Raw genomic sequence first — 115,343 nt, forward strand, 5'->3', positions numbered from 1 at the left:
GCGCTGGCCTCCCGACATCGCCTTGGGCAGCCGGTCGAGCAGCTTGGTCAGCTGCAGGATCTCGGCCGCCTCCCGCACCCTGCGGTCGATCTCCTGCTTGTTCTCGCGGGCGATCTTCATGCCGAACGCCATGTTGTCGTAGACGGTCATGTGCGGGTAGAGCGCATAGGACTGGAACACCATGGCGATGCCGCGCTTCGACGGCGGCACGTCGTTGACCACCTCGCCGGCGATCTCGAGCGTGCCGCCGGTGATCTCCTCGAGCCCGGCGATCGACCGCAGCAGCGTCGACTTCCCGCATCCGGACGGCCCGACGAAGACGATGAATTCGCCCGACTTTATGTCGAGGTCGATGCCGTGCAGGATCTTCAGCGACCCATAAGCCTTCTCGACCTGGTTGAGAGTGACGTCGGCCATAATATCCTCCCCTAAAACCCTCGGTATCCTGTCAGGCGAAGCGTCCGAACCATGCGCCATACGCGCCAAGCTTGATCTTGCCGGCATCAGCCGACGACGCGAAGCCGTGCCCCTCGACCGCGCTCAGGCTGGCATCCCCCAGATCGAGGCTGGCGTTGCGCGGGCCCAGGTTGAAGGCGCAGACCATCTGCTCGTTGCCATGCTCGCGGGTGAAGACCAGCACGTCGTCGTCCGCCGCAAGGAACTCGATGTCCCCCTTCGCCAGCGCCGGGTGGGCGCGGCGGAACGCGAGGAAGCGGCGGTAGTGCTCGAGCAGCGAACCCGCCTGCCCCTGCTGCGTGTCGGCGGCGAGCGCCCGGTGCTCGTCCGGAACCGGCAGCCATGGCTTTGCCGCAGAGAAGCCCCCATTGGGGGCATCGCGCTCCCAAACCATCGGCGTCCGGCAGCCGTCACGGCCCTTGAACTCCGGCCACATCGACTTGCCATAGGGGTCCTGCAGGTCCTCGAAGGCGATGTCGGCTTCGCCGAGCCCGAGTTCCTCGCCCTGGTAGAGGCAGACGGAGCCGCGCAGCGACATCAGCAACGCCGAGATCACCTTCAGATAGGCGTGCAGGTCCTTTTCGCCGGCGCCCCATCGGGTGGCGTGCCGCACCACGTCGTGGTTCGACAGCGCCCAGCACGCCCAGCCGTCGGCGGCGACACGGCCGAACTCCTCCAGCACCTCGCGCACCCGGCGCGCGCCCATCTTGTCCGGGCCGAGGAACTCGAACGAGTAGCACATGTGGACGCGCTTGCCGCCGCTGGTATAGGCGGCGGCGATCTCGAGGCCGCGCTGCGAGTCCCCCACCTCGCCGACCGAGGTTTTTGCCGGATATTCGTCCAGCAGCGCGCGGAAGCGCTCCAGGAAGGCAAGGTTCTCCGGCCGGCTTTTGTCGTAGAGATGGTCCTGGAAGTTGTACGGGTTGACCGCCGGCGCGGTGGAGGCGTTGCGCTGCTCCGGCGGAAGGGCCGGATTGTCCTCCAGTCCCTGCGAGTGGAAGTAGAAGTTGATCGTGTCGAGGCGGAAGCCGTCGATGCCGCGCTCCAGCCAGAAGCGGACGCTGTCCAGCAGCGCGTCCTGCACCTCCATGCTGTGGAAGTTGAGGTCGGGCTGCTCCGACAGGAAGTTGTGCAGGTAGTACTGCATGCGCCGCGTGTCCCACTGCCAGGCCGATCCGCCGAAGATCGACAGCCAGTTGTTGGGCGGCGAGCCGTCGGGCCTGGGGTCCGCCCAGACGTACCAGTCGGCCTTCGGGTTGGTGCGGCTGGCGCGGCTTTCCTTGAACCAGGGGTGCTGGTCCGAGGTGTGGGAGATGACGATGTCGGTCATCACCTTGAGGCCGAGCCGGTGCGCCTCCGCCACGAGCGCATCGAAGTCGCCGAGCGTCCCGAACATCGGATCGATGTCGCGGTAGTCGGAGACGTCGTAGCCGAAATCCTTCATCGGCGATCTGGCGATCGGCGATATCCAGATGGCGTCGACGCCGAGTGCCGCGACATAGGGCAGTCGGCGGACGATGCCCTTGAGGTCGCCGACGCCGTCGCCGCCTGTGTCCTGGAAGCTGCGCGGATAGATCTGGTAGATCACCGCTCCGCGCCACCAGTCGGGGTCGGAGACGGACTTGGTTGCGGACTGGGTCATTCTGGACACTTAACCTGCGTTGCGTGCTTCGGACGGGCGCACGGAATTGGCTTGGATAAACGGAAGCTCGCCCCCTCCACCACGCTTCGCGTGGTCCCCCTCCCCCGTAAACGGGGGAGGATCCAGGTAGCGCCAACTATGCCGCCGCGGATCCTCCCCTGCGAAGCGGGGGAGGGGGACCGCCGAAGGCGGTGGAGGGGGCGACCTGCCAACATCCTCATCCTCCCTTCACCGAGCCGGCCAGCAGGCCGCGGACGAAGTAGCGCTGCAGCGAGAAGAACACGATGAGGGGCACGATGATGGTGATGAAGGCCGAGGTGGTGAGGATCTCCCAGTCGCCGCCGCGCGAGCCGAGCAGCGCGTTGAGGCGGGCCGTCAGCACGAGCTGGTCGGCATCGGTGCGCAGGAACACCATCGCCACCAGCAGGTCGTTCCAAACCCAGAGGAACTGGAAGATCGCGAAGGAGGCGAGCACCGGGAAGGACAGCGGCAGCACGATCTTGATGAAGATCTCGAAGTCGCTGGCGCCGTCGATGCGCGCCGATTCCATCAGTTCCCGCGGCAGGCCCGCCATGTAGCTCCTGAGGAGATAGATGGCGAAGGGCAGGCCGAAGCCGGTATGCGCCAGCCAGATGCCGAGATAGGTTTTTGACGGCACCCCGAAGAACGCCCCGACGCCGTTGTAGAGCTGCAGCAGCGGAATCAGCGCCATCTGCAGCGGCACCACCAGCAGGCCGATGACCACGGCGATGAGCAGCGCACGGCCAGGGAACTTCATCCAGGCCAGCGCATAGGCTGCGAAGGCGGCTATCATGATCGGGATGACAGTGGCCGGAATGGTCACGGTCAGGGAGTTGATGAAGGAACGGCCGATGCCCTCGGAAAGGAGCACGGTCTCGTAGTTCTCCGTGGTGAAGCGCGGCGGCGCCGAGGCGGCGTAGTAGACGCGCTGCCCCCGCTCTCCCTCGAATTTTGTCGGCGAGGCGAGCACAAAGGTGCCGTCGGCGTTGACCTGAAGCGTGACGCCGTCCTTGAGCTCGGCAACGGTGCCGGCGGGAAACTCGGTCGGCGCCTGCGAACGCATGCCGAAGGCGCTGATCTCGCGGCTGCCCGGCGGATCGAAGAGATTGCCCTCGATGACGAACTTGCCGTCCTTCTCGACCTGGGCCGAGGCGGCGGGCAAGCGGCCCGCTTCGGTCTGGGACGAACTGGCGAAGGAATTCCACCAGCCCGACGCGATGATCTGGTCCTTGTCGCGCAGCGACGAGACGAGGATGCCGAGCGTCGGGATGGTCCACACCGTCACGAAGAAGAGCACGGCGAGATGGACGCCGAACCGGCCGAAGGACGACTTGCCGGCCGACTTGCCGCTGGCCTGTGCCATCTCAGTGCCCTCCCATCTCTTTGTTCGCCTGGCGGATGTTCCAGATCATGATCGGCAGCACCGCGATCATGATGATGATGGCGATAGTGGCGCCGCGGCCGAAATCGCCGCCGCCACGGAACATCCAGTCGAACATGAGGTTGGCCAGCACCTGGCTGTTCCACTGGCCGTTGGTCATGGTCAGCACGATGTCGAACACCTTCAGCACCAGGATGGTGATGGTCGTCCACACAACCGCGATGGTGCCCCAGATCTGCGGGATCATGATCTTCCAGAAGATCTGGAACGGATTGGCGCCGTCGATGACGGCCGCCTCGATGGTCTCCTCCGGAATGCCGCGCAGCGCGGCCGACAGGATCACCATGGCGAAGCCGGTCTGGATCCAGATGAGGATCATCATCAGGAAGAAGTTGTTCCAGAAGGGCAGCGAGATCCACACCTGCGGCGCGCCGCCGAAGAACTGGACGATGGCGTTGAGCAGGCCGATCTGCACCTGGCCCTCGCCGCGATACTCGTAGATGAACTTCCAGATGACGCTGGCGCCGACGAAGGAGATGGCGAGCGGCAGGAAGATCAGGCTCTTGGCGATCGTGCCCCACCAGATCTTGTCGGTGAGCACGGCGATGATCAGGCCGAGGAAGGTGCAGGCGGCCGGCACCACGAGCAGCCACAGCAGGTTGTTCAGGATCGAGTTGCGGAACTCGCGGTCGCCGAATGCCCAGGCATAGTTGCTGGCGCCGACAAAGGTCTCGCCGCCCCTGTCGTGGAAGGAGAGATAGAGCGTCTGCGCGACCGGATAGATCAGGTAGACGATGAGGATGATGAGTGCCGGGCCGACGAACAGCCACGGCCGGATCAGGCCCTGCCGGCGGAGATTGTCGACGGCCGTGCCGCCGCTCACCCCGCGCGAAGGGAAGACGATGTCGAGCAGCCTGTTGGCGCCCCAGAAATAGGCGACGCAACCGCCGACGCCGACAATGATGACCAGGATCGCCGAGAATAGCTGGGCCGCCATAGGTTCCTCCCCTCGTGCGGACTGATTTCCATGCGCGGGCGATTGTGCCTCTTGTTGCGCACAGCGCGGGCTCGGGCGACAGCGCCGCCCTTCATCGGGCTGACGCCAATCTCCCCTTGGATGAGGAGAGCGGCGCCCGCCGCGCTGGCGACGACGATCCTGCAACGTCTGTGACTGGCGAGATCATTGCGGACGTCGTCCCTCTCCCCGATGGCGGGGAGAGGATACCGCCTGGCTGGTGAAGGGCGGCGATCCCTGTCCGATGACGCGCCCGCCCATTCAATCCGTTCGGACTACTTGATCGCGTCCCAGCTCTTCTGGATGTCGCCCGCCACGTCGGCCGCCGGCTTTCCGCCGACGAGGTCGATCATGCCGGTCCAGAAGGCGCCTGCGCCGATCTTGCCGGGCATCAGGTCCGAGCCGTCGAAGCGGAAGGTGGACGCGTTCACCAGGATGTCGCCCTGCTTCTTCAGCGCCTCGTTGGCGTAGGCTTCCTGCTTGGCCGTCTTTAGCGGCGTCAGCAGGCCGGACTGCGCCATCCAGATCTCATGCGCGAGCGGCATCTGGAGGAACTTGATGAAGGCGCGCGCGCCCTTCGAGTCCTTGGTGATGGCGGCGAAGGTGCCGGCGCCGAGAACCGGCGTGCCCAGCTCCGGCTTGGCGGCCATTGCGGGCAGGTAGAAGAAGTCCGCATCCTCGCCGAGCTTGGTGCCCTCCGGGAAGAAGGACGAAATGAAAGAGGCCTGGCGGTGCATGTAGCACTTCGGCGGGATGCCGAAGAGGCCCTTCGGGCTGTCGCGGAAATCGGTCGCCGCCACCGCCGCCTTGCCGCCGTCGACATATTTGTCGTTGGTGGCGATGTCGGCGAAGATCTGCAGGGCGTTGACCACGGCCGGATCATTGAAGGGGATCTCGTTGCGGGTCCACTTGTCGTAGGTCTCGGGCGGCGCCGTACGCAGCATGATGTCCTCGACCCAGTCGGTCGCCGGCCAGCCGGTGGCGCCGCCCGAACCGAGTCCGATGCACCAAGGCACGCCGCCGTCGGCCACGATCTGGTCGGACAGCTTCATCATGTCTTCCCAGGTCTTGGGAACCTCGTAGCCGGCTTCCTCGAAGTTCTCGGGCACGTACCAGACGAGCGACTTCAGGTCCGCCTTGTAGGGGAAGGCGAAGAACTTCGCGGTGCCGTCCTTGTCCTTGTAGGTGCCGAGTTCGAGCCAGGACTGGCCGGCGCCGTAATTGTCCTTGACGAACTGCGCGTCGGCGTCTTCGAGCGGGATCAACAGGCCCTTCGAGGCGAGATCCTGGATCAGGCCGGGCTGCGGCAGGATCGCGACGTTCGGCGGGCTGCCGGCCTGCGTGTCGATGACGATCTGCTGCTCGTAGTTCTCGGACGACGAATAGTTGATGGTCGCGCCGGTGGCCTGGATGAAATACTCGAGCACGCTGCGGACCAGCGCCTCGTCCTCGCCGCGCCACGGCCCGAAGATGGTGAGCGTCTCGCCCTTGAGATCGACCTTCTTCAGCTCGTCGAAGTTTTCCCAGGTGAAGCGGGCGTCCTCGCCCGGCGCGAATTTCAGCTCGGCCGATGATGCCGGCCAGCTGATCGCCAGCGCGGCGAGCGCGATGCCCGCCAGAAGGGTCTTCTTCATGCCTTTCCTCCCAGTTGGTCTAACTCGCGTCCCGAACCTCCTTCCGGGACGCGCCATGCCATTTCGAAGGATGCGCCGAGATTGTGAGGAGCACAAGCTGGGTAACAGTCCTCCAAAGCGCTTTGACTGCCCTGTTGTAGCGTGCGCCCGGCAGGGGAGTCAAGGGAGTCAAACTAATCGATTGAATCCCGGTGCCGCAACGCAACCGGGTTTCCGGTCGTTGCGCGAGGGCACGCCCAGGCTTCCGCGATCACGCCATACAGTCTATGGTGGCCCGGAAATGCATCGATTTTTGAAAGCGCTTTGGGGAAATCGAGCGACGTGAACCTGAAACAACTCTCGCACATGCTGCAGCTTTCTCAGACAACCGTGAGCCGGGCGCTCAACGGCTATCCCGAGGTCAGCGAGGAAACGCGCCGCCGCGTCGTGGACGCCGCCAAGCGGCATGGCTATCGGCCCAATCCGAGCGCGCGCCGGCTGGCGACAGGCAAAGCCGGCATGATCGGCTGCGTGATGCCGACCGGGGCCGCCGTGAACATCGATCCGCATTTCGTCGAGTTCCTGTCCGGCCTCGGCGACTATGCAAGAGGCCATGAGCTGGACCTGGTGCTGAGCCCGACGGCGGCCGACGACGAGGTGACGACCTACCGGCGCGTCGCCGCCAACAAGCAGGTCGACGCCGTCTACGTGTCTTCGCCGCTCGAGGCGGACCGCCGCATCCGGCTCGTCCACCAGCTCGGCCTGCCCTACATCGTGCACGGCCGCAGCGAAAAGCTCGACTTCGACTACCCGTTCATGGACATCGACAACGAAGGCGCCTTCCACGAGGCCGGCCGGCTGCTCACCCAGCTCGGCCACAGGCGCGTCGGGCTCATCAACGGCGAGGCGACCGAGACCTTTGCGATCCTGCGGCAACGGGGGCTGGCGCGGGCCATGGCCGCCGCAGGGCTGACGCTGACGCCGGGCAACATACGCTCGGTCGCGATGACCGAGGAAAACGGTTTCCGTTCGACACAAAGCCTGATGAGCCAGCCGGAGCCGCCGACCGCCCTGGTCTGCTCCAGCCTCATCATGTCGCTCGGCGTCATGCGGGCGCTTTCGGAGCTCGGCCTGTCGGTACCCGGCGACGTCTCGCTCATCGCGCATGACGACGTCTTCCCCTGGCTGAAGCCGGAGAATTTTTCGGTGCCCCTGACCACGACGCGGTCATCGATCAGGGCCGCCGGCGCGCGCATCGCCGAGCGCCTCGCTGCTCGCATCTCCGGCATCGAGACCGGCGCGCGAACCGAAGTCTGGCCCGTCGACCTTGTCGTCAGGGGTTCCATCGGCGGCGCGAAGGGGTAGACGACCGGCGCTAAGCCTGGAAGGCCTGCACGCCCTCGATCCATACCCGCTGGACCTCCAGCGCATCGCTGAGGTGGACCGCGCTCGCCGCCGTCGCCGGACCGAGCCGGCCGATACGGTGCGAGATGCCCATCACTTCGGCCGGATAGAGCGAGGCCATGCGCAGCGCCTCCTCGAGCGGCAAGCCGATGCGGCGATGCATGAAACGGATGGCCGAGATCATGTCGAGGTCGGCGCCCGCCAGCGTCCCGTTGGCGAGCCTGAGGCTGCCGTCTTTGCGGTAGATGGTGCGGCCGTTGAGCGAAAACGACGGCATGTCGGTGCCGATGGTCGCCATGGCGTCGGTGACGAGGAAGATGCGCCCCGGCCCGTTCTTGGCGCGCACCGCGATGCCGATCGTGGTCGGGTCGACGTGGATGCCGTCGGCGATCAGGCCGGCCGAGAGGCTGCCCATGTCGAGTGCGGCGCCGGCGACGCCCGGCTCACGGTTGGTCACCTGGCTCATGGCGTTGAAGAGATGCGTCACCACCGACGCGCCGGCCGCGGCCAGCTCGGCAGCCCCGGCATAGGTGGTGTCGGTGTGGCCGATGCTGACTACGATCCCGGCTTCGGCGAGCGCCTTGACCTGTGCGGGCTGGACGGTCTCGTGCGCGACGGTCGAAAGCAGCGCCGGAACCCTGCTCCGCGCGGCGATGAGGAACGCCTGGTCCTGCGCCGTCATTGGCCGGATCAGTTCCGGATCATGCGCGCCCTTGCGCGCGATCGACAAATGCGGACCCTCGAGATGGAGGCCGAGCAGGCCGGGCGTCTTCTGCTGCAGCGCCGCCGCGCAGGCATCGACCGCCGCCGCGCCGATCTCGGGCGTGTCGGTGATCAGCGTCACCAAGAGCGCGGTCGTGCCGAAGGGCGCATGGGCGGCGCAGATGGTGCGGATCGCCTCGACGTCCTGGCGGTCGTTCAGCATGACGCCGCCGCCGCCATTCACCTGCAGGTCGACAAAGCCCGGCACGAGCATGCCGCCGTCGAGATCGACGCGCTGCCAGCCCGGCTTGATGCCTGACTGGGGCACGATCGCCTCGACCATGCCGGAACCGACCAGCAGGGCAGCGTCGTCGTGCCAGCCCTCGCCGTCGAAGATGCGCGCACCGGAGATCGCGAGACGATCGGCGCTGCCGGAGTGGGAAATGGTGGAATTCATGCCTTCAAAACCCCGAACAGACGCGCCGCCATGGATACTGCGCCGCCCAGCGCGTCCTGCTGTGGCGGGCGCACCAGCGCGCGGATCGGCTCGGAGAGCCGCGGCTCGTAGAGCGACGCAAGCCCGCCGAGCAACGACAGCGGCTCGCCCGGCTGCAGGCCGAAGCGCGCGATCGACGCCTCGATGGTGGAGAGGCCGCGCGCCAGTATGGCCTGCGCCACCTCGTCACCCGTTTCGGCGTGGTCGAACACTTTTGGAGCGAAACCGGCGAAATCGCCGGGCTTGGCCGTGGTGCCGAAGGTGATGATCCGGTCCGGATCGCCCTTGAAGACGGCCAGTATCTCGTCCGTCAGCGGCGACGACGGCCCAACCCCGTCAAAGGCGAGCAAGGTGCGCTCCAGAAGCTCGCGACCGACCTGCGCGCCGCTGCCCTGGTCGCCGATGAGAAAGCCCCAGCCGCCGATCGGCCGCGCCTCGCCGCCGCGCCGGCCGAGATAGGCCGTGCCCGTGCCGAGAATGGCGATGGCGCCGTCGCCGCTGCCGACCGCCCCTTCGAGGGCGATCATCGCGTCGGTCTCGACAATGCTCTTTCGGAAGGGAAGGACCGCCTCGAGCTGCCTGGCGTTGTCGCCGACATTGGCGCCCGCAAGCCCGAGCAGCGCCGGCGTCTCCGCGACCAGGCCGGCGTCCTCGCCGGCCTCGGCGAAGGCCATCTGCGCGGCTTCGACGATGCTCGCCCGCGCGCCCGCCAGATTGGTGTAAATGTTTGCGGAACCGCTTTTGGCGCGCGCCAGGATCGTGCCGTCCGGGGTGGCCAGCGCGGCGCGGCAGGACGTGCCGCCGCCATCGATACCAAGGATGAATCTCATGGGACGACTCTTACACTCGCGCCCGCGGGACGGTCGACAGGCAATTCGGACAATTCAGGAAGGGCGCGCCGGGGCGGACGCCCGTACGGCGAGCACCCACTGCACGGGATGGAGGGGCGGCGGCAGGACGGTCACGTCCCGCCGCCGCGCTGAACTCAGGCTTCCTGCCTGAAGGTCTGCTTCTGCGTGCCGAGGCCCTCGATGCCGAGCTCGACCACGTCGCCGTCCTTCAGGAACACCGGCGGCTTCATGCCGAGGCCGACGCCAGGAGGCGTGCCGGTGGAGATGATGTCGCCGGGGAGCAGGCTCATGAACTGCGACAGGTAGGAGACGAGATGCTTGACGCCGTAGACCATGGTGCTCGACGAGCCGTCCTGCATGGTCTTGCCGTTGACGGTCAGCCACATCTTGAGGTTCTGCGGGTCCTTGATCTCGTCCGTGGTGACGAGCCACGGGCCGATCGGGCCGAAGGTGTCGCAGCTCTTGCCCTTGGTCCACTGGCCCTGGCGCTCGGCCTGGAACTCGCGCTCCGACACGTCGTTGGAGACGCAGTAGCCGGCGACATAGTCCAGCGCCTCGTCTTCCGAAACATACTTCGCGGTCTTACCGATGACGATGCACAGCTCGACTTCCCAGTCGGTCTTCTTCGAGTTGCGCGGGATGAGCACGTCGTCATCCGGGCCGATGATGGCCGAGGTGGCCTTCATGAAGATGATCGGCTCCGGCGGAACGGTCGCGCCGGTCTCCGCCGCATGGTCGGAATAGTTGAGGCCGATGCAGATGAACTTGCCGGTGCCGGCGACGCAGGGGCCGAAGCGCGGGCTGCCCGCCACCTTCGGCAGCGAAGCCGGGTCCAGTTTCGCGAGTTCCCTCAGGGCCTTGGGATCGATGTGCTTGCCGCCGATGTCGGCAACATGTGCGGACAGATCCCGGATGTTGCCGTCGGAATCGATCAGGCCGGGCTTCTCACTGCCGGCCTCGCCATAACGAACCAGTTTCAAAATGAACTCTCCTCAATCGCCGTAGGGCACCCAGACATTCTTGACTTCGATGGCGCGGCGCAGGAACGCCTCTCCGCCCGCCACGGGCGACGTCCAGTCGATGCCGTGGCCGTTGCTCGTCCACATGCGCTTCAGATTGCCGACCGACTCCGCCTCGGCTTTCTTGCATGTATCGGCATCCACGACCAGCCAAAGCCCGTCCACGTCGTCATGTTTTGCGAGGACGCCAGCCAGTTCGGCGCTGCGTCCCGTGACGAGGTTGAGCGCGCCGGCCGGCAGGTCGGAATATTCGATGACCTGATAAAGGTCCGTCGCGATCAGCGCATGACGCTCCGACGGCACCGCCACCACCGTGTTGCCCATCGCCAGCGCTGGCCCAACCATCGACACCAGGCCGAGCAGCGGATGCTCGTCCTGCATCACCATGCCGATGACGCCGACAGGCTCGTGCAGGGCCAGCGTTACGGCCCGCGCCGGCGGCTGGTGGGCGCGGCCCTCGAACTTGTCGGCCATGCCGGCAAACTCGAACAGGCGCTCGACCGACAGCTCCACCTCGTGGCGGGCCGCCTTGGCGGACGCGCCGGTGAGCGTCGTCAGGCGCGCTGCGAACTCCTCGGCCCGCGCCGAGAGGTTCTCCGCCAGGAAATAGAGCACCTGCGAACGATTGTAGGCGGTCGCCTCCGGCCACGCCTTGCAAGCGCGCGCGGCCGCCACCGCGTCGCGGATGTCCTTGCGGTTGCCGAGCCCGACCTCGCCGACCAGCTTTCCCTTCGAGTCTGCCACCGGCATCGCGTAGCCGCCGTCCGGTCGCACCTGCTTGCCGTTGATGTAGAGCTTTGCCGTGCGGTCGATGCCCGACCCTTCCAGCGCGCCGGGCGCCTTCGCCGGAGCCGCCGGCTTGATCGCCGGTCCGTGCGGCAGCTTGGAGGTCAGGTACTCCAGCATCCCCTCACGGCCGCCCTCGCGTCCAAAACCGCTCTCGCGGTAGCCGCCGAAGCCGCAGGCGGCGTCGAACATGTTGGTGCCGTTGATCCACACCACGCCCGCCTTGAGCTGCGGGGCGACGTGCAGCGCGAGGTTGATGTTCTCGCTCCAGACAGATGCGGCAAGTCCGTAGCGCGTGTTGTTGGCAAGCTCGACGGCCTCCTCGGTGCTACGGAAGGTCATCGACGCCAGCACGGGGCCGAACACCTCCTCCTGCGCGAGGATGTTGGCGGGCGAGACGTCGGTCGCCAGCGTCGGGCGGTAGAAATAACCGGACGACGGCAGCGCGAAATCCGGCTGCCAGCAGGCCGCGCCCTGTCGGGCGCCCTCCTCGACCAGGCCCGACACGCGCTCCAGCTGCGTCCTGTCCACCAGCGGGCCGATATCGGTGTTCTTGTCGAGCGGGCTGCCGACGCGGAGCCGGCTCATGCGCGTCTTCACCTTGGCGATGAACGCCTCGGCGACGCCCTCCTGCACCAGGAGCCGCGAGCCCGCGCAGCAGACCTGGCCCTGGTTGAACCAGATGCCGTCGACGAGACCTTCCACGGCGCTGTCGAGATCGGCGTCCTCGAACACCATGAAGGCCGACTTGCCGCCCAATTCCAGCGACAGCTTCTTGCCGGAACCGGCGGTCGCCTTGCGGATGATCTTGCCCACCTCCGACGAGCCGGTGAAGGCGATCTTGTCGACGCCCGGATGGTTGACGATCGCCGCACCGGCGGCCGGGCCGCCGGGGACGATGTTGACGACGCCCTTGGGCACGCCCGCGCGCTCGCAGATCTCGGCGAACAGGATCGCCGTCATTGGCGTGTACTCGGCCGGCTTGAGCACCACCGTGCAGCCTGCGGCGAGCGCCGGCGCGATCTTCCATGCCAGCATCAGCAGCGGAAAATTCCAGGGAATGATCTGGCCGACGACGCCCGCCGCCTGATGGCCGGGGAACTCGCGCGCCAGCGACTGCGCCCAGCCGGCATGGTGCAGGAAATGGCGGATCGCCAGCGGAACGTCGATGTCGCGGCTCTCGCGGATCGGCTTGCCGTTGTCGATCGTTTCCAGCACCGCCAGCAGACGCTGGTGGCGCTGCATGGCGCGACCGATCGCGTAGAGCACCTTCGCGCGTTCGTAGCCGGAGGCGGCGCTCCAGCCCGGCAGCGCCTTGCGTGCAGCGGCAACGGCCGCATCGACGTCGGCGTCGGCGGCATCCGAAACCTGGGCGAGGACATTCCCCGACGACGGTTCGAGCACCTCGAAGGTCCGGCCGCCCGCTGCCGCCTTCCATTCGCCACCGATGAACAGCGACTTCGTCAAGTCGCGTCCGGCGATCCAGGCGTCCGCTTCGTTGCGCCCTTCCGGCGCCGGGCCGTAATCCATCGCGTGATACCGTTCGAGGATGTTCATGACGATGTTCCTTGGAGGTCGCGCTCAACACACCCCAATGAGGGTGTTCCAATCATCGCTAGGGTTCGCCGCTCACGCCATCGCGTGGCGGTGGTTGGCCGAATAGCGTCCGGTCAGGTGATGCTCGAGCTGCCGCTCGATGTCGGTCAGCAGGCTCGACGCGCCGAAGCGGAACAGCTCCGGCTCCAGCCAGGGCCGGCCCAGTTCCTCCTTCATCAGCACCAGCCAGTCGAGCGAGACTTTTGCCGTCGAGATGCCGCCGGCCGGCTTGAAGCCGATCAGGTATCCGGTGTGCTCGAAATAGGCGCGGATGGCGCGGACCATCGACAGGCCGACCGGAAGCGTGGCGTTGACGCTCTCCTTGCCGGTCGAGGTCTTGATGAAGTCGGCCCCTGCCATCATCGCCACCATGGAAGCCAGCGTCACGTTGCGCAGCGTCGCCAGGTCGCCGGTGCCGAGGATGACCTTGATGTGGGCCTCGCCGCAGGCGGCGCGCATCTGACGGATCTCGTCGTAGAGCGCCTGCCAATTCGCCTCGTAGACCAGCCCGCGCGGGATGACGACGTCGATCTCGTCGGCGCCATCGGCGACCGAGGCCTCGATCTCCTTCAACCGGGTCGAGAGCGGCGCAAGCCCGTGCGGGAAGGCCGTCGAGACGGCCGCGACATGGATGCCCGTGCCGCGCAGCGCATCGACCGCCGCCGCCACGAAAGGATGATAGACGCAGACGGCCGCCGGCCGGATGTTCGCACCCTGGATGCCCAGCCCCTCGACGAGATCGGCGCGCAGCGGGTTGATGGCCTTGGCGCAGAGCCGGCGCACGCGCTCGTCTGTGTCGTTCGAGTTGAGCGTCGTGAGATCCATGACCGAGATGGCGCGCAGCAGCCAGGCCGCCTGGTTTTCGTTCTTGATAGAACGCCGCTTGGTCAGCGTCGCGGCACGGCGCTCCAAGGCCGACCGGTTGACGCTGCGCATGGATTCGAGAAAGCCGAGGTCGAGCGCCATGCCCGGATTCCGGGCGATCCCGGCGCCGGCCGGCTCGGCCGCGTTGGCGGCGGTGCGCGGCGACAGGGCGGTCACGTTGGCCGCCCCTGCGACTTCGACCTCACGCGGTTTTGTGGTCATTCTCCGTGCCTCCTCCGGCGCCCGCGGTCCTCGTACCCGAAGCATAGCGCCTTCCTCGCCCCTCCACGAGTCCGAAGGCTCATAGCTCAGATCGCCCCATTCTGCACCAATTCCTTGACCAGATGGTCAAAGGACGATGGCGCGAATGTGATCGACGGATCCCTCCGCCCCGTAGACCGCGTTTACCGCGTCACCTATCCGTTTTCGTCTCGCGTATCCGTCACGGCAAACTCAAGGGAATCGAATGCTCGACAATCTTGGACGTCATGCACCCATCGGCCTCGCGCTGCTGCGCATCATGACAGCGCTGCTGTTCATCGCGCACGGAACCCAAAAACTCTTCGGCTTTCCCGCTTCCGGCCAGGCGGCCGGCGACGGCGGGCTCAGCACGCTCATGCTCGCCGCCGGCATCCTCGAAACCTTCGGCGGCCTGCTGATCCTGGTCGGGTTCCTCACCAGGCCCGTCGCCTTCATCCTCAGCGGCATGATGGCGGTGGCCTATTTCATGGCGCACGCGCCGCAGAGCTTCTTCCCGATCCTCAACGGCGGCGAGGGCGCGATCCTGTTCTGCTTCGTGTTCTTCTACCTGTTCCTCGCCGGCCCCGGCGCCTGGAGCATCGATCGCAGCAGCGCAGCCTGAGCCTCGGATCAGACCTTCGCCAGCACCCGCTCGATGTAGGCGTCGTGCGGGTTGTAGTCCGGGTGCCGGCCGGCAAAATGCCGGTCGGTCGCCTTGACCTCCCACAGCTTGTCGACCCGGAACGTGCGAAAGCCGCTGCCGCTACCGCCGGTCAGTTGCACCGCCGACAGGACCAGCACGCCCTTGCCGTCATAGCCCAGGATGTAGGGATCGGCGGTACGCCGCTTGCCGTCGTAGACAAAGGAAAGGGTGCGGCGATCCCTGATCGCGGCGGAAATCGTCTCTGTGTGAAGATCTGTTGTCATTTATTCCATCCCGTAGGATGAAGAATGACGTAAGCACGGTGAGAACGCCACTTGCACCCGCCGCAATCGAAGCGGATTTGCTGGAGTCCGCGGAAGAACCTCGCGCTTCTGGGGAGATACGGCATTGGATTCGATAGTATTCTTGCCGCAATCCGTGACGGCCACCTGCTCGATGATCGAGATCATCCTAGCATCGACAGATATCTTCATCAGCGGCAGATGGTAGTCAAACTGGATGACTATGCCTGGGTTGTGCCCTATGTTGAGGGTGAGGATGAGGTGTTCCTCAAGACCTTCTTTCCCAGCCGCAGGGCGACTAAGGAGTATCTGAGGTAATTTCCATGGCCAGCGGGATTCAGCTGACACCTGAGGAGGAACGCGACCTCATCGAAAGCACCGAGCGCGGCGAGTGGCGCTCGCTCGGCAATCTCGATCAGCGCAAGGCGTTCTGGCGAAATTCGGTCGAGCGAACCGAACACGAGCGGCAACGGGAAACTGGAGCCCGCGACAATCTTCTTCGCGCGATCAGGGAGCGGCGCAGGGTGCTGTTCGAGTACCGGAATAGCCAGAGGGCGGTTGATCCCTACATCCTCGGCTTCGATCCCGCAGGCCGACTGATCCTGAGCGCATTTCAGCGTTCGGGCGGCACAGGCACCGGTTTTCGGGCATACCTGCTCGGCGGAATGTCAAACCTGACCATCACCGATCAGCCGTTCGACATCGAACCTGACTACAATCCCGCAGATCCCAACTTCGACGAGTTGTTCGGACGCGTCGAAGAGGTAATCGCGCAGCTGGCGGCCTGAGCGCCAACTACCCCACGAACGCCCGCTCGACCACGAAATCGGCCGGCTTGGCGTTCGAGCCTTCCTCGAAGCCCATGTCCTCCACGATCGCCTTGACGTCGTTGAGCATGGCCATCGAACCGCAGATCATCACGCGGTCCTGCGCCGGATCGAGCGGCTCGACGCCGAGGTCGGCGTAAAGCTTGCCGTTCTCGATGAGCTGGGTGATGCGGCCCATGCGCGGCGTCTCCTCGCGCGTCGTCGAGGAATAGAGCGTCAGCCGGCCGGCGGCCAGTTCGCCGATCAGCGGATCGTTGACCGCCTGCTCATAGAGCTCGACGCCATAGGCGAGTTCGGCCTCTTCGCGGCAGGTGTGCGTGAGGACGACCTGCTCGAACTTCTCGTAGGTCTCGGGGTCGCGGATCAAGCTGGCGAAGGGCGCGATGCCGGTGCCGGTCGAGATCATGAACAGGCGCTTGCCCGGGGTCAGCGCATCGAGCACCAGCGTGCCGGTCGACTTCTGGCGCATCAGCACCGTGTCGCCGGGAACGATCTTCTGCAGGTGGGAGGTCAACGGCCCGTCGGGCACCTTGATCGAGAAGAACTCGATCTCCTCGTCCCACGACGGACTTGCCACCGAATAGGCGCGGAACACCGGCTTCTCGGCGTTCGGCAGGCCGATCATGACGAATTCGCCCGAGCGGAAGCGGAAGGACTGCGGCCGCGTGATGCGGAAGGAGAACAGCCGATCGGTGTAGTGCTTCACCGAAACGACGGACTCGGCGTGGACGCCGGCGGGAATTGGGAAAGCGGATTTCACCTCGGCTGCGGACTGCATGCGCGCACCTTTCGGAAACATACGTCGACCCCGTCCGGCCGCGAAAGCTGGACGAAACTGCGGACAACACGATGACCTGCTTGGTAAATTAATTAGTATACAAATGAATTTCCCGTCAAGTAGCCCCAGGAAAACCGGGTTCCAAACTCGCGCCCGCAAGTAGTGTCTGATTGCCACGATCGCAAGCTGCGGAGAAAAATCGCGACAACGGGCCGCCGCCCGCCGCTCAGCCTATCCTGGCGAGGAGCCTGGCAAGCTGCTGCGCCTCGCGCGCGTTCAGCGGCGACAGCGTCTCGCCGGTCACCTTTTTGGCATTCGCCAGGAAGCCGGCCAGCGCGGTGCGCCCTTCGGGGGTGAGGCTCACCATCAGCCTGCGCTTGTCGGCCTCGTCCTTGCTCACCGTCACCAGCCCGCGCGCCCGCATCCGGTCGATGACGCCCTTGATCGTCGCCGCGTCCATCGCCACCAGCGCCCCGAGCTGGTTCTGTGACGTTTCATCCACTTCGCCGAGCTTGGCGAGCGCGGCGAACTGCGGCGGCGTCACCTCCGGGATGTGCGCCGCGAAGATAGCCACGTGGCGCTGCTGCGCCTTGCGCAGGAGGAAACCGATCTGTTCCTGCAGCCGGTATTCGGGGGCGTCGTCCTGCGCGGCCTGCGGCTCGACATCGAGAATTTTGAGGATGTTTTCGTCGGCGGTCATGGATGCACAGCCCCGGATGTCGTTCGCGATGATCTACGCCTTGTCGGCGGAAGAACCTGGCGAGAGGCCGACGGCTCGACCTCGCGACCGCCGGCTCGCTTTTCTTCGCAAAGCTCTCCCGTCGGCTCGTCCCTCGAGAGGGCGGGCAAGAGGTCGCCACAGAGGCGCGCATCCTCGCCCAGGAACAGCGCAGCTCCAGCGACCAGGCCGCGTTGCTTCAATGCTTCCGCCACCGCCAATCCAGTCTGCAGCGCCTCCGCCCTCTCCGCTGCAGACAGCGGCACGACAGACGTCGTCACCAGCCGCCCGCCGAGGTCGCTGTCGGGTGCGAGCTCGACCGCCGGCCTCCGCTCGATCGACCGATGGCCCGGCAGGTCGACTGCATTCGCGATGATCGTCGCAGCAGCGTCGGCTTCCGCGCCGCTGCGCGCCAGCACCGTCACTGCGTCGGCGATGCCCAGCGAGAAGCTGCGGCCGCGCCAGCCGCTGGTGGCGATGCCGCGAACCGGATCGGCGAAGCGTATCCTCAGCCGGTCGTCCAGCCCGTGCGCCGTGCCGGCGATCGCGGCATCCATCTCGGCACCGAGCGACAGGTGGATGGCGATGTCGCCGCCGTCGTTCACATAGGCCTTCTGCAGCGAGCGTCCGGCCACCAGCGCGGCCAGCATCTCGTCCGCCACCGCGCCGGCAACGGCAGCCATCGGCGTGATGAACTGGTCCGCGAAGGGCACAACCGCATCCTCCATCCGCTGCGCCACCGTCCCCCCAAAGCGCCGCGGCGCGTTGCGGGTGGCGGGCCTGCGCAGTTCGCCAAGGTCCTCCACCAGTTCGCCCAGGATGGTCCGGAAGCGGGCTGCGGCCTGGGCATAGGCGGCGTGCACCTCGTCCGCCGCGCTGAACGCCTCGACGATCAGGTCGATCGGCCCGTGGTTCATGTGGAGCCGCCGTCCGTCCGGCAGCCAGGAGACCTGCGGCGCGTTCATGACGCTTGCCGCTCCCGGTTGAGCTGGGCCAGCGGCGGCCACTCGTTGCCGCGCGGCGCAATGGCGGAGCGACGCTCGTTGAAATACTCGCCGCCGCGCGCCAGCACGTCCTCCACAGAGCGGATCTCCGACGCGTGGCCGCCCAGCCGGACATAGTCGTCGCGCCGCAGCGTGAACTCGATGGGCGCCACCAGCGCCGGGGTCGGCACATAGCCGAAGGCGTTGTCCGGCACGCGGGCGACGTCCACCATCAGCGTGATGCCGCCGCCCGGCCAGACATAGACCGGCGCCCCGCCGACCGTCACAAAAGTGCGCAGGCCGTGCACGGAGCGCGTCAGGTTCACCGGGTTCTCGACCACGCCGGCGCGCAAGCTGCCGCCCGCCCCGCCGACAAACAGCACCGTGCAGAGCGCCGGCTCGCAATTTTCCTCGATCAGCTCGACCGATCGCCTCAGCCGCTCCGGGAAGGGCCTTTCCACCGGCTTCAGTTCGTCGTCCAGCTCGTAATAGGCGAACTGCTCGCCAGTCGTGGAGACCATCAGCAGCGACAGGCCCGGCCGCGCGCCCTTCCTGGCGTTCCAGTCGCCGAGGATGCTCAGCGGGTCCGAGATCGTCGTGCCGCCCCAGCCGAGGCCGGGCTCCGACACCTTGAAGTAGCGGCCGGGCGTCGAGCGCCGGCCGACGATCTTGATGCCGGTATCTTCCCAGCCCAGCACCTTGCCGGCCTGGTGTTCCGAAACCACGCCGGTGATGTGGTCGTCGACGACCACAACCTCGTCGACCAGTCCGCGCCATTGCGAGGCGAACATGCCGATGGTCGCCGACCCGCAGCCGACGCGCATGCGGTGCTCCACCTTGCCGTCGATGATCGGCGCCTTGCCGGCCTCGACCACGATGGTGGCGCCGCCGTCGATCGCCAACTCGACCGGCTGCTTGTTGCAGAGCGCCAGAAGCGTGTCGCAGGTGACGCGGCCTTCCGACTTGGAGCCGCCGGTCAGGTGGTTCACGCCGCCCAGCGACAGCATCTGCGAGCCGTATTCGCCCGTCGTCACATGGCCGACCGCCTCGCCAGCCGCCCGGACGGTCGCCGCCTCCGGGCCGAGATGCCTGTCGGTGTCGATCTTTATCTTGACGCCGCAGTAGGAGAAGATCCCCTCGGTCACCACCGTCACCAGGTCGACGCCCTCGACCTCCTGGCTGACGATGAAGGGCGCAGGCTTGTAGTCGGGATAGGTGGTGCCGGCCCCGATTGCGGTGACGAACGGTTTTGTCCTGACCAGCGATCCATCCCAAGGAGTATCGGCGTCGAAGGGAACTCCGGCGCCGTCGGCAGGCTGCGTGTGGTCAAGGATGCGCAGCGGGTCGCAGCGCACGATCCTGCCGCCCTCGTTGCCGTAGCGGTCGCACGCCCCGGTGCGGCCCTCGGCGATGTAGCACATGACCGGACAGGCATCGCAGCGGATCTTCTCCGCCACCACCTTCTGGCCCGGCTCATGCGTCTCGAACCGCTCGGCAAGCTCGCTCATATGCCCGCTTCCTTGATTGCGGCGAGCACGCGGCTCGGCGTCGCCGGGACTTTTCGCATCGTCACGCCCGCGGCGTGACGGATGGCGTTCAGGATCGCCGGCGCGGTCGGGATCAGCACATGCTCGCCGAGGCCCTTCGCGCCGAACGGCCCCTCGGGATCGGCCACCTCGACCAGGATGTTCTCGATCGGGGGCACGTCGCCGATGGTCGGGATCAGATAGTCGTGCAGGTTTTCGGTGCGGCCGGGGATGTACTCCTCCATCAGCGCGAGGCCGATGCCCTGCGCGATGCCGCCCTCGATCTGTCCCTCGACCAGCAGCGGGTTGATGGCGCGGCCGACGTCGTGCGCCGCCGTGATCTTGAGCAGCGTGACCGTGCCCAGCCGCATGTCGACCTCGAGCTCGACGACCTGCGCGCCGTACCCATAGACCGCGTAGGGCTTGCCTTGCCCTTTCGCGTCGAGCGGCAGCGTCGGCGGGTCGTAGGTCTCCTCGGCCCGGAAGACATGGCCGTCCGCGTCGGCCTGCATTGCCGAGAGATCGAGCACACGGATCGCCTGTCCTTCACGCACCGTGAGCGTCGATCCCTCGATGGAGAACTCCGCATCCGGGGAAACATTGGCGTATCGCAGGATCCTTTCGCGCAGCGCCCGCCCCGCTTTTTCCGCCGCCTTGCCCGTCACAAAGGTCTGCCGCGACGCCGATGTCTTGCCGGCATCAGGCGTGGTCGCAGTGTCGGCGGAGCGCAATTCGAACAGCCCGAGCGGCAGCCCGAGCGCATCCGCCGCGATCTGGGCGATCACCGTGTTCGACCCCTGGCCGATATCGACCGCGCCCTGGTGCAGCACGACCTTCCCGGTCGGCGAAACGCCGATCCGGATGGTCGAAGGATTGGGCAGCGAGGTGTTGCCGCAGCCGTACCAGCAGGAGGCGACGCCAACGCCGCGCCGGCGGGCCGTCGCCGTCGCGTTGAATGCCGCAGCGTCGTCCAGCGCGCGCTGCCATTGGGGCTGCAGCGCCTCGAGGCAGGCGGCGATGCCGACGCCGCTTTCCAGCCGCTGCCCGGTCACCGTCTCGTCGCCGTCGCGCAACGCGTTCTTCAGCCGGAACGCCAGCCGGTCCATGCCCAGCCTCTCGGCCAGCTCGTCATAGAGCGTTTCCTGCATGATCGTGGCCTGCGGCACGCCGAAGCCGCGGAACGCGCCGGAGATCGGCCCGTTGGTATGGATGGCCCGCCCGCGCGCGCGATAATTCGGCGTGCGGTAGGGTCCCGACGCATGCACCGGCACTCTGTTCGCCACAGTCGGGCCCCAGCTCGCATAGGCCCCGGTGTTGAACGTGCCGTCGAAGACCATGCCGGTGATGCGGCCCTCGGCGTCCGCGCCGATGCGCGCCGTCATCGCGGCCGGGTGCCGCTTGGTGGTGGACATCATCGATTCCGGCCGCGTGTAGGCGATCGCCGCCGGGCGGCCGGTCCTGAGGGCAACCAACCCGACATAGGGCTGCACGGAAAGGTCCAGCTTCGAGCCGAAGCCGCCCCCCGTCGCGGTCGGGACGATGCGCACCCGCTCCGGCTGGAGGCCAAGCACGAGCGCGGTGTCGTCGCGGTCCATGTAGGGCGCCTGCGTGCAGGCGCGGATGACCAGGGTTTCGCCGTCTATCTCCGCCCAGCCGGCCTCCGGCTCGATATAGGCGTGTTCGACGAACGAGGTTTCGAAGGCTCCCGAGACCAGGTGCTCCGACCCCGCGAGCGCGCCCTCGGGATCGCCCCGCTCGACATAGCCCTGGGTCAGCAGGTTGCCGGTGCGGCTCTGGTGCAGCAGGGGCGCGCCGGCGGCCTCGGCGTCCGCCGGCTCCAGCACATGCCGCAGCTCGGTCCAGACGATCGGAAAGTCCGCCGGGTCGAGCGCGGCGACCGCCGCGCGCTCGCCGGCTATCACCGCCACCGCCTCGCCGCGAAATCGCGCCTCCCCTTCGGCCAGGGCCGGCTGGTCGGCGAAGGGAGGGATCACGCCGAACCGGTTGCGTCCGGGAATGTCCGCTGCCGTGTAGACCGCGACGATGCCAGGCCGCGCCGCCACGAAGCCGTCAAGGTCGCCGAACGCGAAGGCTGCACGGTGATGAGGCGAGCGGACGACCAGCACCGCCAGCGCGTCTGCCGGAAAGTTGTCCGCGCCGAAGCACTCCCGCCCATCCACCTTCGGCACGCCGTCGAGGCGCAGCACGGACGATCCGACAGCTTGGCCGGCGGCGGGTACAAGGCTTTCGCAACAACGACCCCCACTCCGTCTCGCTGCGCTCGACACCTCTCCCCCGATCGACGGGGGAGAGAAACACGCGGCCGTCAGGTCTGGCTCCTTTCCTCTACCCCACTCTGTGGGGGAGAGGTGGCGAGCCGAAGGCGAGACGGAGTGGGGGCTCTTCTGCGCCGCGGCCAGCACGGCTGCGATGATCTTGCGATAGCCGGTGCAGCGGCAGAGCACGCCGCCCAGCGCGTCGCGAACCTCTTCCTCTGACGGCTCTGGATTGCGCTCCAGCAGCGCCGTCGCAGCGACCAGGAAGCCCGGCGTGCAGATGCCGCACTGCGCCGCCCCGTGCGCCAGGAACGACGCCTGAAGCGCCGACAGTCGCCCATCGGCAAGCCCCTCGACCGTGCGTATGTCGCGCCCCTCCGCCTGGGCGACGGGAACGAGGCAGGCGCAGACCGGATCGCCGTCGAGCAGCACCGTGCAAGCGCCGCAGTCGCCGGCGTCGCAGCCGACCTTGGTTCCGGTTTGCCTAAGCTCCTCGCGGAGGACCGCCGACAGGCGCTGCATCGGCGCAACCATCGCCGAGACCGGCTCGCCGTTCACCGTGAACCGGATGTCCTGCGCCAGATTCATGCAGCGGCCTCCCCTGCCGGCGCCGCGCGCGCCGCAGCCAGCGCCCGCACGACGATCTCCCGCGCCGCCGCTCTCCGGTAGTCGGCGCTGCCGCGCACGTCGTCGATGGGCGTCAGCGACGAGAAATGTTCCAGCCGGACATGGCTGCCGAAGTCGGCATCGGCAGCCAGCCCGATCAGATCGGCCTCAAGTTCGTGCAGCCGCTGCGCCACCGCCGAGCAGGCGCCGACCGCGACCGCCGCAGCCGCAATCCTGTGATCGGAAGCAACTTCCAGCCGCACAGCCGCCATGGCGATGGAAATGACGAGATAGCGACGCGTCCCGAGCTTGTAGAAAATCGAGCGTCCGGCGGTAGATGCCTTCGGCACGCGGATGGCCGTGACGAGTTCGCTGCCGGCCAGCGCCGTCCGCCTGTTGCCGAGGATGAAGTCCTGCAGCGGGAGACGGCGAATGCCGCCCTGCGATCGAAGCTCCACCTCGGCGTCGAGCACCATCAGCGCCGGCACGCCGTCCGCCGCAGGAGACGCATTGCAGAGATTGCCGGCGACCGTGCCGGTGTTCTGGATCTGGACGGAGCCGACCTCGCGCGCCGCCTGCTTCAGCGCGTCGAAGGCGGGCGGCAGGTCGGCCCGGCAGATGTCAGTCCACGTCGTGCGCGCGCCGATGACGAAATGCGCGTCGGTCTCGGCGATCCCGCGCAGCTCGGCCACACCGTTGAGGTCTATGATGCTGTGCTTCAGCGGCAGGCTTCCAAGCGCCGGATAGAAGTCCGTCCCGCCTGCGAAAAGCTTCCATCCCCCCTCGGCGAGAAGCGCCAGGGCACCGTCGGTGCTATTCGGCCTTGCGTAGCGGACCAAGTTCCGATTCCGTAGAGCGCGATCAACGAAAATTCATTCGTGTACAAATGGTATCAGCGTGCGACCACTTGTCAAAGGCACAATGCGCGCCGCCAGCAAAAATGCCCGGACGGCGGTCCCGGGCTTGACGCGGCCACAAGCTCCGGATGACTTAGCCGCCAATTTCGACGGATAGCTGAGCGGGAGTTCTCGGAATGGCGGCACAGGCCCTCATCGTCATCGATGTGCAGAACGACTTTTGCCCTGGCGGCGCGCTCGCCGTTTCGGGCGGCCACGAAATCGTGCCGCTGGTCAACCGGCTGATCGAAGACTTCGACCACGTGATCCTGACGCAGGACTGGCATCCTGCCGGACATTCGAGCTTCGCCTCGACGCATACCGGCAAACAGGCCTTCGGCACGGTCGAGCTGCCCTACGGCACGCAGACGCTGTGGCCGGAGCACTGCGTGCAGGGCACGCCCGGCGCCGACTTCCACCCGGACCTTGTCTGGACCAAGGCGGAGATGGTCGTCCGCAAGGGCTTTCGTAGCGCGATCGACAGCTACTCGGCCTTCCGCGAGAACGACCACACGACCCCGACCGGGCTCGCCGGCTACCTGCGCGAGCGCGGCTTCGGCCGTCTCACGCTGGCAGGGCTGGCGACGGATTTCTGCGTCGCCTACTCCGCGCTGGACGCCCGCGCGGAGGGTTTTGAAGTCACGGTGCGCATGGACGCCAGCCGCGCGATCGACCTCGGCGGCTCGCTCGACGCGATGGTGGGGAAGATGCGCGACGCGGGTGTGACGTTAGCCTGACGTATCGCCTTCGAACGCCAGCATGCCCCCTCCACCATGCTTCGCATGGTCCCCCTCCCCCGCTCCGCAGGGGAGGATCCGCGCAGGCGACGTTGGCTCGACCTTGATCCTCCCCCGTTTACGGGGGAGGGGGACCGCCGAAGGCGGTGGAGGGGGCGACAAACCGCTTCGCGTAAGTGCTCCCTACGCCCGCTTTGCTTCCACCGCGTCCCAGAACAGCGCCGCAATGTCGGCGCCGCCGAACCGCTTCACTTCGCGGATGCCCGTCGGCGAGGTGACGTTGATCTCGGTCATCCAGTCGCCGATCACGTCGATGCCGACCAGGATGAAGCCGCGCTCCTTGAGCGACGGCCCGATCCGGGCGCAGATCTCGCGCTCGCGTTCGGTGAGGTCGGTCTTCTCCGGGCGGCCGCCGACATGCATGTTGGAGCGCGACTCGAGGTCCGCCGGCACGCGGTTGATGGCGCCCACCGGCTCGCCGTCGATCAGGATGATCCGCTTGTCGCCCTTGCGCACGTCCTTGAGATAGCGCTGGACGATGAAAGGCTCGCGGAACATCTGCCCGAACATCTCGAGCAGCGACGACAGGTTGCGGTCGGCGTCGCCCAGATGGAACACGCCGGCCCCGCCATTGCCGTAGAGCGGCTTGATGATGATGTCGCCGAATTCCCTGCGGAACGCCGCCACCTCGGCCGGATCCTTGGTGATCAGCGTCTCCGGCATCAGGTCGGGGAACTCGGTGACGAAGATCTTTTCGGGGCTGTTGCGCACCCAGGCCGGGTCGTTGACGACCAGCGTCTTCGGGTGGATGCGCTCCAGGATGTGGGTCGTGGTGATGTAGTTCATGTCGAAGGGCGGGTCCTGGCGGAGCAGCACGACGTCCATCTCCGACATGTCGGTGCGCACCGGTTCGCCCAGTTCGAAGTGATTTCCCTTCTCGTCGCGCAGCCGCATCTCCTCGATGCGGGCGAACACCTTGCCGTCGCGCAGCGACAGCCGGTCGGGCGTGTAGTGGTAGAGCGCGTGCCCGCGCCGCTGCGCCTCCAGCGACAGAGCGAAGGTCGTGTCTCCGGCGATGTTGATCGTCGAGACATGGTCCATCTGGACGGCGATTTTCAGCGGCATTGCTCGTCTCCGGCGGGAATTGCTCGCTGCGATGTAATGGCTTGCGCGCGCGCTGCCAATCCCGAACCGGATCCCCCGCAGCCGCGGAGGGTGTCAGCTATGCCAGACCCAGTCGGTCGGCATCCACCTGAACCCGCTGCCCTGCTTCACCACGCGCCCGACTCCGGGGAAGGGGTAGTGATAGCCTGCGACCAGGAGCCGGTCGGCGGCGGCTCTATCCAGCAGCGCACGGCGCGTCCTGGCGCCCTTCTCGCGGTCGTGGTCCCAGATGATCTGCCATTCCGGCCGGTCGAAGGTGATGTGGATGCTGGGCAGGGCGTCGCCCGTGACGAGCAACTGGTCGCTCCCCGAGCCCACAAGCAGCGAAATGTGTCCCTGCGTGTGGCCCGACGTGTCGACCGAAGTCACGCCGGTGACGATGTCCTCGCCCGCCTTGATCGTGCGCACGCGATCTTCATGCTCGGAAAAGAATTTTCGGAGGCCCTCGACGTTCGGGATCGCCCATTCCGGCAGCTTCGATTCGGCGTCCGCCGAGGTCCACAGGTCGAGTTCGACGTCCGAAAGCACGATCTCGGCCTTGGGAAACAGGTCGGCATGCGAGGCCAGCCCGCCGATATGGTCCGGATGGCAATGGGTCAGGACGATCGCGTCGACCTCCCCCAGGGCGACGCCCGCCTCGTTCGACGACGTCGTGAAGCGTCCGGCGTAGCGCGCCCAGTGCTCCTTGGGCGCGAGGCCGGTGTCGACCACGATCCGATGCTCGCCCGTATCGATCACCAGCGGATTGACCTGCAGCCGCACGACGCCGGCCTCGAAGAAGTGCGCGTCGAAATACGCTTTCCTTTCCCCGGCCTCTGCATTGATGGCGATGCTGTCGCTGGGCAGGAAGAAGACGCCGTCGCACAGTGTCGTGATCTGAAACTGGCCCAGCGGAAAACGGTAGAAGCCGGGCGCTTCCGAAACCGCATCGCCCGACGCCGCAGCCGCCTGCGGCGCTGCTTCGCGGGAAGCCAATGCCGCCCCGGCGGCGGCTGAAAAGGCGAGGAAACCGCGGCGATCTATGGGCAGCATGACACCCTCCTCCAGACAAGGATCTGCAGAGCCGCCGCACCGATGGTATTTGAGCCGATCACGCAGCATAGCACGCGGCACGCCCGCGAGAAATCGCCATCGCCTGCGATGCCGTCCGGTCAATGCCGGCGGCCGGGACCCTGCAGACGGTCGAAGACGAAGCGTGAATAGCCGAGATAGGAAAAGCACATCGCCACCAGCGAGGCGGTGGCGAGGGCGGCCAGCGGCGGCATGTCCGGAACCGCCAGCAACAGGGCGGAATAGGTTGCGTAGTTGATGGCGCTCGTGGCGACGCCAACCCCGCCGTAGCGCGCGCCCTCGATCGGCGCCGGGCGGTCGCTCGGCCCCCATGTCAGCGTCCTGTTGAGCATCCAGGTCACCGCCAGGGCGAAGGCGATCGACAGGATGCGGGCAAGGAATGGGTCGAGCGGGCTCAGCGAAAGGATCAGCGTCAGCGCACCGGCATCGGCCAGGAACCCGATGCCGCCTGTGAACAGGAACGCTGCGATCCGCCTCACGCGGCGCGCGACGGCCGGCGGGCATCAGCCCCGGCCGCCTCGTCGATCGCGGTCACGTTGCGTCGGTCGGACCGGACCAGCGGGATGCTGAGGTAGAAGATGCGTTTCTGCTCGGCGCGGCCGCGCGACACGGAGTCCAGGATCAGGCCGGTCGTCATCAGCAGCATCGACAGGAGCAGGAGGGCGATCGACAGCATCCAGGTGGGCATCCTGGGCACCAGGCCGGTCTGGGCATATTCGATCAGCACCGGCGTCATGAAGCCCAGCGATACGGCAAGCACGAGCCCGGCCAGCATGCCGAAGAAGCGCATCGGCTGCGTTTCCTTCAGGAGCATCGCGAACATCCAGAGGATCTTCGCGCCGTCGCGATAGGTCGACAGCTTCGATGAGGAGCCTTCCGGCCGCCGCCCGTAGTCGAGCGCGATCTCGCTCACCGGCAGCTTGAGCTGCGAGGCATGGACCGACATTTCCGTCTCGATCTCGAAGCCGCCGGACACCGCCGGGAAGCTCTTGACGAAACGGCGCGTGAAGACCCTGTAGCCGGAGAAGATGTCGGTGAAATCGCGGCCGAACAGCCGCTTGTACAACCCGTTGAACAGCAGGTTCCCCACCGCATGGCCGGCGCGGCCCGCATCGTCGGTGACGCCGCGTCGCGTGCCGACGACCATGTCCGCACGCTCGGTGACCAGCGTGTTGATCAGCTGCGGCGCATCTTCCGGCGCGTAGGTGCCATCGCCGTCGGCCATCAGGTAGATCTCGGCCTCGACGTCGGCGAACATGCGCCTGACGACATTGCCCTTGCCCTGCCGCGGCTCGCGCACCACGATCGCTCCCGCCGCCCGCGCCCGAAGCGCCGTCAGGTCGCTCGAATTGTTGTCGTAGACGTAGATTGCGGCTGAAGGCAGCGCCTCCCGGAAACGCCCCACCACGTCTGCGATCGTCGTCTCTTCATTGTAGCAGGGCAACAGGACGGCGATGGATGGTTCCGCCTTGGGCATCGCGCTCATTCCGAACTCCGGGGCTCGTTTGGCTCCGCACCGGAGCCCGCGCGCTTTACTATTTATTGAAGCCGTTAAGGCTAGGTTTAGGCCCGATTGTTTGGGCGCGGACCACTTCATGACAGCTGTCACTGCCGAAAGCGCCGCGAGGCGGCCCCTCCATCTGTCGACGGGTCTCGGCGATCTCGGTTTGGCCCTTGGTATTTCCATTTTCATCTTCGCCACCTATGCGGCGGCCGGGTTCCCGACGCTTTCCAGCCCCGGCGGCGACAATGACAGCCTGCTGCGCCTGGTCGAAGTGCGCGATCTGCTCGGCGGACAGGCATGGTTCGACCTCCACCAGTATCGCATGGGCCCCGAAGGCGGCTTCGTCATGCACTGGTCGCGCCTCATCGATGCTCCTCTGGCCGGCATCGCGCTCCTCGCCTCGGCGCTCGGAGCCGGCGTCGAGCTCTCCGAAGGGATCGCGCTCACCCTCTGGCCGCTGCTGCTGATGGCGGGAACGCTGTTCGGGCTCATCCAGATTGCGCGCAGCCTCGGCGGCGATCACACGGTGCTTCCGACGGCGACGCTGGGCGCAGGCGCGCTCTACTTCGTCGGCATCTATCGCCCGGGTTCGATCGATCATCACAACGCACAGATCGCACTGACGGTCGCCATGCTCGCGTTCCTGGTGAAGTCACCGGGCAAGCGGCGGTTTCCCGCCCTCGCAGGCGTCGCCGCGGCCGTGATGCTTGCGATCGGCATGGAGACTGCCCCCTACGTCGCGGTCGGCGGCGCAGCCGCGGCGCTGGCCTTCCTCTTCGGCGACGAGAGGGAGGCGAGAGGCGCCGCCAGCTTCGGCCTCAGCTTCGCGGCCGCCACCTTCGCCGCCTTCCTCATCACCGTCGGGCCGGCGAACTGGTCCGTCCCCGAATGCGACGCCATGTCGAACGTGCAACTGGCGCTTGCGGCGTTCGGCGGTATCGGCCTTGCGCTGGTCGCACTCAGCCCGGCCACGAACTCGACGTTCGGCCGGCGGCTTCTGGGTCTCTTCGCGCTTTCCGCGACGTTCCTCGCCGTAGCCCGCTTCGCCTTCCCGCAATGCCTCGGCGATCCCTACGCGGCGATAGACCCGCGGCTGCGCTCACTCTGGCTCGACTATGTCGCCGAGGCGCAGTCGGTCATCGACCTCGCAAGAGCCGACTGGACGAAGCTGCTCGCCTATTTCGTCACGCCCGCGATCGCGCTCGGCTTCCTCGCCATCCATCTCGGCCGGCACGGGGTCACGCGCGCAAAGCTCATCTATGGCGGCTTCCTGCTGGCAACCTTCCTGGTCAGCTGCTGGCAGGTGCGCGGCTCCTCCTTCTCCATACCGCTCGCGACAGGCGCTCTGGCCCTTGGCCTCGGCGGGCTGCGCGAACGCATCGCCGTGAGCCCATCCCCGGCGAGGTCAGTGGCGCTGGTCGCCGTGTGGCTCGCCTCCTTCAACCTTCTGTGGAGCGCGGCGGGCGGTGCGCTGAGCGCGCGGGCAGCGGTGGTCGGCATGGCGTCGAGCGCCGATGAATGCTCCGCAGATGCTGGTTTCACGGAACTCGCCTCCCTGCCGGCCGGCGCCGTGCTTGCCGTTTCCGACCTCGGCGCGCCTATCCTCGCCAACACGCCCCATCGGGTGCTGGCCGGCCCGTATCACCGCAACGTCGCCGGCAATCTCGCCATGATCGACGCATTCCTCGCCAAGACCGACGACGCGGAGGCAGTCGTGCGGAGCCAGGGCATCGACCACGTCGCCCTGTGCCGCGGCAACGCCGAGAACCGCAATTTCACGCAGCGATCGCCGGACGGCCTGATGGCCGACCTCATGGCGGAGCGCGTGCCGTCCTGGCTGGCGCTCGATCCCGAGACCAGGGGACATACGATCGAGATCTATCGGGTTCTTTCGCCGGCAAGCCGGTAGCGGCGATACTTTTCCGAAAGGGTTTTGTGCAAATGTCGCCGGCAAGCCGAAAATAGAAGAAAGATCAATGGGCTTGCCGCTGAAGAGCTACGAAATGCGCCGGGGGGGAGATCACGCCGACCTGGCATTTACCGACCCGCTGACGGGCCTGGGGAACGGCCGTCGGTTCAACGACAAGATTGAACGCCTGATCGCCGAGCGCGCAGACGATCCGGCGCCCTTCACCGTCGGCATCATCGACCTCGACGGCTTCAAGCCGATCAACGACCTGTTCGGCCGCAAGGCGGGCGACGACATCCTGATCCAGGTCGCCATGCGACTGCGGGCCTCCATGGACGCGCAATGCACGGTGGCCCGGATCGGCGCGGACGAGTTTGCATTTCTCTATCCGCTCGTCTTCAGCGAGGAAGCCGCGCTGGAGAAGGCGCACACCCTGATCGAGATCCTGTCGGCCCCTTACGATGTCGGCGAGCGCATGGCGCGGCTGTCGGCTTCGGTGGGGTGCTCGCTGTTCTCGTCCGGCGACGATTCCGCTTCCGTGCTGATGAACAAGTCGGAGACGGCGCTCTACCACGCCAAGCGCGCCGGACGCCGGCGCGTCGTCGTCTACTCCGGCGAGATCGAGGCTGCCACGCAGCAAGCCACGCGTGTCGAGCAGGCGCTGCGGCGCGCAATCGCCGCAGGCGAGGTGCAAGCCCACTTCCAGCCGATCGTCGACCTCACGAGCCGCCGGACCATGGGCTTCGAGACGCTGGCCCGCTGGACCGATCCGGACCTCGGCATTGTTTCGCCGGCCGTTTTCATCCCCATCGCGGAGGAGCGCGGCATCATCGGGGCGCTTTCGCAGCTGGTGCTGCGGAAAGCCACCGAGGCCGCCCGCAGCTGGCCGGAAGACCTCTTCCTGTCCTTCAATTTGTCGCCGTCGCAGCTGGTCGACCAGAACACCGGCCTGCACATTCTCTCCATTCTCGACAAATCCGGCTTCGATCCGCGCCGGCTGGAGATCGAGATCACCGAGACGGGCCTGATGACCGACCCGGCCTCGGCCGAGAAGATCATGAACGAGCTCAGGCTTTGCGGCATCAAGATCTCCCTCGATGACTTCGGCACCGGCCAGTCCTCGCTCGGACGCCTGCGCGACGTACGCTTCGACAAGATCAAGATCGACCGCGCCTTCGTCTCCTCGATCCTCGAGGACCGCCCGTCCGAGCACATCATCAAGGCCATCCTCGCCATGTGCCAGGGGCTCGGCATGGATGTCGTCGCGGAAGGCATCGAAACCGAAGCCCAGGCGCAGCGGCTGACCCAGTTCGGCTGCCGCGGCGGCCAGGGCTTCCGGTTCGGGCGGCCGGTCGACGCCGAGGCGACGCTCAGCTATCTTCGCGAAACCGCGCGCGTCGACAGGCGGATGGCCGCCGCGCGATAGAACGCACCAGACCTCCCTCGCTTGTCTTTGCTGCGGATGTCGTGGATAGACTTTGCCCGAACCGGAGAAAGTCCATGGCGTCATCGGCGCAGTATCCTGATCTTGCAGGCCGCTCGGTGCTCATCACCGGCGGCGGCTCCGGCATAGGCGCGGCGCTGACCGAGGGCTTCATCCGGCAGGGCAGCAAGGTGGCCTTCATCGACATCGCCGACGAGCCGAGCAGCGCCCTGTGCGACCGGCTGGAGACAGACGCAGGCGCGCGGCCGCTCTACATCAGGGCCGACCTGCGCGACATCGACGCGCTGCGGGCGGCCGCCGCCAAGGCCTCGGAGGCGCACGGGCCAGTGACCGTGCTGATCAACAACGCCGCCTTGGACGACCGCCATCAACTGGCCGATGTCACGCCCGAATACTGGGAGAACAACCAGGCCATCAATCTCCGGCCGCATCTCTTCACCGCGCAGGCGGTCGCGCCGGGCATGAAGGAGGCGGGCGGCGGCTCGATCATCAACTTCACCTCCACGTCGTTCCTGATCAATCATCCCGACATGCCGTCCTATACGGCGGCCAAGGCCGGCATCATCGGCCTTACCAAGGGGCTGGCGGGCGACCTCGGCAGGCACAACATCCGGGTCAACGCGGTTGCGCCGGGCTGGGTGATCACCGAGCGGCAGCAGGCGCTCTGGGTCACCGACGAAGGGCTCAAGGCGCACGTCGCCAAGCAGTGCATCAAGGACGTCATGAAGCCGGACGACATGGTCGGCGTCTGCCTGTTCCTTGCGTCCGACGGATCGCGTATGCTCACCGCCCAGACGCTCATCGTCGATGGAGGTTTCCTGTGACAAAACCCGGCGCCCCGGCTGTAGCCGCGGTCGATTGGGGCACGTCCAGCCTTCGCGTCTGGCTGCTCGACCGCGGCGGCGCGGCGCTTGCGGAGCGGCGCAGCGGCGAGGGAATGCAGACGGCGCGCACCGCCGGCTTCCCGACCGTCCTGGAGCGCATGCTGTCCGAGCTCGCCGCCCCCGCCGATCTTCCGGCCATCGTGTGCGGCATGGCAGGCGCCCGTCAGGGCTGGATCGAGGCGCCCTACGCCGACGTGCCCTGCGCCCTGGACGAGATCTTCTCGCGCGCGATCGATGCGCCCGACGCGCCCCGGCGCGTCAGGATCATCCCCGGCCTTGCCCAGCGCGTCAAAGAGGCGCCGGACGTGATGCGCGGCGAGGAAACGCAGATCGCCGGCGCGGTCCGCAGCCTGGGCGCCGGACGGCATATCGTTTGCATGCCCGGAACGCATTCCAAATGGGTCGCCGTCGACGGCGGCTCCGTCACCGGCTTCACCACCTGGATGACCGGCGAGCTGTTCGATGTTTTTGCCCGGCACAGCATTCTGGCGCATTCGATCGGAGATTCCGTCAAGGGCATTTCGGCGGATGACGACGCGTTCATGACCGGCCTCGAGCAGGGCCTCGAGGGCGCCGACCGGGTCAGTTCCCTGACTTTCGGCATCCGCGCCGCGACCTTGCTGCAGGGGTTGCAGCCGAAGGATGCCGCTGCGCGGCTCTCCGGCCTGCTGGTGGGCGCCGAGATCGCAGGCGCAGAACGGCGGTATCTCGGCAGCGACAACGAGGTGATCCTGGTCGCATCGGGCGCTTTGGGGACACTCTATGCCGCTGCCCTGAAGAAGGCTGGCCTTGCCATCAAGACCGTCGACGCCGACGAGGCGGTTCGCGCGGGGCTGGTGCAGGCGGCCAGGATGAATGGAATGTTGCCGGAGCGCGCATAGTGAACAGTACACCGTTTCCCAGATTGAAGCGCCGTCTCGTCGCGATCCTGCGCGGGCTTGAACACAAGAACGCGGTCGCCACCGCCGAGGCGATCCTCGAGGCAGGCATCGAGGCGATCGAGGTGCCGCTCAACTCGCCGGATCCGTTCCGCTCCATCGAGGCCATCGCGCGCGCCCTGCCTGCCTCGGCGCTGGTCGGCGCGGGCACCGTGCTCACAGCGGACGATGTGCGCTCGCTCGACGCCGCAGGCGGCCGGCTGCTGGTCAGCCCGAACATCGACGCGGACGTGATGCGGGCCGCCGCCGGCTTCGGCATGGTCACCATGCCCGGCGTGTTCACGCCCACCGAGGCGCTGCTCGCGGTCAGGCTCGGCGCGTCGGCGCTGAAATTCTTCCCCGCCTTCGCGCTCGGGCCGAAGGGGATCGCGGCCATCATGACCGTGCTGCCGAAGGAGGCCTTGGTGGGTGCGGTCGGCGGCGTCTCCGAGAAAGATTTTGCCGACTACGCAAAGGTCGGCGTCAGCACCTTCGGCCTGGGCTCCAGCCTCTTTGCGCCCGGCATGGCGCCCGCCGAAGTCGGCAAGCGGGCCCGCGCCGCTGCCGACGCGTGGGACGCCGCTTTCCCCGCCTGACGGGCGGAACGTGGCCCGCCCCGAACTCATACTCGCCTACGAGCCGGTCGCCGCGTGCGAATCCCGGCTTCTCGCGGAGGGCTACTCGGCCGCAGCCACGGCCGAGATCGCGTCATATCTCGCGCAGTCGACCGACCTCGCTCCGGAGTTCGACGCCATTGCGGACGCGTGCGGCCGGCGGGGCATTCGCTTCGTGCCGGTCGAGCTGGATGCGGCCCGCTCGGTTCTCGCGGCGCGCAACCCGGGCCATTGCCTGGTCTGGACCCTCACCGACGGCATTGCCTATTTCCGCGGCAGCGCGATCCCGGCGCTCGCCCGCCTCGGCGGCCACCCGGTGCTCGGGTCGGACGATGCCGTCTTCGCGCTTTGCCAGGACAAGTTCCGTTCCGGGGCGGTCCTCGGCGCGCTGGGCATGCCGGTTCCGAACGCCGGCCTCTGCCGCGACGGCGCATGGATCCCCGCGCCGCCGCCGGCGCCGCTCGGCTATTTCGTCAAGCCCAACCGTCTGGGCGCGAAGATCGGCATATGGCCGGATTCGCGCTGCCAGGACCTCGCCGAGGCCGAAGCGCTGAGCCGCCGCGTCTTTGCCGCCTACCGCGACGACGTGGTCGTGCAGCCCTATGTGCCCGGTCGCGACGTGCGGGCGAGCTTCCTTGCCGTCGACCCGCTGGCAGACGTGGAAAGGCTCGGCATCTTTTTCGTGGACTCCGGCGGCGACTTCCAGACCATGGCCGACAGCCTGGCGCTCTACGGGGATACGGGAGCTGCGGCGCGGGCCAGCAACACCTACGCCGAACCCGAACTGATCCCGGTCGCCCGCAGCCAGCCCGTGGCCGACCGCAGGATCCGCGAGATCGCCTCGCAGCTCATGCGCGGGCTTGGCCTGCGCGACGTGTTCTCGATGGATTTCAGGGTCGAAGCTGACGACACCGTCCATCTGATCGAGTTCGAGGTCTGCCCGGGCCTGCCCTGCTTCGACTTTCGCGGCTATTGCTTGCGGGAGTGGGGACTGGGTCTTGCCGATGCGATGGCCGAGACGGCCGCGTGCAGGTTTGCCTGCTGATGACGGCCCGGCGCGCGGTATGCCTGCGCGGCCCTCCACGGTCAACGCCAGATCAGGTCTGGCGGACCATGCATACAGGCGCATGGCCTGATCCGACCATGCCGATCTTCGAGGCCGCAGCCTTCGAGAGGTCGATCACCCGCCCCTTGATGAAAGGGCCGCGGTCATTGATGCGCACCACCACCGTCTTGCCGTTGCGCTTGTTGGTCACCGCCACCTTGGTGCCGAACGGCAGGCTGCGGTGGGCCGCGGTCATCTCGGCGGGATTCATCCGCTCGCCCGAAGCGGTCTTGGAATAGAGCGCGTACCACGATGCGCGGCCGCATTGGGCGGATGCAGAACTGGCTGCAGACATCACGAGGATAGTTGCCACCAGCGCTGCGCCGGCGGTCCTGACAGTCTTTCTGAACACGACTGTGGCCTCTCCGTTGAAAAGTTAACAAGGGAGAGCGCCTAGGGGGGATTGGGGCGATCAATGCGGCCAGCAACGGGCAGCAATGTGGCAGGCAGACACGTATTGAATCACCATGAAACACTTTGTCATGACTTTGAAGCTCTTTTGCCGCTCCGGGGTTCCCCGCGGCGATGACTCAGCCGTCCGCTTTTCACCCTCGGATCATCTCGAGAATAGTTAACTTCTCATTAAGAAATGTGGCAACGCCGCTTCTCGCTATAACGCCGGCAGCTGGCGCCACTTCGCCTCGGGCTGGAACTGCTGGGACTTCAGCGGCGCGTTCTTCAGCTCGGTGAACACCCAGATCTCGGTCTCGCCCCACTCGTCGATGTCGTCGATCGCCCCGCTGATCCGCATCGACGGGCGCGGAGCTCCCTCGATCATGCGGTTGGCCTGGTCGAGCTTGCCCTGGTCGGTCTCGGCAAACACCACGTTCAGGTCCTTGAGGCGGTTCACCACGGACTTCTCGGCGACATTGTCGAAGAACATCGTGTTGGCCAGCTGGAAGCCCAGGTAGCCGGCCCAAAGCGAGCGTTCGTAATGATCGGCAAGAAGGTTGCGGGAAACCGCGACCGGGCTCTTGCCGAAAAACTCCCACTTCCCGGCCCAGTCCTTCCGGCGTTCCTCGATGCGGGAGCGAACGAGCGCCCGCGCGGTCTCCATGTTCCCGTCCGCGATCCTCATCCAGGCGGCGCCGAACTCCGGCTCGTTGTTCATCCAGGTCTGCCATCCCGAAATGCGATCGAGAACCACCTTGGCGGCATCGTCTACCGACTTCATCAGATCGGTCTGGAGGTTGAAGACGCCCGACCAGGAGGCGAGCTCGTATTCGGCCTGTTTCGGCTTCGGGAAGATCAGGGTGGCCGCGCGGTTGCCGATGTCCTGTGCGATCCCGCCGAAAGCCGACTGCTGCAGCTTGCTGAAGCGCTCGCCGTATTCGATCTGCAGTTTCGGAACGACGCTGACCCCTTTCGACATGTCCCACTTGTAGGACACTGGAACCTTGAAGCTGGGCACGAAGGCATATTGCACATATGCGCCGACGAAGCGCATGGCGCCGGCAGTGAGCAGCGAGAAGATGAATGCGTTGAAGTTGGCCTGTGCCTGCCGCTCCGCCTCGGCAATCTTCAGCGTGTTGTTCCGGCGTTCGACCGCGGTGGCGAACGCCGCCACGACATTGTTGAATTCCGGTTTCCATACCCGGTCGACCTGACGCGCGTAATCCTTCGCAACCTGCTCGAGGAGGAAGATGGCGTCCTTGGCGAGCGCATTTTCACGTTCGCGAGAGGCCGTGGTCGAAGGCGGCGGCTTGATCGCACCCGGCGGAACAACCCGGACCGGAAAGCCGCCGTACGGAATATCGGGCGGCATGAAGGCTCTTTTCACTTCGGCCAGTTCTTCGGGAGACATGACGTTTCGTCCTCTGCCGCCGCCGGATCTTTTGCGCATCTTGCCCAGAAACGCGGGGCCCATGCAACGTGTCCGAGCATCGGTCCGTCTCCCGACCTTCGCCCGAAGGAAGCCGCCCCTTCTGTGGCCTTTCCCACGCTAGGGCCGGATCATGCGCTTCAGCACGTCATCCTTGAGCCAGAAATGGTGGCGCAGGGCGGCAAGCGCATGCAGCGCCACGATGGCGATCGCTCCCCACGCGAGGACCTCATGCGCCGCTGCCCAGAACGTCTCCGCCTCATCGGACATCTGCATGGGCAGGTTCGGCACCACGAACAGCCCGAACGGCATGGACGGAATGTCGAGCACCGACACGGAAACCAGCGCCCACCCGGTCAGCGGCGCCACGAACATGGCGACGTAGAGAAGCCAGTGCGCAGCGTGCGCGGCCATCGCCTCCAGCGATCCGAGCGTCGGCGGAAGGTCCGGACGGGTATTGGCGGCGCGCCAGCCGAGCCGCAGCACGACGAGCCCGAGCAGCAGGAAGCCGAAGGCCTTGTGAAGCTGGATGAGTTCGAAGGCGGTGCGCTGGCTCTCGAGCCGGACCATCGTCCAGCCCAGGGCGAACTCGCCGATGAAGAGCAGGGCGATTACCCAGTGGAGGAGGATCGCCCCCCAACCGTAGCCCGCACTCGTGTTGCGGATCATCGCGCGTCTCCGCGCGGCAGGATTGCCGCTTCCGACAAACGCCGGACGGACGCGGGCTATTCCAGCCGTTGCATTCCTCCTTCTCCCCCTGTGGGAGAAGGTAGGGCGCGTTCCTTAGGCGACTGGTGGCTTCACCCGCGCAACGTTCCGCCGGTCTGCTTCTTCACGTTCTCGACGATCTTGCCGGCCAGCGCCTCGAAATCCTCGTCGGTCAGCGTCTTCTCGAGCGGCTGGATCGAGACCTCGATGGCGATCGACTTCTTGCCGTCGCCGAGTGCAGCGCCTTCGAAGATATCGAAAACGTTCACGCCGGTGATCAGCTTCTTGTCCGCCGCCAACGCCGCGCGCGTCAGCGTCCCCGCCTCCACCGCTCTGTCGACCACGAAGGCAAAATCGCGCTTCACGGCCTGGAAGGCGGAGAGATCCAGCTTCGGCTTGGTCCTGGTGGGCTTCGCCTTCGGCTCGGGAACGGCGTCCACGAACACCTCGAAGCCGCAAAGCGGACCCGACACGTCCAGCACTTCGAGCGCCTTCGGATGGAACTCGCCGAAGGTGCCCAGAACGACCTTCGGGCCGAGCTTGATGGTGCCCGAACGTCCGGGATGATACCACGATGGACCACCGGCCTCGATCTGCAACCGGTCGACCGGCGCGCCGCAGGCTTCCAGCGCCGCCAGCGCGTCCGCCTTGGCGTCGAACACGCCGACGTTCTGGGCGTTGCCCGACCAGTTGCGGCCCGAACCGTCGAGCTTCGCCGTACCGCGCCGTACGCCCGCGGCTACCCGGCGCTGTGCTTTCGGCGCGTCGCCCTCATAGGTACCTGAAACCTCGAACAGCGCCACGTCGCCGAAGCCGCGATCGGCATTGCGCTGCGCCGCCGCGATCAGGCCGGGCAACAGCGAGGGACGCATGTCCGACATGTCGGCAGCGATCGGGTTGGCGAGCTTCAGCTCCGGCTTGCCGCCGCCGAACAGCTCGGCGTGCCTGGCCGGGATGAACGACCAGGTCACCGCCTCCATCATGCCGCGCACGGCAAGCGCCCGCTTGGCGGCGCGGGTGCGTATCTGCAGCGTGGTCAGGATCCTGCCGTTGACTGCATCGTGGCTGCCGAGCGGCTGCGGCGCGATGTTGTCGACCCCGTGTATGCGCATGACTTCCTCGACCAGGTCCGCCTTGCCTTCGACGTCGGGGCGCCAGGACGGCACCAGCACGTCGACGACGCTGCCGGTGCTGGCCGGGCCGAAGCCGAGCCGCGTCAGTATGTCGAGGCTCTCGCCGGCGGGCACGTCGAGGCCCGTCAGGCGCTTCACCTCGGCCAGCGGGAAGGTGACGATCTTCGGCGTGTGGCCGGCATAGCCTACCACGTCGTTCTCACTCGCCTCGCCGCCGCAAAGTTCGAGCACCATCTTGGTCGCCAGTTCGACGCCCGGCACCATGAACTCCGGGTCGACGCCGCGCTCGAAGCGATAGCGCGCATCCGTGATGATGCCGAGCGCGCGGCCGGTGCGGGCGATGTTGAGCGGCTCCCAAAGCGCCGACTCGATCAGCACGTCGGTGGTGTTTTCGTCGCAGCCGGAATGCTCGCCGCCCATGATGCCGGCGATCGATTCGACGCCGTTGTCGTCGGCGATCACGCACATCTCGGGCGTCAGCGTGTATTCGCGGCCGTCGAGCGCCAGCACCTTCTCGCCATCCTTGGCGCGGCGCACCACGAGATCGCCTTTCACCTTGGCCGCGTCGAACACGTGCAGCGGCCGGCCGCGATCGAAAGTGATGTAGTTTGTGATGTCGACCAGCGCATTGATGGGGCGCAGCCCGATCGCCAGCAGGCGCTGCTGCAGCCACTTCGGCGACGGCCCGTTCTTCACCCCGCGCACCAGCCGGAGCGCGAAGCCATGGCAGAGCTTTGGCGTGCCGCCGAACTCCAGCGACACTCTTACGGGGCACGGCCCCGCGCCGGTGTGCGGCATGATCGCGTTGTGCTTCAGCCTGCCTAGCCCGGAGGCCGCGAGATCGCGCGCGATGCCGTGCACGCTGGTCGCATCTGGCCGGTTCGGCGTCAGGTTGATCTCGATGAGCGGATCGTCGAGATGGGCGTAGGCCGCGAAACTCGTGCCCACCGGAGCGTCGGCCGGCAGGTCGATGATGCCGGTATGTTCGTCGGACAGCTGCAGCTCGCGCTCCGAGCACATCATCCCATGGCTCTCGACGCCGCGGATCTTGCCCACCGCCAGCGTAACGTCGATGCCGGGAACGTAGGTGCCGGGCGCAGCGAAGGCGCCGACGAGGCCGGCGCGCGCGTTGGGCGCGCCGCAAACCACCTGGATCGGCTTGCCGTCGCCGGTGTCGACCGCAAGCACCTGCAGCTTGTCGGCGTCGGGATGGCGCGCGGCCGTCAGCACCTTGGCGATCACGAAGGGCTTCAGGCCTGCCTTGTCGTCAACCGACTCGACCTCGAGCCCGATCGAGGTGAGACGCTCGACGATCTCCTCCAGCGAGGCGTCGGTCTCGAGATGGTCTTTCAGCCAGGAGAGGGTGAATTTCATGATACGGCTCGTTCTTCGGTTTCCGTTCGCGGCAGCACTTCCACCAGGCGGAAGCGCTCGCAGATAAGTTCCATGTCCGGCGAGAAACCGCCGTTCCGCTCGAAATAGCTCTGGTGGCCCTCCCGCCACTCGGCGAGTGTCCGCAGCCCCTCGCCCTCGTCATGGGCGAACTTTTCATCCATCTCGTCGAACCGCCGGACCGTCACCTCGACGGTTTCGATCACGGCCGCGCGCCGGCCCTGCCCGTCCAGCACCACGTCGCGCCGCCCCACCACCGGCCGTTCCGGGCTCCCTTCGGGAAAGTCGCGCAGCGCGCCGCAGGTTGCGGTCTTGGTCCCGGCCAGCACCAGGGCGAGCAGCCCGTCGGCCATCGCCGGGCTGTCGCCGAACGAGAAGGTCTGCGCGGAGGCGTAGGGGTCGGTGGACATGAATCGGTCTGGCTTGCGTCTACTCGGCCGCGACGGACGGTGGCACAGCACCCGGCGCCTTCCTTCCGAGAAACATGCTCTTGACGGAGATGCCCTCGTCGACCCTCCGCCACCAGATCCCCTCGTACATCAGTTCGATGTCATTGAGTCCGGTTTGATCCAATCCCGCCAGGAATGGATACCACCAGAGAGGGGTTGAAATAGAACGACCATCAGCCAGGCTGACATGCACTTCGTCACGTGTGCACCACGCCTTTATCGGTCGCATTTCATCCGTTTCAAACGCCAAAGAAGTCATTCCAGGCACCTATCCATTCATCACGGCGCTCGGCGACGACCGCGAGCAAGCGCGCAATTTCCCGATCATTGTATCCCTTGTTCTGCGCAACCTCCAAGTTTTGCAGCCATATCTTCAGAGACTTGCCGTCCTTGACCACGTGCACGTGCGGCGGCTCGTCCACGTCGAGTGCGTAGAAGCGGAACTTGTAACCCTGCCATATCAGCAGCGTCGGCATCTAGCTCGACAGCCCTCCGAACAGCGTCGGCATGTCGAGCGGGCGGAAGCCGTAATGCGACAGCCACCGAACATCCGCGTCGAAGAAGGCGCGCAGGTCCGGCATGCCGTATTTCAGCATGGCGATGCGGTCGATGCCCATGCCCCAGGCAAAACCCTGGTACTCGTCGGGGTCGAGCCCGCCATGGCGCAGCACGTTCGGGTGCACCATGCCGCAGCCGAGGATCTCCATCCAGTCGCTGCCCTCGCCGAAGCGCACCTCGCCCGGCCGCGAGCGGTCGCACTGGATGTCGACCTCAAGGCTCGGCTCGGTGAACGGGAAGAAGGACGGCCGGAAGCGCATCTTCACGCTCGGCACCTCGAAGAACGCCTTGCAGAACTCCTCGAGCACCCACTTCATGTTGGCGACGTTGGCGGTCTTGTCGATCACCAGCCCCTCGACCTGGTGGAACATCGGCGAATGGGTGGCGTCGGAATCCTGCCGGTAGGTCTTTCCGGGGATGACGATGCGGATCGGCGGCTTCTGCGTCTCCATCGTGCGGATCTGCACCGGGGAGGTGTGGGTGCGCAAAAGCTTCGGCGCCTGGCCGTCGCCGGCCGTGTTGAAGAAGAAGGTGTCGTGCATCTCGCGCGCCGGATGCCCTTCAGGAAAGTTCAGCGCGGTGAAATTGTAGTGGTCGGTCTCGATGTCCGGCCCTTCCGCGATGGCGAAGCCGAGGTCGCCGAAGATCGCAGCGATCTCGTCGATCACCTGGCTGATCGGGTGGATGCGCCCGCGCTCGGCCGGCGACTGCCGAACCGGCAGCGTGACGTCGACCTTTTCCGCCGCCAGACGCGCGGCGATGGCGACATCCTTGAGCTCTGTCTTGCGCAGCGCCAGCGCCTCGGTGACGCGGTTCTTGAGGCCGTTGATCGCCGGGCCCTTGACCTGCCGCTCCTCGGGCGTCATCGCGCCCAGCGTCTTCAGCATCTCGGAGACGGAACCCTTCTTGCCGAGCGCGGCCACCCGCACGGCCTCGATGGCCTGCTCGTCGCCCGCGGCGCCGATGTCGGCCATCACGGCGGCCTCCAGCGTATCGATATTGCTGACGTTCTCGTTCACGTGACCCATCCGCTTCGTTCGATGCCGCCGGGGTTGTACGGCAGCCTTGTCAACCGGCCAAAGAAAAACCCGCGCCAGCCCTGCCAGCGCGGGTTTCCCAAATCAGAATTTCGAGTGCTTGGGAAGCGGCTGGTCTTTAAGCGACTGCCTTCTCAAACGCATTCGGGGTGGTGTTCTTCAGGTACTCGAGCGCCTTCTTCGCCTGTGCGACGACGGCGGCGAAGGCCTGCGGCTCATGGATCGCCATGTCGGACAGAACCTTGCGGTCGATCTCGATGCCCGCCTTGTTGATGCCGTCGATGAAGCGGGCGTAGGTCAGGCCGTGCTCGCGGACGGCGGCGTTGATGCGCTGCACCCACAGTGCGCGGAAGTTACGCTTGCGCGCCTTGCGGTCGCGGTAGGCGTACTGCATCGACTTTTCGACCGCCTGCTTGGCGATGCGAATGGTGTTCTTGCGACGGCCATAGAAGCCTTTGGCGGCCTTCAGGACCTTCTTATGCTTCGCGTGGCCGACTGTGCCTCTCTTTACGCGCATGTCATGATCTCCTTAATGTCGCTTCCAACCCGGCTCAGAGGCCGCCGCCGTTAGGCAGAAAATTCTTGATGACCTTGCGGCCGTCCGGTTCAGCCAGAACCATCGTGCCGCGGGCATCGCGGATGAACTTGTTGGAACGCTTGATCATGCCATGGCGCTTGCCGGCAGCGGCGGACATAACCTTGCCCGTGCCGGTGATCTTGAACCGCTTCTTGGCGGCCGACTTGGTCTTCATCTTGGGCATTTTGCTTCTACTCCTTTTCCGGCGCGCTCGGCGCCGTTTTTCTTGTTTCCCGACCGACCAAGGGCTCGGGAAAGCATCGAAAACCGCCACGGCATGCCCTGCCGGGCGGTTTTTGGGAACGCGGCCTTATACAGACGGGACCTTCGAAGTGCAACAGGGCAGATTCGCCGCAGTTGCGCCGTGCTGCCCGCTATATCACCCGTAGCAGCACAGGCAGGACATTGGCCTCCTGCAGGTGCTCGATCGCCTCGAACACCGGAACCGCGGCGACGAAGACCAGACCGTCGAGCAGCGTCGCGTAAACGCGCTTCGACGGCGCTGTCACTGTTTCGGAGTCCTTGAACAGGGCAAGTTTGGGCCAGAAACGCGGCACCCGGGCGCAGTAGGCGGCGTACTGTGCGCCGAAATGCTCCGACAGATGGGCTTCCTCGCGACGGATGACGACGAGGAAAGCCAGCACCGTCAGTAGCCCGAAAGCCAGCCCGACCACGGCGCTGCCGGTCTGCGCGCCGACGCCCGCCGCACCGATCGCGGAGAAGACATAAAGCGGATTGCGGGTGATCGAATAGGGACCGAGGTCGACGATCTCGGCCGCCTTTCGGCCGCCGATATAGAGCGTGCACCACACACGCCCCACGATGGCGGCCGCGATCAGCGCGAGGCCGATCGCCTCCACATACTCATGGAACTCGTGATAGCCCGTCGGCGAGGCGCAGAACAGGAGCACGCCGGCGGCAAGCGCAAGGATGACGCCGAGCGCAAGCCGTCGCATGCTCTGGAACCGCGCAAGCGGAATGGATCTAAGCATTTCCATGGTTCACGATCTGCCTGGGCGACGGCACGCATCGACCGCGCCAGCGTCGGTTACCTCGGAGCCAGCACCATCATCATCTGCCGGCCTTCGAGCTTGGGCTCCGCCTCGACCTTGGCGATGGCCGCCGTCTCCTCACGCACCTTGTTCAGGAGCTGCATGCCGAGTTCCATGTGCGCCATCTCGCGGCCACGAAAACGCAAGGTGAGCTTGACCTTGTCGCCTTCCTCAAAGAAGCGCCGGACGGCCTTCATCTTCGTTTCGTAGTCGTGATCATCGATGTTGGGGCGCATCTTGATCTCTTTGATCTCGATGACCTTCTGATTCTTGCGCGCCTCGGCCGCCTTCTTCTGGTTGGCGTATTTCAGCTTGCCAAGATCGAGGATCTTGGTGACCGGCGGCTCTGCGTTCGGGGAAATCTCGACCAGGTCGAGGCCAGCCTCTTCGGCGGCCAGCAGGGCATCGTTGATCGAAACGTTGCCGCGATTGTTTCCGTCTGCATCGATGAGCTGGACCCGGGGAACTCGGATGTCTCGGTTTGCGCGCGGCCCTTCCTTGGTCGGCGCCGCTGCCTTGAATGGTCTGCGAATGGGCGTGGTCTCCTCAAGCTGTTTCGCACGAAAAAATGATCGTCCGCGCTATGTCGGTACGATCGGGGCCAAGTCAATAGCACAGTCGGTTGCAGAAATCATCATCAGCATATGCAACCTGAGCTACTAACTCGCGAGCCCCCAACTTCGATCCTGGACGACCTTTCTGCCGCATTCTGTGGCGGTGGCTTGGACCCTTCCGCCCGTTGCGCGCCCATGCCACAAGGCGGACGTATTCTCTGGAGATCGCGCATGAGTGAGCAACAGGCCGCCTTTTTTGACCACGACGGCGTCGAGATCGCCTACCGCCATCGCGAGGGCAAGTCGCCGGGCGTCGTCTGGCTGGGCGGCTACCGTTCCGACATGCTGGGCACCAAGGCGGAGGCGCTCGACGAATGGGCGGCCCGCACCGGCCACGCCTTTTTGCGTCATGACTATTCGGGCCACGGCGAATCCGGAGGCGAATTTCGCTACGGGACCATCTCGAAATGGCTGGGCGAAAGCCTCGCCGCCTTCCGTCGCTTCACCTCCGGCAGGCAGATCCTCGTCGGCTCCTCGATGGGCGGCTGGATCGCGCTGCGCATGGCGGAGGAGTTGCGCAAGGCCGGCGAGGACCGCGTGGCCGGGATCGTCCTGCTCGCCCCCGCGCCGGACTTCACGACCGAACTGATCGAGCCGAAGCTCAAGAAGTCGCAGAAGCGCGACCTCGAGACGAAGGGCTTCTTCGAGGTGCCGTCGGAGTACTCGCCGGAGCCATATATCTATACCCGCGCCCTCTTCGAAGACGGCAAGCTCAACCGGGTCTTGGGCAAGCCGATCGACACTCACAGTCCGGTCCACATCCTGCAGGGCATGGCCGACCCCGACGTGCCTCACACACATGCGCTGAAGCTGGTCGGCTGCCTGCCGTCCGACGACGTGACGCTCTCGCTCATCCCGGACGGCGACCACCGACTGTCGCGTCAGCAGGACCTCGACATGCTGATCGACGCTGTCGATGGGATGATCGAGCGGGCGGCGTAGCACATGCGTCTCTCCGTTCCGATCTCGGCCTTCGTTGCGGCGGTCGTCGGCTTCGGCGGGACGCTGGCCATCATCATCGCCGCAGCGGAAGCCGTCGGCGCCACTCAGGTCGAGACGGCGAGTTGGGTCACCGCCATCTGCCTCGCCATGGCCGCGGAAAGCCTGTGGCTCTCGTGGCGCACCCGCATGCCCGTCATCACCGCATGGTCGACGCCCGGCGCGGCGCTGATCGCGGCCTCAACCGGTTTCACCATGGCGGAAGCCGTCGGCGCCTTCATCGTCACCGCCCTGCTGCTGGTCGCCACCGGCCTGTTCCGGCCGTTGACCGCGCTGATCTCGCGCATCCCCGCCTCGGTGGCCTCGGGCATGCTCGCGGGCATTGTCGTCATCTTCGCGATCAATGCAGCCAGGACGATTCCGGCCGACCCATGGCTGATCCTGCCGTTGATCGCCGCCTTCTTCGTGATCCGCCTGTTCAGCCCGACGCTGTCGGTGCTTGCCGTGCTCGTCGGCGGCGGTCTGGCGGCCTTCCTCACCGGCCGCGTCGGCGGACTGCCGACCCCTGAGCTGTCGACCCTGACGACGATCTGGCCGGAATTCACCCTGCAGGCAACGATGGGCCTCGCCCTGCCGCTGTACCTGGTCACGATGGCCTCGCAGAACCTCTCCGGCCTCGCCGTGCTGCGCGCCGCCGGCTACCAGCCTGCGCCCGGCCCGCTGATCGGGGTCACCGGCTTCGTCTCGCTGCTCTCCGCCCCCTTCGGCGCCTCGACCACCAATCTCGCCGCCATTTCGGCCGCCATCTGCACCGGGCCGGATGTGCATCCCGATCCGGCCGAGCGGTGGAAGACCGGTCCCTTCTACGCGCTCGCCTACGTGGTCTTCGCTGCCTTCGGAGCCTCGCTGGTGGCCATCTTCGCCGTCCTGCCGCAGAGCCTCATCGTCCTTGTTGCGGGGCTGGCGCTGATGGGTGCGCTCGCCAACGCGCTCACCATCGCGCTGCAGAACGAAGGCGAGCGCATGGCGGCCACGACGGCGTTTGCGGTCACCGCCTCCGGCCTGACGCTCGCCGGTGTCGGATCGGCCTTCTGGGGACTGGTCGCCGGGCTGCTCGTGCTTGTCCTCGACCACATGAAAAGAAAGTAGACGTTTCAGGTACTTGTCCGGTTTCGGAGGCGATCGTCTTGAATCGCCATTTTCTCGATACCATGTCGATTCGAGCAGCAAGCACTCGCTGCCTCGAACCGAAGGAACGGGAGAAGATGAACACGACTGCACTGATCCGTCCGGCCTGGACGCCGGCGACCATCGCGCTGATGGTGATCGGCTTCATGGTGTTCTGGCCGCTCGGCCTCGCCATGCTCGCCTACATCATCTGGGGCGACCGGCTTGACGGCTTCAAGCGCGACGTCAACCGCGCCACCGACGGCGTCTTCGCCGGCTGCCGCCGCAATGCCGACAAGGCGCACCGCTGGGGCCATGGCGGCCGCACCGGCAACGTCGCCTTCGACGACTGGCGCGAGAAGGAACTCGAGCGCCTTGCCGAAGAGCGCCGCAAGCTCGACGAGACGCTTGCCGAGTTCGACGAATACGCGCGCGAGCTTCGCCGCGCCAAGGACCAGGAAGAGTTCGACCGCTTCATGGCGAACCGCAACAAGTCCACCGCGCCCGCCACGACGGACAAGCCGTCCAGGAAGGGCAAGGGCGGCGGCCTCCTCGACGAGGTCTGATCGCCCGGTGGGGTGACGTCCGATCGCCCGGTGGAGTGAACAAGCCGACGGCGTCGCGAAAGCGGCGCCGTCGGCGTTTGTGCGGGTGCGGGGCAATGGGAAGCGAGCGTCGGGGCGTTGACGCTATCTCCCTCCCTGGTGCGACGGCCCCTGGTTATCGGGGGGGGGAAACCGGGTGTCGCCGCCAGCTTGCCGCAGAGCGTGCCCCGCCGCGAACACGCCCCTCCCCGTCCGGGTTGCCTCGCTGGACATCGCACCATTGGCGCACGACCGCCCTGTTGCGGCATGGGTCCCAGGGTCGCGCTCCGCTTCGCTGCGCTTGCCCTGGGATGACGAAGGGTGAGATGCCGGCCGCTCGTCGCCAACGTTGGCGATGGATGCCCAATGAACGCAATCGCCAATGTTGGCGTGTTGCCTATGCCCGGTCGCCAACGTTGGCGTTCGATGTTGCCTATGCCCGGTCGCCAATGTCGGCGTTCGATGTCGCCTATGCCCAGTCGCCAGCGTTGGCGATTGGCGTGGCGCTCCTCCCCCCTTCGTCATCCTAGGCCGAAGCAGGAGCGAAGCGAACTGCGGAGAGCCTAGGACCCATGCCGTGACGCCCCGGCAGCACGCCGACGGCGCAATACAACACCCCCGTCGCCAAACGGAACGCCCGCCCAGAGCGCGAAAATGGGAGTTGCGCAGGGAGAAAAACGCCCCTTTCGCAGCCACTCGCAGCGCCGAGCTTCTCTTAACATATTGTTATCGCTTGCATTTCAGAGCGCCCGACATCTCCCCCCCGAAAAAGGATTCTCCCCACCCTCCGCACCGCCCCCATAATCCGCCTCGCCCCTGCACGGGAAACGGATGGCCACCGACCCTCCGGGCAGGGGACGGTGCCGGATCGGCAGCGCTACGGTCGCGCTGCTGGGTGATGAACCCCCAGGTCCGGGCCCCGACCGCCGACCGCGACCCGATGGGCCGGGCGGGACAGGTGGGGCAAGACCACCGGACGGGCGGCCGCGAGGCCGCACATTCTATGTTACGAGCGACCGGACGGCCGCCCGTCTTCCCGCTCCTCGCGGGACCGTTCTTTGACAATGGCCAGACGCGACAAGCGGGCGTGGCTGCAATTTGGCTCGCCCGTACCTCCCTCCTCTCTCGTCCGTCGCCGCGAATCAGTATTTGGTGCTTTCCATGCCCTTCGGTTTCCTCAAACGCGCGCCCCTGCTCGCCTCGCCTCCGGTCCAGCACCGTGAGCACGTGGTCGCCGGCCGCACACTGCCGTTGCGGATCGTCGAGAACGACCGCGCGCGCCGGTTGACGCTGCGCATCGACGCCGGCGGCCAGGGCTTGCGCGTCACCGTGCCGCCGGGGCTCGCGCGGGGCGAGGTCGAGCGCTTTCTTTCCCGCCATCAGGGCTGGCTGGAGGAGCGGCTGGCGAAGGTGCCGGACAGGCCGCAGGTCCGGCCCGGCGTGAAGATCCCGGTGCGCGGGGTCCCGCATCTCATCGTGCACGAGCCCGCGCCGCGCGGCACGGTGCGGCTGGAGACAGGCGAGGACGGGCCGACGATGATCATCCACGGCGACCGCCGCCACCTGCCGCGCCGCATCGCCGACTTCCTCAAGCGCGAGGCCAAGCGCGACATCGAAACGCTGGTGGCCAAGCACACCGAACGTGTTGGGCGCAAGGCGAAGGCGATCCGCTACAAGGACACGTCCAGCCGCTGGGGCTCCTGCACGTCCGACGGCAGCCTGTCGTTCTCCTGGCGCATCATGATGGCGCCGCCGCCGGTCATCGACTACCTCGTCGCGCACGAGGTCGCGCACCTGAAGGAAATGAACCACGGCCCAAGATTCTGGAAGCTGTGCAGGGAACTCTGCCCCGACACCGACCGCTGCAAGGCCTGGCTGAAGCGCAACGGCAGCGCGCTGCAGGCGATCCAGTTTGAGTGAGGGCAGCGCGGTTTTCCTCGACTCCGGCGGACGCAGGGATTATCTGCGCGGCATGGACATCAAGATCTGCGGACTGAAGACCGAAGAGGCCGTCGCCGCCGCGCTCGACGGCGGCGCGACGCATGTCGGCTTCATCTTCTTTCCGAAAAGCCCCCGCAACATCGATCCCGAGACAGCCCGGCGGCTGCGCGCCGGCGTGGAAGGGCGGGCCAGCGCGGTTGCCGTGACGGTCGATGCCGACGACGCCTTCCTCGACCGCATCGTCGCCGCAATGCGGCCCGACATGCTGCAGCTTCACGGCAAGGAGACGCCTGAACGGGCCGCCGAGCTGAAGGCGCGCCACGGGCTGCCGGTGATGAAGGCATTTTCCATCAGCGAGGCTGGCGATCTCGGCAAGATCACACCGTTTGTCGGCGTCGCCGACCGCTTCCTTTTCGACGCCAAACCGCCCGCGGGCTCGGAGCTTCCCGGCGGCAACGGCGTCGCCTTCGACTGGACGGTCTTGGACGGCCTGCCCGCGGATACCGATTACCTGCTGTCGGGCGGGCTCAACGCCGGCAATGTCGGCGACGCCATAAAGCTCGCCAATCCGCCCGGCCTCGACATCTCGTCAGGCGTGGAAAGCGCACCCGGCATCAAGGACGTGGAGCTTATCAGGCAGTTTTTCCGGGCGGTGCGGGCGGCGTAGGTTTTCGCGGGAAAACGCCCGCCCGTCAGACCGGTGGCGTGCCATTCTCGGCCAACACCGCGCCGACCAGATAGAGCGATCCGCCGATCAGGATTCGCGGCGGCGGCTCGCGGTCGTCCCAGGTGTCGCGCAGCAGCATCAGCGCATTGGCGACGGAGCCTACCGGTTCGGCCGACAGCCCGGCCTCGGTGGCGCGCACCGCGAGTTCGTCGTTCGGCACGCTGGATTCGCTCATCGTCACCGGAACCGTGAAGACATGCCGCGCCATGCCGTGGAAGGCGCGGAAATAGCCGGTCTGGTCCTTGGTGTTGATCATGCCGGAAATGAGGAAGAGCGGCCGCGGGTTGCGCTCCTCCTGTTCGGCAAGCGCCTCGGCGACGACGAGGCCGGCCCCGGGATTGTGGCCGCCATCGACCCAGATCTCGGCGCCTTTCGGGGCGAGTTCGGCCAGTTTGCCCGACGCCAGGCCCTGCATGCGTCCCGGCCAGTAGACGCTCTGCATCGCCGCTTCCGCAGCCTCGTGCGACAGGTCGAAGCCCGCGGCGCGGATGGCCGCGATCGCGGCGGCGGCGTTGGCGAACTGGTGGCGGCCGCTGAGGCGCGGCGGCGGCAGGTCCATCAGTCCGGTCTGGTCCTGATAGACCAGCCGGCCGTTCTCCTCATAGGCGAGAAAGTCCTGGCCATAGAGCTCGAACGGGCAGCCGAGCCGCTCCGCCGTCTCGACGAGCACGGCCTGCGCGGCATCGAACTCCTGCGCACCGATGACGACCGGTACGCCCTGCTTCATGATGCCGGCCTTCTCGGCGGCGATCAGTTCGACGCGGTCGCCAAGGTAGGCCTGGTGATCGGGCGAGATCGGCATGATCAGCGATACCGCCGGCTGCTTCATCACGTTGGTCGCGTCGAAGCGCCCGCCAAGCCCCACCTCGATCACGGCGGCGTCCGCCGGGTGCTCGGAGAAGAGCAGGAAGGTGACGGCGGTCAGGATCTCGAAGACGGTGATCTTTTCCCCTGCATTGGCCGTCGCGACGCGGGACATCGCCTCGGCAAGCACCTCGTCGCCGACGAACTTGCCGCCGCCCGCAGCGCCCAGCCGGTAGCGCTCGTGCCAGTTGACCAGATGCGGCGAGGTGTGGACGTGGACCGTGAGCCCCTCAGCCTCCAGCAGCGCGCGCGAGAACGCCGCGGCGGAACCCTTGCCGTTGGTGCCGGCGATATGGATGACCGGCGGCAGCCGGTCCTGCGGGTTGCCAAGGCGGTCCAGCAGGCGGGTGATGCGCTCCAGCGAAAGGTCGAAGCCCTTCGGATGCAGCATCATCAGGCGCTCGATTTCGCGATCGGCAAGCAAGGCGGTCATCGACATGACTTAGGCGCTCCCCGCCGCGCAAACAATCACGTTTCGCGGCGTCGGATGACGGGTTCAGGCCGACGGGCGCGCTTCCGCCGCGACGGCGGGCGGAGGCAGGATCTCCGGCTCGATCGCCGCCACTTCCGCCGGGGTCTTGAGCAACAGCTTCAGAAGCCGCGCGACGGTGGACTTCATGTCGAGACGGGACACCACCATGTCGACCATGCCGTGATCCATCAGGTACTCGGCGCGCTGGAAGCCCTCGGGAAGCTTCTCGCGGATGGTCTGCTCGATGACGCGCGGGCCGGCGAAGCCGATCAGCGCGCCGGGCTCGGCGATGTGGACGTCGCCCAGCATGGCGTAGGACGCGGTGACGCCGCCGGTGGTCGGGTTGGTCAGCACGACGATATAGGGCAATCCGGCTTCCTTGAGCCGATCGACCCCGACCGTTGTGCGCGGAAGCTGCATCAGCGAGAGAATGCCTTCCTGCATGCGCGCCCCGCCGGAGGCGGCGAACAGCACGAGCGGCCGCTTCTTCTCGAGCGCCGTCTCGAACGCCCTGATGATCGCCTCGCCGGCAGCCATGCCGAGCGAGCCGCCCATGAAGGAGAAGTCCTGAACGGTGGCCACGATGGGAAGGCCCTCGATCGTGCCGAGGCCGGACAGGATCGCGTCCTCGAGCCCGGTCTTGGCCTTGGCGTCGCGAAGCCGGTCGAGATAGCGCTTCTCGTCCCGGAATTTCAGCGGGTCCACCGGCGCCTTGGGGTTGTCGATGACGTCATAGCGCCCGTCGTCGAAGAAGTATCTCAGCCGCTCCTTGGCCGAGATCTTCATGTGGTGGCCGGAGGTCGGGATGACGAACTGGTTGCTCTCCAGGTCCTTGTGGAACACCATCTCGCCCGTCTCGGGATCCTTGATCCAGAGGTTCTCGGGCATATCGCGGCGGCCGAGCATCGAATTGATCTTCGGCCGAACGTAGTTGGTGATCCAGTTCATGATGCTTTTTCTCGGGCTGGTGGACGGTCCGGGAGGATGGGACGCCTATTGGGCGACTTGAAGGCGGGCGGCGCGGACGCCCTGGGCGAGGCCGTTGACCAGCGTCGCCACCGCCTCCGCCGGGTCGGCGGTCGTCCGGCCATCGGGACCCAGCACGTTGGCGACCGCATTGACGATCGCAGTGCCTACGACGACGCCGTCGGCGGATGCGCCGATGACGCGCGCCTGCTCGGCGGTCTTGACGCCGAAGCCGACACAGACCGGCAGCGAGGTATGGCTCTTGATGCGCTTGACCGCAGCCTCGACCTTGCCGGTATCGGCAAGCGCCGAGCCGGTGATGCCGGTCATCGACACGTAGTAGACGAAGCCCGAGGTGTTCTCGAGCACCTTGGGCAGGCGCTTGTCGTCGGTCGTCGGCGTCGCCAGCCGGATGAAGTTCACGCCCGCCTTGAGCGCCGGCACGCAGAGCTCCGCGTCCATTTCCGGCGGCAGGTCGACGATGATCAGCCCGTCGATGCCGGCCGCCTTGGCGTCGGCCAGGAAACGATCCACGCCGTAGATGTAGATGGGATTGTAGTACCCCATCATGACGATCGGCGTGTCGTCATCGACGGTGCGGAATTCAGCCGCCATCTGCAGCGTCTTCGCCAGCGTCTGCCCGGCCTTCAGCGCCCGCAGGCCAGCGGCCTGGATGGCCGGCCCGTCGGCCATGGGATCGGAGAAAGGCATGCCCAGCTCGATGACGTCGGCCCCGGCCTTCGGCAGCGCCTTCATGATGCTGAGCGAGGTCGCATAGTCAGGGTCGCCGCCCATGAAATAGGTGACCAGCGCCGGCCGGCCCTCGGCGGCGAGTTTCTCAAAACGGCGGTCGATACGGGTGGTGGTCATGTCTCTCCGTCGTCTGGCAATCGCATGTGAGCCGGATCGGCGCGCCGATCCCAAACGCGCAGGATTTCGATGGCGTCGTCGCCGATCCTGTAGATCAGCGCAAACGGCGTTCGCGGAACCGAATATTCGCGATAGTCAGTTTGTGCAATGGCTTTGCCGAGACGTGGATTGTCCGCCAGGTGCGCCAGTGCACGCTCCAGCCGACGATACGCCCTCGGACCGCCCTCGGGAAAGACGCCGAGGTAATAGTCGGCCAGCCATTCGAAGTCCGCCCTGGTGGTCGGCAGGAAGACGAGTCTCATCCAGACGCCGTCAACGATTGCGAGGCGTCAGAAAGACATCGGGCTGTGGTGGCGGAGTCCGCTTGCCGTCAAAGAGATCTTCCACCCAGCGCATCATTGCTTCGCTGGAGATGAACACGCCTTTATCGGCCTCGACAGTGCGCTGCTGGATCAGCAACCGTTCCCGCTCTTGGCAGTCAAGGTAAGATTTGATGGCCTGGCTGGCAATGTCGTCCAGCGCAACGTCCTGCAAAGCGGCTTCCCGTTTGAGGCCTTCAACGGTTTCCGCGTCCAGGCGCAAAGACAATGGCATCTCGCCCATCACAACGTCTCCAAGCTCGGATCCATCCTATCATGGGATACAGAGCGAGGCCAACGATCTACCCTCAGATCTCCATGCCCATCATCTTGGCGACCGTGTGCACGTCCTTGTCGCCGCGGCCGGACAGGTTGACGATCACGATCTGGTCCTTGCCCATCTTCGGCGCCACCTTCATGGCGTGGGCGATGGCGTGGGCGGATTCCAGCGCCGGGATGATGCCCTCCACCTTAGTCGTCACCTGGAAGGCGTCGAGCGCCTCGTCGTCCAGGATCGGCACGTACTCGACGCGGCCGCTGTCGCGCAGCCAGCTGTGCTCCGGGCCGACGCCCGGATAGTCGAGGCCGGCCGAAATCGAATGGCCGTCAAGGATCTGGCCGTCGTCATTCTGCAGCAGATAGGTGCGGTTGCCGTGCAGGACGCCCGGCTTGCCGGCGTTCATGGAAGCGCAGTGCTCGACCCCTTCAAGCCCACGGCCGCCCGCCTCGATGCCGACGATCCTGACGTTGCGGTCGTCCAGGAACGGATGGAAAATGCCGATGGCGTTGGAGCCGCCGCCGACGGCGGCAATGACGAGATCCGGCAGCCGGCCTTCCTGCTCGAGGATCTGCGCCCGCGCCTCGTTGCCGATCACCGACTGGAAGTCGCGCACGAGCTCGGGATAGGGGTGCGGACCGGCGGCCGTGCCGATCAGGTAGTAGGTGTCCTCGACATTGGTCACCCAGTCGCGCAGCGCCTCGTTCATGGCGTCCTTGAGCGTGCCGTGACCGGAGCTGACCGGCCGCACTTCCGCGCCGAGCAGCTTCATGCGGAAGACATTCGGCTTCTGCCGCTCGACGTCGGTGGCGCCCATGTAGACGACGCAGGGATAGCCGAAGCGCGCCGCCACCGTCGCCGAGGCAACGCCGTGCTGACCGGCGCCGGTCTCGGCAATGATCCGCTTCTTGCCCATGCGCTTGGCGAGCAGGATCTGGCCGAGGCAGTTGTTGATCTTGTGCGAACCGGTGTGGTTGAGGTCCTCGCGCTTGAAGTAGACCTTGGCCCCGCCGAGATGCCGCGTCAGTCCTTCGGCGAAGTAGAGCTTGGAGGGACGCCCCGCATAGAAGGTCGAGAGCGCCGAAAGCTCCGCCTTGAAGGCGGGATCGTTCTTTGCCGCATCCCAGTGCGCCTGCAGGTCCAGGATGAGCGGCATCAGGGTCTCAGCGACGAAGCGCCCGCCGAACAAGCCGAACATGCCCTGTTCGTCGGGGCCGGTGCGGAAGGAATTTGGTTCGATCGGCTTGTTCATAACGTTTCCGGTTTGCGGTGCGGGCGGCTGCATGCCTGCCCCGAGCAAGGTCGCAGAGGCTTATGACTCTCCGCGGAAAAATGCAAACGCGCGAGCCTCCGACCAAACAAAAAGGTCCGGCGCGAGCGCCGGACCTTTTGCTTGGAAGTGCAGCAAACGGGACGTCAGGCGACGGCGCCGTTGATCCAGTGCGAAAGCGCGGTCTTCGGGGCCGCGCCGACCTTCATGTCGGCCACTTCGCCGCCCTTGAAGATCATCAGCGTCGGGATCGAGCGGACGCCGAACTGCGCCGCGAGCTCAGGATTCTCGTCGATGTTCAGCTTGGCGATCTTCACCTTGCCGCCGAGTTCGGCAGAAATGTCTTCGAGCGCCGGGGCGATCATCTTGCAGGGACCGCACCACTCCGCCCAGAAATCCACGACCACCGGCTCCTTGGCGTCCAGCACGTCGCTCTTGAAATTGCTCTTGTCGACCGTCACGGTGGCCATACTGAAGAATCCTTTCGATGCTTGGTCGCGCAATATGTGGTGCAGTGCGGCGCACCCTTCAAGCAGGCCTTGTCTCACGGCCGCGTGAGTCGGGCAAGCGCGGCGTCCATCACAACGGCGGGAACCTCGATCAGTTTCGGCGTCTCGGTGAAGAGCAGGGCGGCCGAAATCTTCCTGTTCGGATAGAGGGGCTTCAGCAGCACTGCATAGAGCGCCATCTGCAGCACATAGGCTTCGGGCGCCTGGTCGATCGAGGCCGGCGGCGGACGGTTGGTCTTGTAATCGACGATCAGCACTTCGTCGGCGGTGACGGCGAGGCGGTCGATCGTGCCCGACACGGCGCGCTCCTGGCCCCGCACCATCAGCGTGCCCATGACCGAGACTTCCGCCCGGGAGTTTTCCGCGAAAATCGGAGAAAAGGCGCGCGAGCCGAGGATCCCCATGACCGACGCGAGCGATCTCTCGGCCTCGCCGGCGGGCCAGTCAGCGGCGACCCTGTCGAGATAGCGCCGCGCCGCCGTCTCGCGCTCAGCTTCGGGCAGGGACGGCAGCATCTGGAGAAGACGGTGACTGGCAAGCCCCCGGGCGATCGCGAAACTCGCCCCGCCGTCGGAATCGAGCACCGGCGAACGGCCCGCCGCCTCCCTGTGCGTCGCCAGTTCCTCGTCGATCAGCACCGAAGCGCCCGAGGGCGTCAGCGGACGCGGCAGTTTCTCGTCGGGCGGAAGCGGCTCGAAAAGCCCGGGCGGAAGCAACTGCAGCTCAGCCTGTCGGCCGGACGTCTCGCGCTCCGGCGCGTGCGCCATCACCACCGGGGCAACGCGATAGCGCAGGATCGTGTCGCCCTCGCTGTCGCGGTCGATCTGCCTCGTTTCACTTGCGCCCTCGAGCGCCCGCGAAACGATCGAATGCCAGGTGCCGGAAGCGGGCGGCCGCCTGCCGTGATAGCCGCAGACGATCAGGCGGTCCTCGGCGCGCGTCATGCCGACATAGAGGAGCCTCCGGTACTCGTCGTCGGCCGCCGCCGCGATGTCGGTCTGGATGGCGCGCACGGTGGAGTTGGCGACGTCGCTTCCGGGATACCAGAGGTAGGCCTTGGCGCTGCCGAGGTCGTCCTTGAACGCAAACGGCATCAGGCTCGGCATGTGCTGGTTGGTGAAGGAGGCGCTGCCGCTGTCGATGAGGAAGACGACCGGCGCCTCCAGGCCCTTCGAGGCGTGCACCGTCATGATGCGCACCTCGTTGCGGGTCTGGTCCATCTCGCGCTTCACCTCGAGCGCGCTGCCTTCCAGCGTCGCCAGGAAAGCCTCCAGTCCGGGCAGGCCGGCGCGCTCCTCCGCAAGGCAGAAGCTCAGGAACTCATCCAGGATCTCGCCGGCCTCGTGGCCGAGGCGGCCGATCATCTTGCGGCGCACGCCATCGCGACCCAGCACACACGAATAGAACTCGAAGACCGGCTTGTAGGCCGCCTCGTTCGCCCATGCGTCGAGCTGCTCGGCGATGGCGGCCAGCGTCGCGTCCTCACGCGCCATGTCGCGCAGCGATGCGCGGAGCGACCGCTTGCCCCGCCCCCACGAAAGGTCGAAAAGCTTTTCCTCGGTGACGCCGAAGAGCGGGCTGCGCAGCACCGCGGCGAGCGAAAGATCATCCTCCGGCTGCAGCAGCAGGCGTCCGAGCGCCATCAAATCCTTGACGGCGATGTGGCCGGGCAGCAGGAGCCTGTCGGCGCCGGCGACCGGGATGTCGCGGTTCTTCAAGCTGCGCGACAGCGCATGCATGAAGCTGTCGCGCTTGCGCACCAGCACCAGCACGTCGCCCGCGGTCAGGGCCTTGCCCGTTCCTTCGATGATCTCGCCATTGTTGATCCAGCGCTCGATCGTCGCCGCCACCGTTTCCGCCAGACGCACGGCCGGCGCGCTGGCATGGTCGATCGGCGTGGACCAGTCATCGGGGTCGTCGACCTGCTCGACGCCGAGAGAAGGCCACAGCTCAACATAGCCGGGGGTCAGTTCGCGGATGGCGCTGTGGGCTATAGGCTCGCCGTCGCGCGTCAGGCCGCGCCGCGCGTCGTCATTCCCGAACACGACGTCGACCGCCGACAGCACGTCGATGGTCGAACGGAAGGACCAGTTGAGCCGCACGTCGGCGAAGCGACCGTCGGCGCCGCGGACCCGGGGGGCGAAGTGGTGCTTGGTCTCGGCGAACGATTCCGGGCGGGCTCCCTGGAAGGAGTAGATGGACTGCTTCTCGTCTCCCACCGCGAAGATGGTGCGGCGCACCCCGCGGGCGCCCTCTCCGGCGAAGAATTCCTCGGTGAGCCCCTTCACCACCTCCCATTGATCGGGACTGGTGTCCTGCGCCTCGTCGAGCAGGATGTGATCGATGCCCTTGTCGAGCTTGAACTGCACCCAGGCGCCGGCATTGCGGCGCGCCAGGAGCCTCAGCGTGCGCGTGATCAGGTCGTTGAAGTCGAGCATGCCCCGGGCGCTCTTGACGCGCTCGTAGCGGGCGATCATCCAATCGGCGAGGTCGAGCGCCGCGCAGGTCGCCTCCAGCATGCGGAACAGCGCCACGCGGTCGCAGGCGACGACGATCGCGTCCGCCGCCGACATATAGCGTTCGGCGAGGTCCGGCAGCTGCTGGTGCATCGCCTTCTTGAAGGCTTTCGCCGCATCGTAGGGCTCGCCGTTCGCCTTCAGGAACCCCTGCTTGAGCAGCGTGAGCCTGAGCACCGGATCGGACTCGGCGAAGGCTGCGGACGCGTGGGGCAGGATGCTGTTGATGACCGTGCGCGCATCGGCGGCCTCGGCAACCTGCGCAAAATCCCGGAAAAAATCCGCAGCAAAGCCCGGCAGCGGCCATATCGAAGCCGCGATGGATTCGGAGGAATCGCGAGGTCGGAAACCCAGCGCCTCGAACAGGCGCAGATACGGGGTTTCGTCGATCTTCACGGCGTCGATGAAGGCGCGCAGGCCGTCGCGCTTGGCGACGATCTCGCGGAGCAGCTTCTCCAGCCCGTGCTCCCCGCCATGCTTGAGCACTGTCGCGAAGGCGCGTTCGAGCTCGGGATTGTTGGCGGCGCCCGCGCCCGTCAGCATCTCCCGCCGGACGGATTCCACCAGCGCGGCCTCCATCTTCGGGTCGAGCAGCTCGAAATGTGCGGCGATGTTGGCTTCTAGCGGGAACTGGTGGAGCACGGACTCGCAAAAGGCGTGGATCGTCTGGATCTTCAGCCCGCCCGGCGTCTCCAGCGCCCGCGCGAATAGCCGCCGGGCGGCGGCGATCTTTGCGGCGTCCGGCTTCTCGTCCTCGAGCTGGCGGATCTGCTCGGCAAGCGCCCGGTCCGGCATCGTCGTCCAGGCGGCGAGCGTCTTGAAGACGCGATTGGACATGTTGGCGGCTGCCGCCCGCGTATAGGTCAGGCAGAGGATCTTCGACGGATCGGCGCCGCGCAGCAAAAGCCGCACGACGCGCTGCGTGAGCACATGCGTTTTGCCGGAGCCGGCATTTGCCGAAACCCAGGCCGAGCTGGACGGATCCGCGGCTCGCGCCTGGTCGGCGCGCGTCTCGTCGGGAATCCGGACGGTCCGCTTCATGACCCCTCGCCTTCCGCATCGCCGCCGCCGGCCGACCATTCGAGCACGCGGGCGAGGTGATCATAGTCGCCCTCCGTGTCTCCCTCGCGGAACGGCAGCGCGCGCGACAGATAGCCGGTGGCCGGACTCTGGTAGTGCAGGATCAGCTCTTCGAGGCGTCGCCAGGCGTCTTCGGCGAGGTCGTCGGCGGGCCGGGAATTCCGATTGTATTCGAGGATGGACTCCTCGTTGACGAGGCCGTTGGGGCGCAGGCGCACAAAGGCCAGATCGGAAAGGTTCGGCGTCCCCAGCGGCCTGAACGCGCCGCGCCGCAGCAGCGCGCCTTCGAGCGCGAGCTGCGGGGAGAGCAAGGTGTGGGCCTGCCCTTTCGATGGCGAGGAGCCGGTCTTGTAGTCGAGGATGACCGCCATCCCGCCGGAGAGGATGTCGATGCGGTCGGCGCGTCCGGACAGGGTGACGCCGGTGCGCGCCACCTCCAGCGCCAGCGCGGCCGCCTCGGCATGACGCGACCTCACTGCCGCAGCACGCCGCGCTTCCCAGGCCAGGATCTCGGGCGCCATGCGCAGGAAACGCGGCCACCAGATCGCATGCACGTCGGGCGGCAGTTCGATCTCCGCGAAGCAGGCGTGGCCGATGTCGACGAGACCGTCGAGCGCTCCACTGCCCAGCGCATCGACGCCGCTTTCCGTGAAACGGTGCAGGATGTCATGGAACAGCGTTCCGCGATCCGCCGCGCCGGGATCGCGCACCAGCGGGTCGAGCGCCTGCAGGCCGAGGATGCGCTTGGCGTAGATGGCGTAGGGGTCGCGGCGCAGCGTCTCGATCTCGGTCACGGAGAATTTTCGCGGACGCGCCTCGAGCGGCGGCTTCGGCTCAGGCCGCCTGGCGAAGGGCTGCTTGTCGCCAGCGTCGAGCTGGCGCGCCCAGTCGAGCAGCACATTGCCGCGCGCACGCATCTTCCCGGCCTGCTCGTCGCCGACATAGGTGAGCAGCCTCTGCAGCCAGCGCGACGCCAGCGCCGGCGCATCGCCCGAGCGCGCGGCGCGGGTGAGCACCACCTCGCCCGTGCCCATGGCGATCATGAAGTCGTGCGCGGCGAGGCCGATCCGGCGTTCCGGGGGCTCGAGCTCAAGACCGGACTTCATCATGCGCGACATGAAGCGGTCGGCCTGCGCCTTGCGCGGCCAGACGCCCTCGTTGAGACCGCCGAGAACCAGCATGTCGACGGTCTGCAACCGCGCCTCGAGCTGCCCCCAGATGGCAATCCGGCTTTCCGCTCCGGGGTTGGGCTTCACCACTTCGGGCGAGATCAGGGCCGCGAACACGTCCGGCCATTCGCCGGCGACGAGATCGAAGGCCGCATCCGAGCCGACCAGCGAGCGCAGGAACTCGGCCAGCGTGGCGCCCGCTTCCCCGGCATAGAGCTGCTCCAGCCCGCCATCCGCGGACCGGCCCAGCGTCTCGAATGACTGGATCGTTTGCCGCGCGATCTCGGCAAGGTCTACCGACCGGGCCTCACGCAAGGCGGCGAGCGGAGCGATCGCGTCGCCGAGGCTGGCAAGCGCGGTGCGGGCCTCCGCGAGGCGTTCCTCGTTCAGGCGGGCCAGCCAATGGGGCTGACGCACGTCACCGGCGAAGCCTGCAAGCCGCTCCTCGAACAGCGCCGGCAGTTGCGCGGCGTCGGGGCGTCCTGTGCCGCCTCTCAGCGCCACCAGTTCGACCGTCTCGAACGCCCTGCGCACGAGCGCCCGCTCGAGCCCGAGGGTCAGCAGCGGATGCTTGAGCAGGGCCACGACCGGCACCGGGTCGCCGGGCCGGAAGACGGCCTCCAGGAGCAGCGTCAGGAGCTCGGCCGGGGACGTGCGGGTCAGCGGCGTACCGCCGGAATCATCGGCCACGACGCCCAACCGCAGCAGCTCGGTGGAGACGCGCCGGGCGAGATTGCGGTCGCCGGTCACCAGCGCCACGCGCGCGTCCGGCCGTTGCGCCGCGCGCTTGAGAGCGACGGCGATCGCCGCCGCCTCGTCGCGCTCGTTGGCCGCCTCCACCAGGGTCACGCCGGCAAGCGCCGCATCGACGTCCGCGGGCGCGGCGGCGACGGCCGATCCGGAGGCCCAGGCGTCGGTGGTGACCGCGGGCCGCAGCGCGTCGCTGACCAAATCCTTGCGGACCTGGAGATCCGGGTGCAGGGACGCGAGTTGGGTCACGTCCTCGCGCGTCGCGCCAAGCTTGCGCAGCAGCTTGGCCAGGCCGAACTGGGGATGGCCGAGGACGGCCGGTTCGGGCGCAGGGTCGTCGATGATCGACCAGGACGGCGCGTCGAGATGGGTGTCGAGCCCCGGCAGCACGACCGCGCCCTGCGGCAAGCGGGCGATCACCGACAAGAGTTCGGCCGTGGCCGGAATGGAACCCGTGGAACCCGCGGCGATGACCGGCCCGGCGGCTGGGCTGCGCCTCAGCCGTTCGGCCTCCAGCGCCATCAGGCGGCTGCGATGCGCGGCCGGATTGGACTGGCCGCGCTCGGCGAGCACGGCGGGCCATTGATGCGTGACGATCGACAGAAACTCGAGGGTGACCTGCCACCAGCCGGCAAGTTCGCCGGGAACAAGGTCGGCCAGTCTCGACCAGTCGGCTCGCTCCGTCTCGATCTCGTCCATCAAGGCTGCCAGATCGCGGGCGTGCCAGATGGCATCGGCCGCCGAAGCGGGAACGATGACCTCCTCCTCGAACAGCTGCGCCACATGCGCCGGCAGTCGCCGCTTCCAGGCGCGCACCAGCTTCGCCAACAGCAAAAGGCGGTCGAGCGGGGCGATCGGCGGCGCAAGGTCGAGCGAGCCGGCGATTGCGGCGTCGAAGACGGCGCCTTCCTCGTCGAACTCGCCCAGAGCCCGGATGGTGGGAAGGATCGCGGAACCGCCCGAAACCTTGCCGACCAATACGCTTCTCAGCTCGCGGGCGGCGCGGCGCGTCGGCAGATAGATGGTCACGCCGGCCAGCGCCAGCGGATCGCGCGCATCGAAGCCGGCAATCAGGCGACCGGAAAGCAGGGCCTCGGCGAGGCTCGGCAGAAAGGGTGCGCCGGGCGGGATGGAGAAGAGATGGAGGCCGGGGTCGCTCATCGCCCTTCGGCGCGCGCCCGGGCGACCGCCGCCTCCGCCGGCGCGATGGCGTCGGGCGTGCCGACGGTGATCCAGTCGCCCACCAGCGTCATCCCGAAGAGGCGGCCGGCGGCGATCGCCTCGTCGAAGTAGCGGTTGAGGGAAGCCGGTGCGACTTCCTTCCCGGCGAACAGGCGCGGATTCATGATCGCGGCCCCGGCATAGATCACGCCAGACGGGTCCTGCCTGGAACGCGAGAGGCGACCGTCGGCATCAATCAGGAAATCGCTTCCGCCGCTGTGCCCGGTCGCCGATTCGAGGTCGGAAAGCATGAGCAGAATATCCATCCGCGCGGCATCCCACGCAAGGGCGAGCGCATCTAGGTTGGGGATATCCCGGTCGATCCAGAAGGTATCGGCGTTGAGCAGGTAGAACGGTTCGTCACCCAGTTCGGGCAACGCCTTGACCACGCCGCCGGCCGAGTCGAGCAGGCCATCCTGTTCGTCGGAGATGACGATACTGGGCATGGTGCGCTGGGCGACATGCGCGACGATCTGATCGGGCAGGTAGTGCACGTTGACCACTGCCTTGCGGACTCCGGCCTTCTCCAGCAGGTCGAGCGACCAGTCCAGCATCGGCTTCCCGGCGATGCTTACCAGCGGCTTGGGCATGATGTCGGTGATCGGGCGCATGCGCTTGCCGAGGCCGGCGGCAAGCACCATGGCCGTCTGGGGCTTCCAGGAAAACGTCAAGCGGAAACCTCGTCGAGCAAGCCGTGGCGGCGGTAGAGATCGGCAATGTCGGCCAGGGCCGGATGCGCCAGGGCGCGGCGCAGATAGTCCCGGATGCGGGGCAGATGCTTAAGGTAGGCAGGCTTCCCGTCGCGGCGATCGAGCCGCACGAAGATCCCCAGTATCTTCGAGTTCCGCTGCGCGGCCGTGATCGCGTAAGCCTCCGCGAAGGCGTCGGCGTCGAACGAAACGGCAGCCTTTCGCGCCGAGACATAGGCCTCGACCGTCGCGCTTTCGACGTCGGCGGGGACGGTCACCCGGGCATCCATGGCGAGCGAGGCGACGTCGTAGGCCAGCGGTCCGATGAGCGCATCCTGGAAATCGATGATGCCCAGCCGGTCATGGCCGGAGCGGCCTTCGCGCCAGATGAGGTTGGGGGAATGATAATCGCGCTGCACCAGCCCCGTTTCGGCGGAGGCCAGGCGGTCGCTCAGATTGCTCCAGGCGAGGTCGAATTCCCTGCGCAGGCTGTCGCTTGCCGGCTTGCCCGTCGCCCACGGCACATACCAGTCGAGCAGCAGCGCCACCTCGATGAGCATGGCCTCCCGATCGAATGGAGGCACGTCGTGCCAGATACCGGGCGCAACCGGCAAACGCGGGGAAGACGGCTTCTCGTGCAGCCAGGCGAGCAGTTCGGCGGCAGCCCTGTAGCGCGCGACGATGGGCCTGCCTTCTGGATCGATGACGCCATCGGAGCCCAGATTCTCGATCAGCAAGAACCCCCGATCGAGATCCTGGGCATAGATCGTAGGCACGCTGACGCCGGCATCGGCGAGAGCGCGGTCCACCGCCACGAAGGCGGCGACCGTGCGGGCGGTGTGCGCGATCTCCGCATAGGCCTTGCCGTCCTTCACCGGAGGACCGAGCACCAGCGGCGGCGAATTCATGAGGATACGCGGCTCGCGGCCGGCGAGCACGACGGTTTCGTAGCTGCGCGCCGAGGCGTCGCCGGCCAGACGCCGCCGATCAGCCTCTCCCCAACCAGCGCGGCCAAGGAAGTCGCGCATCGCCAGCGAGCGCTGTACGCGTTCGAACGCCCCGCCTCCGCCCGCGATGCGGACGAGGCGGCCGTTGCCCTCGTGCGTCAGGTCTATATGGAGCGTCTCCTTCGGCAGCGCGTCGCCAGCCCGGTCCGGCCACTCGACAAGCGCCGCTCCCTGCTCACGCGCCTCGTCGAAACCGAGTTCGCCGAGCTCGTCCGGCGACGACAGGCGGTAAAGGTCGAAATGGTGGATCGGCACTCTCGCCTCATAGGACTGGACGAGGGTGAAGGTGGGGCTTGGCACGTCGAGTTCGGGGTCCGCCGCCACCGCGCGGATGAGGCTGCGCGCCAGCGTCGTCTTTCCGGCGCCCAGATCGCCGTGCAGCGCCAGCACGTCGCCGGGGCGGATGGCTTGGGCCAGGTCCTGGCCGAGGCGGACGGTGTCTGCTTCACTGGCGAGGAAGCGTTCCAGCATAGGGCCCGTCATGATGCGGCTTACTCCGCCGCATCCTGCATCTGTTTCGGCTCTCTTGGAAAGAAGCACACGACTGTTGTGCCCTGTTCCTGTCCCGACTCGATGCGGACCGAGCCGCCATGCAGCTCGACGAAGCTCTTGACGATCGACAGACCGAGGCCGGCGCCGCGGCGGCGGCCGCCATTGGCCCGCGTCTCGAAGCGGCGGAAGGCGATATCCAGCACCTCCGGCGGCATTCCCGGACCTTCGTCCGAGACGGCAAACTCCATGCCGTTCGCCACCTCGCGGCAGGCCAGCGAGACAGTGCTGCCCTCGGGCGCGTAGTTCGCAGCGTTGCTGAGGAGGTTGGCGAGTACCTGCCGGATGCGGTTTTCGTCGCCGACCATGGATTTCGGGGCTCCCCCGACATCGACCGAGAGCCCGATCCGGTGCTCGGAAAAGCGGTCGGACACCATCTCGGCCGCGGAAGCGATGACCTGCGTGATGCGCACCTCGCCAACTTCGAGCCGCATGATGCCGGCATCGACCGTGGCGAGGTCGAGGATATCGTTGACCAGCGTCAGCAGGACCGACGACGAGGAGAAGATATGCCGGACATACTCTTTCTGGCGCTCGGTCAGAGGGCCTGTCGCGCCGGCGTCGAGAAGTTCGGTGAAGCCGATGATGTTGGTCAGCGGAGAACGCAGCTCGTACGAGACGCGCTGGACGAAATCGTTCTTCAGCTGGTCGGCTTTCTGCAGCGCCTCGTTCTTGTCCTGCAGCGCCCGCTCGACATTGACGCTGTCGGTGACGTCGATGAAGGTGAGCATGACCTGGCCGTTGGGCAGGTGGATCAGCGCATAGCGCAGCACGGTGCCGTTCTTCAGCTCGGCCTGCCCCTGGCGGTCCCGGCGCTCGTCGTCGAAGCCGGTGACGGCGGCCACAAAGCCGTGCCACGGACTGTCGATGGCCTTGTCGTCGCAGGCAGTCCGCAGGGCGGCGATATGCGTCTCGTTGGTGGCGCTCCCCGGCGTCAGGCTCCAGAGCCGGAAGAAAGCTGGGTTGGCGAGCCGCATGCGGCCGTCCGGACCGAACACGGCGACGCCCTCGGTGAGGCTGTCCAGCGTCTCGCTCTGCACGCGGATGGCCGTGTTGTAGCGGCTTTCCAGCGCGAACTTCTCGGTGAGGTTCTCGAAAACCCAGGTCACGCCGCCCTTCGGCTGCGGATTGGCGATGACGCGGATCGTGCGGCTATCGGGCAGATGCCACCAGTGCTCCGCGGAATCGACCGATCGGTAGACGCTGAGGAGGTTGTCCTTCCAGCGCCGCCACTCCGGCTGTTCGGCGATCTTGCCGTCGCCGCGCAGCCGGTCGAGCAGCAGCGCATTGTCGGGCGAGCTGTTGAGGAAGGCGATGTCCAGCTCCCAGAGCTTCTGGAAGGCGTTGTTGTAGAAGCGCAGCTTCTGGTCCGCATCGAACTGCGCCACAGCCGTGGTCAGCTGGTCGAGCGTGTCGGCCTGGTTGCGCATCATCTGCGCGTAGTCCTCGCGCATGGCCTCCATCGAACTGACATCCAAAGCGAGGCCGGCGGCGCCGGATGGGCTCGCAAAATCGGTGACCGTGAACAGCTTGCGGTCGCCGTGGACGACCGTGGACACGGTCTGCTGCAACAGTTGCTCGGACTGGTGGTGCCGGGCGATCGCCTCCCGCGCCTGCGTGCCGAGCAGTTCCTTGCCGTCGCGCACGGCCGCTTCGGAACTCTCGGCTTCGACGGCCTGGGCATAGGCCCGGTTCACCCATTTGAGGCGTCCATCGGCGGACCGCACCCAGAACGGCATGGCAAGCGCGTCGGCCATGCTGAGAAGGTTTTCCCAGTCGGCGCTAAGACGCTGGTTCTCCAGCCTCAGGCGGGCCTCTGCCCGTTGCGTCTCGGACAGCGAAACGAAGCGCACGATCGCGTGGCCGGGCGTCTTGCGGCCGCGCACCTCGAGCGGAGCGCCGTTCTGGCTCTCGATGACACGGTCGAAGGGCGTTCCCTTCTCGCGCAACGCTGCGATCGCGTTCTCCAGTACGGAAGCTGAGCGGGGCGACAGCCAGCGGCCGAAGGCGAGGAACGCCGCGCGCTCGTCAGGCGCGCCGGACTCTGACGGCAGCGCACCCACCAATTCAGGCTTCGACTTGTCCGACGTCCACACGACAACACGCTGGTCGCGCAGATTGAGCAGCGACTCTGTTCGCGACAGGGATGCGTTGAGATCCGACACCTTGGCTCGCAGCGACGCGTTCTCGGCCGCCGTGCGGGCACGCTCGCGGATCAGCCACAGCGCCGAGAGGAGAGCCGCGCCGAGCACGCCGGTGAAGACGGCGAACTGGATGACCTCGAACGTACCGACGGACAGTCCGGGTATGCCGAAGACGTCCGCCTGCTGGGCCGGTGCGCCGTGCGCCGAAACGGTCAGTCCAGAAAATGCTGATGCGGAAAGCGCGGCGCGAAGGCGGCGCAGACGCGGCCGCGAGACCATGCTTCCGCGCTCCGCGATCTGGCGCGAATCGTCATGGCCGCCGGATACGGCCTCTCCCGCGTAGCGCGGGTTGTCCCCCGGCATGTCTTGTCCTCTCGCCGCTAGAATCCCAAGACCGCCTTGTCCGCTTCCGTCCATGCCCCGATCGCGGAAGCGGATACTTCGCGAATCACCTCACAATAGACTCTGCGGGAATCCCCGTGAAGAAGCTTTGGGCCAAAAAGAAACGCCGGGGGATATTCAATCTCCCGGCGTCAATATGTTGTGTTTATTGCTTACAAAATCAGTACCTGTAGTGCTCCGGCTTGAACGGCCCCTGTGGCGTGACGCCGATATAGGAGGCCTGTTCGCTGGACAGCTCGGTCAGCCTGGCGCCCAGCTTGTCGAGGTGCAGGCGGGCGACCTTCTCATCGAGATGCTTCGGCAGCACATAGACCTTGTTCTCGTACTTGCCGGGCTTGGTCCAGAGCTCCATCTGCGCCAGCACCTGGTTGGTGAATGACGCCGACATCACGAAGCTCGGATGGCCGGTGGCGTTGCCGAGGTTGAGCAGGCGGCCTTCCGAAAGCAGGATCATCCGCTTGCCGTCCGGGAAGGTGATCATGTCGACCTGCGGCTTGACGTTCGTCCATTTCAGGTTGCGCAGCGAAGCGACCTGGATCTCGTTGTCGAAGTGGCCGATGTTGCCGACGATCGCCATGTCCTTGAGCAGGCGCATATGGTCGAGCGTGACGACGTCCTTGTTGCCGGTCGTGGTGATGACGATGTCGGCGGTCGGCGCGGCGTCCTCGAGCGTGACGACCTCAAAGCCGTCCATCGCGGCCTGCAGCGCGCAGATCGGGTCGACTTCCGTCACTTTTACGCGCGCCCCGGCGCCCTTCAGCGAAGCCGCGGAACCCTTGCCCACGTCGCCGTAGCCGCAGACCACGGCGACCTTGCCGGCCATCATGACGTCGGTGCCGCGACGGATGCCGTCGACCAGCGATTCCTTGCAGCCATACTTGTTGTCGAACTTCGACTTGGTGACGCTGTCGTTGACGTTGATCGCCGGGAACGGCAGCAGGCCCTTCTTCTGCAGCTGGTAGAGGCGGTTGACGCCGGTGGTCGTCTCTTCGGTGACGCCACGGATCGCGTCGCGCTGCTTGGTGAAGAAGCCAGGCGTCGCGGCCAGGCGCTTCCTGATCTGGGCGAACAGGATTTCCTCCTCTTCGCTGCCGGGGTTCGACAGGACATCCTCGCCGGCCTCGGCGCGCGCGCCGAGCAGGATGTACATGGTGGCGTCGCCGCCGTCGTCGAGGATCATGTTGGAGAGGCCGCCGTCGGCCCACTGGAAGATCCGGTCGGTGTAGTCCCAGTAGTCTTCCAGCGTCTCGCCCTTCACGGCGAACACCGGGATGCCCGAAGCCGCAATCGCCGCGGCGGCGTGATCCTGGGTCGAGAAGATGTTGCAGGAGGCCCAGCGAACCTCGGCGCCGAGGGCCGTCAGCGTCTCGATCAGCACCGCCGTCTGGATGGTCATGTGGAGCGAACCGGTGATGCGCGCGCCCTTGAGCGGCTTGGCCTCGCCGAACTCCTCGCGGCAGGCCATCAGGCCCGGCATTTCCGTTTCGGCGATATCGAGTTCCTTGCGGCCCCAATCGGCCAACGAGATGTCGGCGACGACGTAGTCATTTTGAGCTGCCACGGCAGGTCTCCGTTGATGATTGCGTTGCGACGCGGGATCAGCGTCGGACAGTCCTGGAAAGGCGCTTGACTACCAGACGCCAGGACTTTCGACAATGGGACATAAAGAAATCCTTATGCGTGCATGTCGTCGGAAGCGGCGCGAGCAGGGCCTCCGGGATCGCTAGGGCGTTGCACGGCAGGCTGGGCGACGCGGAAAAGCCGCGTCGCCGAATTGCGGCCTGCGGCCCTGGGCGTCAGTACATCAGCCAGCCGCCGGACACGTTCATGGTCGCGCCCGTGATGTAGTCGGCGTTGTCGGAGGCGAGGAAAAGCACGGCGCCGGCGAGCTGCGACGGATGCGCCATGTAGCCCAGCGGGATCTGGGCGATGGTGCCGGCCAGCGCCGCCTCGTCCATGCCGGAGCGCATCATCGCCGTATCGGCCGCGCCCGGCAAAACGGCGTTCACGGTGATCTTGTCCGCCGCCAGCGAACGGGCCATGCCGCGCGTCATCGAGACGATGCCGCCCTTGGTCGCGGCATAGGCCACGGATCCGCCGAAGCCGCCGCTCCAGAACCCTTGCGAAGTGAAGTTGATGATGCGGCCGCCCTTGCCCTGCTCGACCATCCGTCTCGCAGCGGCCTGCGCCAGGAAGAAGCTGGCCTTGAGGTTGACGTCATGCTGGAGATCCCAGTCGGCCTCGGAGACGTCGAAGATGGTCGGACGGCGGGCGAGCACGGCGGCCGTCTGCACCAGCACGTCCAACCGGCCGAACTTTTCGACCACGCGATCGACCAGCGCCGCGTGCCCGGCGACGGGCCGCAGGTCGTAGCCGATCGCGAGATGCGGACCGCCTTCCATCTCGGCCACCAGCGCATCGGCGCTCTTCTGGTCCATGTCGACCACGGCCACCTTCGAACCCGCGCCGGCAAAGGCCAGCGCCACCTCGCGGCCGATGCCGCCGGTCGCCCCGGTAAGCAGCACCACCCGGTCCTTGAGGCCGGCTCCCAGATCGTATGGCATTGTTTCTCCTTCGGTACTCGTGCCGATCATGGATCGCGGCGCGCCGCGAACCATGCGTCAGATGCGGAAAATCCGTTCGGCATTCCCCGAGAACAGCTTCACCTGCTCCTCACGGGGAAAGACGGAAACGAGCTCCATATAGGCGTTGATGACGTCGGGATAGGAGCTGAACATGCGGTCAACAGGCCAGTTGGTGCCCATGACGATGCGATCGGTTCCAAAGGCCTCGATGGAGCCAAGCACGTAGGGCCGGATGGATTCCACCGTCCACAGCGGATCCGCCATCCCGAGCCCGGAGACCTTCATGACGACGTTCGGCATCTGCGCCATGACGTCCATCGCCTTGCGCCACGCCTTGAAGCTCGCGGCGTCGCGCGCCATCGGAACGGCGCAGTGGTCGACGCAGATCAGCGTATCGGCAAAGCTGCGCGCCAGGTCGCGCAGGTCGTCGGCGAGTTCAACGCGCGTGTCGATGCAGGAAACCAGCCGACGCGGGCCGAGTTCGACGAAGCCGCGCCGCCAGTCGGCATCGATCAGGTAGCGTCCTTCGCCGAAATTGCGGATGCCGCGCACGTTTGGATATTGCAGGTGCCGGTCGAGCACCTCGGCTGCGTCCGGCCGCGCCAGATGGCACTCCGCGACGATGCCGTGCGGGTAGCCGGTCTGGTCGGCGAAGGCCTGCAGCCATTCGGTCTCCGCCACCGGGTCCGGGGTATCGACAGCCGCCTGAACGTGGATCGCCTTGGTCACATTGGCGAAGCGTATCTCGGCCAGGTAGTCCTTGATGAAGTAGTGCTGCGATTTCAGCGGATCGGTGTCGGGCAGGAACCCGTGAACCGCATCCGGTTCCAGCCAGGCGTAGCGCAGCCTGGGGTGTTTCATGTCATGGAGATGGAAGTGGGTGTCTACAAACGCCAGTTCCGCCATTTTTCCTCACCACCGCTCATCCGGCACGGACCACGCCGGCAACAGCCGGACAGGAACTTTTGGTCGACGCCGTGCGACGACGCAAGCCGCTTGACGCCCGGCTCCCGGAAATCCCGCGCCGGCCGGCCGTTTGGGCGGATGTCGGCCGACGCTGCGCCTTTGCGAGACTAACGGCTGGCCGTAAGCGCAAAGTCGATCTAGGGATACGAACCACGCCGTCATTCCGCGGCGCTTTCGGACAGGACCAATATGAAGATCGCCAAAGTCGAAGCCATACCCGTCAGCTACCCCGAGCCGAACGACTTCGATGCGTTGCGGCACCTGTGCCTGGTCAAGATCACCGCCGACGACGGCCAGGTGGGCTGGGGCGAGTCCATCACGCAGTTCCCGGAGGCCAGTTTCGCCGCCAAGGCCATCATCGAGGGCATGGCGCCGAACCTGATCGGCAAGGATCCCGTCCAAACGGAAACGCTCTGGCGCCAGAACAAGCAGCAGGCTTGGTGGTACGGCTATCACGGGGGCATCGCCTCCTATGCGACCGCGGCCATCGACATTGCGCTCTGGGATCTCAAGGGCAAGGCGCTCGGCAAGAGCGTGCTCGATCTTCTCGGCGGCCCCGCGCACGAGCGGCTGCCGGCGATCGCCTCGTGCCATGCACACTTCGAAAACATCGAGGAGATGGCCGAAGAAACCGCCGAATGGGTGTCGACCGGCCTGCAAGGCCTGAAGACCGGCTTCGGCAAGCGCGGCAACGCGCGCCTTGGCTACGACCACGACCGCGACGTCGCCTACGTGAAGGCGATGCGCGAGGTGCTCGGCGACAAGATGCTGATGATCGACAACGGCATCGCCATCAAGTGGGACGTCACAGACGCGGTGCGCCGCGCCAAGGCGATGGAAGAGTACGACCTCGCCTGGATCGAGGAGCCGCTGGGCGCCTGGGATCCCGAGGGCTACGCCAACCTGCGCGCCAAGACGACAACCCGCATCGCCTATGGCGAGCGCGAATGGACGCTCGAGCAGTTCGAACGCGTGCTCGCCACAGGCACGGTCGATGTCGTCGGCGTCGATCCGGGCCGGGCGGAGGGAATCACCGGCTTCAAGAAGGTGACGGAGCGCTGCGAGTTCTACCGCCGCCAGGCCAACGCGCATGCGTGGTCGTCGGCGATCGTATCGGCGGCAAGCCTGGCCATTTCGTTCAATTCGCCGGCCTGCAAGCTGTTCGAGCTGAAGCCGCTGCGCAACCCGATGCAGCACGACCTGGTCACGGTTCCCTTCGAACACAAGGACGGCTGGATGTATCCGCCGACCGGTCCGGGGCTGGGCATCGAGGTCGTCGAGGAAGTCGTCGAGGGCTATCGCAGCGAAAAGGTGCTGGGCTAGCCAGCCTCTCGACCACCGCGCCGGGCGGCGGACGCGACCTCGTCGCGCTTCCCTGCAGGCGCGGTGGCCTACATGCGCCGATACAGGAAGTAGCGTTGCACGGGCACGGAAGCCGGCAAATCCACCGGCGCCAGTTGCGGGTGGTGGAGTTCGAGCCCGCTTGCGGACATGCCGCCCGACCGCAGCAGCGCCGCCACCAGGTCCGGCAACCACGCCAGGGTCTCGGCATCCCGGTCGGCATAGCCGGTGCCGATATCGGCATGAACCAGCGACGCGTCCAGCCCGATGAACGACCTGGCCGTTTCCGAGATCTCCCCCAAAATCAGGTTTTCAGGGCCCGGAACGCACGACAGATGCGCCGCAAACTTGCGATCGAAGGCGACGATGCGCCGGTCGGGAAGCTTTTCGCGCAAGTGGTCGTAGGTTCGGCCATTGCCGAGACCCAGTTCGACCACCGGGCCGCTGAGGTCGCCGATCAATGACACGACATGGTTGAGGCAGTCCCGCTGCGCGGTCACACGCCGGATAAAGCTGTCGAGGCGGCTCATTTTGCACGCCCTGCTGCAAGCACCAGCGGCCTGCGATACGCGTGCTCACGCAGTTCTGCCAGGACCGCCGTATTCCACTGATGCATTCGACCCGCCGTAAAATCGCCCCGCTGATGCGAGGATCCGTTCGTCTCGTGTGGCAAATATCGCTGCCGATGTCTATTTTGCGTCGACGTCTCGGTGTAGCGGGACCGCAACGGGACCTCCAGCCATATGCCGCCTGCAAACAGGGAAACCTTCCGATGAGGCTCACAATCTTCGGCACCGGCTATGTCGGTCTGGTCACCGGCGCCTGTTTCGCCGATGCAGGCCACCAGGTGCTCTGTGTCGACATCGATCCGGAACGGATCGCGGTATTGGAGGGCGGCACGGTTCCGTTCTTTGAACCGGGCCTCAAGGAAATGGTCGCGACCAACAGGGCCGCAGGTCGCCTGTCGTTCACGAGCGACGGCGCCAGCGCGGTGCGCTTCGGCGAGGTGATCTTCATCGCAGTCGGCACGCCCCCGAGCGACGACGGCTCGGCCTATCTCGGTCATGTCCGCGATGTGGCGCGGACCATCGGCGGGAGCATCGACGGCTACAAGATCGTCGTCGGCAAATCGACGGTTCCCGTGGGCACCGCAGATCTCGTGCGCCAGACCATCGCCGAGGCGCAGAGCGCGCGCGGTGCGCGCCATGACTTCGATGTCTGCTCCAATCCGGAGTTCCTGAAGGAAGGCAGCGCCATCGAGGATTTCACGCGCCCCGCGCGCATCATCATCGGCACCGATTCCGCGACCGTGCGCAAGAAGCTTGCGGCCTGCTACGCGCCCTACAATCGCAATCACGACAAGCTGATGATGATGGACGTGCGCTCGGCGGAGCTGACCAAGTATGCGGCCAACGCCATGCTCGCGACCAAGATCAGCTTCATGAACGAGATGGCGAACATCGCCGAGCGGCTTGGCGCGGACATCGAGGACGTGCGCCGCGGAATCGGCTCCGACCCCCGGATCGGCTACCAGTTCATCTATCCGGGCTGCGGCTTCGGCGGATCCTGCTTCCCCAAGGATGTCCGGGCAATCACCAGGACAGCCGCCGAAGCAGGCTACCAGTCGCATCTCCTCGAGGCAGTTGAGCGCGTCAACGAGAGCCAGAAACAGGTGATCTTCGACAAGCTGCGACAAGCCTTCGACGGCCGGCTGGCGGGGCGCACGATCGCGCTCTGGGGCCTTTCATTCAAGCCTAACACCGACGACATGCGCGAGGCGCCGAGCCGCGCCCTCATGGAAGCGCTGTGGAACGCCGGCGCCAAGGTGCGCGCGTTCGATCCGGAAGCCATGAAGATGGCGAAGGAAATCTATGGCGAGCGTCCCGACCTGATGCTCGCCGCCTCGCCGCAGGAGGCCGCGGCCGGCGCGGACGCACTGGCGATCTGCACGGAATGGCGACAATTTCGGGTTCCCGACTTCGCCTGGCTGAAGAACAACCTCGCACATCCGATCGTCGTCGACGGCCGCAACCTTTACGATCCTCAGGTGGTGGCGCAGCACGGGCTGCTCTACTACGCCATCGGCCGGGGTGAGTCTGTGAACCGCCCGGGCGCAGACGACGCGGGTGCGACCCGGAGCGTCGCATGACGCATCAGCAGGCTGCGGCCATCGTTTCACCTCGTCCCCAGGAAGCCAGGACATGAAGCTCACGCGTCTCGACAAGTTGCGGCTAAGGCTGGAGGCGCAGAACGCCTGCCTTGGATGGGCATTCGAGGAGATCGCCGGGAAACCGGGCCTGGTGTTCGAGCTCGGCCTCGGGCACGGCCGCACCTACGACCATCTGCGGACGCATCTTCCCGAGCGCGACATCTACGTCTTCGATCGCGAGATCGACTGCTACGAGGACTGCACCCCGCCCAGGGACCGCATGCTGCTCGGCAATATCGACGAGACCCTGCAGGCTGCGGCCGAACGCTTCCCCAAGGCAGCCGCTCTCGTGCATTCCGACATGGGCTCCTACACCGAGGCCCACAACTCCGCCATGAGCGCCCTGCTCAGCCGTGCGTTGCCAGCGGTTCTCGCGCCCGGCGCGATCGTGGTGTCGGACCTGCCCCTGGCGATGACGGGCGCGACAGCCCTGCCGCTGCCGACCGGGGCGCAGGAAGGGCGATATTTCCTTTACCGGGCGGGCGTTTGAGCTGATAGCGGCGGCGGAAAGCGAGCATGGCGACTGAACGTTTCGAGCTCGACCTTATCGACCGCTACTGCGCGGTGTGGAGCGAGGCTGACGCAAACAGGCGGGCGACGTTGCTGACCTCGCTGTGGGCCGAACACGCCACCTACACGGATCCGACGACCCACGCTTCCGGCGCGGGCGAGCTGCTTGCGCATATCGCCGGGGTTCAGGCCAGACGCCCGGGCTCGCGCGTCGTCCGCACCGGCGGCGTGGATCTGCACCATGATGTCGGCTACTTCGCCTGGCAGGCGCTCAGCGCGGAAGGAGCGGTCCTGCGCGAGGGCGTGGACGTCGCCTTCTTCAACACTGACGGGACGCGCATCGAGCGCATCATCGGGTTCTTCGCCCCGTTCGCGGCGCACGAAGAAGCGCCGGCGACGACTGCCTAGCTGCCGGCGCGTCGCCGCGAGGCGCCTATCGATACGGATCCGCTGCGTCGCGCAATCCATCGCCGAGGAAGTTGAAGGCGAGGATGACGAGGATCACCGGAATCATCGGGAACAAGAGCCACGGATAAAAGGCGATGACGCTGACGCTGCGCGCCTCGGTGAGCAGGATGCCCCAACTGGTGATCGGCGGACGCAGCCCGAGCCCCAGGAAGCTCAACGCCGTCTCGCCGAGGATCATGCCGGGGATGGAGATGGTCGCCGTCGCGATCAGGTGCGACATGAAGCCTGGAATCATGTGCCGGCCGATGATGCGGGCGGGTCTCGCCCCCATGAGCTGGGCGGCGAGCACGTAGTCTTCCTCGCGCAGGGCCAGCAGCTTCGAGCGAACGGCGCGGGCAAGCCCCGTCCAGTCGAGCAGGCCGAGAATCATGGTGATGGCGAAGTAGATCAGGATCGGATGCCATGTCGCCGGCATGATCGCCGCCAGCGCCATCCACAACGGGATGCTGGGCAAAGACTGCAGGACCTCGATGACGCGCTGCACGATCAGGTCGAACTTGCCGCCGTGGTAGCCGGCCAGGCCGCCGATCACGATGCCCAGCACGAAGCTGAAGGTGATGCCCAGCAGGCCGATGGTCAGCGAGACCCGGGCTCCATAGATGATGCGCGAGAGCACGTCGCGGCCCAGCCGATCGGTGCCCAGCAGGAACATCTGGCCGTCCTTGGCCGGGCAGACGAGGTGAATGTTGGATTCGATGAGCCCCCAGAACTTGTAGGAATCGCCCCGGCAGAAGAAGCGGAGCGGCTGCACCTTGGATGGGTTGACCGTGTAGATGCGCTGCAGCGTGTCCATGTCGAGGCGCATGTCGCGGCCATAGACGAACGGTCCCACGAAACGGCCCTGATCGAAGAAGTGTACGCGCTGCGGCGGCGAATAGATGTAGTCCATGTTGCGCGTGTGCAGGTTGTAGGGCGCAATGAACTCGCAGATCAGGATCAGGAAATAGAGCGACGCCAGGAAGATGCCGGAGGCGAGCGCGACCTTGTGGCGCTTGAACTTCCACCACATCAGGCGAAGTTGCGACGCCTGGTAGACGCGCGACTGCTCGGCGGTCATCGCCTCGATCGACATCGGGTCGAACGGGGCGGTGGACACATAGTGCTCAAGCGGCGCACCGGGCGCCGGCAACGGCGATTTCGCGGTCGCGACCCCGGAAACCGTATCGTCCCGCGTCACCGAGCTCATTTGGTGCTCCCGCCTTGAAGCCGGATGCGCGGATCAAGCATCGCCAGTGCGAGGTCCGAGATCAGGACGCCAATGACCGTAAGGAAGGCGAGGAACATCAGGAACGAGCCGGCCAGATACATGTCCTGACTCTGCAGCGCCTTGATCAGCATCGGGCCCGTCGTCTGCAGCGACAGCACGATGGCGGTGATCTCGGCGCCCGAGATGATGGCAGGCAGGATCGAGCCGATGTCGGACACGAAGAAGTTCAGCGCCATGCGCATCGGATATTTCACCAGCGTGCGGAACGGGTGCAGCCCCTTGGCGCGCGCGGTGACGACATACTGCTTCTGCAACTCGTCGAGCAGGTTGGCGCGCAGGCGCCGCACCATGCCAGCCGTGCCGGCCGTTCCGATGATGATGACCGGGATCCAGAGATGGTCCAGGATCGACCTCGCCTTCGCCCAGCTCATCGGCTGGTCGACAAACTGCTGGTCCATCAGGCCGCCGATCGAGGCGCCGAACCAGATGTTGGCGAAGTACATCAGGATCAGCGCCAGCATGAAGTTGGGAATGGCGATGCCGATCAGTCCGAGGAAGGTCAGCCCGTAGTCGCCCCAGCTGTACTGGTGCGTCGCCGAATACATGCCGATGGGAAATGCGATGACCCAGGTGAAGATGATGGTGACGAAGGAGACCAGCACTGTCAGCCACATGCGGTCGCCGACGACGTCTGCGACCGGCAGCTCATACTCGAAGGAGTAGCCGAAGTCGCCCTGCAGCATGCCGCCGATCCAGTAGAAGTAGCGGATGTAGGCGGGCTTGTCGAAACCGTACTCGGCTCTGAGCTGGTTGATCTTGTCCATGTCGGCGTTTTCGCCCTGGGCGCGCAACTCGGCCGCATAGCTCTCGAAATAGTCGCCGGGAGGCAGTTCGATGATGGTGAAGACGAGGGCCGAAATCAGGAAGAGCGTCGGAACCATCACTGCTATGCGCCAGGCGATGTAACGCAGCACGGTCAGCCCTCCGCCAGCCAGAACGTGTCAGGCTTATAGACGCCGAGATAGGACGTCGGATTGAAGCTGTAGAGGCCCTCGGGCGGGAAGTTCCTGAGCCGGGCGGTGGTCAGGATCGGCTGCAGGGCGGAGTTGACGATGCCGATCGAAAAGACCTGGTCGGCCCATAGCGCCAGCATCTCGTTCCAGACGCTCGCCCTCGTCCCGCTGTCGACCGCGCGGCCCCATCGCTGGAGCAGGTCGAGAAGCTTGGCCGCTTCCGGCATATCCGGCGGCGAGCCCTGCTCCCCGTTGGAAAGGTAGTGGAGGCCCCAGACGGGCCACTGAAGCTGTTCGTCGGCGGTCGGCGCCAGTTCGTTGGGGCTCATCTCGGCCGTAGGGATACCGTTGTCGATGCCCGACCAGAGCGACATGGTGATCTGTCCCGCAATGGCGCGGCTGCGGAACACGTCGCGCTGCGAAGTGCGGATGAAGAGCTTGATGCCGACCTCACGCCAATGGTCCGTGACCAGTTCCAGCACGTCGGTGTCGAGGGTGCTCTCGCCGGCGGTCTCGACCACGAGCTGCGCCGGATTGCCGTCGGGAAGGAGGCGGATCTGGCCCCTGGCCGGCCGCTTCAGCCCCACCTCGTCGAGCAGCGCATTGGCCTGGTCGGGATCGTAGGCGGCCCAGGCGGTCGGGAACTCGGGCCGGAACAGCATGCTTTCGGGAAGCACCGTGTCAGCGCTCTCCCTGGACAGTCCGTAGAACAGGGCAAGATTGATCTCGCGCCGGTTGATTGCCAGCGAAAGGGCGCGCCGTAGCCGCACATCGCGGAGGAAGGGAAGCCATGTCGGGTCGGCGCAATTCATGTTCGGCAGCAGCGCGACCCGGGCGCCCTGCGTGCGCTTCCACAGATGGACCTTGACCGGATGGCGCCGCTCGGCATCCTTCAGCAGCGTGTAGTCCGCGAAGTCGAGCCCGTTCATCTGCAGATCGCTCTCGCCCGCGCTGGTCTTCGCCACGATGATGGCCGAGGAACTGACGTCGAGGATGAACTGGTCGATATAGGGCAGCTGCTGTCCGGTTTCGTCGACCCTGTGGAAGAAGGCATTGCGCTCGAACACGAAGCGCTCGGCCGGCGGCTTGGTGGTGTTGCGCCACGGATCGAGGGTCGGCAGCTCGGGATTCTCCGGCCGGTACTGGCGAGCCATGCGCAGGTGGAGCGTCGTCCACTTCTTGGCCTTGTTGACCTTGATCAGCTCGTCGAGCTTCTCGGGATCCTGGTGCTTCTTGTGGAACTGCTTCATGTAGTGGGCCGGCAGAACCAGCCCCAACGCCTGCGCGGAAGCGATCTCCGGCAGGAAATACGGATTGGGTGCATGCCAGGTGAAGCGCACGGTCAACGGATCCACGATCTCGAACACCGGCTTCTTGCCGTCGACCAGGAGCGGGCGCGGCAGTCCGCCGGGCGTCAGGTCCTCGTCGTGATAGACGTCTTCCCAGACATAGCGGAAGTCTTCGGCCGTGAACGGTTGACCGTCCGACCATTTGTGCCCCTCGCGCAGCCTGAAGGTGAAGATGCGCTCCTCGTCCACTTCGAAGCTCGACAGGATGTCCGGCACGAACTGGAGGGTCTCGTCGTAGCCGACCAGGCGGGAATAGCCGTTGATCGTCATCAAGCGGATGTCACGCTGGCCGCTGATCAGAAAACGCACGGAGCCGCCATACTGGCCCGGTTCACGGCCCATCGCGGCGAGATTGACGACAAGCGGATCCTTCGGCAGCCGTTCGGCCATCGGCGGCAACTTGCCCTCGTCGAGCAGCGCACGCAGGAAGCTCGGCTCCCGGTCGGCGGCGAGGAGCGTGCGCGGCGACAGAGTGGTGGCTGCGATCAGTCCGAGTGTGGTCCGCCTGTTGATCATGGCCGCAGTTCCCTGACGTCCGCGTTGCGCCGCGCCAGCACGAAATGACCGCCCCCGAGATCGGCTGGCACGAGTGCGTGCTTGTCTCCATCGGGCCGGAACTGCGGCGCCCACGCCTTGGCGTCCGAGATGCCGCTTTTCTTGAGCGTCTTGAAGTCAAGCGGTCGGTCGAGGTCGGGAAACGGCACCGCCGCAACCAGCGCGCGGGTATAGGGATGCACAGGCTTGCGCAGAAGCGTTTCGCGCGGCGCAAGCTCCACGATGCGGCCGCCGCACATCACGGCGATGCGGTCGGCCATGTAGTCGACGACCGCGAGATTGTGGGAAATGAAGAGGTAGGTGAGGCCGAGCTGCGACTGCAGGTCCTTGAGCAGATTGAGGATCTGGGCCTGGACAGAGACGTCGAGCGCCGAGACCGGTTCGTCGCAGATGAGCAGGTCCGGTCCGAGAGCCAGGGCGCGCGCAATGCCGATGCGCTGGCGCTGGCCGCCGGAGAAGCTGTGCGGGTAGCGGCTGATGAAGCGCTGGTCGAGGCCGATCGCCGACATCAGCGACTTCACCATCTCCAGCCGGGTCTGGGCGTCACCGCGATTGTGGATCTCGAGAGGCTCGCTGAGGATGTTCTGGACCGTCATGCGCGGCGACAGCGACGACACCGGGTCCTGGAACACCATCTGGATCTTGGTGCGCAGCTCGCGCAGATCCTCGCCCTCTGCATTGAGAACGTCGATCGGGCCTTGGCCCGCGTTGAAGGTTATGGAGCCGCTGTCGGGCGTGACCGCACGCATCAGGATCTTGCTGACGGTCGTCTTGCCCGAACCGCTCTCGCCGACAAGACCCAGACATTCGCCGCGCATGATGTCGAAGCTGACCGAGTCGACGGCGCGCACCGCCCGCTGCTGGCCCTTGCCCAACCAGCTCGACTTGCGGGTGGTGAAGGTCTTGGACACATCCTTGACGGAGACGAGGACGTCGGGGCCGCTGTCCTTCCGGCTGCCCAGAAGGTTCTCCGCCTTGACCGGCACCTCGCGGAGCGCTTTCAGGCGTTCGCCAGGCTTCATGTCGAAGTGCGGCACCGCGGCCATCAGCCCCTTCAGGTAAGGATGCCGCGGCCGGCGGAAGAGCGCCTCCACCGTGCCGGCCTCCATCACCTCGCCGTGGTAGAGGACGACCACCTCGTCGGCGATGTTGGCGACGACGCCCAGATCGTGGGTGATCAGCAGCATCGCCATGTCGAGCTTTTCGCGCAGCTCGCCCAGGAGTTCCAGGATCTGCGCCTGGATGGTCACGTCGAGCGCGGTCGTCGGCTCGTCGGCGATCAAAAGCGCGGGGCGGCAGATCAGCGCCATGGCGATCATCGCGCGCTGGCGCAGGCCGCCCGACAGTTCGAACGCGTACATGTCGTAGGCGCGCGCCGGATTGGGAAAACCGACGAGCTTCAGCATCTCCTCGGTGCGCTCGCGACGCTCCGCGGCCGAGAGATCCTGGTGGATGAGCAGCGGCTCGCTCACCTGGTTGCCGATCGTGTGGAGCGGGGACAGCGACGTCATCGGCTCCTGAAAGATCTTGCCGATACGGCTGCCGCGCAACGCACGGATCTCGGGCCCATCCTTGGGCATCTGGAGGATGTCCGAGGTGACGCCGGTCACGGGATCCGAAAAAAGGATCCTGCCGCGCACTCTCGCTGTCCTTGGCAGGATGCCCATAGCAGCCTGGCTGGTGACCGACTTCCCCGACCCGGACTCGCCGACCAGCGCCGTCACCTTGCCGGGCAGGACGCGCATGCTGATATTTCGCACGGCGTGAATCGGCCCGCCGACGATGGCGAACGAGATGCTCAGGTCCTCGATCCGCAGTAGATCGGTCGGTGGCTTCATCCCCAGTCAACGCCCCTGCGCCAAGCACCTTTGTGGCGCTTCAGGCGTGGAGACTATAGTACCGCCGCGAAACTGCCTAGTGGATGTGAACGAGCTCGACTGCCGGCTGATCGAAGGGATACATCCCCTTCAGACGCGCGGAACATAATCGGAACATCTTCCGACCATATGGTTCTTCAATGATCGCGACCGCACATTCCATCCCCTTCTCGAATCAGACTCCACATTGGGTTGTGGCTCTGGTTCAATTCCCGCGGGGACAACGGGGGTGGTTGGGGGATGGCAGATCGCCAATTGATCGAGCCTGTGAAGATACAATTCGCCGGTATCGACGCGGCAGAGCATCGGATGGATGCTCTATTGCTAGGAAAGTCTCTTTCAGGAATTGCACGGGTCTACAATTCGGTGGGGCATCTGCACTTTCACGGGCAGCTCCGCACCTCAGAGCATACAGACATCCGAGTTCAAGCGGGCCCGCCGAAGCCTGGAACCATCTGGTATCTGATCTATCTCATGGTCGTGCATGGGAAGATGGCCGTGTATCCCGAGTTGCTTTTCGAAGCAGCCGGTTTCGTGGTCCCAGCCTTTGTAAAGGCGATCATTGCCAAAAAGACAGGTCAAGGCGGAGAAATGGATAAGGCGCTCGACATCATCCGCCACCAGAGCGACCAGTATCATGAGTTGGCATCCGCCATGCAGGCTGCCGGGGTTGAGCGTGAACGTCGGGCGGAGCAGAGAGAAGACAGACTGCTCGGTTTGGTGGAAATGCTCGCAACTCAGAATCGCGGCCCACTGGCAGATTTGGCTGCACCTGTTGGCCGCACCGTCGCTGAAGTTCGTCAACTACCGCACGGTATCGACCCTATTGTAGTTGATGCGCCAACAGCGGAATCGTTGAGATCACCGGAGGAGGTCACTGTGGGCGAGACCCAGAGATTTCGCGGTACGATAACCGCGCTCGATACCAAGACGGGTGCTTTCAAATTTGAAGAGGCTGACTCTGGTCGGGAGTTGCGAGGAAAGATAACCGACCCCGCCCTCACCACTCCGCAAAACGTCTACTCACATGCGCTCGACACCAAGGTGGCACTTGCCTTGGTGGCAAAGCCGACGCTTCGCGCGGATGGCGGGATTCACAAGCTATTCGTGAGCGACGCAACAAATTGACTGTTTCGGACGCAGAAGCCCGCTTCGATCTGCTCTTGAAGGCAATGCCCACGCCCCCTTTGGCTCCGAACGTAGGAAAGACTACAAAAGCAGGTCCAGCATCACGTGAGGATGCTTCCGAAGGTCCTGGCGGAACTCGAACTCCAAAGGTAGGTCTGGAGCCACTTCTTCGACACCGAAACGTAAGCTCCGGTCATCAACACTTAACGTGCGCCCAACAGGCTTCGATGTTGTTCGTGTGGACCTCGCCTAAGACGTACTGCTTGGCAGAGTGACGGTCCCGTGGCGGTAGCCAAGCTCCGCCAGTTCGCGGAACGCGCCAGTTTCGTCCCTGGTGATGCGGGAACCCGGCTTAACCCTTGAAGATGGCGGGGAGTACGTGCTTCCGCTTTAGGCTTGGGATGCACCGAAAACGACAGTCTTGTCATCCTCGCCGAGCTTGTCGACGCCGCCGTAAAACATATTGTCGGCTTCCACAACGATACCCTTCCCGCCAAGCGAGTTGTGGCCATCAACATAGCCCATGTAGTGGCGGATCAGATTGCACATGCGCGGTAGCGGATACATCCGTGATCCGAGCGCTACTGGGTCGGGCAGGCGCTCGGTCCGAGCACGTCGGTGCAACGGGGCGAACGGCGGAAGTCGTCATAGTAAAGCGTCCACTCGTTGGTGTGTGCACCCCGATAGGGGCCGAACTTGAAGTACTGGTTCTCGCCCAGCCCCGGATCGGCATGGCCGATGCGGCCGGTGACGGTGACCACCGGCTTGCCGTTGGCAAACAGCTCTATCCGGCCCGACCCGTCCGGCCCCGGCTTGGTGTAGACGGCAAAGTCGATCCAGCCCGAGCCTGGCGTCGGAAGGCTGTTGCCATGGTTCACCACCCTGATGGCGTCTGTGCAGGATGTGTAGATGTCGTTGTCGCCCGGCGTCCAGGACGGATCGGTGGCCACGAGCGCGCGCATCTGGTTGGTTTCGGGACGCAGCCAGACAGGCGTGCCGGTCCCCGCGCAGCCGGTTCCGGAACCTCGTCCGCCCGGATCGAGGTAGTTGGTCTCTACGGTGGCGAAGAGCTTGCCGTTGCGCAGCCGCAGGGCGAAGAAGGGGCTGAAGTCGCCCGCGGCGCCCGGGTCGATCTCGCGCTTCCACTGGGCGATCAGGTAGCGATGGTCATCCACCGGGATGGGATCGCCGAACTTGACGGCAAAACCGTACCAGACGCCCTGGTCGTAGGGGACGCGCAGTTCCGTCCTCTCCCAGATCTCGGCGCGCTCGCTGCAGCCTTCCGAGGTGGCCCCACACAACGGCTTGACCGACAGCTTCAAGGCGCCGCCGCCATTGCGCGCGACCCGGTTCTGGAATTCGACCGAGCCCGCGCTCTGCTCGAAATTGTCGCGATAATAGAGCCCCCCCGTGTCGGAAAATGTCGGACCGTCAAACCCGTCGCGCAGCACCTGCTCGACAGTATCGGCGACAGCCTGACCGGACGCGCAGATCGCAGCGGCAAGTCCAGCGGCAGGCAGCACGCGCATGTTCATTGCAGCTTCTTCATCTCCCGCCTGAAGGGCGACCTGTGTTCCGCCTCTCGATGCAGCATCATCACCTGTTCGGCATCCGACATGCGATCATAACCTTCTTCGAAATTTCCGTCCTCTGCAATGGCTCCCCCATCCGAGAAATCCGGATGCATGATGATGAGCTTCTGCTTGGCGCCGGCAAGCTGTTCCTTTCCGATCTCCAGCCAGTTGCCGCCGCAGTAGCCAGCAAAATCGCTGCTGGCGATGATCTCATGGTGGTATTTCTTGGTCAGGTTCTGAAGGCGCTGCACCTCGTTGACCGCGGACCCGAATGTGGAGAAGGTCAGCCGGTCGGTGAGCCCGACATTGCCGAACATCACGTTGCCCACGTGGAGGCCGATGCCGTAGGCGATCTTGCCCAGTCCTTTCTGCTCGCGGGCGCGATTCAGATCGGCCATGCGCGACGTGGCCCGGAACGTCCCCGACAAGGCCGCCCGGCATGCGACCTCCGACGGGGCGCGATGTCGCTCGCATGGATAGACGGCAAGGAACCCGTCCCCCAGGAAGCTCAGGATCTGCCCCCCGTTGCGATTGAAGGGCGCGGCGATGGCGTCGAAGAAGGCGTTGAGCGTATCGATATAGCTCTCCCGGCCAACCGTCTCGGCGAGCCTGGTGGAGCCGCGCATATCGGCCATGACCAGGGCGGCGCGAATGGTGTCGCCGTCGCCGCGCTTCACCTGCCCCCTCAGCACCCGTTTGCCTGCGTCACCGCCGACATAGGTCGTCAGCATGTTGTCGGCCAGCTTGTTGAGGACCGCCATCTTGGCGGCCACTGCAAGGGGGCTCTGGATGCGCAGCAACGCCGCGAGCGTGCTCTCCGAGAACCCCTGCGGGCTGTCGGTGCTCCAGGATCCGAGCATTCCCCGCTGCTCGCCGCCGAAAGAGTGCACAAACGCCAGATAGTCGGTGACGCCCCACGCCCTCAGGTCTTCGAAAATCGGGAACTCCGACGGCCCCTCCGGATCTATGCGGCGGCGCAGATGCTCGAGCTTGTTGCTCAGCAAATGGAAATAGGGACTGCGCAGGAAGCGCTCGGGCGGCAGCCCATCCTTCTTGCGCAGCCCTTCTATCTCGATCGCTTCGCCCCGACGCCAGGTGAAGCTCAGCGCATCGTAGAGGGGGTGCAGCATCGAAAAACTGAGATGAACGCGGACCACAGGCACTCCGGCAGCGGCCAGCCGCTCGCAAAAACCCTGGATCATGGCTTCCAGCGCATCGCCCGCAAGCGCCGAGCGCATCAACCAATCCGCCACCTTGTCCATCAGGATGCCGGACACTTCGCCCTGTACGAAAGCCATGGGATGATCCTGTCGCTCCAGGTTATGTTGCTGTCCCGCCCACCCTCAAGCCTTGATGATATGATCGCCGCCTAGCCCAAGGCGACCGAAAACATTGCGCGTATCGATGATCAGCGGCGCGCCCCGCGCGATCTCCGCATAGTCGATGGAATCGTGGTCAGTGGCGACGAGCACCGCATCGAACTCGCCGAGCCGCGCCCCGGTGAGTTCGACCGAGCGGCGGCCCTTGAGCGGCATGTGCTCGCGGGTCGGCGGGATCTCCGCGACATAGGGGTCATGGAACTCCGCCCGCCCGCCACGCTCCTCAATCAGTTCGATCAGCCGCAACGAAGGGCTTTCGCGGATGTCTGGAACGTTCTTCTTGTAGGCCAAACCGACGACAAGGATGCGCGAGCGGCTGAGCGCCTTGCCGGCATGACGATCCAAAGCGTCGGCAAGCCGGGCGACGATATGCCGGGGCATGGCCGAGTTAATCTCGCCGGCGAGCTCGATGAAGCGCGTCGGCATCTCGTATTCCCGCGCCTTCCAGGTCAGGTAGAAGGGGTCGATGGGGACGCAATGGCCGCCGAGGCCGGGACCGGGATAGAACGGCATGAAGCCGAACGGCTTGCTCTTGGCCGCCTCGATCACCTCCCAGATGTCGATGCCCATCGCGCCGTAGACGAGCTTCAACTCGTTGACGAGCGCGATATTCACCGAACGGAAGATATTCTCGGTGAGTTTTACGGCTTCCGCCGTCGCAGTCGTGGATACCGGAACGACGGTATCGACCACGGCGCCGTAGAACGCCCGCATGAGCGCGGCTGCTTCATGACCGTCGCCGGCGACGACCTTCGGGATCGTCGACACGGCGAAGTCGCGGTTGCCCGGGTCCTCGCGCTCAGGGGAGAAGCCAAGGTAGAAGTCCCGGCCCGAGCGCAGCCCGGTCGCTTCCAGGATCGGCCTCAGGACGCCGTCGGTGGTGCCTGGGTAGGTCGTCGATTCCAGGACGACGAGTTGTCCCCGCCGCAGACTGGCGGCTATGGCGCGTGCGGTGTTCTCGACGAAGGAAAGGTCCGGATCGCGATGCCTCGTCAATGGCGTCGGCACGCAGATCACGATGACGTCGCATTCGGCCAATCCGACGAAATCGTGGCTGGCGCGGAACCTACCGTCGCGCAGCGATCGGCCGAGGGCTTCGTCGGGCACTGCTTCGATATAGGACGCTCCGCCGTTGAGCATGTCGACCTTGGCGGGATCGATGTCGAATCCCAGCGTCGGAAAGCCGCCCGTCGCCATGGCCATCGCGAGCGGCAGCCCGACATACCCCAGCCCGATGACCCCGACGCGCGCCGTAAGCCGGTCGATGCGCGTGCGCAGGATCTCATAGGTCGAGTGGCTTGTGTGCAAAGGCGCGGGCCTTTTCGAGTGGGAACGCAGTCGGAAAGAACATATGGGCGGGCCGACAGCGCGACGCCAGAGGATTTATTGTCGAACGATCTATCGGACAAGCTGGCCAGATGGCGCATTCTGATCGGATGCCTCGCAGGTCTTGCGCCAATGTCGGGTCACTCCCCGGCCGATGAGTTCCGGACTTCCCGACTTCGTTCAGCATCCGTGCCCTCATGCAGGCGCCTGACGACGACGCCACCCGCGGAGCGCGTCGGCCTTCCGCATTCATCATCAGGCAAACAGTTCGATCAACTCAGCCCGGGGCCCAGTCGGCCATTTGAAGCGCATTGCCGCCCAGCTTCTGGAAGGCCCGCTGACGGCAGGAAAAGACGATGATCTGCTGGTCGCGCGACTGGCGGTGCAGGGCGTCGAACATCTTCTCGATGCGGTCGTCATCGGAGTAGACCAGCGCGTCGTCGAGGATGACCGGCGCCGGCCGGCCGTCCTTCGCCAAGAGCCGCGCGAAGGCGAGCCGCGTCAGCACCGAGAGCTGCTCGCGCATGCCCCCGCTGAGGCGCTCCACCTCCTCTTCCTGACCGTTCCGCAGGATCTTGTGCGGCAGCAGCGTCTTCTCGTCGAAGGTGATCGACACGTCGTCGAAGAGGAGCCCGAGCAGCGGCCGCAGCTCCGTCATCACCGGCAGGAGGTAGGTTTCGCGCGCATGGCTGCGCGCGGTTTCCAGCGCAAGGCGCAGGCGCTTCAGGACCGCGACCTCCGTCCGGTAAGCCTCGGCGCGCGCCCTCGCGGCACTCAGCGCGTCGGCGGTCTCGCGCCATTTCTCCTCGACCGCAAGATCGGTCTGCGTGGCGATGTGCGCATTGAGGCCGGAAATTTCCTCCCGCAACCTGCCGATTTCCTTCTCGGCCGCGTCCGCGACGGAACGGACCCGGCGGAGCGCCGCCTCGGCGGAAGCGACGTCCACCGCATCGCCCTGGAGCTTCGATACCGCCGCCAGCTGCTCCGCCAGCCGGGTATTTGACGCGATAAACCTGTCCGCGAGCTGGCGCTCGCGCTCGGCGCGCGTCTCCTCGGGTCCGAGAAGGGCCTCGACAAGCGCGCGCTCGGCCCCGAGCGCCGCGAAGGCCGTCTCCGCCGCGACGATGGCGTCCCCGGTTCCCGCCTGCACAGGCTCGGTCTCGCGCAGGACCTGCCGCGCGGCGAGCCGCCGCGCCTCCGCTTTCTCGTGCGCGATGCGTGCCTGCGCGGGATCCTCCTTCAGTTCGAGGACTTCCCCCGCCGCCGCACGACGCCCCGCAATCTCTTCCCGAAGTTTCGGCAGGCCGTCAGGCGCAAGCAGCGACAGCCGGGTCCTTAGCTCCCGCAGGTCGCCCTCGATGCGCTGTGCTTCGACCTGCCGTTCGCGTGCGGCAGCGAGGTCCGCGACGCCCATGGAGGCGAGCAGGACGCGCCGGCGTTCTTCAGTCTGTGGCAGCCGGTGGTCGCTTCCGGACTGTCGGTTGGTCCGCAGCGTGACGACGCCAACGCCCGGAATGGCCAGTTGCGCCTGGCTGTCATAGCCTCGCAGTTCGCCGTCCTTCAGCGCCGTGCCGTCGATGGTGACCGCCGGGGCGTTCGGCTCGTAGGCGATGGCGACGGAAGGGCGGCCCGCTTCGGCGACGGCGCGAAGCCTGGCGATCTCGACGTCGAGGTTTTCGAGTTCGGCCACCGCCTTCTCTGGGAGCCTGAGCAGCGAAAGCCTTGCCTCGCCGTCCTCGATCTTCCTGCGGCATTCCTCCGCCGCTTCCAGCTTCTGCTCCAGTTCAGACAGCTGTTGTGCGGCCTCCCGCGCCTTCAGCGCGGCGTCGAGACGGGCGAGAAGGGCGCGCGCTTCCAGTTCCTCCGTCTCGGCTGCCTCTGTTTCCATCCTGGCCTTGCCGATTGCGGTTGCGACCTCGTCGCGCCGGGCAAGCGCCTGCGCGCGCATACCCTCGGCCTCCGTGAACCTTCCCCGGAGGCTTTTCGCTTTCTCGAGAGCGTCGCGGAAGGATTTGAGCTCCCGGTTGGCACTGTCGTGCTGCTCCCGCGCGAGCTTGAGTTCCGCTTCGGCGGCGCGCAGCGTCTCGGCCTGTGCCTTGGCGGCGTCAAAAACCGCCTGCGCCGCCTCGATCGCCTTCGACCGCCCGTCGCGATCGTCAGCGCCATCGAGTTCGGCCAGCCGCCTGACGGCCGCCGCCCGCTGGTCGAGAGCGCCCCGCAGCGCCGTCACTTCGGACTCGCGTCGCTGCTCCTCCGCCTCCAGCCGGTCGCGGTCGTCGATGGCGGCCGCATATCGCTCGCCCGCCTTCGGACGGCCGGTCGGAGTGAGGAGCTTGCCCATCGCCTCATCCACCGCCGCCATGATCTCGGCCATGCGGCGGCCGCCGGTGATGGCCTCGACCTCGCCCTGCACGGACTCGAGCAGGCTGGCGCGCACCTGCTTCTCGCTGTCTTCCTCCGTCTTGCTGCGCTTCTCGATGCCGGTTACCCCCTGGCGCACCCAGAGCAGGCCGGCGGGCCCCGCCGTCCCGCCCCGGACCAGGCTCGCGATGAAATTCTCCGCTTCGTCAGCCTGCGCGACGATCCGGTCGTTTGCGATGTCGACGACGCGCGCCGAGCGGCCACCATAAAACTGCTTGGTGATGCGGAAGCGGCCAGCTTCCGTCGCGATGTCGGCCTCGACCAACGGATTGCCGCCCGAATAGGGGCGCAGGTTGCGGACCTCGCCGGCAGTGCTCGAATGCGGCTGGAAAAACAGCGCGTGCAGCGCCTCGAAGCTGGTCGACTTGCCGAACTCGTTGGCGGCGCACAGCACGTTGACGCCGTCGCCGATGCCCTCGATCGCCTTACCGCGGCCGGCGAAGCGCTTGACGTTGAACAGGCGCAGTGCGGAAATCTTCATGGAGTGACCGCCTGCGCGTAGGCATAGAGCCGGGCCAGCGCCGATCGCGCGATGTCGCGCTCCTCCGCCGAACGATTGGCGTCCCCGGTCTCGGCCAGCAGAGCATCGGCCACCTCGCGCAGGGCGCCGGCACGGTCGATCGCATCGAGATCGCCGGCCTCGCATTCCGTCGCGAGACCTTCGTCATCGAAGTCGAGGAAGGCGAAGTCGGGTCTGGCGTGCTCGATCGCAGCGGAAAGCGCCGTCCGGCCTTCGAGCCGCGCCCGGCCCGTGGCGACCATCTGAACGAGCCACTGCCGCCTGAGCCGGGCTTCGGGCAACATGGCCTCCAGCCGCGCGACGGCGTCCTCGCCGTCGAGCAGATCGAGCGCCAGACTTCGCCACGCGAAGCTGCCCGTCGGCAGCGCGGTCACGTCCGGGTCGGCCGAAGGCCCATCGAGCGAGACCAGCAGCGCCTCGCCGGGCCGGTCATGCTTGAAGCGGTCCGGCTCCGGCGTTCCGCTGTAGCGCGTGCGCGGGTCGATCTCGACGCCGCCGTGCCAGTCTCCGAGCGCGAGGTAGGACAGCCCGGCGCGCCGCGCACGGTCGGGCGCGATTACCTCGAGCCCATTGCCCTCTTCAGAAAAGCTCTGCACCGCACCGTGCGCGAGGCCGATGCGGATCGTTCCTTCAGGCGTCGTCGCGGCATCCATCCATTCGGTGAGGTCGCGGCCGGGCCGCCGCGTCGTGCAGGGCGCCGGCAGCAGCGCCACGCCCTGCGTCAGTTCGAACGGCTGCGGCTCGACGGCGAGGATGACGTTGTCGGGCGCCTCCGCCTTCAGCGTCGCCCACAGCTGGGCGGCCTGCAGCGAATCATGGTTGCCCGGCAGGATCACCCAGCGGACCGGCGCATGGTGGCGCATCTCGGCAAGCGCCTGGCGTCGCACATCCGGCCCCGGGGTTTCGGTGTCAAAAGTGTCGCCGGCCAGCAACACCGTGGTGACGCCCTGCTTGCGCGCATGGTCCGCAAGCTTCCCGATCACCGCATGCCGCGCCTCGCGCAACCGCCCCGGCAGGTCGCCAGAGAAGTTGCCGAAACGTTTTCCAAGATGCAGGTCGCTCGAATGGATGAAGCGGAATGTCATTCAGTGCTTTCGTGCTCAGCGGCCATATGGAGGCGAGCCCGGGCAATAGCATCGTCAAGTCGCGCGCGCGAGGTGGCGGCGAGTCGCTCTACGCCAAGGAACCGCGCCATGTCGCGAGCCGGATCGGGCATGTCGAGAAGGTCGGGATTTTCGATCATTGCCGCAAGCGTGTCCTGTTCGGCGAACTCACAGAGAATTCCCGCTCGGCCTCGTCGGACTTAGCATGAGCCAATGCCAGGCTTCGAACGGTCCGCAGCCTAGACGGAAATCACCCGCGTCGAGTTCAGCACCCTCAGATCGGGGAAGTGGCCGGAAACGTCGCCATCGGTCACGAGTACGTCGACCTCCCGAAGCGATGCCACCTTGTGCGGCGCGCGTCGGCGGAACTTCTCATGATGCGCGACCAAGATCCGCTGCCGCGCCAAGGGAAGGATCGAACGAACGAGATCGACCTCGAGAGGGTCGAACTCCAGTATGTCGCCCTCGTCGTCGATCGCGCTTGCGCCCAGAAGCGCGACGTCGAACTTGAACCGATCCCGGCTGGCGTCAGCCACCGTGAGGACGGCCGAATCCTTGCTCCGGACATAGCCGCCGTAAATGTAGACGGTTGCGTCGGTGTTCATGGCGCAGTTGTAGGCCACCTCGAGGTTCGGCGTGGCGACCAGCAATCCAGGGTGACGAACGATCACTTCATGCAGCGCGTTGAATGTCGTCCCCAGTCCGACGAACAACGTGGCGCCAGGCGTGAGGAACTCTTCGATTCCCAGCATCAGGCGCCTCTTTATGTCTGCCTGCGTGCCCTGTCGCTCGAGGTAGTCGAACTTGGCGACGCCCGGCGAGGCGAACGCGCCGCCGAAGCCCTTGTGGATCAGCCCTTTGCCGTCCAGCGAATGCAGGTCGCGCCGGATCGTCTGCTGGGTGACGGAGAAGCGCTCGGCCAGCTCAGAAACGGACACCGCGCCATTGGCCCGGACCGCCGCCAGTATCGCCGCGCGACGCTCGCCGACCTTCGCAGCCTCTCCATGCACCTCGGCATCGACCGACACCGTGCGCCGGCCTGTCATCTCAATCGCACTCCAAGATAGGTGCGGTCGTCGGTCATGGCGGCGTCCGTCGTTCCTTTCGTGCTCAAGAAACGACCGATCTTGTGCGGGTCCTCCCGTTCGACCCGTTCAAACTCATCCTCCCACGCTGCGGCTCCAAAGCCAGCAGGCGCAGAAAAGTATCCATCCGAGAACAGCTCGAGCGTTTCGATCTCTGCAATTGGAATGCTGATCGTTTCGATGAACTTGGCTGGCACGTCGAACCCATCGATCACCCCGTAGCCGAGTTCTCGATCCGCTGCGTTCTGGAAGCCTCCCTGGCCGTGGACGATGCCGTGGTGGATGAGTTCAAGCAGTTCCCACTCCGGTATGTCCGGCAGCGCTTGGCGGTTGACGGCGAGGGCTCGCGCCTCGATCTCGGCGCGCACCCCGGGTTCTGCCGTGACAGACCCATCAGGCTGGTTTCGCGTTCCCTGCCACGTCACCATCATCGACAGCTTGCCGCACGCATCCTGAGGCAGGCCCCGCGCCTCAAAATAGCGCCAGGCCTCCCGTCTCAATCTCGCGGTCACGTCGTCGAGCGGTTTGAGATCCTGCCAGGGCGAACCACCATTGATCCTGAGCCCACTGTCGCCGACAGAGATGACCTCCAGATCGTCGTCATTGACGAGGGCAATCAACACGGCGCAGCCGGCGCGGACGTTCGCGTCCAACTTTACCTGCTCATAGCGGCAGTTTCGACGATAGCCGTCTGCAACCGCCTCGGTAAGCTGGCCCACCAACTCGCCTGGCCCCTCATGGCGTCGAATGCCGGCCGCCAGGTCGAGCAGATAGCGATTGATCGTTGCTGCGGCCGACTTCGAGGCGAAGCGGCCCCCCAGGACGCCGTCATACAGAGTGCCGTCGCGGTCCGTAACGCCGTCGACCACGGCGTAACCCACGCCAGGCACGATGACGAGACTATCCTCGTTGGTTTCCGGCTGGCCGCGTCGCTTACCGAGGGTGAATGCTTCGAGGGATCTCATCAATTTCTTCAGACCTGGGCGGCCGAGGATCGGCTGGCGATGCGGGCATTCGTTGTGGATTGGGCGTGGCTGCCACGCTTAACGCGGCAGCCACGCGGGAGCCTACTCGCCGATGGCCGTCCGCCACTTGGCGAGAACCGCCTCGGCGCCGCCGAAGTCGGCGAGCGGCTTGGGGTTCACGACGTTGATCTCCGAAAGGGCAGGTGTTCCCTCCGGATTGCTCGCGTCGGTGCGGACGGAGCGCCGGCCGATCTTGGTCGCCAGGGTGTCCTGCGTCGACTTGGACATCGCCCAGTCGATGAACTTCTTGCCGCCTTCCGCGTTCGGGCCGCCCTTGACGAGTGCAATGCCGTCCGGCGTGGCCGCAGTGCCGTCCGTCATATGGACGATCGCCACAGGCGCGCCGTTCTGGGCATACTCGAGTGCGTTGTCCTCGAGCGTCAGACCCATGGATGTCTCACCATCCGCCACGAAGCGCGGCACGGCGCCGGAACTGTCGGTGAACACGAAGTTCTTGGCGATCTCGGTATAGGTGTCCCAACCCTTGTCGCCGAACACCGTAAGAACCGTCTGCAACTGCTGCATGGCGGATCCGGAACCGTCTGCGCGCGCGGTTGCAAGCTGCCCCTTCCACTTCGGATCGGCGAGCGCCGCCCAGGTCTTGGGGGCCTCTTCCAGCGGAAGCATGGTCGTGTTGACGGCGAGCACGTAGACGACCGCCGTGTAGGGGGTCCAGTTCGGGTTCTCGACGAACTGCTGGTCGATCTTGTCGGCGTCCGCCGGAGCGTAGGGCTCGATCAGATCCTGGATGTCGGTGAGCAGGCTGCCGGTGATCGACCAGATGACGTCCGCGGCCGGCGCGCCAGCCTCGGCCTTCACGCGCTTCATGATGTCGCCCGATCCGAGCTTCACCACCTCGGCCTTGAGGCCCGTCTCCTTCTCGAACATCGGCAGCAATGTGTCGACGATGGACGATTTATGGGCCGTGTAGACCACGACAGGCTTGTCTTGGGCAACGGCGCCGCCGGCGAGCGTCAGCGACACTGCCGCAGCCGCGGTCAGCGCCAAAAATGTGCGTTTGCGAATATTCATGCTGCTCCTCCCGTTCGTAAACGATCATTTTTCGATCGCATCGATACTGATTTGGTTTCCTTGTTGTTGCAAGGCGAAAATCATGGTTAGGTTTGCGATGGATGTCCTGCCGAGGGGGGAAGGCGCATGAGCTATCTGGAGGTCGCCGACGCGATCAAACAGTTCACCTCGGAATTTCGGGCGCTGGACAATGTTTCGATCTCGGTGGAACGCGGCGAGTTCTTCACGCTCCTCGGACCGAGCGGATGCGGGAAGACGACCCTCCTGCGCGCCATCGCCGGCTTCAACGACCTCACATCGGGATCGATCGCGCTGGACGGGAGCGATCTGCGCAAGGTGCCGCCGCACAAGCGCGACATCGGCATGGTCTTTCAGGATTACGCCGTATTCCCCCACCTGAGCGTGTTCGACAACGTCGCGTTCGGACTGAAGCCCAGGAAAGTCCCGGCCGCCGACATAAAGAAGCGTGTCGAGAAGGCGCTGGAGGGCGTGCACCTCTCCGCGCTTGCGGACCGCATGCCGGCAGCGATGTCGGGAGGGCAGCAGCAGCGCATCGGCATCGCCCGCGCCCTGGTCATCAACCCGCGCCTGCTGTTGATGGACGAGCCGCTTTCCAATCTGGACGCCAAGCTGCGCATCGAGCTGCGCGAGGAGATCCGCGACATCCAGAGGAAGGTGAACATCGCCTCCATCTACGTCACCCACGACCAGGAAGAAGCGCTGGCCATCTCCGATCGCATCTGCGTGATGAGCGCCGGCCGCATCGAGCAGATGGGCACGCCGCAGGAGATCTACGGCGATCCCCAGACGATCTTCGTGGCGCGCTTCGTTGGCACCTTGAACGAGTTCTCTCAAGGACCGGCGCGCGACGCGCTTCTGAAGGACCTCGGCCTGGACATGGTCAAGGCCGCCACCTGGTCAGTGCGCCCGGAGAAGCTCCAGCTCGCCCGCGCCGGCGATCAGGGCGCCGCCGGAAAGGCCGCGATCGTCCCCGCGAAGGTCGTCAAATACACCTATCTCGGGCGGGAAGCGCACGTGCTGGTCGAGACCGGCTTTGGCCAGGCGATCGTCCACCTCTCCAATCCGGGAACGCGATCGACCCGTGAAACCAGCGAGGATGTCCTCGTCGCCGTGGAGCGCGAGGCGCTCATGGCGTTCGACAGCGCCGGCAAGCGCTTGCCCATCGGAGCCTGAGCGCCATGAAACGCTTCGACTTCTGGACCGTGGTGATGATCCTCACCTGGGTCTTGCTGCTGATCCTGCTCTTCGTGCCCGTAGGCTCGGTCCTGGTCTCGAGCTTCTACGATCCCAGCGGCAATTTCACCCTCGCGAATTATCAGAAGTTCGTCGCCGAACCGCGCTTTCGGCAAGCCTTCCTGAACACGCTGGTCGTCGGCTTCGGAGGCCTGGTGGGCGCACTGGTCCTCGGCTCGATCATGGCGTTCTGCATCTCGCGTTTCGTCATCAAGGGCAGCCGGTTCGTTTCGCTGCTGGCCATCCTGGCGCTGGTCTCACCACCATTCATCGGCGCCTATTCGTGGATCGTACTCTTTGGAGCGGGCGGCCTGGTGCGCACCACGGCGCGGACCTTCGGCATCCAGATGCCGACCATCTACGGCCTGACCGGCATCCTCATCGTCTTCGCCTTCAAGTTCTACCCCTTCGTCTACCTGATGGTGTCCGGCGCGCTCTCGAACGTGAACCGCTCGCTGGAGGAAGCCGCCGAAGGGCTCGGGCTGACGCCCTGGCAGCGCGCCTTCAAGATTTCGTTCCCGATGGTGTTCCCGGCGCTTTCGGCCGGCGGACTGCTCGCCCTCATCCAGGCGATCGCAGACTTCGGCACCCCACGGCTCCTCGGGCGCGGCTACAATGTGCTGGCGACGGAGGCCTACACGCTCTACTCGGCCGAAATCGGCTCGAACCTTTCCATGGCGACGACCATCAGCGTCATCCTGATCGTCGTCTCGATGGCCTTCGTGCTGCTGCAACGCTACGTGTCGCGGCGCAACGTCTATCACGGCAACATGATCAACAAGCCGATCAAGATCCGCCTGACCGGCTGGAGGAACGCGCTCGCGCACTTCGCGGTCTATGCCATCGGCCTGCTTGGCGCCCTCCCCGTCATCGTCTCGATCATCTATTCCTTCCGCAAGACCAGCGGTCCGGTCTTCCAATCGGGACTGGGCCTCCAGAGCTACGAGCGGATCCTCTTCAACCTCGGCGACGTAGTGCGCAACTCGCTGGTGTTCTCGTTCTCGGCGGTCGCGCTGATCGTGATAGCCGGCACGCTCATCGGCGTGCTGGTCGCGCGGCGCACCAATCTCAACACGTCGCTGCTCGACGGCGCATTCATGATCCCTTACGTCATGCCGGGCATCGTCATCGGCATCGCCTACATAGCGGCGTTCAACACCGGGCCCGTCGTGCTGACCGGCACCGCGATGATCATCATCCTGACCATATTCATCCGCCGCCTGCCCTATGCCGTGCGCACGACCTCGTCCGCCCTCCGGCAGATCTCGCCAAGCCTGGAGGAGGCCGCCGTCTCGCTCGGCTACAGTCCGTTGCAGGCCTTCCTGCGGGTCACCGTGCCGCTGATCGTGCCAGGCATCGTCGCCGGCGGCATGCTCTCCTTCGTCACCGCGATCAACGAACTCTCGTCGTCGCTGGTGCTCTATGTCGGCTCGACCATGACGATGCCCGTCCGCATCTATCTGCTGATCCTCGACGGCGACTTCGGCACGGCGGCGGCCATGTCCTCCATCCTGCTTGTGCTCAGCGGGCTGGCGATCTACCTCGCCTTCCGCTTCCTCGGCCGCAACGAGCAGGCGTTGCTGTAGGGGTCAGGGTCGAGACATTTGAGGAGGTGCCGGAGGCTCGGCGGATGAACCGAAACGACTTTGAGCCGAAGACCCGCCGCGCTCGGCCTCGTTAAGCCCCGCGAGGTAGCCTGCGCCAGCTCCACTTTTTCGATCGGTCAAGGGCGGTTGATCGCTGGAACGAAGCGATCAATCGTCCAGGTCTTGGAGCGCAGGAATGGCTGCGTCGGGCTGTCCACCAGACTCCCCGGTTCTCCCGCGACACAGCTGGTTTGCGGCAAGTCCGGACATAGACGCCAAAACAATCGTCTCGGCGCCTGCAGCCAGTGCGTTGCGCAACGTCCGTGGTTACTGACCGGAACGCTCGCTGCCCAGAGTGAGGCTCATCAGGTCTTCGCCAATCACCAGCTCGCCCTTGAAGGTTTCCTGTGCGCTTAGCCAGTGCTCGCGGGGCGCATCGCCGGGAACCAGGTGAGACAGCACCAGCGTCTTGACGCCTGCGCGCGTCGCCACGTCGCCGGCCTGCTCGGGCGTGACATGCGTGTGCTGGAGCTAATGCGCAAGGGCCTCCTGCCGCGCGTTCCACGGCTTGTCTCCGACGATCTTGGCAATCCAGCTCGGGTCGATGGCCTCGTGCACGAGAATGTCCGCATCCTTGGCGAGGCGTACGAGATTCTCGCTGATAGCCGTATCGCCCGAAAAGACGATCGACCCGTCAGCCGTGTCGAAGCGATAGGCGTAGTTGGGGAAGACCTTTCCGTGATCAACCAGCGTCGCGGTGACGCGCACGTTCTCGTCGGCCCACACCTCGAAAGGTTCCATGGACGGCCATGCGTCGGCGTTCGAATCGACCGCCACGGATGCCGGCATGGCGACATCATGGGCCTCGAAGAAATCCCGCACGTCCGGAATACCCTCGTGGCGAACCCGGATGTTCATGTCCGTCGCGAAGGCGCCGACGAGGGCGGACACCATGTCGGCAGTTCCCGGCGAAGGATTTTCGGGATGGATCACGACGTCTTCCTTGGCGTCGCCTGCCAATGGCGGCAGCACGCCGCGCGTTCCGGGACCGAAGATCTTCAGGGACGCATTCGCCCGCTTGCGGGCGCTCGGGTCATACATCAGCAGGCTTGGCAGATCGATCACGTGATCGGAGTGCAGGTGGGTGAAGAACAGCGCCGCCTCCGATCCCGGCTTGATTCCTGCCGTCCGCAGCTGGCGATAGGCTCCCGAGCCAAAATCGACGATATAGGCGCGGCCGTTCACTATCACCGCCGACGAAATGCCGTGCGGCGAGTTATCGCCGTACCATGTCGGTCCGCCCGCGGTGCCGAGCAATACGAGGCGGGTGGACTTCTGCTCGCTCGCAACAGCGCCCGACTCGGCTGCAGCGGAGCCAAGCCCCAACAGCGTCGCGCAAATGATCGTAAAGGCAGCTTTCATGGTCTCGATCCTCCAGAGGGTTTGGCGGGATCGTAGGGTTGGACGGAAATGCCGCCAATCGCGAAAGCCGAAGCGAGGCATAGGCCGGAGCGAAGCGCCCTTCCATGCCGTCCCGACGGGGCGACCGATCGCCGTAGCCCCTCGCCGGTTCCGGTGTTAAACGTCGCCTGACATGGAAATCCGGCAACTTTCTTATTTCCTGCTGGCCTGCCAGCACAAGAACCACGCGGAGGGCGCGGCACGATCCGGCCTTTCCGCATCGGCGCTGAGCGAGAACCTCAACCTGCTCGAACGCGAGCTGGGGCTGACCATGTTTCAGCGCGGTCCGCTGGGCCATTACCCGACGGAGGCTGCCCGCTGGCTGTACCAGGCGGCCGAGCCGATCCTGCGGCTTGCCGAAGCGGCTGAAACCATCCTGACGCTGCCGGTGTCGCAAGAGATCCAGCGGATAGAGGTGAGGTCGCCGCTGCAGTTCATGCTGGGTCGCCTTTCGCGGGCCGCCAGCCTCGCCGCGCGCGAGTTGCGCAGGATGCATCCCGAGGCCCTGGCAACCGTCAGCTTTGCCGACAGCGCTTCGCGCGAAGCATCCGTCCATGACCTGCCCGCACAACAGGAGCCGCCGCCTGCAGGTCGCGTGGTTCTGGACTATGCTGAAAGCGGCGGCGACGGCGCTTTCCTTTTCCTCGACGAATGGCTGTGCGTCACGCCGGCCGAACGCTTCGGCGACGACGAGAGGACCGTTCCGTTCGATATGCTGCGCAAGCTCCCCCTCTTCGTGCCGTCGCTGGCTCCGGCCCAGCTGGGGCAGGCGCGGGCCTATTGCGCAGCGCATGACCTTCCCGAGCCGACGGTGATCGAAGAGGACGTCGGGACCTTCCCGAAACTGTCGCGCGACGCCGCCCCCTTCTGCCTCCTGGCGCCCCAAAGCCTGGTTGCGGGAGGACTTGCGCGCCTTAACCTCGGCCACGCCAGGCTTCCGGCGGACCTTTCCAGCAAGGTCGTGGCGCGGATCGACGTCGATCATCCCGCGGCGCGCAGCTATGTCTCGCTGCTGCAGGCGATCGTGCAGGATCCGGATCCGGTCGTGCTCTACGAGCCGAAGATCACGTTGAAGCAGATGCGCTACTTCCTGACGCTCTGCGAGCAGCTGAACGTCACGGCGGCGGCGCGCAAGCTGCACGTCGTCCAGCCGGCCCTGTCCAATCAGTTGCGCAAGCTCGAAACCGTGGTCGGCCGCAAGCTGTTCGTCCGGCACCGGACCGGCCTCGAGCCGACGCCCGACACCCGCCGGCTTGCCGAACTGTTCACGCCGGCAGTCGAACAGGCCGACCATATCGTCTTCCAGGCCGCACATCACGCCGCCACCCGCCATCAGCGGCTGTCGATCGGCTTCATCCCGATGATCAACCACGACGGTCCGCTGGTGCGGGCGATGACCGCGGCGCTGGAGGAATGGGGCCGTACCTATCCGAATGTGAAGCTGCAGATCAGCGAGGCGCCGACGCAGACACTGCATCGGTGGGTGGAGTCGGGAGCGATCAGCTTCGCGCTCGTCGAGGCGCATGTTTCGCGCATCTCGCAACTCGATCTCAATACGAGCGATGCGATCGGCGTCGTCTCGAGCGCGGCGGCAGAGTTGCTGCCGCCCGGCGTCGTTCCGCTGCGCCGGCTGACCACTCTACCGCTCGTCCTGCCTGGCGAAGCGTTCGGGTTGCGCCAGATCCTCGACCGGGCCGCAGACCTGCGGCTCACCCCGCAGATGGAAGTCAATTCGTTGACGATGATCCTGGCGCTCATCCGGCGCATGCCGCTGGCAACGGTGCTGCCCCAGCATTCGGTGCAGCCTTATGTCGACGCCGGAATTCTCCAGTTCAACCCGATCGTGGAGCCGGCCATCAGCCGGCGTCTGTCGATCCTGTTCTCGGCTTCGCGCACCCTTACCGAGATCGAGCGCAGCCTGATCGGCATCTTCCGCCAGAATCTGGCGCTCGCCGGCTTCACGCCGCCTGCAGCGAGCGATAGCGCGCCAGATGACGCTCGGCAGGACCATACACCAGTTCATTGACCAGGATGCGCTTGACGTAGCGGCCGACGACGCATTCGTCGGTCATGCCGATGGCGCCGTGTATCTGGATGGCCTCCTCGCAGATCGCCTTGCCTGACCACAGCGTCTGGATCCAGGCCGCGGCGGCGAGCCCTGCGGCGTCTGCGTGCCCTTCATCGGCCGCCATCGTCGCGGTCATGACCAGCGAACGCGCCTCGTCGAGCTTGATCCAGAGATCGACCAGCCGGAACTGCAGGACCTGGAAGGATCCGATGGCGCGGCCGAACTGCTTGCGCGTCTTGGCATATTCGAGGGTGAGGTCGAAAAGGGTCTGCATCGCACCCAGGTTCTCGGCCGCCGCGGCAAGCAGCGCGGCATCCCTCGTGGCTGCGAGCACGCCACGGCCGTCGGCTCCGACTTCTATCCGCTGGGCGGCGGCGAGGGACGCATCGGCCATGTTGAGGCGAGCGGCCGCTCGACCGTCGGCGAGCGTCATGGCCCGAAGCTCGACGCCGCTGCCGTCGAGCGGGACAAGGAACAGGGCGATGTCCGACGAGTTGTCCAGGCGGGCCGGCACCACCACCGCATCAGCACCATCGACGTCGAGCACCAGGATGCCGCTTCCGCTCAGGCGGTAATGGTCGCCATTCGGGCGCGCGATGGCCTTCACATCTTCGGGATCCGCAGCACAGGCCGCGGTGATCCGCGAACGCCCTTCGATGAGCGAAGACAAAGTATCGGAGTGCGCCGGACTGCGGGCCAGAACGCCCCCCGCCATCACGACGGACGGAATGAAGGGAACAGCCAGCGAGCCGGCTCCGAGGCCTTCCATCACGACCATGGCGCCGATGCCTCCAAGGCCGATGCCGCCAACCGCTTCCGGAAGCGGCAGGCCGAGCCAGCCGAGTTCGGCGATTGTCGGCCAAAGGTCACCGGGCGCCTCGGTGTGATCCTTGACGAAACGGGCCACGCTCTCCGCGAGCATCTGCGTTTCGCTGTCGAAAGAATAATCCATACCGACTACCCCAGTCCCAGTATCTGCTTGGCAAGGATCATCCGCTGAATCTCATTGGATCCGCCCCAGATCGAGAGCTTGCGTTGGTTGAGATAGGTCGCGATCGCTCCGGCCGCCGACGGGTTTTCCGAGGTGGCCAGACCGTCGAGGAAGGCATCGGAATGCGGCAGACACGCCTGTCCATGGATGTCGATCCTCAGCTGCGAAAGCGCTTGGGCGATCTCCGTCCCCCTTATCTTCAGCTTTGACGCTTCAGGCCCGAGATTGTCGCCGGAAATGCTGCGGGCGAGCAGACGAAGCTCCATGTACTCGAGCGCAAGCAGCTCGACCTCGAGACGGGTCAGGCGGTCGGCGATGAACGCGTCCTCGTGACGGCCAAGATCGCGGGCATCCTCGCCAAGCTCCTTGAGGATACGCTTCGAGCGGGCGGACCCGGACATCGAGAAGCGTTCATGCTCGAGCAGGAACTTGGCGAACGTCCACCCCTCGCCCTCCTTGCCGATCATGTTTTCCGCCGGAACGCGGACATTGTCGAAGAAGACCTCGTTGAACTCGGCGTCGCCGTCGAGCGTCTTGATCGGACGCACGGTGATGCCCGGCGTGCGCATGTCGACGAGGAGGAAGGAGATGCCGAGCTGCGGCTTCACCGTCAGGTCGGTCTTGACCAGGCAGAACATCCAGTCGGCCCAGTTCGCCCAGGTCGTCCAGATCTTCTGGCCGTTGATCACGTAGGAATCGCCGTCGCGCGTGGCCGTGGTCCGCAGTGCGGCCAGGTCCGATCCTGCACCAGGCTCGGAATAGCCCTGGCACCAGAAATCCCGGTTCTCGCGGATGCCCGGCAGGAAGCGCGCCTTCTGTTCGTCCGAGCCGAAGGTGTAGATGACCGGACCCGCCATCGCGATGCCGAACTGGCAGGGATGCGGACAAGGCAGCGCGCCGTACTCCCTGTCGAACAGGTAGCGCTGGGTAGGCGTTAGCCCCGGCCCGCCGGCTTCCTTCGGCCAGCCGATGGCATACCAGTTGGCCACCGCGAGGACAGCCTGCCACTGCACGTAGTCCTCGCGCGTCAGCCGCTGGTTGTAGCGAACCTTGTGGGCGAGCGCTTCCGGCAGGTTCTCGCCGAGATAGCTGCGGACGGAGCGGGCGAACGCCCTGTCCTCGTCCGAAAATCGCAGATCCATTCTATTCGTCGTCCTGTTGTCTTCGGGGAAGCGAGGGTCAGATGACGTCGGCCGCCCGCAGGGCGGCAATCTCGTCCGGGGTCGTGCCCAGCAGTTCCGACAGGATCGCCGGCCCGTCTCCGCCGAGCGCCGGCGCTGCACGCAACGCGCCGCGTTCCTGGCCGTGGATATGCACCGGCTGTTCCGGCAACCTGAGCGATCCGAGCGACGGATGCGCGACGGTCGTCATCAGCTTGCGGTGGTCGGCATGCGCGCTGTCGGCCGCCTCCGCGACATTCCAGATCATCGACGCCGGAATGCCCGCAGCGCCCAGACACTCGACCACGTCCGCCGCGGACTTCTGGCGGGACCAGGTCTCGATTTCAGCGCGCAGGGCATCGCGGTTGAGGCGGCGCTGCTGGTCGGAGGAGAAACGCGCATCCTCGGCCATGGCGGGCCGTTCGATCGCCACGGCGAACCGCCGGAAGAGCGCATTGTTAGCGATCGCCAGAATGAAGTTTCCGTCGGCGGCGGCATAGGCGCCGAAAGGCGCCGAGAGGGGATGCTGATTGCCTTCGCGCCCCGGGGCGACCCTGGTCACCTGCCACTGGGCGAGCGCGGTCGGCAGCAACGTGAAGAGCGAATCGAACATCGCCACGTCGAGCCGCGCCCCTTCACCCGTCGACTGTCGGCGGTAGAGCGCGGAGGAAATCGACCAGGCGGCAAACAGGCCGGACACGGTGTCGCCGACGGAATCGCCGACCAGCATCGGTTCCCCTTCGGGCGATCCGGTAATGCTCATCAGGCCCGACAGGGCTTGCGCCACGACGTCGTAGCTCGGAGAGCCGGCCAGCGGCCCCGATTGGCCGAAGCCGGAGATGGAGCAATAGATCAGGTCCGGACGCAGCTGGCGCAGCGATTCGTAGTCGATGCCGAGCTTGGCGGCGACGCCGGGGCGGAAGTTCTCGACGACGGCGTCGCATTGCGCCGCAAGCCGCCTCGCGATGTCGCGCCCCTCATCGCTCTTCAGATCGAGCTTGAGGCTGCGCTTGTTGCGGTTGATCAGTTCGAAGCTGACGCTGACGCCGTCGCGAAACGCACCCATCGACCTCTGGTCGTCGCCCGTGGGCGGCTCGACCTTGATGATGTCGGCCCCCATGTCGGCCATCAGGGCCGTGCAGAAGGGGCCGGCGAGAACCCGACTGAAGTCGAGAACCCGGACGCCCGACAATAGCTTGGTCATCTAAACAATCCTCGGCTGAATTCCATTCGTGCTTGCCGGCTACCGCAGCAGGTCGGGCAGCCAGGTCGCGAGCTGCGGGAACAGGACGACAAGCAGAAGGGCCACGACGTTCGCGATCAGGAATGGCGTGATGCCCCGGAATATCGCCCCGAGCGCGATGTCCGGCCGCAAGCCCTTGATGACGAAGACATTGATGCCGACAGGTGGCGTGATCATGCCGATCTCGATCACCATGACGTTCACGATGCCCCACCAGACGAGGTCGTATCCGAGGCTCTCGACGAGGGGAATCACGAAGGGCAGCGTCAGCACCATGCCGGCCAGTGCGTCGAAGACGCAGCCCAGCACGATGTACATCCCGATCAGGATGAAGATCACCGCGATCGGCGGCACGTTGAGATCCGTCACCCATTGGGTCAGCGCGCCCGGCATGTGCGACAAGGTCACGAAGTAGCCGAAGATGTTGGCGCCGATGACGATCAGATAGAGCATCGCGATCGAGCCGGCGGAATCGTAGAGCGTCTCGAAGAACGTCTTCTTGTCCATCGAGCGGCGGGCCAGCGCGAAGATCAGGGTGAGCACGAGGCCGACGGCGGCGCCTTCGTTGACGGTGAAGAAGCCGGTGTAGATGCCGCCCATGACGATGATGATGATGGCAAGCGCGGCCCAGCTGCGCTTGGTTTCCTTCACCCGGGTCGGCCAGTTCAGCCGCTCGCCGGCGGTGGCAAGCTTGGGCTGAATCATCAGCTGGATGCGGATCGCCAGAACGAACAGGACGACCGAAAGGATGCCCGGCACGATGGCGGCAAGAAACAGGTCGATGATGAACTGCTGAACCTGCACCGCATAGATCACCATGATGATCGATGGCGGGATCAGCGACCCGAGCGTGCCGCCCGCGGCAAGGGTGCCCGCGCAGAGCGACAGCGCATAGTTGCGCTTCTCCATCTCGGGCATGGCGATCTTGGTCATCGTCGCGGCGGTCGCGATGGACGAGCCGGATATGGCGCCGAACCCCGCGCAGCCGAGGATGGTGGCCATGGCGAGCCCGCCCTTCCAATGGCCGATCCAGGCATTGGCGACGCGGTAGATGTCCGCCGAGATGCCAGCCGCGCCGGCGAAACCGCCCATCAGCAGGAAGGACATCACCACCGCGAAGTCCTTGTTGGTGAGCATGTTGACCGTCTCGGTGCCGAACAGCGAGAACATGCCCGAAAGGTCGCCCGTCATGTAGAGATAGCCGGCCGCACCGACCGCGGCCATGGCTACGCCGACGGGCACGTGAAGCATGATGACCGCAACGAGGCAGGCCAGCCCCAGCACGCCGATTTCAATCGGTCCCATCTTTTATTCGCCCGTCTGCGCAGGCGCGACCACATCGTCCGCCAGGGGTTGATCGGCCAGCGGCCGCGGTGAAAGGGAACGGCGCAGGTAATAGATGACCTGCGTGAGCTGCACCGGAACGCACAAGATGAACAGCGCCGTCACCAGCACCCAGATCGGCCACACCGGGATGTAGAGCAGCCAGGTCGTCTGGCCGGTGCCGTAGATGTCGACGGTGTATTTGACGAGCTGGTAGGCGATGACCGCCATTGCGGCCAACATGATCGTATGGCCGACAAGATCCAGGATTTCGCGCACCCGCCAGTGAGCCATTCCGGCAAAGCGCACGGCGACATGCTGGTTGTTGGCCAGCGAGGCAGGGAAGCAGGCCGCGGCCGCGACCACGACGATGAGATCGGCGATGTCGCTGAAACCCGAAATCGGGGAGGAGAAGAGTTCCCGACCGGCGATGTCCGCCATCATCACGATGGAGAGCACGACGAGCGCGGCCAGCCCGAGCGTCGCGAGCGAACGGGACGCCCTGCGTATGTATTCGAGGAAAGCCATGAGGCGGATCCTGGCTGAGGGGAAAGACGGCTCCGGCCGGGCCGAAGCCGTCTTGAGCGTTACTTGGAAGCGCGCACCGCGTCGCGAGCCGCGATCATCTGCTGGTAGAGGTTGGCGTCGCCATCACCCGTGTCCCAGCTGCTCTTGATCGAAGAGAGCTTTTCGGAAAGGCCCTTCACCTCGTCCTCCGAAAACTCCACGATGTGGTGCTTGTCGTCAGCCTTGAGCTTGGCGAGCGTCTCTTCGTTCTGCAGGTCGAGGTTCTCCGCCAGCACGGTCGTGAACCACTCGCCGCGGACCTTGTCGAGCGCGGCCTTCGCCTTCTCCGGCAGGCTGTCGTACTTGGCCTTGTTCATCGGGAACAGGACGGCGACGTTGCCGAGCGGAACGTTGACGACGTGGTAGTGGGCGGCATCCGCGATGCGGAAGTTGTAGAGGTTGCCCATGTCCATCAGGGCGCCGCCGATAACGCCGCGCGAGATGTTCTCGGCGATCTGCGGGGCAGGCATGCCGCCCACGGCAACGCCGCCAATGCCCCCCACGACCGCACCCTGCACGGCGCCGCCGGCACGCAGCTTGATGCCTGCGAGGTCCTCCGCCTTTGCCACTTCCTTGGAGGTGTGAACGTAGTACGGACCGACTTCAGCGATACCCACGAGCTCGAGGTTGTCGAAGCCGCTCAGCAGGCCCTTCTGATAGAGCGTCCAGGCGGTCAGGCTCGCTTCCAGCGTCGATTCGAAGACGAAGGGCGTCTCGAACATCTCGAGTTCCCTGAAGCGGCCCGGCGTGTAGGAGGCGACCACCTCGGCGATATCGACCACGCCGTCCTCGACCAGCTTCAGCTGCGTGGTCGGGTTCGGGCCGAGCGTGCCGCCGGGATAATGCTCAACCTTGAGCGTGCCTTCAGAAGCCTCCTCGATCGCCTTGATGAAGGCCGGAACCGAGATCGCATTGGTCTTGCTCTGGGGCGGGAAGGCGCTTGCGAATTTGAGAACGATCGGTTCCTGCGCAAATGCCGTACCGGCCATGCAGGTACCAAGCAAGAATGCCGTCGTCGCAAGCAGTTTGCCAATCATCATCAATCTCCCTTGTTGCCCGGCCTCGGCTCTTGGCGTTGTCTGCCGGCACATGAACCCCTGTGTCCGAACGCGGGAACCCGGCGCTCGGACTTGGGACTATCCGTTCTACTTCGGCAAAGTAAGAAATAGCATTTTAAGAACTGGCCGATTGCTAAAGGCGAAGCGGGCCATTCGTCGGCGGCTGGGGCTACTCCTTCCAGCGTTTCACCCGGCCCGTATCGACGTCGAAAAGGTCGAGCGCCCGGCCCACCGTGTGGTCGACGATCTCGTCGACGCTCTCCGGCTTCGGATAGAACGCCGGCACGGGCGGCATGACGATTCCGCCCATTTCCGTGACAGCGACCATGTTGCGGCAATGGCCGAGGTGCAACGGCGTCTCGCGGAATAGGAGAACGAGCCGCCGCCGCTCCTTCAGGCAGACATCGGCAGCCCGCGAGACGAGGGTTCCGCAAGCGCCGGACGCTATCTCGCCGAGCGTCTTGGCCGAGCATGGCGCGATGATCATCCCTGCCGTGCGGAACGACCCGCTCGAGATGGGCGCGGCGACATCTTCGTTGGAGTGGACGTGGTCGGCGAGCGCCTGCACGTCCTTCAGCTTCATGTCGCTCTCGTAGGCGAGAGCCACCACTGCCGATCTCGACATGACGAGATGCGTCTCGAAGTCTAGTTCGCGCAGGGCCTCCAGAAGCCTTATCCCATAAGGGTGGCCGGAGGCCCCGGTTATCGCGATGATGAAACGCTTTCTCGGCACTGCTGTCTTTCCGTAGGTCTTCAGTAGAGGTCCAGATCCCGTCGGACGCGCTCATAGATGTCTTTCGGCGGCCTGGCGAATTCCGAGCGGCCTCCGGCCTCTCCGTCGCCGGGCCGGGTGGCGGCGACCATGCCGATCTTGGTCACCACCAGATCCTCGTGGACCGGATCGCAGCGGTCGGCCTTGACGCCCGGCAGCACGATCAGGTCCTCGTCGCCGCGGAAACGGGCAGCCAGGGACCATTCGACCTGCCGCGGGTCTTCGGGGTCCACGTCGTCTTCGACCACGATAACCAGCTTCAGGAGATTGACGAGCCCCATGGCGAGCAGGACCGCCCTCTTGCCCTCTCCGAGCCGCGGCCGGTGCATGACGATGACCGCATGCAGCCGACCCATCCCGCCGTCGGTGACGAAGACGCGCCGCACCGCCGGGATCGAACGCTGCAGGTCGCGCGTCAGGGTGGTTCCGATCGCCACCGCGCCGATCAGGCAGTGCTCGGCCGCGTAGCCGGGCACGATGGCCTGATAGATTGCGTCGCTGCGGTGGGTGACGCAGTCGATTTCGACGCCGATTCCCGGTCCGTAGTAGACGTAGAAGCCGGGAAACTCGGACACCGCGTTCTCTTCGATCAGGTCGCCGGGCCGCAGCCGTCCTTCGAGCACGATTTCCGCGTGGGCCGGAACCTCGAGGTCGACAGTCCGGCACTTCACGAGTTCCACAGGCTCGCCGAGCAGCCCGCCGACGATGTCGAACTCGTCGTCGCCCAGCTCGACATACATCTGCGATCCGATCAGCACGGCCGCATGGTTGCCGATCGCAACGGCCATCTCGAGATCATGGCCGCGCTGGCGGGCTTTCTCGGCGATGATCGCCAGGTGATGGTTCCTAGCGATGCCCGCCATGAGAATGTTGCCGCCCTCGAGCCGCAACCGGGCGATGGAGACGTTGCGGCGCCCCGTCTCGGGATCCTTGGCGACGATGACGCCTGCAGTGATGTAGGGCGCGCCTTCGCGTTCGAACCAGTGCGGCACGGGCAGGAGCGCGCCGACGTCGATCGCATCCGAGTGCACCACCTGCTGCACCGGGGCGTCCGCCACCAGCACCGGCTTGATGGGGTTCCGGAGCGCGGCGAGGCAGGTCGCGTCGAGATCCTTCGCCGCCACGCCGAGCCCGCGCGCGAAACGGTCGCGGCTGTTGAAGAGGTTGCCGATGACCGGCATGGCGTGGCCGGCGACGTTATCGAACAGCTGGGCAGGACCGCGTTCCCGCAGCGCCAGCACCGAGGCGATCTCGAACCGCGGATCGACGTCGCGCTTGACGCGATGCAGTTCGCCATCCGCTTCGAGGTCCGAAAAGAGGGCGCGCAGGCTCTGGTCCTTCATGCGACGTTTCCCCTTACTGGTCCGAAAGGCGGAAGTGTCGAACCCCGCTCTTGGCGACTTCGTCGAACGACTCCTCATAGCCGGCATCGGCGTAGCGCATCACGCCGGTCGCGGTGTCGTTGGTCAGCGTCAGCTCGAGGCGTTCGTCGGCTTCCGCCGAGCCGTCGGCGATCAGCGTCACGCCTGAGCTCGTCATGTAGCCCGAATAGCCGCCGCCGCCCGAATGGATCGCCACCAGATCCGCCTGCGAGGCGCAGTTGACCAGCGCGTTGAGAAGCGGCCAGTCGGCGATTGCGTCCGAACCGTCCTTCATGTTCTCGGTCATGATGTTGGGATGCGCCATCGCGCCGGCATCCAGGTGATCGCGCGTGAAGGCGACGGGACCCGACAGCACGCCCTCGCGCACCATGCGGTTGACCGCGAGGCCGAGCTCCGTGCGCTCGCCGTGGCCCAGCCAGGCGATGCGCGCCGGCATGCCCTCGACCGGGACGTGCTCGCGGGCAAGGTTGATCCAGTTCGTGACGATCTTGTTGCCGGCGAAATGCTCGAGCAGGAAGTCGTCGATCTTGCGGATGTCGTCGGCATCGTTCGACAGCGCGATCCAACGGAACGGGCCGATGGCGCGGGCAAACAGCGGCCGGAGGAAGGCTTCGGTGAAGACGGGAATGTCGAACGCGTTGGCGACGCCGCCGTTCTTCGCCTGCGTGCGGATGAGGTTGCCGTTGTCGAAGACGACGGCGCCGGCCTTCTGGAAGCCCAGCATCGCCTCGACATGCTTGACGATCGACCGCGTCGACTCGCCCATCAGGCGCTCGGGCGCCTCCTTGCGGAGCCGGCGCACCTCGTCCAGCGACAGGCCGGCGGGCACGTAGCCGTAGACGAGGTCGTGCGCCGAGGTCTGGTCGGTGACGACGTCGGGGATGATGCCACGCGTCAGGATCTCAGGGAAGATGTCGGCAGCGTTGCCGCACAGGCCGACGGACAGCGCCTTCTTCTCGGCCTGGGCCTTGCGGATCATGTCGAGCGCCTCGTCGAGCGAGCCGGCCTTGGTGTGCAGGTAGCCGACCTGCATGCGCTTCTCGATGCGCTTCTCGTCGATCTCGACGCAGAGGATCGCCGCGCCTGCCATCGCGCCGGCGAGCGGCTGCGCGCCGCCCATACCGCCGAGGCCCGCGGTGAGAACGAAACGTCCCGCGAGATCGCCGCCGAACTTCTGCTCGGCAATGCGCATGAAGATCTCGTAGGTGCCCTGGATGACGCCCTGCGAACCGATGTACTGCCAGTCGCCCGCCGTCAGCCCGCCCCAGCAGATCAGGTTCTGCCTTTCCCAGGCATAGAAGTTCTCGGCCTTCGCCCATTGGCCGACCATGTTGCAGTTGGCCATGACCACGACCGGGGCTTTCGCGTGCGTACGCACGATGCCGATCGGCTTGCCGGACTGCACGATCAGCGTCTCGCCGTCGTTCATGGTCTTCAGCGATTCGACGATGCGGTCATGCGAGGGCCAGTCACGCGCCGCACGCCCAAGGGCCGCGTAGACGATCAGGTTGTCCGGATCCTCGCCGACGGCGAGCACGTTTTCGAGAAGCCGCAGGAGGCCTTCCTGGCGCCAGCCCTTGCAGCGCAGGTCGGATCCCGAGGTGACAGTGAAGGAACGCTTCATGGATGCGGACGCTTTCAGCCGAGGGCGTAGTCAGTGAGGTTGATGCCAAGCGCCTTCTCGACGCTCGGATAGACGGACGGATCGGTGGCGCTCGACGACAGCGGGATCACGTCCTTGGCAATGCGCAGCACCAAAAGTTCCATGCCCTCGCGGACCTCGCCGACGCTCATCGGCACGCCGTTCACATCGAGGGTGGTGATGACGTCCGGATAAGAAGAGAGGCGCTCGCCGTCGCGCTCGGCCGCCATGTATTCGTTCATGACGTGGAGGACGCAGGCGTCCTTGCCGTCGCCGATCGTCACTGTCCCCACATCGAACGCCTCGTTGGTATAGACGACCGCCTTCCTGGTCACCTTGCCCTGGCTGATGATCTCGCCCCTGGTTTCCTTGCAGATGGCGTCGATCACGGCCGCGCCGCCCTTGCCTTCCGCGGCGATGATCGCTTCGCCGAGCGACAGCGCCATCGAGATGCCGCCGAGCGCGGCATGCTGGCGGACATAGGACGCCGGGACCGGGTTGCGGCAGGATGCGATGAAGCCCCCGGACATGTCGGAAGCCGTGCGCAGGATCGGCGAGACCTTGGCGGTGGCGCCGCGCACGACGAGCTCGATATAAGCGTTCTTCGAGCGATTGCCGCCGACCGCCGACTGGATCATCGGCTCCGGCGAATTGGCAAGACCGATCGAGCCCATGTCGCCCGTCGGATGGGCGCGAATGTCGCCGACCGCGTCGACGACCTTGGTGCCGAGGATCGCGCTGGGAAGCCAGCCGTTGAGCGTGCTCGACTTGCCGTTCTGCCCAATCATCAGCCCGTAGATCGGCGCGCCGAGCTCCTTCTGGACCAGCTGCACGGCCTTCACGTAGTCGATGCCCAGCATCTGCCACTCGGTGGTGCTGGCCGGCGCCCCGATCGCGGCGGCGGTGGCGATCCAGGCGTCGTCCGGCACTTCGTCCATCGACACCAGTTCCGGCTGGCCGGCATTGACCGCCGCCGTTCCCAGCATGCGGCCATGATCGGCCCACCCGCCACCGCCGGCGGCGTAGACAGCGCCGCCCTTGACGGCAGCCTCGACGTCGCTTGCGCGAAGAATGCGACCCATGATCAGTTCTCCCGGTCTCTTTGCGTTTGTTCAGCGCCAGCGTCGAAGCGCAGCACGGCTTCATAGATGGCGGCCGCACCCGCCGCTATGGCGTCGGGCTCAGCCCATTCCTCCGGCGCATGGCTGCGGCCGTCGCGGCACGGAACGAACACCATGGCGCTCGGCGCGAAACGCGCGACGAATGCCGCGTCATGACCCGCACCCGACGCCATGGAAAGCGTTGAAAATCCGAGGTCGCGGGCGCTCTGCGTCAGCAGTTCGCGCAAGCGAGGATCGCACGCGGTCGGTTTCGCGTCGGACAGGATGTTCCACGCGTTTCGCGCGACGCCGCCTGCTTCGGCGATGGCCGCAGTGGCTTCGTCCAGTTCAGCCATGAACTCATGCACGAGCGCCTGGTCTTCGCCGCGTATGTCGAAGACGATGCGCGCCTGGCCGGGCACCACGTTCGAGGCATTCGGCGCAAGCTCGACCACGCCGGCCGTGGCGACGAAATGGCCGCGGCCCGCCGCAGCAAGCTCCTTCGCCCGGTCCGCCGCGAAGGCGATCGTCCGGGCGGCCGCCGCGCCGGCGTCCCGACGAAGATCCATCGGCGTCGTGCCGGCATGGTCCGCACGCCCCTCGAACCTGATCTCGACGCGCGCGATCCCGACGATCGCGGTGACGATGCCCAGGTCGATCCCGCGGCTTTCCAGGACGATCCCCTGCTCGATATGCAGCTCGAAGAAGGCGGCGACGTCCTGTCGGAGCGCCTGTTCCAGATTGGCGACCTTGCCACCCACACGGTCGATGGCGTCGCCGAGGCGCTCGCCGACGCCGTCACGATAGTCGAGCATCTCCGGTGCAAGCGCGCCGGCCATGGCCCGGCTTCCGATGCAGGAAAGGCCGTGCTCGCTCGGCTCCTCGGCCAGGAAATCCACCACCTCGACGGCGTGCTTCAGCACCTTGCCGGACTCGCGAAGCGAACGCAGCGCCTCGAGCGCTGTGAGGACGCCGGCGATGCCGTCGAAGCGGCCGCCGGACGGAACCGTGTCCGAATGGGAGCCCATCATGATCGTGCCGGCCGAAGGGTCGCTGCCCTCCAGACGGCCGATCAGGTTGCCGCCCGCATCAAGACGAACCGTGAGGCCCGCCTCCTCGAAACGGCGCGTCAGCCACGCCCTGCCTTCAAGGAAAAGGGCGGAGAAGGACCGGCGCGTATACGGCTTGCCTGGCTCGGTGATCTCGGCCAGCGCCATCAGGTCGGCCCACAGCCGGGCGCCGTCCACCGGCAGGTTGGACTGCGCCTTCATCATCGCTCCGTCGCCACGGCCGGGGTCACGAAGCGCCCCTGCCCCGGCTCCGCCAGGACCCGCGCGCCGTCGAACGCCAGCTCGCCGCGCAGGAAGGTCGCCACCGGCCGGTACGGCAGCTCGATGCCCTCATACGGGCTCCAGCCGACGACGTTGTGGCCGCTTGCCGCGGCATCGTAGCGGCGCGGATCGTGCGCCATCACGACGATGTCCGCATCCCGGCCAGGTTCGAGCGCGCCCTTGCGGTGCCCGATGCGGAACAGCCGGGCCGGATTGGACGCCAGCAGCCGCGCCGCCCAGACCGGGCTGAGCTCGCGCTCGACCAGGCCCTTGAGCAGCAGCGAATAGAGCGCCTCGAGCCCAGGCACGCCCGACGAGTTCTTCAGCATCACCGGATCGCTCTTGCGATCTTCCGACCAGCTGACGTGATCGGTCGAAACGACGGTGATGTTGCCCGCCGCAAGATGCCGCCACAAAGCCTCGACCTCGCGGCGCGGGCGTACCGGCGGATTGATCTTCGCCTTGCCACCGAGGCGCGCGACGTCGTTTTCCTCGTCGAGCACCAGATAGTGGATGCACGCCTCGATGGTCGCGTCATGCCCCTGCATGCGGTAGGCGTTGCAGAGCTGGTAGCCGCGGTCGATCGAGCAATGCACGATATGGCTGGCGCAGCCCGTCGCCGCGCCGATCTCGTAGACTTCCGCAGTGGCCAGCGCCTCGGCGAGCGGCGGGCGCGACATGCCGTGCGCGCGATAGTCGGCGATGCCCAGTCGGGCGACCTCCGCCTCGAAGGCGCGCACCGTCTCGTCGTGCTCGTTGTGCGCGCCGGCGATCAGGCCGTGGCGGGCGATCTCGGAGAAGCACGCGTGCAGCGTGTACGGCGTGATGCGCGGAAAGCGCTCCGGATGCGTGCCGAAGGTGGAGAACTTGAATCCGGCAGCGCCTGCCGCGACCATCTCGGCGATATGCTTCGGCCCGTCCTTCGGATGGACCGTGCCGTAGAGCGCAAAGTCAACCCGCGCCTGCTGGCCAGCTTCCTCGGCCTTGCGGGTCAGTCGCTCGCCGGTGCAGATCAGATTGCCGTCGTCATAGGGCATGTCGACGATCGTGGTTACCCCGCCGGCGGCCGCCGAACGGGTCGACCATATGAAATCCTCCTGGCCGGACTGCGAGCGCGAATGCACCTGCGCATCGATGGCCCCCGGCAGCACGAAGGCGTCGCCGAAGTCGTGACGCTCGCGCGCGGACGGCGGCGTTCCTTCGCCGACCCGCTCGACCACGCCTGCGCGAACGGCGACATAGCCGTTTTCGCGAACCCTGTCCGTGCCGACGACACGGCCTGTGACTACAAGATCAAAATCGCTCATCGCAGCTCCTCGAACGTCGAGGATCGGCGAAACGCCGCGCGCGCGAAAATCACTTTCGCCGAAACCCGCGATAACGGAGCGCGAAGTCCGGAAGGAGCCTTGCGCGACCAACGCAAGCGCCGCCCCGGTTCCCGCCGGAGAGCCGGCCCGGCGACGTCGAGCCGGGACATGCCCATCTCCCTGTCGTGACGGCCCCTCGGCGATGGCGCGGTACGATGCCCCGCCAAGGAGACATCAACCGCATTGCCTGACGTCAGAACTTCCCGACGACGTTGAGGAACACGCCGCGATCGTCGAGGGTCAGATCCCGCAAGTCGTCGGAGAAGACGCCAAAATTGTAGCCGACGCCGACCTTGAAGTTCTCGCCGACATGCCGGTAGACGGCGGCGAGCGCGCCCCAGTCGGTGGTCTTGACCTCCGGCATGTGAAGCACACGTCCCTCGATCAGCAGATCCCACTGCTTGACGACGTGGAAGTCGGCCCTGATCACGCCGAGATGGGCCGAGGACGTTTCCCAGCCCGAGAACGTCTCGGAGTCGGTCAGCCGCTGCTGCACCTCGCCGTAGCGGAAGCCGTATTTTCCGCCGACCGACAGCCAGGGAACCAGGTCGTACACGAGGTCGGCCGAGAGGATGTGGCTGCGCTGCTTGGGTCCGTAGGTGCTGCCGTTGACGTCGACCTGATCCGGACCGGGCAGGTCGTAGAGCCAGGTGTACTTGAACAGCGCATTGAGCCGGTCGTTGTCAACCGGGCGATAGGCATAGCCGAGAGAGGCCTCGACATAGTCGCCGTCATGGAAGGCCCCGGAAGCGGCTTCCGACAGCACCGCGTCGACATTGGCGATCAGGCGCCAGTCCTCGCTGGTCTTCCAGGCGAGGCCAGCGGCGATCAGGTAGGACTGGGCATCCTGGCTGTCGTCGTCGGACTCGTCGAAGCGCGCCTCGCCGCGAACCCGCGCGGTGACGCCCTTTTCCTCGTCGTTGTAGCCCACGGCGAGCGATGCCGCGGTGCGGTCGAAGTCGGGACGCTCGAGTCCGGTGGCGGAATCGACCGTGGTGTCCCGCACGCGGCCGGCTTCCAGGCCCATGTCGACGGTCCACACGGCGTCGGGCGTATAGACGACGCCGTAGGTCTGGGTCAGCGACGTACGGCGGCCGAACATGTCGTAGCTGTTCTCGACATAGGCTGAAGCCGTCTCGCCAAGCTTGCGCTTGACGCCGCCGACGATGGCGCCGCGGTCGGTTCCAACCAGGTCGTAGTTCCGATCGAGGCTGTTGGCGCGGTCCGGATCGAGCCGGTAGCCGACGTAGTACTGGTTGTCCGCCGTCGGTTCGTAGGTGACCGCGGCGAGCCCGCCAAGACCCGTATTGCCGTAGGAAATCTCGCCGGTGACGCCGATCTTGTCAGTGAGCTTCGTTTCGCCGCCCACGCCGACGCGGTCGTTGCGCCGGATGTCGCGTCTGGTGACAAGCGTGCCCTGCGCAAAGACATAGACCTTGCGGTCGTCGTCGGGCTGGTATTCCAGCCGGACGCCGGCATCGACGCGCGCCCCGTCATAACCGCTCTTGCCGGACGCGATCGCCAATGGCGACATGATCTCGGTGTAGCTGACGCCGAACGA

General features: G+C 65.9%; 101 protein-coding genes (2 of these 101 running past the window's edge). 24 read left to right on the forward strand and 77 right to left on the reverse strand.

The genetic code is table 11. The features are described from left to right. The 5 genes from PD284_RS02545 to PD284_RS02565 form a co-directional block, all read right to left on the reverse strand. Positions 1-417 carry the 5' portion of an ABC transporter ATP-binding protein gene (locus tag PD284_RS02545; protein WP_274626661.1) on the reverse strand. The gene continues 699 nt to the left of window position 1, outside the view, so 417 of the gene's 1,116 nt are visible here — the first part of the coding sequence; the start codon lies at positions 415-417; its stop codon lies off the left edge, out of view. A 31-nt stretch (positions 418-448) separates the two neighbouring features. Next, positions 449-2,098, reverse strand: coding sequence for a beta-galactosidase BglA (gene bglA / locus PD284_RS02550; RefSeq protein WP_274626662.1), 1,650 nt, complete (start codon positions 2,096-2,098; stop codon positions 449-451). A 217-nt stretch (positions 2,099-2,315) separates the two neighbouring features. Further along, positions 2,316-3,482, reverse strand: coding sequence for a carbohydrate ABC transporter permease (locus PD284_RS02555; RefSeq protein WP_274626663.1), 1,167 nt, complete (start codon positions 3,480-3,482; stop codon positions 2,316-2,318). Position 3,483: 1 nt separating this feature from the next. Beyond that, positions 3,484-4,497, reverse strand: coding sequence for a carbohydrate ABC transporter permease (locus tag PD284_RS02560; protein ID WP_274626664.1), 1,014 nt, complete (start codon positions 4,495-4,497; stop codon positions 3,484-3,486). 293 nt (positions 4,498-4,790) lie between these two features. Further along, positions 4,791-6,149, reverse strand: a complete 1,359-nt coding sequence (locus tag PD284_RS02565; protein WP_274626665.1) for an ABC transporter substrate-binding protein — start codon at positions 6,147-6,149, stop codon at positions 4,791-4,793. Between the two features lie 321 nt (positions 6,150-6,470). Here PD284_RS02565 and PD284_RS02570 point away from each other — a divergent pair, with 321 nt between their 5' ends. Further along, a complete protein-coding gene (locus PD284_RS02570; protein ID WP_274626666.1) occupies positions 6,471-7,493 on the forward strand; it encodes a LacI family DNA-binding transcriptional regulator in 1,023 nt (340 codons plus the stop codon). Between the two features lie 10 nt (positions 7,494-7,503). Here the strand turns inward: PD284_RS02570 and nagA are convergent, their stop codons facing one another. From nagA to deoC, 5 genes are all read right to left on the reverse strand, one after another. Further along, complete coding sequence (nagA, locus tag PD284_RS02575) at positions 7,504-8,691, reverse strand: N-acetylglucosamine-6-phosphate deacetylase (protein ID WP_274626667.1); 1,188 nt, start codon at positions 8,689-8,691, stop codon at positions 7,504-7,506. After that, positions 8,688-9,560 (reverse strand): glucosamine kinase nucleotide-binding domain-containing protein, encoded by an 873-nt coding sequence (locus PD284_RS02580; protein WP_274626668.1) that lies wholly within the window; start codon positions 9,558-9,560, stop codon positions 8,688-8,690. The genes nagA and PD284_RS02580 overlap by 4 nt, the downstream gene beginning before the upstream one ends. 155 nt (positions 9,561-9,715) lie before the next feature. After that, entirely contained in the window at positions 9,716-10,561 is an 846-nt protein-coding gene (locus PD284_RS02585) for a fumarylacetoacetate hydrolase family protein (RefSeq protein ID WP_274626669.1), read from the reverse strand. Positions 10,562-10,573: 12 nt separating this feature from the next. Beyond that, the gene (locus PD284_RS02590; protein WP_274626670.1) at positions 10,574-12,943 is read right to left on the reverse strand and encodes an aldehyde dehydrogenase family protein; all 2,370 of its coding nucleotides are present in this window, start codon (positions 12,941-12,943) and stop codon (positions 10,574-10,576) included. A 72-nt stretch (positions 12,944-13,015) separates the two neighbouring features. Then, positions 13,016-14,068: a deoxyribose-phosphate aldolase gene (gene deoC / locus PD284_RS02595; RefSeq protein WP_274626671.1), complete on the reverse strand. Its 1,053-nt coding sequence runs from the start codon at positions 14,066-14,068 to the stop codon at positions 13,016-13,018. Between the two features lie 244 nt (positions 14,069-14,312). Between deoC and PD284_RS02600 the strand changes: the two genes are divergently transcribed. Further along, complete coding sequence (locus tag PD284_RS02600; protein ID WP_274626672.1) at positions 14,313-14,708, forward strand: DoxX family protein; 396 nt, start codon at positions 14,313-14,315, stop codon at positions 14,706-14,708. A gap of 8 nt (positions 14,709-14,716) precedes the next feature. Here PD284_RS02600 and PD284_RS02605 read toward each other — a convergent pair whose 3' ends face one another. Beyond that, complete coding sequence (locus tag PD284_RS02605; RefSeq protein ID WP_274626673.1) at positions 14,717-15,013, reverse strand: WYL domain-containing protein; 297 nt, start codon at positions 15,011-15,013, stop codon at positions 14,717-14,719. Between the two features lie 341 nt (positions 15,014-15,354). Between PD284_RS02605 and PD284_RS02610 the strand changes: the two genes are divergently transcribed. Next, positions 15,355-15,819, forward strand: a complete 465-nt coding sequence (locus PD284_RS02610) for a WYL domain-containing protein (RefSeq protein WP_274626674.1) — start codon at positions 15,355-15,357, stop codon at positions 15,817-15,819. Between the two features lie 7 nt (positions 15,820-15,826). Here PD284_RS02610 and PD284_RS02615 read toward each other — a convergent pair whose 3' ends face one another. The 6 genes from PD284_RS02615 to PD284_RS02640 all read right to left on the reverse strand — a co-directional run bounded on the left by PD284_RS02615 (position 15,827) and on the right by PD284_RS02640 (position 23,584). Next, complete coding sequence (locus tag PD284_RS02615) at positions 15,827-16,636, reverse strand: ferredoxin--NADP reductase (protein WP_274626675.1); 810 nt, start codon at positions 16,634-16,636, stop codon at positions 15,827-15,829. Between the two features lie 226 nt (positions 16,637-16,862). Further along, positions 16,863-17,336: a MarR family winged helix-turn-helix transcriptional regulator gene (locus PD284_RS02620; protein ID WP_274626676.1), complete on the reverse strand. Its 474-nt coding sequence runs from the start codon at positions 17,334-17,336 to the stop codon at positions 16,863-16,865. Beyond that, positions 17,333-18,319 carry a UPF0280 family protein gene (locus PD284_RS02625; RefSeq protein WP_274626677.1) on the reverse strand — a complete coding sequence of 329 codons (987 nt, stop codon included), beginning with the start codon at positions 18,317-18,319 and terminating at the stop codon, positions 17,333-17,335. Before PD284_RS02625 ends, PD284_RS02620 begins: the two co-directional genes overlap by 4 nt. Then, positions 18,316-19,845: a 6-hydroxynicotinate reductase gene (locus PD284_RS02630; RefSeq protein WP_274626678.1), complete on the reverse strand. Its 1,530-nt coding sequence runs from the start codon at positions 19,843-19,845 to the stop codon at positions 18,316-18,318. The genes PD284_RS02625 and PD284_RS02630 overlap by 4 nt, the downstream gene beginning before the upstream one ends. Continuing rightward, positions 19,842-22,727, reverse strand: coding sequence for a molybdopterin-dependent oxidoreductase (locus PD284_RS02635; protein WP_274626679.1), 2,886 nt, complete (start codon positions 22,725-22,727; stop codon positions 19,842-19,844). Before PD284_RS02635 ends, PD284_RS02630 begins: the two co-directional genes overlap by 4 nt. Next, entirely contained in the window at positions 22,724-23,584 is an 861-nt protein-coding gene (locus PD284_RS02640) for an FAD binding domain-containing protein (protein WP_274626680.1), read from the reverse strand. The genes PD284_RS02635 and PD284_RS02640 overlap by 4 nt, the downstream gene beginning before the upstream one ends. 194 nt (positions 23,585-23,778) lie before the next feature. Here PD284_RS02640 and pncA point away from each other — a divergent pair, with 194 nt between their 5' ends. After that, positions 23,779-24,378: a bifunctional nicotinamidase/pyrazinamidase gene (gene pncA / locus PD284_RS02645; protein ID WP_274626681.1), complete on the forward strand. Its 600-nt coding sequence runs from the start codon at positions 23,779-23,781 to the stop codon at positions 24,376-24,378. Positions 24,379-24,561: 183 nt separating this feature from the next. On the opposite strand, the gene gshB is transcribed toward pncA, so the two are convergent. The 4 genes from gshB to PD284_RS02665 form a co-directional block, all read right to left on the reverse strand. Next, positions 24,562-25,503: a glutathione synthase gene (gene gshB / locus PD284_RS02650; protein WP_274626682.1), complete on the reverse strand. Its 942-nt coding sequence runs from the start codon at positions 25,501-25,503 to the stop codon at positions 24,562-24,564. 93 nt (positions 25,504-25,596) lie between these two features. Then, a complete protein-coding gene (locus PD284_RS02655) occupies positions 25,597-26,574 on the reverse strand; it encodes an MBL fold metallo-hydrolase (protein ID WP_274626683.1) in 978 nt (325 codons plus the stop codon). A gap of 119 nt (positions 26,575-26,693) precedes the next feature. Next, on the reverse strand, positions 26,694-27,092 hold the full coding sequence (locus PD284_RS02660; RefSeq protein ID WP_274626684.1) for a GtrA family protein: 399 nt from the start codon (positions 27,090-27,092) through the stop codon (positions 26,694-26,696). Beyond that, positions 27,089-28,099 carry a glycosyltransferase gene (locus tag PD284_RS02665; RefSeq protein ID WP_411956168.1) on the reverse strand — a complete coding sequence of 337 codons (1,011 nt, stop codon included), beginning with the start codon at positions 28,097-28,099 and terminating at the stop codon, positions 27,089-27,091. The genes PD284_RS02660 and PD284_RS02665 overlap by 4 nt, the downstream gene beginning before the upstream one ends. A 109-nt stretch (positions 28,100-28,208) precedes the next feature. On the opposite strand from PD284_RS02665, the gene PD284_RS02670 reads away from it, so the two are divergent. The 6 genes from PD284_RS02670 to PD284_RS02695 all read left to right on the forward strand — a co-directional run bounded on the left by PD284_RS02670 (position 28,209) and on the right by PD284_RS02695 (position 34,930). After that, entirely contained in the window at positions 28,209-30,026 is a 1,818-nt protein-coding gene (locus PD284_RS02670; protein WP_274626685.1) for a GtrA family protein, read from the forward strand. A 67-nt stretch (positions 30,027-30,093) separates the two neighbouring features. After that, positions 30,094-31,452 (forward strand): putative bifunctional diguanylate cyclase/phosphodiesterase, encoded by a 1,359-nt coding sequence (locus PD284_RS02675; protein WP_274626686.1) that lies wholly within the window; start codon positions 30,094-30,096, stop codon positions 31,450-31,452. A 74-nt stretch (positions 31,453-31,526) separates the two neighbouring features. After that, positions 31,527-32,294: an SDR family NAD(P)-dependent oxidoreductase gene (locus PD284_RS02680; RefSeq protein WP_274626687.1), complete on the forward strand. Its 768-nt coding sequence runs from the start codon at positions 31,527-31,529 to the stop codon at positions 32,292-32,294. Further along, a complete protein-coding gene (locus tag PD284_RS02685) occupies positions 32,291-33,235 on the forward strand; it encodes a 2-dehydro-3-deoxygalactonokinase (RefSeq protein WP_274626688.1) in 945 nt (314 codons plus the stop codon). Before PD284_RS02680 ends, PD284_RS02685 begins: the two co-directional genes overlap by 4 nt. Further along, complete coding sequence (locus PD284_RS02690) at positions 33,232-33,867, forward strand: 2-dehydro-3-deoxy-6-phosphogalactonate aldolase (RefSeq protein WP_274630521.1); 636 nt, start codon at positions 33,232-33,234, stop codon at positions 33,865-33,867. The genes PD284_RS02685 and PD284_RS02690 overlap by 4 nt, the downstream gene beginning before the upstream one ends. Positions 33,868-33,877: 10 nt before the next feature. After that, on the forward strand, positions 33,878-34,930 hold the full coding sequence (locus tag PD284_RS02695) for a D-alanine--D-alanine ligase family protein (RefSeq protein WP_274626689.1): 1,053 nt from the start codon (positions 33,878-33,880) through the stop codon (positions 34,928-34,930). A gap of 52 nt (positions 34,931-34,982) precedes the next feature. On the opposite strand, the gene PD284_RS02700 is transcribed toward PD284_RS02695, so the two are convergent. The 12 genes from PD284_RS02700 to infC all read right to left on the reverse strand — a co-directional run bounded on the left by PD284_RS02700 (position 34,983) and on the right by infC (position 44,251). Further along, complete coding sequence (locus PD284_RS02700) at positions 34,983-35,285, reverse strand: septal ring lytic transglycosylase RlpA family protein (protein WP_274630522.1); 303 nt, start codon at positions 35,283-35,285, stop codon at positions 34,983-34,985. Positions 35,286-35,600: 315 nt separating this feature from the next. Further along, a complete protein-coding gene (locus tag PD284_RS02705) occupies positions 35,601-36,794 on the reverse strand; it encodes a hypothetical protein (RefSeq protein ID WP_274626690.1) in 1,194 nt (397 codons plus the stop codon). A 138-nt stretch (positions 36,795-36,932) separates the two neighbouring features. After that, complete coding sequence (locus PD284_RS02710; RefSeq protein WP_274626691.1) at positions 36,933-37,481, reverse strand: cytochrome b; 549 nt, start codon at positions 37,479-37,481, stop codon at positions 36,933-36,935. A gap of 131 nt (positions 37,482-37,612) precedes the next feature. Next, positions 37,613-40,027, reverse strand: a complete 2,415-nt coding sequence (gene pheT, locus PD284_RS02715; protein ID WP_274626692.1) for a phenylalanine--tRNA ligase subunit beta — start codon at positions 40,025-40,027, stop codon at positions 37,613-37,615. Beyond that, entirely contained in the window at positions 40,024-40,455 is a 432-nt protein-coding gene (locus tag PD284_RS02720; RefSeq protein WP_274626693.1) for an ASCH domain-containing protein, read from the reverse strand. Before PD284_RS02720 ends, pheT begins: the two co-directional genes overlap by 4 nt. Before the next feature lie 19 nt (positions 40,456-40,474). After that, the gene (locus PD284_RS02725) at positions 40,475-40,753 is read right to left on the reverse strand and encodes a DUF2442 domain-containing protein (RefSeq protein WP_274626694.1); all 279 of its coding nucleotides are present in this window, start codon (positions 40,751-40,753) and stop codon (positions 40,475-40,477) included. Next, positions 40,734-40,970: a DUF4160 domain-containing protein gene (locus PD284_RS02730; RefSeq protein ID WP_274626695.1), complete on the reverse strand. Its 237-nt coding sequence runs from the start codon at positions 40,968-40,970 to the stop codon at positions 40,734-40,736. Before PD284_RS02730 ends, PD284_RS02725 begins: the two co-directional genes overlap by 20 nt. Further along, the gene (pheS, locus tag PD284_RS02735; protein WP_274630523.1) at positions 40,971-42,026 is read right to left on the reverse strand and encodes a phenylalanine--tRNA ligase subunit alpha; all 1,056 of its coding nucleotides are present in this window, start codon (positions 42,024-42,026) and stop codon (positions 40,971-40,973) included. A gap of 181 nt (positions 42,027-42,207) precedes the next feature. Continuing rightward, entirely contained in the window at positions 42,208-42,606 is a 399-nt protein-coding gene (gene rplT, locus PD284_RS02740) for a 50S ribosomal protein L20 (RefSeq protein WP_274626696.1), read from the reverse strand. A 34-nt stretch (positions 42,607-42,640) separates the two neighbouring features. Beyond that, positions 42,641-42,850 carry a 50S ribosomal protein L35 gene (rpmI, locus tag PD284_RS02745; RefSeq protein WP_274626697.1) on the reverse strand — a complete coding sequence of 70 codons (210 nt, stop codon included), beginning with the start codon at positions 42,848-42,850 and terminating at the stop codon, positions 42,641-42,643. A 190-nt stretch (positions 42,851-43,040) separates the two neighbouring features. Next, complete coding sequence (locus tag PD284_RS02750) at positions 43,041-43,658, reverse strand: methyltransferase family protein (RefSeq protein WP_411956169.1); 618 nt, start codon at positions 43,656-43,658, stop codon at positions 43,041-43,043. A 56-nt stretch (positions 43,659-43,714) separates the two neighbouring features. After that, positions 43,715-44,251 carry a translation initiation factor IF-3 gene (gene infC / locus PD284_RS02755; RefSeq protein ID WP_274630524.1) on the reverse strand — a complete coding sequence of 179 codons (537 nt, stop codon included), beginning with the start codon at positions 44,249-44,251 and terminating at the stop codon, positions 43,715-43,717. A gap of 252 nt (positions 44,252-44,503) precedes the next feature. Here infC and PD284_RS02760 point away from each other — a divergent pair, with 252 nt between their 5' ends. From PD284_RS02760 to PD284_RS02780, 5 genes are all read left to right on the forward strand, one after another. Next, a complete protein-coding gene (locus PD284_RS02760) occupies positions 44,504-45,274 on the forward strand; it encodes an alpha/beta hydrolase (RefSeq protein WP_274626699.1) in 771 nt (256 codons plus the stop codon). A 3-nt stretch (positions 45,275-45,277) separates the two neighbouring features. Continuing rightward, a complete protein-coding gene (locus PD284_RS02765; RefSeq protein ID WP_274626700.1) occupies positions 45,278-46,420 on the forward strand; it encodes a benzoate/H(+) symporter BenE family transporter in 1,143 nt (380 codons plus the stop codon). Positions 46,421-46,536: 116 nt separating this feature from the next. Beyond that, positions 46,537-47,004 (forward strand): DUF2852 domain-containing protein, encoded by a 468-nt coding sequence (locus PD284_RS02770; RefSeq protein ID WP_274626701.1) that lies wholly within the window; start codon positions 46,537-46,539, stop codon positions 47,002-47,004. Between the two features lie 1,179 nt (positions 47,005-48,183). Further along, positions 48,184-48,942 carry a M48 family metallopeptidase gene (locus tag PD284_RS02775; RefSeq protein ID WP_274626702.1) on the forward strand — a complete coding sequence of 253 codons (759 nt, stop codon included), beginning with the start codon at positions 48,184-48,186 and terminating at the stop codon, positions 48,940-48,942. 52 nt (positions 48,943-48,994) lie between these two features. Beyond that, entirely contained in the window at positions 48,995-49,630 is a 636-nt protein-coding gene (locus PD284_RS02780) for a phosphoribosylanthranilate isomerase (protein ID WP_274630525.1), read from the forward strand. Between the two features lie 25 nt (positions 49,631-49,655). On the opposite strand, the gene PD284_RS02785 is transcribed toward PD284_RS02780, so the two are convergent. The 15 genes from PD284_RS02785 to PD284_RS02855 form a co-directional block, all read right to left on the reverse strand. Continuing rightward, on the reverse strand, positions 49,656-50,987 hold the full coding sequence (locus PD284_RS02785) for a bifunctional folylpolyglutamate synthase/dihydrofolate synthase (RefSeq protein ID WP_274630526.1): 1,332 nt from the start codon (positions 50,985-50,987) through the stop codon (positions 49,656-49,658). A gap of 63 nt (positions 50,988-51,050) precedes the next feature. After that, the gene (gene accD / locus PD284_RS02790; RefSeq protein WP_274626703.1) at positions 51,051-51,974 is read right to left on the reverse strand and encodes an acetyl-CoA carboxylase, carboxyltransferase subunit beta; all 924 of its coding nucleotides are present in this window, start codon (positions 51,972-51,974) and stop codon (positions 51,051-51,053) included. A gap of 45 nt (positions 51,975-52,019) precedes the next feature. Beyond that, positions 52,020-52,862 (reverse strand): tryptophan synthase subunit alpha, encoded by an 843-nt coding sequence (trpA, locus tag PD284_RS02795; protein ID WP_274626704.1) that lies wholly within the window; start codon positions 52,860-52,862, stop codon positions 52,020-52,022. Continuing rightward, on the reverse strand, positions 52,859-53,164 hold the full coding sequence (locus PD284_RS02800) for a type II toxin-antitoxin system RelE/ParE family toxin (protein ID WP_274626705.1): 306 nt from the start codon (positions 53,162-53,164) through the stop codon (positions 52,859-52,861). Before PD284_RS02800 ends, trpA begins: the two co-directional genes overlap by 4 nt. A gap of 10 nt (positions 53,165-53,174) precedes the next feature. Beyond that, the gene (locus PD284_RS02805) at positions 53,175-53,465 is read right to left on the reverse strand and encodes a CopG family ribbon-helix-helix protein (protein WP_274626706.1); all 291 of its coding nucleotides are present in this window, start codon (positions 53,463-53,465) and stop codon (positions 53,175-53,177) included. A 64-nt stretch (positions 53,466-53,529) separates the two neighbouring features. Beyond that, a complete protein-coding gene (gene trpB / locus PD284_RS02810; protein ID WP_274626707.1) occupies positions 53,530-54,750 on the reverse strand; it encodes a tryptophan synthase subunit beta in 1,221 nt (406 codons plus the stop codon). A 164-nt stretch (positions 54,751-54,914) separates the two neighbouring features. After that, a complete protein-coding gene (trxA, locus tag PD284_RS02815) occupies positions 54,915-55,238 on the reverse strand; it encodes a thioredoxin (protein ID WP_274626708.1) in 324 nt (107 codons plus the stop codon). Positions 55,239-55,312: 74 nt separating this feature from the next. Then, positions 55,313-58,834 carry a double-strand break repair helicase AddA gene (gene addA / locus PD284_RS02820; RefSeq protein WP_274626709.1) on the reverse strand — a complete coding sequence of 1,174 codons (3,522 nt, stop codon included), beginning with the start codon at positions 58,832-58,834 and terminating at the stop codon, positions 55,313-55,315. Next, the gene (addB, locus tag PD284_RS02825; RefSeq protein ID WP_274626710.1) at positions 58,831-61,953 is read right to left on the reverse strand and encodes a double-strand break repair protein AddB; all 3,123 of its coding nucleotides are present in this window, start codon (positions 61,951-61,953) and stop codon (positions 58,831-58,833) included. The genes addA and addB overlap by 4 nt, the downstream gene beginning before the upstream one ends. Further along, positions 61,950-62,654, reverse strand: a complete 705-nt coding sequence (locus PD284_RS02830) for a nucleotidyltransferase family protein (RefSeq protein ID WP_274630527.1) — start codon at positions 62,652-62,654, stop codon at positions 61,950-61,952. Before PD284_RS02830 ends, addB begins: the two co-directional genes overlap by 4 nt. Positions 62,655-62,680: 26 nt before the next feature. Next, a complete protein-coding gene (gene tsaE, locus PD284_RS02835) occupies positions 62,681-64,192 on the reverse strand; it encodes a tRNA (adenosine(37)-N6)-threonylcarbamoyltransferase complex ATPase subunit type 1 TsaE (RefSeq protein WP_274626711.1) in 1,512 nt (503 codons plus the stop codon). An 8-nt stretch (positions 64,193-64,200) separates the two neighbouring features. Then, positions 64,201-66,765, reverse strand: a complete 2,565-nt coding sequence (locus tag PD284_RS02840) for a PAS domain-containing sensor histidine kinase (RefSeq protein WP_274626712.1) — start codon at positions 66,763-66,765, stop codon at positions 64,201-64,203. A 199-nt stretch (positions 66,766-66,964) separates the two neighbouring features. After that, positions 66,965-68,365: an adenosylhomocysteinase gene (gene ahcY, locus PD284_RS02845; RefSeq protein ID WP_274626713.1), complete on the reverse strand. Its 1,401-nt coding sequence runs from the start codon at positions 68,363-68,365 to the stop codon at positions 66,965-66,967. 235 nt (positions 68,366-68,600) lie between these two features. Further along, positions 68,601-69,368, reverse strand: a complete 768-nt coding sequence (locus PD284_RS02850) for an SDR family NAD(P)-dependent oxidoreductase (RefSeq protein ID WP_274626714.1) — start codon at positions 69,366-69,368, stop codon at positions 68,601-68,603. 57 nt (positions 69,369-69,425) lie between these two features. Next, on the reverse strand, positions 69,426-70,295 hold the full coding sequence (locus PD284_RS02855; protein WP_274626715.1) for an amidohydrolase family protein: 870 nt from the start codon (positions 70,293-70,295) through the stop codon (positions 69,426-69,428). A 249-nt stretch (positions 70,296-70,544) separates the two neighbouring features. On the opposite strand from PD284_RS02855, the gene PD284_RS02860 reads away from it, so the two are divergent. Then, complete coding sequence (locus PD284_RS02860) at positions 70,545-71,678, forward strand: mandelate racemase/muconate lactonizing enzyme family protein (RefSeq protein WP_274626716.1); 1,134 nt, start codon at positions 70,545-70,547, stop codon at positions 71,676-71,678. A 68-nt stretch (positions 71,679-71,746) separates the two neighbouring features. On the opposite strand, the gene PD284_RS02865 is transcribed toward PD284_RS02860, so the two are convergent. Beyond that, the gene (locus PD284_RS02865; RefSeq protein ID WP_274626717.1) at positions 71,747-72,226 is read right to left on the reverse strand and encodes a class I SAM-dependent methyltransferase; all 480 of its coding nucleotides are present in this window, start codon (positions 72,224-72,226) and stop codon (positions 71,747-71,749) included. A gap of 242 nt (positions 72,227-72,468) precedes the next feature. On the opposite strand from PD284_RS02865, the gene PD284_RS02870 reads away from it, so the two are divergent. Genes PD284_RS02870 through PD284_RS02880 form a run of 3 tightly spaced genes read left to right on the forward strand, consistent with a single transcriptional unit; the run spans position 72,469 to position 74,823 of the window. Further along, on the forward strand, positions 72,469-73,845 hold the full coding sequence (locus tag PD284_RS02870; RefSeq protein ID WP_274626718.1) for a UDP-glucose dehydrogenase family protein: 1,377 nt from the start codon (positions 72,469-72,471) through the stop codon (positions 73,843-73,845). A gap of 52 nt (positions 73,846-73,897) precedes the next feature. Further along, on the forward strand, positions 73,898-74,395 hold the full coding sequence (locus PD284_RS02875; RefSeq protein ID WP_274626719.1) for a class I SAM-dependent methyltransferase: 498 nt from the start codon (positions 73,898-73,900) through the stop codon (positions 74,393-74,395). Between the two features lie 26 nt (positions 74,396-74,421). Then, positions 74,422-74,823, forward strand: coding sequence for a nuclear transport factor 2 family protein (locus tag PD284_RS02880; RefSeq protein ID WP_274626720.1), 402 nt, complete (start codon positions 74,422-74,424; stop codon positions 74,821-74,823). A gap of 25 nt (positions 74,824-74,848) precedes the next feature. Here PD284_RS02880 and PD284_RS02885 read toward each other — a convergent pair whose 3' ends face one another. From PD284_RS02885 to PD284_RS02900, 4 genes are read right to left on the reverse strand one after another with little or no spacing between them, the layout of a single operon-like run. Next, complete coding sequence (locus PD284_RS02885) at positions 74,849-76,069, reverse strand: ABC transporter permease (protein WP_274626721.1); 1,221 nt, start codon at positions 76,067-76,069, stop codon at positions 74,849-74,851. Then, positions 76,066-77,064, reverse strand: coding sequence for an ABC transporter permease (locus tag PD284_RS02890; RefSeq protein WP_274626722.1), 999 nt, complete (start codon positions 77,062-77,064; stop codon positions 76,066-76,068). Before PD284_RS02890 ends, PD284_RS02885 begins: the two co-directional genes overlap by 4 nt. Before the next feature lie 2 nt (positions 77,065-77,066). Next, on the reverse strand, positions 77,067-78,968 hold the full coding sequence (locus tag PD284_RS02895; RefSeq protein WP_274626723.1) for an ABC transporter substrate-binding protein: 1,902 nt from the start codon (positions 78,966-78,968) through the stop codon (positions 77,067-77,069). Beyond that, complete coding sequence (locus PD284_RS02900; RefSeq protein WP_274626724.1) at positions 78,965-80,845, reverse strand: ABC transporter ATP-binding protein; 1,881 nt, start codon at positions 80,843-80,845, stop codon at positions 78,965-78,967. The genes PD284_RS02895 and PD284_RS02900 overlap by 4 nt, the downstream gene beginning before the upstream one ends. Before the next feature lie 279 nt (positions 80,846-81,124). On the opposite strand from PD284_RS02900, the gene PD284_RS02905 reads away from it, so the two are divergent. After that, a complete protein-coding gene (locus tag PD284_RS02905; RefSeq protein WP_274626725.1) occupies positions 81,125-82,012 on the forward strand; it encodes a DUF7946 domain-containing protein in 888 nt (295 codons plus the stop codon). Between the two features lie 390 nt (positions 82,013-82,402). Here the strand turns inward: PD284_RS02905 and PD284_RS02910 are convergent, their stop codons facing one another. From PD284_RS02910 to PD284_RS02935, 6 genes are all read right to left on the reverse strand, one after another. After that, a complete protein-coding gene (locus tag PD284_RS02910; RefSeq protein WP_274626726.1) occupies positions 82,403-82,579 on the reverse strand; it encodes a hypothetical protein in 177 nt (58 codons plus the stop codon). Between the two features lie 14 nt (positions 82,580-82,593). Further along, complete coding sequence (locus tag PD284_RS02915; protein ID WP_274626727.1) at positions 82,594-83,547, reverse strand: polysaccharide lyase; 954 nt, start codon at positions 83,545-83,547, stop codon at positions 82,594-82,596. Next, positions 83,544-84,884, reverse strand: coding sequence for an adenylate/guanylate cyclase domain-containing protein (locus tag PD284_RS02920; RefSeq protein WP_274626728.1), 1,341 nt, complete (start codon positions 84,882-84,884; stop codon positions 83,544-83,546). Before PD284_RS02920 ends, PD284_RS02915 begins: the two co-directional genes overlap by 4 nt. 45 nt (positions 84,885-84,929) lie before the next feature. After that, positions 84,930-86,273, reverse strand: a complete 1,344-nt coding sequence (locus tag PD284_RS02925; protein ID WP_274626729.1) for a nucleotide sugar dehydrogenase — start codon at positions 86,271-86,273, stop codon at positions 84,930-84,932. Between the two features lie 295 nt (positions 86,274-86,568). Then, a complete protein-coding gene (locus tag PD284_RS02930; RefSeq protein ID WP_274626730.1) occupies positions 86,569-89,193 on the reverse strand; it encodes an AAA family ATPase in 2,625 nt (874 codons plus the stop codon). Continuing rightward, on the reverse strand, positions 89,190-90,317 hold the full coding sequence (locus PD284_RS02935; RefSeq protein ID WP_274626731.1) for a metallophosphoesterase family protein: 1,128 nt from the start codon (positions 90,315-90,317) through the stop codon (positions 89,190-89,192). The genes PD284_RS02930 and PD284_RS02935 overlap by 4 nt, the downstream gene beginning before the upstream one ends. On the opposite strand from PD284_RS02935, the gene PD284_RS02940 reads away from it, so the two are divergent. Beyond that, positions 90,311-90,544 carry a hypothetical protein gene (locus PD284_RS02940; protein ID WP_274626732.1) on the forward strand — a complete coding sequence of 78 codons (234 nt, stop codon included), beginning with the start codon at positions 90,311-90,313 and terminating at the stop codon, positions 90,542-90,544. The genes PD284_RS02935 and PD284_RS02940 overlap by 7 nt on opposite strands. 30 nt (positions 90,545-90,574) lie before the next feature. Here the strand turns inward: PD284_RS02940 and PD284_RS02945 are convergent, their stop codons facing one another. The 3 genes from PD284_RS02945 to PD284_RS02955 form a co-directional block, all read right to left on the reverse strand. Beyond that, positions 90,575-91,381, reverse strand: coding sequence for a DeoR/GlpR family DNA-binding transcription regulator (locus tag PD284_RS02945; RefSeq protein WP_274626733.1), 807 nt, complete (start codon positions 91,379-91,381; stop codon positions 90,575-90,577). Next, the gene (locus PD284_RS02950) at positions 91,378-92,385 is read right to left on the reverse strand and encodes a PP2C family serine/threonine-protein phosphatase (RefSeq protein WP_274626734.1); all 1,008 of its coding nucleotides are present in this window, start codon (positions 92,383-92,385) and stop codon (positions 91,378-91,380) included. The genes PD284_RS02945 and PD284_RS02950 overlap by 4 nt, the downstream gene beginning before the upstream one ends. 102 nt (positions 92,386-92,487) lie before the next feature. After that, the gene (locus tag PD284_RS02955) at positions 92,488-93,477 is read right to left on the reverse strand and encodes an extracellular solute-binding protein (protein ID WP_274626735.1); all 990 of its coding nucleotides are present in this window, start codon (positions 93,475-93,477) and stop codon (positions 92,488-92,490) included. A 126-nt stretch (positions 93,478-93,603) separates the two neighbouring features. Between PD284_RS02955 and PD284_RS02960 the strand changes: the two genes are divergently transcribed. Continuing rightward, positions 93,604-94,671, forward strand: a complete 1,068-nt coding sequence (locus PD284_RS02960) for an ABC transporter ATP-binding protein (RefSeq protein ID WP_274626736.1) — start codon at positions 93,604-93,606, stop codon at positions 94,669-94,671. Positions 94,672-94,676: 5 nt separating this feature from the next. After that, complete coding sequence (locus tag PD284_RS02965) at positions 94,677-96,317, forward strand: ABC transporter permease (RefSeq protein ID WP_274626737.1); 1,641 nt, start codon at positions 94,677-94,679, stop codon at positions 96,315-96,317. Positions 96,318-96,644: 327 nt separating this feature from the next. Here the strand turns inward: PD284_RS02965 and PD284_RS02970 are convergent, their stop codons facing one another. Then, complete coding sequence (locus PD284_RS02970; RefSeq protein WP_274626738.1) at positions 96,645-96,809, reverse strand: hypothetical protein; 165 nt, start codon at positions 96,807-96,809, stop codon at positions 96,645-96,647. 39 nt (positions 96,810-96,848) lie between these two features. Beyond that, positions 96,849-97,739, reverse strand: a complete 891-nt coding sequence (locus PD284_RS02975) for an MBL fold metallo-hydrolase (RefSeq protein ID WP_274626739.1) — start codon at positions 97,737-97,739, stop codon at positions 96,849-96,851. Positions 97,740-97,911: 172 nt separating this feature from the next. On the opposite strand from PD284_RS02975, the gene PD284_RS02980 reads away from it, so the two are divergent. Further along, the gene (locus PD284_RS02980; RefSeq protein ID WP_274626740.1) at positions 97,912-99,804 is read left to right on the forward strand and encodes a LysR family transcriptional regulator; all 1,893 of its coding nucleotides are present in this window, start codon (positions 97,912-97,914) and stop codon (positions 99,802-99,804) included. On the opposite strand, the gene PD284_RS02985 is transcribed toward PD284_RS02980, so the two are convergent. From PD284_RS02985 to PD284_RS03045, 13 genes are all read right to left on the reverse strand, one after another. Then, positions 99,737-100,798 carry an acyl-CoA dehydrogenase family protein gene (locus PD284_RS02985; protein ID WP_274626741.1) on the reverse strand — a complete coding sequence of 354 codons (1,062 nt, stop codon included), beginning with the start codon at positions 100,796-100,798 and terminating at the stop codon, positions 99,737-99,739. The two genes, PD284_RS02980 and PD284_RS02985, sit on opposite strands and share 68 nt — an antisense overlap. Positions 100,799-100,803: 5 nt before the next feature. Further along, complete coding sequence (locus PD284_RS02990) at positions 100,804-101,979, reverse strand: acyl-CoA dehydrogenase family protein (RefSeq protein ID WP_274626742.1); 1,176 nt, start codon at positions 101,977-101,979, stop codon at positions 100,804-100,806. A gap of 37 nt (positions 101,980-102,016) precedes the next feature. After that, positions 102,017-103,201: a CaiB/BaiF CoA transferase family protein gene (locus PD284_RS02995; RefSeq protein ID WP_274626743.1), complete on the reverse strand. Its 1,185-nt coding sequence runs from the start codon at positions 103,199-103,201 to the stop codon at positions 102,017-102,019. A 39-nt stretch (positions 103,202-103,240) separates the two neighbouring features. After that, entirely contained in the window at positions 103,241-104,545 is a 1,305-nt protein-coding gene (locus PD284_RS03000; RefSeq protein WP_274626744.1) for a TRAP transporter large permease, read from the reverse strand. A 3-nt stretch (positions 104,546-104,548) separates the two neighbouring features. Next, on the reverse strand, positions 104,549-105,091 hold the full coding sequence (locus PD284_RS03005) for a TRAP transporter small permease (RefSeq protein WP_274626745.1): 543 nt from the start codon (positions 105,089-105,091) through the stop codon (positions 104,549-104,551). 59 nt (positions 105,092-105,150) lie between these two features. Next, positions 105,151-106,167 carry a TRAP transporter substrate-binding protein DctP gene (gene dctP, locus PD284_RS03010; RefSeq protein WP_274626746.1) on the reverse strand — a complete coding sequence of 339 codons (1,017 nt, stop codon included), beginning with the start codon at positions 106,165-106,167 and terminating at the stop codon, positions 105,151-105,153. Positions 106,168-106,357: 190 nt separating this feature from the next. Beyond that, positions 106,358-106,921 carry a UbiX family flavin prenyltransferase gene (locus PD284_RS03015; RefSeq protein WP_274626747.1) on the reverse strand — a complete coding sequence of 188 codons (564 nt, stop codon included), beginning with the start codon at positions 106,919-106,921 and terminating at the stop codon, positions 106,358-106,360. Positions 106,922-106,941: 20 nt separating this feature from the next. Further along, entirely contained in the window at positions 106,942-108,303 is a 1,362-nt protein-coding gene (locus PD284_RS03020; RefSeq protein WP_274626748.1) for a UbiD family decarboxylase, read from the reverse strand. A gap of 13 nt (positions 108,304-108,316) precedes the next feature. Then, positions 108,317-109,966 (reverse strand): urocanate hydratase, encoded by a 1,650-nt coding sequence (locus PD284_RS03025; protein ID WP_274626749.1) that lies wholly within the window; start codon positions 109,964-109,966, stop codon positions 108,317-108,319. A 14-nt stretch (positions 109,967-109,980) separates the two neighbouring features. Further along, complete coding sequence (locus PD284_RS03030) at positions 109,981-111,066, reverse strand: DUF917 domain-containing protein (protein ID WP_274626750.1); 1,086 nt, start codon at positions 111,064-111,066, stop codon at positions 109,981-109,983. 2 nt (positions 111,067-111,068) lie between these two features. Continuing rightward, the gene (locus PD284_RS03035) at positions 111,069-112,358 is read right to left on the reverse strand and encodes a Zn-dependent hydrolase (protein ID WP_274626751.1); all 1,290 of its coding nucleotides are present in this window, start codon (positions 112,356-112,358) and stop codon (positions 111,069-111,071) included. Further along, positions 112,355-113,722, reverse strand: a complete 1,368-nt coding sequence (locus tag PD284_RS03040; protein ID WP_274626752.1) for a dihydroorotase — start codon at positions 113,720-113,722, stop codon at positions 112,355-112,357. The genes PD284_RS03035 and PD284_RS03040 overlap by 4 nt, the downstream gene beginning before the upstream one ends. Positions 113,723-113,975: 253 nt before the next feature. Next, positions 113,976-115,343, reverse strand: partial view of a TonB-dependent receptor gene (locus PD284_RS03045; protein WP_274626753.1) — the final stretch only. 2,376 nt of this gene lie beyond the right edge of the window; 1,368 of the gene's 3,744 nt are visible here — the last part of the coding sequence; the start codon falls outside the window, past its right edge; the stop codon is at positions 113,976-113,978.

The organism is Mesorhizobium shangrilense (assembly GCF_028826155.1).
GTDB lineage: Bacteria > Pseudomonadota > Alphaproteobacteria > Rhizobiales > Rhizobiaceae > Arvimicrobium > Arvimicrobium flavum.

Coding starts and splice junctions, on each gene's coding strand:
- dctP (WP_274626746.1), bottom strand. CDS start 106,167: ATGATTGGCAAACTGCTTGCGACGACGGCATTCTTGCTTGGTACCTGC.
- PD284_RS02985 (WP_274626741.1), bottom strand. CDS start 100,798: ATGGATTATTCTTTCGACAGCGAAACGCAGATGCTCGCGGAGAGCGTG.
- PD284_RS02905 (WP_274626725.1), top strand. CDS start 81,125: ATGGCAGATCGCCAATTGATCGAGCCTGTGAAGATACAATTCGCCGGT.
- tsaE (WP_274626711.1), bottom strand. CDS start 64,192: ATGACGGGCCCTATGCTGGAACGCTTCCTCGCCAGTGAAGCAGACACC.
- PD284_RS02785 (WP_274630526.1), bottom strand. CDS start 50,987: ATGACCGCCTTGCTTGCCGATCGCGAAATCGAGCGCCTGATGATGCTG.
- PD284_RS02990 (WP_274626742.1), bottom strand. CDS start 101,979: ATGGATCTGCGATTTTCGGACGAGGACAGGGCGTTCGCCCGCTCCGTC.
- PD284_RS02950 (WP_274626734.1), bottom strand. CDS start 92,385: ATGAGATCCCTCGAAGCATTCACCCTCGGTAAGCGACGCGGCCAGCCG.
- PD284_RS02700 (WP_274630522.1), bottom strand. CDS start 35,285: ATGTCTGCAGCCAGTTCTGCATCCGCCCAATGCGGCCGCGCATCGTGG.
- PD284_RS02555 (WP_274626663.1), bottom strand. CDS start 3,482: ATGGCACAGGCCAGCGGCAAGTCGGCCGGCAAGTCGTCCTTCGGCCGG.
- PD284_RS02865 (WP_274626717.1), bottom strand. CDS start 72,226: ATGAGCCGCCTCGACAGCTTTATCCGGCGTGTGACCGCGCAGCGGGAC.
- PD284_RS02780 (WP_274630525.1), top strand. CDS start 48,995: ATGGACATCAAGATCTGCGGACTGAAGACCGAAGAGGCCGTCGCCGCC.
- PD284_RS02635 (WP_274626679.1), bottom strand. CDS start 22,727: ATGAATCTGGCGCAGGACATCCGGTTCACGGTGAACGGCGAGCCGGTC.
- addA (WP_274626709.1), bottom strand. CDS start 58,834: ATGAAGCGGACCGTCCGGATTCCCGACGAGACGCGCGCCGACCAGGCG.
- PD284_RS02880 (WP_274626720.1), top strand. CDS start 74,422: ATGGCGACTGAACGTTTCGAGCTCGACCTTATCGACCGCTACTGCGCG.
- PD284_RS02900 (WP_274626724.1), bottom strand. CDS start 80,845: ATGAAGCCACCGACCGATCTACTGCGGATCGAGGACCTGAGCATCTCG.
- PD284_RS02800 (WP_274626705.1), bottom strand. CDS start 53,164: ATGAGACTCGTCTTCCTGCCGACCACCAGGGCGGACTTCGAATGGCTG.
- deoC (WP_274626671.1), bottom strand. CDS start 14,068: ATGACCACAAAACCGCGTGAGGTCGAAGTCGCAGGGGCGGCCAACGTG.
- PD284_RS02875 (WP_274626719.1), top strand. CDS start 73,898: ATGAAGCTCACGCGTCTCGACAAGTTGCGGCTAAGGCTGGAGGCGCAG.
- PD284_RS02885 (WP_274626721.1), bottom strand. CDS start 76,069: ATGAGCTCGGTGACGCGGGACGATACGGTTTCCGGGGTCGCGACCGCG.
- rplT (WP_274626696.1), bottom strand. CDS start 42,606: ATGCGCGTAAAGAGAGGCACAGTCGGCCACGCGAAGCATAAGAAGGTC.
- PD284_RS02730 (WP_274626695.1), bottom strand. CDS start 40,970: ATGCCGACGCTGCTGATATGGCAGGGTTACAAGTTCCGCTTCTACGCA.
- PD284_RS03005 (WP_274626745.1), bottom strand. CDS start 105,091: ATGGCTTTCCTCGAATACATACGCAGGGCGTCCCGTTCGCTCGCGACG.
- PD284_RS02960 (WP_274626736.1), top strand. CDS start 93,604: ATGAGCTATCTGGAGGTCGCCGACGCGATCAAACAGTTCACCTCGGAA.
- PD284_RS02600 (WP_274626672.1), top strand. CDS start 14,313: ATGCTCGACAATCTTGGACGTCATGCACCCATCGGCCTCGCGCTGCTG.
- addB (WP_274626710.1), bottom strand. CDS start 61,953: ATGAGCGACCCCGGCCTCCATCTCTTCTCCATCCCGCCCGGCGCACCC.
- PD284_RS03035 (WP_274626751.1), bottom strand. CDS start 112,358: ATGATGAAGGCGCAGTCCAACCTGCCGGTGGACGGCGCCCGGCTGTGG.
- bglA (WP_274626662.1), bottom strand. CDS start 2,098: ATGACCCAGTCCGCAACCAAGTCCGTCTCCGACCCCGACTGGTGGCGC.
- rpmI (WP_274626697.1), bottom strand. CDS start 42,850: ATGCCCAAGATGAAGACCAAGTCGGCCGCCAAGAAGCGGTTCAAGATC.
- PD284_RS03025 (WP_274626749.1), bottom strand. CDS start 109,966: ATGAAGCGTTCCTTCACTGTCACCTCGGGATCCGACCTGCGCTGCAAG.
- PD284_RS02895 (WP_274626723.1), bottom strand. CDS start 78,968: ATGATCAACAGGCGGACCACACTCGGACTGATCGCAGCCACCACTCTG.
- PD284_RS02720 (WP_274626693.1), bottom strand. CDS start 40,455: ATGTCCACCGACCCCTACGCCTCCGCGCAGACCTTCTCGTTCGGCGAC.
- PD284_RS02610 (WP_274626674.1), top strand. CDS start 15,355: ATGGCCAGCGGGATTCAGCTGACACCTGAGGAGGAACGCGACCTCATC.
- PD284_RS02850 (WP_274626714.1), bottom strand. CDS start 69,368: ATGCCATACGATCTGGGAGCCGGCCTCAAGGACCGGGTGGTGCTGCTT.
- PD284_RS02860 (WP_274626716.1), top strand. CDS start 70,545: ATGAAGATCGCCAAAGTCGAAGCCATACCCGTCAGCTACCCCGAGCCG.
- PD284_RS03030 (WP_274626750.1), bottom strand. CDS start 111,066: ATGGGTCGCATTCTTCGCGCAAGCGACGTCGAGGCTGCCGTCAAGGGC.
- PD284_RS02625 (WP_274626677.1), bottom strand. CDS start 18,319: ATGAACGCGCCGCAGGTCTCCTGGCTGCCGGACGGACGGCGGCTCCAC.
- PD284_RS02955 (WP_274626735.1), bottom strand. CDS start 93,477: ATGAATATTCGCAAACGCACATTTTTGGCGCTGACCGCGGCTGCGGCA.
- trpB (WP_274626707.1), bottom strand. CDS start 54,750: ATGAACAAGCCGATCGAACCAAATTCCTTCCGCACCGGCCCCGACGAA.
- PD284_RS02655 (WP_274626683.1), bottom strand. CDS start 26,574: ATGCTGCCCATAGATCGCCGCGGTTTCCTCGCCTTTTCAGCCGCCGCC.
- PD284_RS02605 (WP_274626673.1), bottom strand. CDS start 15,013: ATGACAACAGATCTTCACACAGAGACGATTTCCGCCGCGATCAGGGAT.
- PD284_RS02665 (WP_411956168.1), bottom strand. CDS start 28,099: ATGAGCGCGATGCCCAAGGCGGAACCATCCATCGCCGTCCTGTTGCCC.
- PD284_RS02975 (WP_274626739.1), bottom strand. CDS start 97,739: ATGAAAGCTGCCTTTACGATCATTTGCGCGACGCTGTTGGGGCTTGGC.
- pheT (WP_274626692.1), bottom strand. CDS start 40,027: ATGAAATTCACCCTCTCCTGGCTGAAAGACCATCTCGAGACCGACGCC.
- PD284_RS02840 (WP_274626712.1), bottom strand. CDS start 66,765: ATGCCGGGGGACAACCCGCGCTACGCGGGAGAGGCCGTATCCGGCGGC.
- PD284_RS02930 (WP_274626730.1), bottom strand. CDS start 89,193: ATGAAGATTTCCGCACTGCGCCTGTTCAACGTCAAGCGCTTCGCCGGC.
- PD284_RS02725 (WP_274626694.1), bottom strand. CDS start 40,753: ATGACTTCTTTGGCGTTTGAAACGGATGAAATGCGACCGATAAAGGCG.
- PD284_RS02980 (WP_274626740.1), top strand. CDS start 97,912: ATGGAAATCCGGCAACTTTCTTATTTCCTGCTGGCCTGCCAGCACAAG.
- PD284_RS02710 (WP_274626691.1), bottom strand. CDS start 37,481: ATGATCCGCAACACGAGTGCGGGCTACGGTTGGGGGGCGATCCTCCTC.
- PD284_RS02760 (WP_274626699.1), top strand. CDS start 44,504: ATGAGTGAGCAACAGGCCGCCTTTTTTGACCACGACGGCGTCGAGATC.
- PD284_RS02910 (WP_274626726.1), bottom strand. CDS start 82,579: ATGTATCCGCTACCGCGCATGTGCAATCTGATCCGCCACTACATGGGC.
- PD284_RS02770 (WP_274626701.1), top strand. CDS start 46,537: ATGAACACGACTGCACTGATCCGTCCGGCCTGGACGCCGGCGACCATC.
- PD284_RS02615 (WP_274626675.1), bottom strand. CDS start 16,636: ATGCAGTCCGCAGCCGAGGTGAAATCCGCTTTCCCAATTCCCGCCGGC.
- PD284_RS02855 (WP_274626715.1), bottom strand. CDS start 70,295: ATGGCGGAACTGGCGTTTGTAGACACCCACTTCCATCTCCATGACATG.
- trxA (WP_274626708.1), bottom strand. CDS start 55,238: ATGGCCACCGTGACGGTCGACAAGAGCAATTTCAAGAGCGACGTGCTG.
- PD284_RS02765 (WP_274626700.1), top strand. CDS start 45,278: ATGCGTCTCTCCGTTCCGATCTCGGCCTTCGTTGCGGCGGTCGTCGGC.
- PD284_RS02630 (WP_274626678.1), bottom strand. CDS start 19,845: ATGAGCGAGCTTGCCGAGCGGTTCGAGACGCATGAGCCGGGCCAGAAG.
- pheS (WP_274630523.1), bottom strand. CDS start 42,026: ATGGCCGACATCGGCGCCGCGGGCGACGAGCAGGCCATCGAGGCCGTG.
- pncA (WP_274626681.1), top strand. CDS start 23,779: ATGGCGGCACAGGCCCTCATCGTCATCGATGTGCAGAACGACTTTTGC.
- nagA (WP_274626667.1), bottom strand. CDS start 8,691: ATGAATTCCACCATTTCCCACTCCGGCAGCGCCGATCGTCTCGCGATC.
- PD284_RS02830 (WP_274630527.1), bottom strand. CDS start 62,654: ATGGTGCTTGCCGCCGGCCTCGGCAAGCGCATGCGCCCGATCACCGAC.
- PD284_RS02870 (WP_274626718.1), top strand. CDS start 72,469: ATGAGGCTCACAATCTTCGGCACCGGCTATGTCGGTCTGGTCACCGGC.
- trpA (WP_274626704.1), bottom strand. CDS start 52,862: ATGACCACCACCCGTATCGACCGCCGTTTTGAGAAACTCGCCGCCGAG.
- PD284_RS02750 (WP_411956169.1), bottom strand. CDS start 43,658: ATGCTTAGATCCATTCCGCTTGCGCGGTTCCAGAGCATGCGACGGCTT.
- PD284_RS02675 (WP_274626686.1), top strand. CDS start 30,094: ATGGGCTTGCCGCTGAAGAGCTACGAAATGCGCCGGGGGGGAGATCAC.
- PD284_RS02560 (WP_274626664.1), bottom strand. CDS start 4,497: ATGGCGGCCCAGCTATTCTCGGCGATCCTGGTCATCATTGTCGGCGTC.
- PD284_RS02995 (WP_274626743.1), bottom strand. CDS start 103,201: ATGACCAAGCTATTGTCGGGCGTCCGGGTTCTCGACTTCAGTCGGGTT.
- PD284_RS02915 (WP_274626727.1), bottom strand. CDS start 83,547: ATGAACATGCGCGTGCTGCCTGCCGCTGGACTTGCCGCTGCGATCTGC.
- PD284_RS03020 (WP_274626748.1), bottom strand. CDS start 108,303: ATGAAGGACCAGAGCCTGCGCGCCCTCTTTTCGGACCTCGAAGCGGAT.
- PD284_RS02940 (WP_274626732.1), top strand. CDS start 90,311: ATGTCATTCAGTGCTTTCGTGCTCAGCGGCCATATGGAGGCGAGCCCG.
- PD284_RS02945 (WP_274626733.1), bottom strand. CDS start 91,381: ATGACAGGCCGGCGCACGGTGTCGGTCGATGCCGAGGTGCATGGAGAG.
- PD284_RS02620 (WP_274626676.1), bottom strand. CDS start 17,336: ATGACCGCCGACGAAAACATCCTCAAAATTCTCGATGTCGAGCCGCAG.
- PD284_RS02805 (WP_274626706.1), bottom strand. CDS start 53,465: ATGGGCGAGATGCCATTGTCTTTGCGCCTGGACGCGGAAACCGTTGAA.
- PD284_RS03000 (WP_274626744.1), bottom strand. CDS start 104,545: ATGGGACCGATTGAAATCGGCGTGCTGGGGCTGGCCTGCCTCGTTGCG.
- PD284_RS02565 (WP_274626665.1), bottom strand. CDS start 6,149: ATGAAGAAGACCCTTCTGGCGGGCATCGCGCTCGCCGCGCTGGCGATC.
- PD284_RS02670 (WP_274626685.1), top strand. CDS start 28,209: ATGACAGCTGTCACTGCCGAAAGCGCCGCGAGGCGGCCCCTCCATCTG.
- PD284_RS02580 (WP_274626668.1), bottom strand. CDS start 9,560: ATGAGATTCATCCTTGGTATCGATGGCGGCGGCACGTCCTGCCGCGCC.
- PD284_RS02965 (WP_274626737.1), top strand. CDS start 94,677: ATGAAACGCTTCGACTTCTGGACCGTGGTGATGATCCTCACCTGGGTC.
- PD284_RS02775 (WP_274626702.1), top strand. CDS start 48,184: ATGCCCTTCGGTTTCCTCAAACGCGCGCCCCTGCTCGCCTCGCCTCCG.
- PD284_RS02920 (WP_274626728.1), bottom strand. CDS start 84,884: ATGGCTTTCGTACAGGGCGAAGTGTCCGGCATCCTGATGGACAAGGTG.
- gshB (WP_274626682.1), bottom strand. CDS start 25,503: ATGCCGCTGAAAATCGCCGTCCAGATGGACCATGTCTCGACGATCAAC.
- PD284_RS03040 (WP_274626752.1), bottom strand. CDS start 113,722: ATGAGCGATTTTGATCTTGTAGTCACAGGCCGTGTCGTCGGCACGGAC.
- PD284_RS02680 (WP_274626687.1), top strand. CDS start 31,527: ATGGCGTCATCGGCGCAGTATCCTGATCTTGCAGGCCGCTCGGTGCTC.
- accD (WP_274626703.1), bottom strand. CDS start 51,974: ATGAACTGGATCACCAACTACGTTCGGCCGAAGATCAATTCGATGCTC.
- PD284_RS02590 (WP_274626670.1), bottom strand. CDS start 12,943: ATGAACATCCTCGAACGGTATCACGCGATGGATTACGGCCCGGCGCCG.
- PD284_RS02935 (WP_274626731.1), bottom strand. CDS start 90,317: ATGACATTCCGCTTCATCCATTCGAGCGACCTGCATCTTGGAAAACGT.
- PD284_RS02705 (WP_274626690.1), bottom strand. CDS start 36,794: ATGTCTCCCGAAGAACTGGCCGAAGTGAAAAGAGCCTTCATGCCGCCC.